Genomic DNA, 86,872 nt, shown 5'->3' on the forward strand with positions numbered 1-86,872 from the left:
ATCAGGAACGTCGCCAGCGTCACGATGAACGACGGCAGCTTCGTCTTGACCAGGATCCACCCATTGATGAAACCGATCGACAGGGAAACCAGCAGGGCGATGACCACCCCCACCCACGCATTCATTGAGAAATACCAGCTGAAAAGCGACGCGGTCAGGGCCGAGGAAATCACGGCCACACCGGTGGAAAGGTCGAACTCGCCGCCAATCATCAACAACGACACCCCCACCGCCATGATCCCGATCGTCGAGGAACCATACAGGATCGTCGCCAAAGCATTCGGCTGGGTAAACGTCCCGGACACCGAAGCAAAGAAAATGAAGAGGACAACCGCCCCCACCAGGGCACCGACCTCAGGACGGGCCATCAACTTGCTCAACGGGCTCCGCTTCGCGACCCGCTCATCCGCGGCATTTTTGGGTGCCGGGGCAGTAACTAAAGCCATGGAACACACTTCCTTCTCTGTCAGCTCGCGCGGCAAGGGAGTCATGCCGCGCGAGCTGAACCATCATCGGATTAGCGGATGCCCTGCTGAACGAACTTCAGCACATCGGAAATGTTGGACTTGTCAACGATCGTCGGACCCGTGAGGACGGGCTGGCCGCCACCGATCTTGAAACCACCAAGCTTGTTCTGCCAGATTGCGTCAATGGACATGTAGCCCTGGAGCCACGGCTGCTGGTCCACAGTGAACAGGACCTTGCCATCGTTGATCGCCTGCGCGAGCGCGGGGTTCAGGTCGAAGCTGGCCACTTTGATCGGGCTGTTGGCATCTGCCACGGCTTTGATGACGGTCAAGGTGATCGGTGCGCCGAGCCCGATGATCACGTCGGCATCCTTGCTGGCCTGGAGCTTCGCCGTCGCGGTGGACTGTACGGCCGTCATATCGGCCCCGTTGACATAAAGGATCTCAGTGCCCGGCACCTTCGTCTTCACACCCGCGCACCGCTGTTCGAGTTGCACCTGTCCCTGTGACTGGATCACGCAGATGGGGTGTTTGTAGCCCTGCGACGCGAGCTTGGCGCCGACCGCTTCGCCAGCCAGGGTCTCGTTCGATCCGAAGTGGGTGAACGCTCCCATCTGCGCGGAGACGTCCCCACCAGCGTTGAAGCTCACCACCGGGATGCCCGCGTCGGTAGCCTTCTTCAGCACATCCTTCATGGCGCCCGGGTTGGCGATCGTGACCGCGATGCCATCAACCTTCTGGTCGATGGCCTGCTGCACGAGCTGGGACTGGCGCCCCGCGTCGGCATCACTCGTGTAAAGAACCTCGACATTGTCCTTCGCTGCCGCGGCCTCCGCACCCTTGCGCACGATGTCCCAGAAGGTATCGCCGGCCTCGGCGTGGGTGATGAGCGCAACCTTGATCCGCGGAGTGCTTGCCGCTTGCCCGCCACCCGCGGCGTTGGCGGTGTCGGCCGGCTTTCCGCCCCCGCTTGAGCATGCTGCCAGGGCCAGAAGCGGTACTACGGCCAGCGCCACTGCGCCTCGCCGCCAATTGAACTTTGCCACGTGAGATCTCCTTTGATGTCGCGTACTTCGACCGTCGACCCCGTTGCTGTGCCTTCAAAGACATGGTGGGAGGACGGAACCATCTAGCTGTGAACGGATGTGATCCACATCGCTTTGTGGAACGCTCCAACGCTAAATCAAGGCTTGACCAATTGTCAATGGAGCGTTCCAATTAGATTGTGACTGGGTATCGACGCCCTCACCTGCCGCAACTAGCCGCGCACCGGCGCGAGGAGAACGATGACGTACTCAAGCACACCCGAACTGATTGCGACCTGCTGGACCAGCGCAGGGAATATCGCGCCGTTGACCAGCCCGGAGATCAGTCCCGTCCCCATCGTCCAGCGTTTGGAAGCAATCGCCTCAACCGGATGGTCAGGCTTTGGATTGGCGTACGACGATCTCGTCGCGGCAAGGGACACCATCGGTTTCTCCGGGCTCAAGACTCTCATTGACCAGGCGGGCTTCCGCCACGTCGAAGTCGAGTTACTCACCAACTGGTGGGACGATTCCCTGTCCCATGAATGGAGGCCGCAGTTCGAGCTGCTCCTCGATGCCGCGGAAACGCTGGGGGCGCGCTTCATCAAGATTGGAACGGCGTTCGGCGAGCCATTGGAAGATCTTGATTTCCTGGTGGAGCCGCTGCGGCGCCTTGCAAAGGAAGCCTCGGAAAGAGGAACTCGGATTGCCCTTGAGCCCATGCCGTTTTCGATGGTCGGATCGATTCCCGCGGCCGCCGAACTCATGCGGTCGGTCGATATGCCCGAATGTGGGCTTGTTGTTGACTACTGGCATGTCTTCCGTGCTGGAACGAGATTGGAGGAACTGTCCCGCAGCGTGACCGCCGAGCAGATTTTCGGGGTGGAACTCAATGACGCTGACGCGGAAATCAAGGGGACGCTCTTCGAGGACACTCGCGACAATCGCCGCCTTTGCGGAGAGGGCGACCAAGACGTCGCAGGGTTCATCACAGCGCTCCAGGCCATCGGTTTCAAAGGGCCGTGGGGTGTGGAAATACTCTCCGAACAACACCGCACACGTCCGGTTCGCGAAGCGCTGGAATCCGCCCGCTCGACGGCGCTTGCCTGCTTTCCGCCCTCAGTTCCATGACAAAGCAACGGCATCTCGAGCATGACTGGCGTGCCGTGGCGGGTGAAATCGTCGAAGTCCGGCACGGCGAAAAGACGGTACGCATAGGCTTTGTGGACGCGGTCACCCCCGACGGTGGAATCCTATGGATCGAGGGACACGGCGCGGAACCCCGCACAATGTTCGAACGCACCGAGGGATTCCACGTATGGATTGAGTACAAATGGGAAGCCGGAGTATGCCGCTAGCCAGGTTTCACCCGCCATCGCGCGAAACGCAAAGAAACGTTGTGACCCAGCTAATGGCGCGGATCTCGGGGTGCTGATAGCTTCCTAATGATCGGCTGAATTGATTGGTGGTGTCCCGTTGCGATCAATCATGGCCCATTTCCGTGCGCTTAATACCATTCCACCGGCAAGCAACGATCACCTGGCTGCCGTCCGCGTCGCGCTGAGCGTCGCCGTGCCGGCGCTGGTGCTTCTCGCGGTTGGCCGGACGGACCTCATCATTTACGCCGTGTTCGGCGCCCTGACCGGCATGTACGGCCGTGCCGAATCGCACCAACTGCGGCTCAAGCACCAGGCCCAGGCTGCAGCGGTGCTCCTGGCCGGGGTCTCGGTGGGCACATTCTTGTCCGTCTCCCACATCCATTCATGGGGATTGGTAGCAGTCGAAGCGCTCCTGGCGGGCGCGGGCTCGCTGTTCTCGGACAAGGTGCGGCTCAAACCCAACGGCCCGTTTTTCGGAATCCTGGCCCTGGGGGCATGCGCTTCCGTCCCCGCGCACATTCCATTTTTCGCTGCAGTCCTCATCTGCGCGGCATCGGCTGCGTTCTCGATGGTGGTTGGCTTCGCCGGATGGCTTCGGTACCGGGGGTGGGAACGCGGCGCCATCCGGGACATTCCGGCATTCAATACTCAGCTGCGGCAGGCAGCCGGGCTTCACGCGGCCAGGTATGTGCTCGCCGTCGGCGCGGCAGGTGCTTGCGGAGTGCTCACGGGCAGCGGGCACCCGCACTGGGCCATGTTCGCGGCAGCTGCCCCGCTGGCCGGTGCCGACACCCCGGGGCGGCTGCACCGCGGCATCCACCGCATCGTGGGGACGTTCCTCGGATTGGCGATTGTCGCCGTCGTACTCTTTCCGGGACCACTCTCTCCGCTGCAGTATTTCCCGGGACAAAGCGCCCTCATCCTGGCCCTGCTGGTGATCGGTTTCCAGTTCCCTACGGAGTTGTTCATGGCCCGGCATTACGGCTGGGCGATGGTGTTTTTCACCCCGGTCATTCTGCTCATGACTCAGTTGGCGGCGCCCGCGGATCCTGGAGTGCTCGTTCTCGAACGCGGAGTAGAGACGCTCGTGGGAGCCGTGATCGGGATCGCCGTGGCCCTGCTGGTCCAAGCGCCCCGGCTTACTTCGCGGGGCTGATCTATTTCAGGGGTCTCCGGGGCGGACCCGACGTAAGCTTCGCCGGCAGGAAACGCATGACGGCGGTGATCGCTTTGTACCGCTTCGTCGGGATGGATACCCCTTTGCCCTTCGCGTTGTCTTCCAGTCCTTCCCGGACAACGCGCTCGGCCTTGAGCCACAGGAAACGCGGAGCCACCGATTTGTCCATGCCCATGCGATCGTGGAATTCGGTGTGGGTGAACCCCGGGCACACCGCGGTGACTTTCACTCCGCTGCGGGCATAAGCAGTGTTCGCCCAACGGCTGAAGCTGACTTGCCAAGCCTTGGCTGCCGAATAGCTTCCCCGGTTCGCGAACGCCGCAACGCTGGCGACGTTGATGATCCTCCCGGACTTGCGTGCCAGCATCACCTCCAAGGCCGCGTGGCACAGCTCCAGGGGTGTCTGGACATGCAGTCGCAAATGCCGCTTTTCGTCTTCCACATCGTTCTTCTCGAAAGAATTCAGCAAACCGATTCCAGCATTGTTGACCAGCACGTCCACCGGCCGCGAAGCGTCCCGCAGCCTGGCTGCAACAGCCGCAACCCCGACGTCGGAGGTCAAGTCCGCGGGCAGGACCTCCACCGAGATACTGAAGTCCCGCTCAAGCACCTCAGCGCTTGCCCGCAGCCGGCTTTCGTCGCGCGCCACGAGGACGAGGTGGTGGCCGGATTCGGCCAGTTGGCGCGCGAATTGGGCGCCCAGCCCGGCAGTAGCACCGGTGACCAAGGCGGTGAGTTCGTTGGCACGAGTTGTCATGCGCCCAGACTAGCCTCGTTAACCCTCCGTGTGGTGATGTACGCCCCGGCCGTCAATCGGCATCTCGACGGCGGTACTCGTTCGTTTCCTGTGCTCGCGGTAGAGTGCCTCAAAATGCGCCCGTATAAACCGCCGAAGGCGGGGCAGCGGCCGCCAAAAAAAGAGGGAACAGACAGTGGACGAAGCTCATGCCAGGATTGAATTCCGCGAAATCGACGAGCACGGTAATTCGCTGGAGCATCACCTAGAGACACCTGAGGCCGTCCGAGGGGGCTCGGTGAATCCGTTCATCATCGGGCTGTGGGCACTGGAGGTGGCGCTCGTCATAGGCATCATGGTGATCATCAACGAGGCTATGACCCCGTTCACCCCCAGTCCGGGAAATACGATGCCCCCCGCGTACTTCTTGACAATCATGATCCCGCAGCTTCTCCTGGCCGCGGCCCTGATCTTGGCGACGCTGCTGTTCTGGCACGCTTGGCAATGGCAGAAACGGAAGGCACAAAAGTAGGCACCTTCCCGGGATGGCAGGAAAGACGCCGCGCATTCGTCTCGCTTACCGCTAGGACTGAGGTGGCGTGCGGCTGGGGTCTCAGATCCAGCCGCACGCCGTGCAGGGATCCATTGATCCCCGCACGCGCCCCGGGCCGTGAGTCGCATGGGGGCGCACGGCCCCATGGGCACGGCCTGGCATGCGGTCCATCGAGAACGAGCTCCTTCGTTGCGGCCCCCAACAGGTCCGCCAGGAGTCTCATTCCTTCCCATGCCAGGCACTAACTATGTGTCGCGGGGACGTGAATCGTGTCGCGAACGTCGCAAGATCTTTCCGAAAGAACCGTCGAAATGCCGGGTTCAGGATTTATTCGGCGGGCCGGTCTTCCGGCACCGAACCGGTGAGATCAACGATGCGTCCCTTGGCCGCGGCTTCGCGCACTGACCAGATTGCTGCGATGGCCGCATCCTCGTCCTCAAAAGCCTTGGAAGTGAGCAGGACGTCTCCATTTTCGGTGACGAGTTGGAACCGGAGGTGGGCGTCCGCGTCAACGTAGAGTTTGAATTGTGAGGCCATTGCAGTGCTTTCTTGTCGGGAGGTAGGTGCGCTTCAGGCGTTGGGTGCCTTAAGCGTTTGAATCATCGGCTTCGCCGGCGGTTCCACGCCCGGGAGGACAGGTAGAAGGCGAGCAAGCCGCCGATGAAATAGACCACCCAGAACGGGAATCCGATGTTGGATTGGCGTCCCGCGAGGGTTTTCTGTTCCGGCGCGTCTTTGGGGATGTCCGCGATCCGGGAGGCGTGAACAAGGAGCCGGTGCGAGTTGACTCCAATGGGTGTGCACGTGACCAAGGTGACGGAGTCCTGGCCAGGGATGATTTTCAGTGAGGAGATGTCATCCGGCTTGACCACTTCGATCCTGTCCACTTTGTAGAGGAACGTGTGGTCCATGACTTCGGTGGAAAAGATGTCACCCGTTTTCGCGCTGTGGAGGGGATTGAAGAGTTCCGCGTTCGGGATTCCCGAGTGCGATGTGAGCACGCTGTGAGTGCCGGGGCCGCCGACGGGAAGGGAAGAACCATAGAGATGGCCGACTCCTTTGGCCAGGACGTCGTCGCTGGTTCCGTGGAAGATCGGCAGATCGATGTTCAGGGACGGGTAGCGGAATCTTCCGATCACCTCGTCGTTGGCGACGTTGAGCTGGCTCTGATAATCCCGCAGCTGCCCTTCCAAAGCCGGGGCCGGGGCGTGGGCCGAGTACGGGTCCCGCAGCTGTCCGGCAGGGATCCGGGAGTTGTATTCGCGTGCCCGGTCCAACACTTTCGTCCGGGCCGAGGGTTCAAGCTGTTCGACTTCCTGCGCGTAGCCGGAAAGTTGGTTGTTGTGGGATATCGAGCTGAACCAGTCTGCCGCCTGGGGGTAGAGGACCAGGCCCAGACCGATGGCGGCAACGACCATCATGGTCACAAATCTCCGGTCGGCATGGCCACGCCTGATGTTTGTGCGTCCACGGGTCCCTTTTCGGGGGCGCCGACGGTGGCCGTCCGGGCCGGTTTCGGAACCCTCCATGAATTCTTTGAGGGTTTGGGGCATTGGGGCCTCTTGCTGTGATGGACGGGAGCGGTATGGGGCATCCACCATACCGATGGATGCCCCATACCCTGCATCAAGGGATGCGGGTCACCGAGGGGTGTCTACTTTGCCTCGTTGCGCTTCCGTCGGCCGGTGACCATGAAGAGACCGGCGCCTGCCAGCACGAGGATCCCTCCGGCGGTCAGGGCCCAGGTTCCCACACCACCGGTGAGGGGCAGCTGGAACCCGGCGTTATGCGGGACGTTGTTGATCGTCACTGTGACCACTGACGGGTCGTTGCTGGTGACCGTGGTCTCGACCGGCTGGGCGAGCAGCTCGTAGCCGGACGGGGCCTTGGTCTCCACAAGCCAGTAGCTCTGGTAGCCGGGCTGGCCCGGGGTCACTGTTGCCCCGTTGGCCCAGTTGGAGTAGCGCAGTCCGGAGATCACCAGGTTGCCGCTGGCATCGGTGGTCCAGGAACTGGCACCTCCGACGCTGATCGCGTTCGTGCCGGCCAGGGCGTCGGCCTGGGTCGGGTAGACCGAGAACACGGCACCGGCCAGGGCCGCGGAGCTCTGGGAATCCTTCTTGTGCAGCACGATGTCGCCCCACTTGGTAATTACTGGAGGAGTGACGACCGGACCGTTGGGCTGGCCCGGAGTGATGGTGAAGCTGGCCGCGTTCGGGTAGACAAGAGCCGTGTTCGCGATCTCACCGACCGTACTGACGGTGGAGTTCACCGTCACCAGGACCTTGGCCGTGGGGTCGGCCGCGAGCACGGCCCGGCCGGTGGCGGTGAAGTCGACCGTGAGGGTATTCGTGGCCGCATCGAACACGACCGTGTAATCGGTGTTCAACACGAGTGCCGCGTTGTTCGAAAGCGCCACTGTCGAGCTGGTGTAGCTCAGCTTCGAATCGAGCTGGTCGACAATCCGGTATCCATCGATCGGGTTCACGTTGGGAATGTCGGACGTGATGGTCCACGTCACCGCGTCACCAAGCTTGATCGCGGAGGCGTCGTTCACGGTCTTCGTCGCTGTAGTCACGGCGTTCTTGGGATAGACGTTCACGTCATACAGCCAGCTGTTCCCGCCCGCGGGGTCCGTCATCGGAAGGGTCACCAGGAACGGGGCCGAGGGAGTGACACCGGCGGGATAGCCGGTCTCCGTCACCAGATACAGGCCCAGGGGAAGGTTCCCCAGGCTCGCCGTTCCGTTCGCGTCCGTCGTGGTCGTGGAGCCCGGGGTGGCCGCCTGCGCCGCGGCCTGGGCCGGCGTCAAGGCTGACGCGGCAGTCCAGCCCGCGTTGGTCGTCAGGTCAATGTTGTTGACCTTCTGCACCGTGAACGTCACCCCGGCCATCGGGGTCAGTGCCGCGGTCTGGGCCGGGGTCAGTGCCGTTCCATCGTTAGGCAGGTTCGTCGGCGTCGCCGGCTTCTCGTACTTATGGATGGTCAACGAACCCGTCTTGGACGGATCGATGTTCGCGGTGTTCGCCGCGTGTGCACCTCCGGCTCCGAGGGCGAGCATCCCAGCTGAGGCTATTGCGGCGAAAGAGGCTATTATGCCGCGCCTCACCTTCGATGATTTCATCGTGTTCCTTTCTTGTTCCCCCATTGATTTGCGCGGAGCTGCGCTAAGGAGTTTGGGTTTGTGGGGTCTTGTTCGCTCGCCTGAAGACGATGAGGGCGAGGGAAGTCATGAGGGCGAGGATCCCGAGAACCGTTCCGCCGAAGATGCCGGCAGTGCCTGGCCCACCGGCGAATGGAAGTTTGACGGACGCCATATCCAGAACGGTGATGGTCTGGTTGTTTGCTGTTACTGACGTTCCTGCGGTGGCCGGGTCCAAGGCGATGCTGCCGTTCGGCGCAATGGTGAACTTCACGGGGGTGGCCAGAAGCGAGTAGCCGTCCGGGGCTTTGGTTTCGAGCAGCCAGTAGGTCCCAGGAAGCAAACTTCTGACCTCGACCAGTCCGGGTGACCCGGATACTGGGCTGTTCACTCCGACGACGGTGGGGTCCATTTGCCCGGCAGCATCGTTGTGGATCTCAAAGGTCGAGCCGGTCAGCGGGACGGTGGAACCCTGGGTTGTCCCGGGTCCTGCCTTTTGCAGGAACAGGTGGCCAGTAGTGGGATTCGTGGTGAAACATGCAGGGTCAAGTGGCGCCGAGCCTCCGGTGACGCATCGTGCCGGAGGGACGATGCCGCTGCCGGTTGCCCCGTTCTTCACGATGACGAGCCATGCATTCGTGTTGACCGTCACCGAGTAGGTCAACACTGCCGTGCCGTTGCCGGGCAGAGTAAATGAAGGAGTCGCCAACGTGCTGCCGGTACCCGGATCCGGGACTGCGAGGGGTGTACTGCCATTGACGGTCAGGTTCGCGGACCCCGCGGTGAACGTGGCGTTGTTCAGTACCTGGCTTAGGTCATCGGTGAGGATGACACCTGTGATGGGGTTGGCGGTGGAGTTGGTGGCCGTCACCGCATACGTGATCACCCTGTTTGCGCTTGGATCGCCTGGGTTGATGGAGGTTCCGGAAGCAGGGGATGCTGTCTTGCCCAGGGTCCACACGCCCACGGGATTGACCGTGCAGGTGGCACTTCCAGCCGGGCAGCTCGTTGGCGGAGTGATGGTGGTTGATGTTGTCAGGTAGTTCTCTAGCGAAGCATCACCCAAATTGCCGGCGCTATTGACCTTCACCTGATACGTGACGACGCTCTTCGCGCCGGCAGCCACGGTGCCCGTGACGGCCAAGGTTTTCGGCGCTGCCCCCGAGTTGTTCGTGACAACCAAGGGAGTCCCGCTCGTGGCCGTCGTGGTGATGGAGTTGGCTACGAGAGTCGAGGCATCCAGGACGTCCGCGAGCCAGTCGGTGTAACTGACAGCGGCCGGGGCGGTGCCGGCGGTGTTGTCAAAGGACAGCGAATAGCTCAGGACCTGCCCGGGCTGGACCATGGTCCCGGCCACCGGATCCACGCTCTTGGAGGCCACCAGATTGGGCGTGAGGGCGTCGCAGGCGGAGTTGTCCGTCGTCGGGCCCTGCTCCTGGCCAGCCGGCAAGGCAACCGAGTTGAACAGGCCCGTCCCCGGGCCGGCGCACGCCGGCAATGGAGTGGTGTTGGTGTAGTGGAACGTCACCGCGAGGTTGAAGGTCTGCGTGACCCCTGGACCGATGGTAGAACCCGCCGGAGCCAGAGTGTAAGGGCCGGCGGTCGACGACGATCCACCAGCAGGAGCCCCGGTCCCGGTAGTCGTCCAAGCAGCACTCGTTGCAGCCAGGTTCGGGGCGAACGCCGGAGTGTCGGCCAGGGTGCCGTAGGTCCCGGCCACCGATCCGGTGTTGGCCACGGTGACCGTGTAGTTGGCGACCAAGTCGCCGTTCGCATCCGGACCGGTGACCGTGCCGGGCTGCTTGGCTACGTTGATGATCGGCTGGGCGGTGTTTGACAAGGTGCAGGTAATGTTCGCCCCGGCCACCGGGGTGATGGCCAGCGAACCGCTGAACGCGGCACCGACGGGCAAACCGGGCTGAAGGCCGAACGAGTCCGTACAGGTAATGGAGCCGGCATAGTTTGCAAGGTTGGCCGTACCGGCGGCCGCTTCGGTCAGGGTATACACAGTTCCAGCCGTGGCCACGTAGGCCCCGGTGGTGCCGGTTCCCGCAGTTACTGACGATCCCGTACCTGCCGTGGTCGAGTTGGTGGGGTTGTTAACCACCGCGCCCGTCGCCCCGCCGGTGCGGATCTGCACGGTGAACTGGTCAGTTGCCGCCTGACGCGGCGCTCCGAGAGCCTTGGTGAGGGTGATCCGCGGAGCTCGGACGGTCAGCGTGGCGTTCGCGGGCGGGTTGAGGTTGGTCACGATGTTCGCGGGACCGTTGACATACGTCCCCTCGCCAGCTGCCGTCACATTGAACGTGATGGTGCAGGATGCCTGCCCTACGGCAAGATCACCGCCCGTGGCCGTGAAGGTGTTCGATCCGGCGACTCCCGTTTTGACGAATGCGGCACCGGCCACCTGGGCACACGTTCCGCCGATCGCGGGGTTAGGGGCGATCACGACGCCGGCGGGCAGCGTATCGGTGATGCTCCAGTCGTTCTTCGCCTTCAGGTCGCTGGTATTGGTCACCGTGAGCGTCACGGTGGAGGCCTGGCCGGGGGCAATGAGCGACGGACTGAACGACTTGTCCAACTGCGGGGTCACGTCGACGATCTGGGGCAGGTCGAACGCCACGTCGTTACCCGAGCCACTGGTCTGGGCGTTGTACAGAGACAGCCCGAGGTTCGCGGTCGTTCCGTTCGGAACCATGTACGCCGCCGACTGCAATTTGGTCACCTGGGTCGACCAGTCAGTGGAACTGGTGCATGGGTTCAGTCCGGAGCTCAGCACGATCGGAGTGCCGTTCACGAGAAGACTGAATGTCTCCTGCGGTTGACTGGCGCCGCCCTGGGCAGGACAGTTCACAGCCGCGAAATAGGCCGACACTGCGTAGTAGTGCCCGGCGATCGCGGGAATGGTCTTCACTGTGCGGAATTCCGTGCCGGCCGTGATGGAACCGCTCAAGGCATTCGTGTACTCCGTCAGAGCCTGATTCGTTTGTGCTTGCGCCGGGCTCTGCCCCTGCGCCACGCCGAGTGCTTGGGCCATGCTCCTTAGCGAGGGCCACGTGGTGCCGAGGTTGCGCTGGCAACCAGCGTCTGAGGCCGGAGGGTTGGGCGTGGTCCAACTCATGATCCAGCCGTTGCACTGGTTTCCAGCCGGCGTCCATTGCGGGTCCGCCGTGTACGTCGAGAACGCGGCTGCCGCACCGCCGGTGTAGTTCAGGATGTTGATGGCAGCCGCCGAAGCATCCTGATTGCTGAAGTCCTCGGTGTAGACCGGCGTACCAGCCTGTGGCACTCCCGGGGTTCCGGGAGTCGTCGCATATGCGGGTGAAGGCACGGTGCCGCCTAAGCCAAGGCCGACAATCGTTGCGGTGAGGAGAATTGCCAGTAGCTTGGCTGGAAGGGACTGCTTCATAGGCTTTTCTTGCATCACTTTCGGGAGCGGGCACACAGGTGGTCTCTAGCCATCAAGTACGCGCTTCCCGCGATTCGTGTCGCAGAAAACAGCTTCAAATTTTTGAACGAAGGAGGGAGAAACGGCCACCCACTGGAACAGTGGGAGCAATTCGCAGATCGTGACGCGGAAACGGGAAGAGATTTTCGGAACGTGGCATCGGCGGGTCACGTTCCGGGCGGACCGCCGCCTATTTCGCTTCGGTTGGCCTCCGGCGCCCGGTGGCCATGAACAGGGCTGCGCCAGCCAGCACAAGGATCCCGCCCGCGGTCAGTCCCCAGGTTCCCGTGCCCGTGAGCGGCAGCTGGAATCCGGCATTCTGCTTGACATTGCCGATCGTCACCGTGACAGCGGAGGGGTCGTCGCTGATCACAGTGGTCTCGACCGGTTCGGTGAGAAGCGCGTACCCGGACGGGGCCTTGGTCTCCACAAGCCAGTACGACTGGTAGCCCGGCTGACCTGGGCTGACGGCCTTTCCGTTCGCCCTGTTGGAGTAGCGCAGGCCGGAGATCACCAGGTTCCCGCTGGCATCGGTGGTCCAGGAACTGGCACCTCCGACGCTGATCGCGTTCGTACCCGCCAGGGCATCGGCCCGGCTCGGGTACACCGAGAACACCGCACCGGACAGGGCAGCCGAACTCTGGGAATCCTTCTTGTGCAGGACAATGTCGCCCCACTTCGTCACCGCCACCGGAGGCGTGACCACCGGACCTCCGGGCTGGCCCGGAGTGATGGTGAAGCTGGCCGCATTGGGATACACGAGGGCGGTGTTCGTGATCTCACCGACCGTGGTCACGGCGGTGTTCACCGTGACCAAGACCTTCGCCGCCGGATTCGCAGCCAGGACCGCCCGGCCGCTGGCGGTGAAATCAACCGTGAGGGTGTTCGAGGCAGCATCGAACACGATCGTGTAGCCCGTGTTCAACACCAACGCCGCGCTGTTCGAAAGCGCCACCGTCGAGTTCGTGTAGCTCAACTTCGTATCCAGCTTGTCCACGACCCGGTACCCATCAATCGGGCTGACATTGGGAATATCGGAGGTGATGGTCCACTGCACGTTGTCACCGAGCTTGACCACGGACGCATCGTTCACGGTCTTCGTCGCTGTCGTCACCGCGTTCTTCGGATAGACGTTCACGTCATACAACCAGCCCGTCCCGCCCGCCGGATCCGTCATGGGAAGGGTCACCAGGAACGGCGCCGAAGGAGTGACACCGGCCGGGTAGCCGGTCTCCGTCACCAGATACAAGCCCAAAGGAAGATTCCCCAGAGTCGCGGTTCCTGTGGCGCCGGTCGTGACCGACGAACCGGGCCCAGCCTGCGCCGCGGCCTGGGCCGGCGTCAAGGCAGCCGCGGCAGTCCAGCCCGCGTTGGTCGTCAGGTCAATGTTGTTCACCTTCTGCACCGTGAACGTCACCCCGGCCATCGGGGTCAGTCCCTCCAGCTGGGCGGCGGTCAGTGCCGTTCCGTCATTCGGCAGCTTGCTCGGAGTCGCCGGCTTCTCAAACTTATGGATCGTCAACGAACCCATCCGCGAAACGGGGTTCGTGATGCCGGTCCCGGAATCAACCACCCTGGCCGTCTCGTGCGGCACGGGAACTGCTTCGGGAGCCATTGGCGCGGGCACTGCGGGTTGCGGTTCCGCAACGGCCGGCGGGTCCGACGTCGGCACCGGGCTTGGCGGGGGTGCCGTCGGGGCGCGTTCCGGCGCGGACTGCTGGGCTGACGGCGGCGCGATGCTCGGGACTTCGGCTTCAGCGATGGGCGCCGGGCCGGTTTGTCCAAGCCACATGAGGATGCCTGCAATCGCGAGCCCCCCGAGGACCAGCGCGGCGACCGCAATCTTCCAGAATCCCGCCACCGAGCGCAGTCCGGCTGCGGCCGGTTCCGACTGTCCCGGAAGGAACGGTTCCGAAAGGAACGGCTCGGAAAGAAAAGGCTCAGGGAGAACCCCGCCGGGAAAAAGCGACTCCAGCAGTGCGGTTCCGGGGAGGAATCCGGCAGTCACCGCCGGTGTGAAGACCACTCCGACCACCAAGGGGAAGACAAGAGCCCTCATGCCCGCCTGGACATCGTTGAGTTCGACGAGCACAGCCGTGCACTTCGAACACTCATCCAAATGCGCCTTGACTTTTTCGTACGACGCACGTTTCAGGCCGCCGCGTGCGTACTTTCCGAGCTGGCTCGAAAATTCAACGCATGAGTCGTCGCTGACCACCGTGATGTGGTTTTGCAAGTAGGCCTGCCGGAGCCCTTCACGCGCCCGGATCACGAGCGAGGAGACGCCGTTGGGGCTCAATCCGATGAATGGTGCGGCTGCCGCAGGTTTCAGGCCCTCGATGTCCACATGCCAGAGGACGGCCTGCCAGCGTTCCGGAAGCGATCTGAACGCCTTCGCCATGGTGCTGGACTCGAAGGCGTCCAATACGGTGTCCGCATCGACGGAAACCGTATCCAAGACGTCGACGTCGCCCACGATCTGGGTACGCCTGGCCTTCCGGTTCCGGTCGTAGGCAATTCGCCGGACGGCGGTCAGAAGATAGGAACGGAAGAACTGGTCAGGTCCTTTGCCCTCGGTGAGGGCTTGGAAAATCGAAGCGAACGCCTCGGCCACTACGTCGTCGGCGTCACTGATATTGTCCGTCTGGGCGCGGGCAACAAACTGGGCCGCTGCCACATGTCGCCGGAACAGTACATCGAATGCGGAAGCGTCGCCGTCACGCACCATGGCCATGATTTGAGGGTCGCTGTGCCCGACAGCCAACGACGCATCCCCGCCATTCGAACCGTCTTCTGAAACTTGCCCCATAGCAATCCAGTGTGACAGCCGAAATTGCATGTGACTTGAATCTTACGAAGGGCCGCCACAAGCAGCGATAGTTCCAGCACTCCGCCCAAAGTCGCTAGGCGGGCCCGTTACTCGTTGTCCGGTTCCCCTGCGGGCGGTTCCGGCGGCCAATCGACGTCGAGCTCGTAACCCTCGTGCTTGCGCAGATAGGCGGCAATGAACGGGCAATGCGGGATGATCCGCTTGCCGGAGGCGACGACGTCGTCCAAGGCAAAGTGCGCGAGGACCTTGGCCAACCCGCGGCCTTTGAACTGCGGGCGCGTTTCGGTGTGGAGGAAATCAATGTGGCCGGGTTTGTCCATGAACTGTGAGATCACGGCTACTTCACCGTCAACCAGAAGCTCGTAGCGGTGGAATTTGTCATTCCTGACCGTTGTCACGCCCGGGCTGAACGACTCTTCGGTTGAATCCGTGAACTCAGTCATGAGTCGAGATTCGCACGTAAACCGGGCTCTGGCAATGGCACCGCAGGCCCGTCGGGAACCGCCGCAGCAAGGACACCGGCCGGCACCCGTCCCAGCAACAACACTCCCAGCGCGAAGCACGCCGCTCCCCCGCCGAGGAGGGTCAGCGTGAGTCCGTTGAAGGCGGCGTCCACCACCGGAATGAAGACCACGACGGCGGCAGTCACCACCGCGACGTGCGTCCTGCCGCGCGCGTGGATGGCCGCCGTCGGGCGCTCTTCGAGCCTGCCGCACAGGAGCAGGACCGGAAGCAAAAGCAGGAGGACGCCGAGCAGGACCAGCGGGCGGGCCCACCACCATTCGGCGGTACCGGCCGCCGGTTTGGGGAAGTCGGTGAGGAGAAGCAGCCCGGACATGGCCGCGAGTAGCGGCAAATGCCACAGATAGACCGTCATGGAGCGCCGGCCCGCCACCGCCACTACCCATCGGATCCAGCGCACCCCAGCTGCCCAGTCAAGTCCGGGGCGCAGCAATTGCAGGGTTGCCGCCTGGGACAAGCCGAGTAGAAGCATGCAGAAGTTCGGCGGGTTGAGGTCCACGATCATGTTTCCGGAGTAGACACCGATTCCGGTCACGAGCCCCAGCAGCAGGTTGCTGCCGACGATCAACCCGACGAACCAGCCCCGGCTGCGTCCAGCGAAGATGCCGTCGGCAATGAAGAAGCCGAATTGCTGGACCGCGCACCACACAAAGAGCATGTTGACGAAGGCGAGCATCGGAAACGCCCCACGCAGCGAGTCCAGGGTGATCACGGCCGCCACGAGCCCGCCGAGGGTCAACCACGGGGAATGTCCATGCAGCCGGGCCAGCACCGGAACGCTCAATTGCGTAGCGAGGTACGCGGCCAGGAACCACAACGGCATGCCCGCGCCGGTCGCGATGAGCTGGACTACCTCCGGGTCGACGCCGAGGAGCCTCGCGGCCCACAGCCCTACGAACATTGAGGCCAGCAGCGCGGTTGCCGGACGGATGAGGCGCAAGAGCCGCAATTGCGCGTAGTCGATGCCGGAGCCGCCGCGCGAGCGTAACCGCCGCCAAGACTCCAGTCCCGTGATGCCGCCGAGGACGAAGAACAGCGGCATCACTTGGAACACCCACAGGACGGGTTCGAACCAGTGCTGTTCCATGAGCGTGTTTTCGGTGGTGACGGTGCCGTCGGGGTGCAGGACCGGGCTGACCATCATGCAGTGCGAGAGCACCACCAGGATGAGGCAGAAGCACCGGGCGAGATCGATCACGGGATCACGTGGGCGGCCAAATGCGGCCATGCCCGCCGACGTCTTTTGTTGCCCCGAGAATCCCATCGCGCTCCCTCGTGAACTGCTGAGATCATTGTCCGCCCGCTCGACGGCGGGAACCAGAGCGTGCGGGGGTGTGAATTCGTGGGTGCGGCCCGGGGGCTGCGTGCCAGTACGCAGCTGTGGAGCCGCACCCACGATCACGGCGTTTAGCGAAGCAGCCGTTCCCGCTGCCGCGGATCGCCCGCCGCTGCGCAGGCCGCCAGTGCCAGGCCGAAAGCGCCGTCCAGAACCGCACGATCCGCGGAAGCGGAGGAGCCGTGGGCAGCAAACTCGGCGGTGTGGTGGGCGGCCCCGCCCACGTCGTAGCCGAGCAGCGGATGGATGCTTGGGACCAGTTGCGAGACGTTGCCCATATCCGTGGAAGCTACTGGATCTTCGTTGAACGCAACAGCCCTCCCCCGGGCGGACATCGCTTCCCGGTAGGCCTCGGAAAGGTATCGGTCCTGCCTGAGTTCTGCGTAGGCATTGCCCGTGGGCGTGACCTTGAGTGTGCTCCCGCTGGCAAGGGCGCCCGCTTCCAGGCAGCGCCTCACGCGGTCCTCTATGGTTCGCAGGTTCTTGAGGCTCGGCGAACGCATTTCCACGCTCGCGCGGGCCCTCTCCGGTATGACGTTGACGGCGCTCCCGCCCTCCGTCACGATCAACGAAACAACCGAACCGGGCGGAAGTTGCTGCCGCGCCAAGGCGACGGCTGTCTGGGCAATCACGAGCGCATCGAGGGCGTTGACCCCTTCGGACGGAGCGGCCGCGGCATGCGCGGGGCGCCCTTCATAGAGCACGTCCCACATGCCCATGGCCAACGATGAGCCGCCGATGACGTCCTCGGCGCCGGCATGGGCCATCATCGCCAGGGATACGTCGTCGAAGAAGCCCTCGCCAATGAGATCGACCTTGCCGCCGCTCGTCTCTTCTGCCGGGGTGCCGAGGACCTTGACGGTGATCCCCAGCTCTTCAGCGACGGGAGCGAGCGCGAGTGCAGCGCCCACAGCAGACGCGGCGTTCACGTTGTGTCCGCAGGCGTGCCCGATGGTCGGCAACGCGTCGTACTCAACGCACAACGCGACCACCAGCTCTCCCGTCCCGAACCTCGCACTGAAGGAAGCGGTGAGCATCGGCTGCGGACCGTCAAAGCTGAAGCCCGCGCTCCTGAGCAGCCGGCTAACCCGCCTGGCTGCCCGGAACTCCTGCCCGCTGAGCTCCGGATCAGCGTGGATCGCGTGGCTCAGGCCTAGGATTTCCGATTCCCAGCGCTCAAGCGCGGCAGAGACGGAGCGCCCGACGGCGGTGGAGGAGGCAGTGGCGGGGATTGCGGTTTCCAGGGCCACGGCATTCGAGGCGGCGGCTTTCATACGGCGATTCCTGCGGTTGCGTGGCGCTTCGGGTAACGGGCTGCTGACGCAGCCGCGATCAGGGCCGCGATGGCGAGCGCCATCCAGATCGACAGGAGGCCGCCCTCGCTGATGTGGCCGGACTGGACCGAAGACGAGGAAATGAGCTTCACGACGGCGGCGCCCACCGCGATGCCAACGGACAGCGCCAGCTCGTTGAGTCCGGCCGCCGTCGAGGTTTCCTCGAGCGGAACGCCCTCAACGGACAGTGCGCGGGTCCCCGCCTGGTACATGCCAAGGCTGAGGTTGAACATGGCGAATCCGGTGCAGTAGCCGGCCAGGGAGCCGTGCGCAGCTGCCATGACCACGAAGCCGCCCGCCAGCAGGACGCCCGCGAATACCAGGGTGGCACGTTCGCCGAACAGTCTGAGGGCCTTTGAGGTCAGAAGCGAGGAAAGCAGCGACAGCACCGATGCGGCGGCCAGGACGACGGCGATCATGAGAGGGCTCAGCGCGAAGCCGTAGCCGGTCTTGTCCGGGTTTGAATACAGGAAGATCCCGTTGGTGCCGAAGTAGCTGATGGAGGCGAAACCGAAGAAGAAGGTGGTCAGCGAGACCGTCCGGATCCGCGGGATGGCAAGCATCCGCAGGTCCATGAAGCGCTTACCGTTCACGTTTCGAGAGTCCAGGACCACCCAATAGGCCAACAGAGCGAGGCCGAAGATTCCGGAGCCGAGCGTCTTGGCATCCAACCAACCCCAGTCAGGGCCCATCGAAAGTGCCACTACGAAGCCGATCAGTCCGAGGGAACATGCCATGAGCGGCACCAGGGCGAGTCCCTCGCGGGTGGGGGTTCCGGCGTCGGGCAGGACGAAGGAGCAAAGCAGCCCCACGACCGCGAACGGCACCGCTACCCAGAATCCGAGGGTGGGATCGTCGACGCCGATGATCCCGCCGAACAGACCGCCTGCACCAACCATGATCATGAGCATGCCGATCATCACGCTGACTCCAGTGCGCGTCTGCGCCGGGCTGCTCACCCGCAAGATGCCCATCATGAGCGGAATGAAGCCGACAACGCACGTGAGCATGACGACGCCGATCGTCACCGTCCACAGCGACGGCCACAACGCCATCATGGTGACGCCGGCCGCGACGACCGCCGTCGACCAGCGGAGGACGAGCCGGTAGCCGTAGCTGTCGCCGAGCCGCGAAATGATCGGCGTGAGCACGGCAAAGCCCACGTTCGAGATCAGGAAAATACCGTTGATGGTGGGGTCGTCGATCGAAAACGCCGGCCCCAAGGCGGGGAGGATCGGGTTCAGGTAACCCTGGGTGACTCCGCTGAGCGATTCGATCAGGGCCATCGCCACGATCATTCCCGTGATGGTCCGGCGTGCGACTGGCGCCGTTGCTGGAGGTGCTGTCTTGCTTGCCATGTGCTTCCTTGAGTGGTGGGGGCTTTGGATGCGAGCGGGTGATGCGAGTCACAACGTTAGGTCTGCCGTCTACACTGGCTAGGAATTTGTTTGAAATCGTCTGAGAATCGTGAATTTTGAAGGAATCAGCCATGATCTCCGAAACTGATCTTGAAATCGTCAATGCCCTGCAGATCAATCCCCGCGCGGACTGGAGCCGTATCGGGGACGTCCTGGGGTTGTCCGGGCCTACGGTCGCGCGCCGCTGGAACGCCCTTGCTGAGCAGGGACTGGCGTGGATCACCCCGGCCCCGGGTCCGCGCTATCTGAGTGCGGGCTGGTCGGCGTTCATCAGTCTTTCTTCGCTGCCGAGCGAGAACGAAGCCCTCGTCCAGCGACTGTGCGGGGAGCCGGCATTCGGCACCGTGTCGCTGGTGTCCGGCTCGCACGACCTCTTCATCGACTGCTTCGCCTCAAGCCATGGAGAGCTCATGGATATCGTGACCGGCTCCTTCGCAGGCCTCCCCGGAGTGACGCACCGGGAGGTCGTTTTCGTCACCAAGCTGTACCGGCAGGCTTCCGATTGGCGCAGCGGCACCCTCGAACCGGTGCGGGCACGGCTCATGTCTGCAGAACCCCTGCCCGCGCCGGCCGCCTACGCGCCCGATCGGCTCGACGCGTCCCTCCTGGCGGAACTGGCCAAGGACGGACGCGCCAGTTGGGCGGAACTGGGGGCAGCCTGCGGCGTCTCTCCCCAAACGGCACGACGGCGGGTGGAGCGGTTCCTCGCGTCCGGCTACATGACGCTGAGGTGCGATACGTCCGTTTCCGCACAACAAGGATTAAGGGAAGTCAGTCTGATCCTGAACGTGCCCGCCCACCATGTTGACGCCGTCGGGCGCTATTTCGCGGCCCTGCCGAATTGCAGGCTCAGCGCCCAGGTTCTGGGCGCCCAGAATCTGCTCGTGACGCTGTGGGTCCGCGACTATCTGGAGGTCCAGGGCCACGAGCGCGAACTGGCGGAGCGCGCGCCGGGGAGCACCGTGATCTCCCGGCAAGCCGTTGTCCGCAACTACAAACGCCTCGGGCACGTCTTGGACGAGTCCGGACGCAGCCGCAGTGTGGTTCCGTTGCCGCTGTGGCGTGAAGGATAGCTGCCCGCCCCGCCCCCAACGCCCGCTCACGTATGGGGCCAAATCCCCCAACGCCCGCTCACGTATGGCGGGCATTTCCCAAACCCTCGCTCACCTATAACGCCAAATCCAACCCTCGCTCACCTATGAGCGGAGGGGCCGGATCCCATCTGGACACCCAGACGGCAACCCGGACAATTGCCGTGCGCCGGGACGGCTCGCGGCGTTTAGTAGAGAGTGCTATCAATCCATGACAAAGGAGTCATCGTGGCACGCGCCGATTTCGCGACAGTGCAGTCAGCCCCCATTCCGCCCGCTCCAGCCGTCCTTGCCGGCGGCGCATCGCTTGGCCTCGCCTTGGCGACGAGGCCAAACGCCGACGACGATTCCGGGCCCGGCGGCGAAGTGCCCAGCAGCGCGTGGCGGGTGCGCGCCGACGCCTGGGAATTCCTTGGGTATGCCGTCAAACAGCTCTCTGCAGGTTCGCGGACCGTCGCCGGCCGGACGCGCGAACTGCCGCGGGACGTCCGAAGGTTGTTGCCGCTGCTTGAATCCCTCGAAATGTATTGGGCATCTCCGGGGCAGCAATATGTCATGGAATTGCGGCGAATCCTGGAGGCTGGAGAATACCTCGAGGCGCTGAACCTCATCGAACCGGTCGCGCGACGAGTCGCCGGCCACAACCACCACGCCCAGGAACCCGCACAGGACCCCGAACGCGAAACGGAACGGGCGGAAGAACCCGCCGAATCGCGCAAGCGGTTCGAGGTCCTCGTAATCGACGACGTCTCAAACGCCGATCGTGAAGCCCTTCAAACGGAACTGCATAGCCAGCGCCGCCCCGCAGACGCCTTCAATTACGAGCTCGTGTTCGTGCCGAGCTTCGAGGACGCCATCGTGGCTATCCTGCTCAACCCCGACATCCAGGCGTGCGTGCTGCGTCCGGGATTCGTCCCCAACAGCAGGCAGCGCTTCAGCCGGGATGTGCGCAGCTTCCTGGACCGGTTCATGGGGAAGTCGCTCCCCCAGCGTCCCTTGGACCGCATCTTGAGCTTGGCGGAGAAGCTGGGCCAACTCCGCCCCGAACTTGATCTCTACCTCGTGGCGGGGGTCGGAATCGAAGAACTCGCCGGTTCCTTGACCCGCCAATTCCGTCGGATCTTCCGTCGCCAGGATGGGCTGGAGCTCCACTTGTCCTTGCTCGCCGGCATCGCTGAGCGATATGAGGCGCCGTTCTTCCACGCGGTCCAGCAGTACAGCCGTAAACCCGCGGGCGTTTTCCATGCCCTGCCGGTGTCCAGGGGCGGATCGGTCATCCATTCCAAGTGGATCAACGATCTTGGCGAGTTCTATGGCCTGAACCTGCTCCTCGCCGAAACCTCGACCACGTCCGGCGGGCTCGACTCGTTGTTGGATCCGCATGGTTCCCTCAAGCAGGCCCAGAAGCTGGCGGCCCGGGCATTCGGTGCTCAGAAGTCGCTCTTTGTCACCAACGGAACATCCACTGCCAACAAGATCGTGCACCAATCGATCCTGGCACCCGGCGATGTTGTGCTGGTGGACCGGAACTGCCACAAATCGCACCACTACGCCCTCATGCTGGCCGGCGCGCAGGTCTCCTATTTGGACGCCTACCCCTTGAATGATTTCTCCTTCTATGGCGCGGTTCCCTTGGAAAGCATCAAGCGGATGCTCCTGGATTACCGCCGGGCAGGGCGGCTCCACGAGGTCAAGATGATTGCCCTCACCAACTGCACGTTCGACGGCATTGTGTACGACGTCGAACGCGTGATGGAAGAGTGCCTCGCCATCAAGCCGGACCTGGTGTTCCTGTGGGACGAGGCCTGGTTCGCGTTCGCGGGCTTCCACCACATCTACCGCCGCCGTGCAGCCATGGCTTCGGCCCGGGCACTGGAGGCGAAGTTCGCGGATCCGGCCTACGCCCGGCGCCGCGCCGAGCAGTTGCGCTCGCTTGCGGCGGCGGGCGGGGCGGCCAACTCCGGTTACGACGGCGGCGGCGAGCCCGACGACGGCGGGCCGCGTTCCGGCGTCGGGCCCGTCAACGATGAGCTGCTCCTGAAGACAAGGCTGCTGGCCGATCCGGCAAGGGCCCGCGTGAGGGTCTACTCAACGCAGTCCACCCACAAGACCCTGACCTCGCTCCGGCAGGGATCCATGATCCACATCCATGACCAGGACTTCGGCCAGTTGAACGAGGAGAGCTTCCGGGAGGCGTACATGACGCACACCTCCACTTCGCCCAACTACCAGATCCTGGCTTCCTTGGACATGGGACGGAGGCAGGTCGAGTTCGAAGGCTACGAGCTCGTGCAGCGGCAGGCGGATCTCGCCGTTAGCATCGCCCAGGCCGTGGCGAGGCATCCCTTGCTGAAGAAGTACTTCCGCGTCCTCGGCACCAAGGACCTCATACCAGCGGCGTACCGCGAAACCAACCGGCAAATGCCGCTCCGCGACGGCCTGGCGGCCATGTCCGAAGCTTGGGATCGCGACGAATTCGTTGTTGATCCGAGCCGTTTGACCCTGCACATCGGCCTCACCGGCGTGGACGGCGATACCTTCAAGCACGACTACCTGATGGACAAGTACGGGATCCAGGTCAACAAAACCTCAAGGAACAGCGTGCTTTTCATGACCAACATCGGCACCTCGCGGAGTGCCGTTGCTTACCTCGTCGAGGTCCTGGTCAAGCTGGCCGAAACCTTCGAAGACGAGCAATCCGGCCTGAGCGGCTTGGGGCAGCGGGCACGCCATGCGCGTGTCGCGGCGCTGACCAGCACACCGCCGCCCTTGCCGGACTTCAGCCGCTTCGCCGAACGGTTCCGGGCAGATGCGCAAACGCCGGACGGCAACATGCGTGCGGCCTACTTCGAGAGCTACAAGGCCGGATCCTGCGAATACTTCAGCGCGGCCGAACTTGCGCGGAGGGTCGCCGCGGGAGAGGAAATAGTGTCTGCGTCCTTCGTCACCCCCTATCCGCCCGGATTCCCTGTCTTGGTTCCCGGGCAGGTGATCACTGAGGAGATCCTGGCCTTCATGTCGGCGTTGGACACCCGGGAAATCCACGGCTTCAATCCGGAACTGGGGTTCAGGGTTTTGACGGGTGAGCTGGCGTCACGCCAAAAGCCTGCATAAGTGAGCGAGCGTCGGGGGTAAAGCCCACATACGTGAGCGAGGGTTCCGCCTTAGCCGAGCGCCACGGCCAGGATGCCGAGCACGACGGCGAGTAGCGGCGTCGTGCCCTGAAGAACCGCGGGGCGGAGGTACTTTTTGCCGCTCAAGGCAAGCACAATTGCCGCCAGCAGCATGGAGCCGCACGAACTGAAGACGAGGGTCCAGCCCACCTGCGGATGACCAAGCACGACAAAGACGATCCCGGCGAGCGCCCCGATGGCGAGGAAGAGGTTGTAGAAACCCTGGTTGTACGCGAGGGGCTTGGTGGTTTCGGCATCGGACTGGGAGGCGACGCTGAACCGCTTCCACGTGGCCGGACGGGTCCACGTGATGGACTCCATGCTGAAGATGTAGACGTGCAACAAGCCGGCAATGAGGGCGAAAATCAGGGAGGCCACGATCATGTGCTGATCGTAGCCTCCCTGCGTTACGTGGGTTCGCCAGCCGCGCCTAGCGGCTGAGCATGTCCAGCGTTGCTCCCGCGAACGTCGACGCCGAGGAACTCCAGCGCCCCAGCAGGCCCTGGAGGTTCTCGCCGTCGGCCCGGTGAGCGGTGGTCTCGGACTCGAGGGTGGCGAGGATGCCGGTCCGGAGCTCGGTGTTGAAGTTCACCTTGCCCACCCGCATGAACGTGGCCTTGACGAGGTCCGCAGCGGGGATGCCCGACGCGCCGTGGAGCACAAGCGGAAGCTCCGTGCGCGAGGCAATGGCCTCCAGCACGTCCCAGTGCAGCTTGGGCTCGCCGGTGTAACGGCCATGAGCATTTCCGACAGCCACGGCCAGCAACTGTGCGCCGGTGCGCGAGACGAATTCCTGCACCTGGCCGGGATCCGTCAGGCCTGCGGGTGGACGCCTGCCGAGGCACCGAAAGCCTTGTCTTCGTCACCGGCAAGCCCGCCAAGTTCGGCCTCAATCACGACGTCGGAGGCACCTTGAGCGTCCAGTGCGGCGCGGACTCTGCGGACCAGGGCGATGTTCTCCTCAAAGGGGAGGGACGAGCCGTCGGCGAGGACGGCATCGGCACCGGCGGCCACGGAATTACGGATGACGTCCAGGTCCGAGGCGTGGTCCAACTGGACCGAGACCGGCACGCTGGCGTCGTCGGCCAAGGCTCGCAGGGCGGTGATGAGCCGCAAGCCGAACGGGGCGGCCGCTGTCTTCGGCGCGACCAGCAAGATGATGCCGCGGCCTGACTCCTCGGCTGCAGCCACCACAGCCAGTGCAGTGGTGAAGTCGTAGCAGGTGAAGGCCGGGACCGCTGTCCCTCGCTCCAGTGCGGAGCCTACAAGATCGTCAAGGCGTACACGCATCAGTGGGCCAGGCCTCCCACCAGGATCCAGGCGACATAGCTGAGCAGGAAGCCGGCGATGCCGAGGATGGTCGTGAGCACGGTCCAGGTCTTGAGCCCGTCGGACACCGTGAGGCCGTAGTAGCGCACTACCACCCAGAAACCGGCGTCGGTCACGTGCGACAGGCCCAGTCCGCCGAAGCCGATCGCGATCACGATCACGGCGATCTGCGCCGGCGTGTAACCGCCGTGCGCCACGGCAGCCGAGAGCAGGCCGGTGGTGGTGACGATGGCAACCGTGGCCGAACCCTGGGCGGCGCGCAAGGCCAGGGAGATGATGAAACCGAGCAGGATGATCGGTACGCCCAGGGAGTCCAGCGTCTGGGACAGCGCGGCCCCGATGCCGGAGACCTGCAGGACGCCGCCGAACACGCCGCCGGCAGCCACCACCATCAGGATGGAGGCGATGGGAGGCAACGCGCCTTCGAAGATCTCGCCGGTTTCCTTGAGCGACCACTGGCGGCGGACTGCCAGCAGGAAGAAAGCGAGCGCAACGGCCACCAACAAGGCGAAGAACGGGTTGCCCACGAAAGATGCGACCCCGTACCAGTAGTCCTTCTTGTTGATCAGGAGGGTACCGGCTGTGCCGAGCAGGATCTGGACGATCGGGGCGGCGATGAGGAACATGATCAGGCCCGGACGCGGCGGGGCGACTGCGCTGGCACCGGGACCGTCGTGGCCCACCCGCACGAGGGAATCGGAGCCGAATTCTTCAATCTGGTCACGGACGCCCGGAAGCAATTCGTAGTCCTTGCGGTTCATGATGCTGGCGACCCAGTAGGACAGGAAACCCAGCGGTACGCAGATGATCAGTGAAATCATCGCGATGAGTCCGATGTCGGCACCCATGACGCCTGCCCCGGCAACAATGCCCGGGTGGGGAGGAACCGCGACGTGGATGGAGAGCATGATGCCGGCCATGGGAAGGCCGAACTTGATGGGGTGCAGCTTGGCGATCTTCGCGAAGGCGTAGACGATCGGCACCAGGACGATGATGCCTACTTCGAAGAACACCGGAATGGCAACGAGGAAGCCGACGGCGGTCAGGGCTACGGCGACCCGCTTGGCGCCGAGCTTCGCGGTGAAGTGGTTGGCCAGCGATTGGACGCCTCCCGACACCTCGATCATGCGGCCCAATACGGCGCCGAGGGCAATCAGCAATGCGACCTTGCCCATGGTTCCGCCCACACCGTTGGCCACCACGGTGAAGACGTCCGCCAAGGGGATCTGCGCGGCGACGGCAACCAGGACGCTCACGGCCAGCAATGCCACGAAGGCCTGGATCTTGAAGCGGATGATCATCAACAGCAAGAGTGCGACGCCGGCAACGGCGATGGTCAGCAGCAGCGGGGTCCCAAGGTCCACGGCCGGCTTGATGGCAGGGGCATCAGCTGCCCGGACCGCCAAGGTATTGATGAAGGGATTCATCGGGGGTGTCTCCTTTGACAATGCCGGCCTCGACTCGAGTCCGGCAAGAGAGGCGACGAGGGCGGCGGGGGACCGCCGTCGTCGCACGTTGTTCGAGGGGTTAGTTGGTACGCCTGGTGGGCGCGACGACCTTGATGACGGCGGAGTCGTCGGCGGCGGCGAGGCCCTGGGCCTGGCCGAGGAGGTAGAGCTGTTCGGCAGCGGCGGCAACCGGTGCGGCCAGCCCGGCGGCGCGCGTGGCCTTGCCGACGATGCCCATGTCCTTGACGAAGATGTCCAAACGGCTGAGGACCTCGGCGCCTTCCTCGTTGTATGCCTCGAGGATGCGGGGGCCGCGGTTGGACAGCATGAACGAGCCGGCCGCACCTGCCTCCAGGGCCGCGAGGGTCTTCGCCTGGTCCAGTCCGAGGGCGTCCGCGAGTGCCATGGCCTCGGCGGCAGCGGCGATGTGCACGCCGCACAGCAGCTGGTTGACAGTCTTGAGTGCCTGGCCGTCGCCGGGCTTGTCCCCCACGATGCTTAGCGTGGAGGCCAACAGTTCCAGCGCGGGTCGGGCCATTTCCTGGGCAGCCGGCGTTGCGCCTACCACGATCAGGAGGTCGCCTTCCCCCGCACGCTTGGGGCCGCCGGAGAGCGGTGCGTCGACGAGTTCGACGCCGTATTCGGCCAGGCGCGCAACCGTGGCCGGAATGGCTTCGGTGCCGACCGTACTGCCGAGGATCACGACAGCGCCCGGCTTCAGTACCGAGGCAACGCCGTTCTCGCCGAAGAGAACCTCGTTGAGTTGTTCGCCGTTGCGCACGGCAAGGAGCAGGGCGTCGGCGCCTTCCGAAGCTTCACGGGCCGAAGCGAAGGTGCGGATCCCGGCGTCGGCGGCGAGCTTCAGACGCGGTTCGGCGATGTCGAAGCCGTGGACGGTGAGCCGGGTTGCCAGGCGGGTAGCCATCGGCAGGCCCATGGCGCCCAAGCCGAGGACGGCGACGGTGTAGTTGCTGGTCATGATGTTCTCCATTGAATGCGGGGGTCAGAAGGTGCTGCTGAGTTTGCGGGTTACTTGCGCCAGGGATTCGTCGTCGCCCACATTGCCGGCGAAGACGACGTACGGGATGCCCTTCGCGGGTCCGTCCACCGGTTCCCACAGCGAGACGATGCCGGGCAGCATCGGGCCGCGGACAATCGCGTGGCGGATTTCCAGGCCGTGCGCGGCCACGTCCGAGGACGTGATGCCGCCCTTGGCGATGACGAAGCGCGGCGGGAAGGTCTTGAGCGTCCGGTTCACGATCGCGACGACGGCGGCAGAGACGGTGCGGGCAATCTTCAGGCTCGCGGCGGCGTCCTCGGTCTTGATGAGCAGGCGGCTTGTGTGGAGGATGACGTCGCCCGCGTGGAGGGCGTGGACGACGGCGGCGACCATTTCGTCGAGGTAGGCTTCCGCGCCGCTAGCGAGAAGCGTCTCGACGTCGATCTCGATGATCCGGGCAGCGCTGTGCCGGGCGGTCAGGACGTTGAGCTGGCGCGTGGTGAGGCCGACGTGAGAGCCAACGACGATCAAGCCACCGGTTGTCGATGGAGTGTTGCCTTCGTAGGCTTCCTCGCCGCTGAGTGCCTCGCGGATTTCCTGACCGATCCGGCCTCGGACGAAGGGCGGCCCTACGCGGTAGAGCAGCTTCTTGCCGCGGCGCCCGGCCTCTTCCAGCCCGAGGGCCAGCGCGCGGAGGTCATTCTCGGTGACGATGTCAGCGACAATTGGCGCGGAGTTCGCGGCGGGCTCGATTGCGTCGGCGATTGCCTTGGCGGAGAGCTCGGGATCTCCGCCGGATCCATTAGCGGCAGCTGCACCGGCCCGGATGATGTTCAGGTCGAGGACGATCACGTCCCCGGCCGGGAAGCGGCCCTGCGACTTTTCCTCCACATATTTGGCCATCTCCGAGTTGGCGAATCCGAAGCTCGCATCCTTGGCGAACTCGGTCTCGGCAACCGGGGTGAGCTTGCCGGCGTCGTGCCCGGTACCGCGCATGTAGTGCACACCGCCAATGGTGACGCGACCGGCGTCGGGAAACGCCGGGACCATTACGACGCCGTCGGTCGCTTCGCCGGTCACGTCGGCAATCGTGGCTGCAATGACGTCCGGTTCCAGCGGGTAGTGGCCGCGGAGGGTGGAGTCGGAGCGGCTGACGAACCCCAGGCGCACATCGTCGCCAGCTGCGGCAAGGGCGTTGCGCACGATTTCCTCGTTGCGGGCAGCGGCCTCAACCGGGTCCAGGCTGCGCGTGTTGGTCAGCACGTAGACCGCGGGCTGGGACCGGCTCTCCACAATGTGAGCGAACGCCCATTCGAAATCGACAACCTCCCAGCGGGTGAGTACCGGCAAGTTGGCCACTGACTGGGTGCCGGTGGGGTCGTCGTCGAGTACTACCAGGACGCGGGGCGAGGCTGCGGAAGACGCTGCTACGGCGTCGGCAACCAGCTGCGCGGGGATCTGGACTTCGGCCGGGAAGGCGGCCAGAACATCGGCTTCAAGGGTCACTATGCACTCCATCGTGGTTTTGAAGGTAAATGTAAGATGTCAGACATCTAATATTTGAATGCTAGTGTGACACACCCCCTTTCGGCTGTGCAAGTGTCAGTCGTCACTATGCTTGGCGCATGCTTCAAGAGCCTCCCGCCGCCGCGGCACTGCACGTGGACATGCGCATTCCAACGGCCGCCGCCAGCACGGATTTTCGGCCCGAGCCTCCCGTTCTCTTGCTGCACGGCTGGGCCTCGACATCCGGCTATTGGGAGGCACTAGCCACCGAATTGCTCGACGCCGGACGAAGCGTCTGGATCGTCGATCTACCCGGGTATCACCCAGGAGACGTATTACCTCCGGGCTTCCGGTGGACCCTGGAATCAGCGGCCGATTCTGTCGCTGCCGTTGCTGCCCGGAACGCCTCGCCGGTCCACATTGCGGGCCACTCGATGGGCGGAAGCGTGGCGCTGACTCTAGCGGCCGCGTATCCGGAGCTCGTGGCCAGCGTGGCCTTGATCGGTATGGTCCCGGCCCCGCCAAACGAAGACTTCAAATCGATGCTCGAATCCCAACTACGGCAAGGTTTCGTTGACGGCGCGACGCGCGCCAAGTGCATGAAGGCCTGGTTCAGGGCGCTGTCCCCGGAGGACCATCGTTTGTTGAGCCAAGGATTTGACCTACCTTTCGAGGTCCTTGGCCCGAGCGGCCTCGCGGCGATGGCCGGCGTGGCCGCAGATGTCCCCGAAAGGGTGACTGCGCCGACGCTGGTGATTGCCGGCGTCGGGGACCGATTACGTTCGCTGGACCAAGCGGAAGCTTTCGTGGCGGCCAGTCCGCTACGGAGGCTCGCGGCAGTCCCCGACGCCGGACATAGCGTGCATTGGGAGCAACCGCGCGCTTGCGCCCTGGCGCTCGGCGCGTTTTGGAACGAAAGCCGGCAACCGCCAGCGTAAGATGTCAGACATCTAGGAACGGAGCACCATGGCACGCAAGTCGCTGGTCGGCGTCGTCGCTGACGAGCTGCTGGACCGCATCGTCGCGGGCGAATTTCCGCCGGGCACGGTGGTTCCCGGCGAACTCGAACTGAGCGCCAAGCATGAAGTCAGCCGCATGACTGTCCGCGAGGCCATGAAGACGCTCGAGGCCCAGCGAATCCTCAGCGTGGAGCGCGGCCGGGGAACATTCGTCAACCCGCTCAACCGCTGGGCGTCCCTCGAAGCCGTGTTGCGTGCGGCGTCGGAAGGCAAGAACGACGCAGCAGCGTCCGTCCAGCTCATCGAGCTGCGCCGCATGCTCGAGACCGGCGCCTGCGAACTCGCCGCGTCACGGATCTCCCCCGAGGAAATCGACCAACTGCAGGTTCACGTGTCCGCCATGCAGAAGGCCCATGATTCGAATGATGTGGGCGCGTTCGTCGAGGCGGACCTGGGCTTCCACGATGTCATCCTCCATGCTTCCGGCAACGTCTTCGTGGCCGTGCTTTTCGAACCTTTGCACCGCGTCCTGGAAGCCCGGCGAACCCAGACGTCGCAAATCCCGGATATCCAGCGGCACGCGATCGGACATCACCGGGCCATCCTGAAGGCCCTCGAAGCCGGAGACTCGCCCCGAGCCCGGGAAGCCATGGACGCACATATGCAGCAGACCCTCGACGACCTCAGGACGTACGTCCTGGAGGCTTAGGCCGGCGACCCCCTGGGACGCTCGCTCACATATCCGGGCCATTTCCCGGACGCCCGCTCACCTATCAACGGTTGTGGGTGGACCCCCGCTCACCTATACGGGTCAATTCCCGAACGCCCGCTCCCATGTACCGGCCATTTCCACGGACGCTCGCTCAGATCAGGTGAGCGAGCGTTACGCCGAAAGGCCTCATAGGTGAGCGAGCGTTTGGCCATCCGGCACCATAGGTGAGCGAGCGTCCGCGGAAAGGGCCCCATAGGTGAGCGAGCGTCGGGAGGGGACGGCGCCACCCCTAGTCCCCCGGCCCCGCGTCCGCTAGTCTGCTTTCACGGCCTGCCAGGCCCGCAGTTCAGGCATCAAGGACGATCATGAGGAGCAAGAATGGCTGACCACACATATAGCGTTTCCGAAATTGTTGGAACCTCGTCCGAGGGCGTCGACGCCGCCATCAGGAACGGAATCGCGGCTGCGAGCCAGACCCTCCGGAACCTCGACTGGTTCGAGGTCAAGGAAATCCGCGGCCACCTCAGCGAGGGCGCCGTTGCCGACTGGCAGGTAACCATCAAGCTCGGCTTCCGCCTCGAACGCTAGAAACCTCGAGCGTTAAGCCGCACGCAACCCTCAACAAACGACGATGGCCGTCAGCCTTTCTGTGGAAAGGCTGACGGCCATCGGTTGCGAGGCTGGACTCACCCGCGGGTCCAGACTTGGACGGGGTCACCGCCACAGAGGAGTCGCCGGCCACGGCCGGCAAAATCGATCCATAGGAATTCGTGGTCGGAAGAAACTTCGTCCACAAGGCCGGCGTCGAAACCCCATTTGTCCTCGTGGATCCAGACGGTTTCGCCGCGGCTGAGTTCCGACCATTTCGACGGCGGCAGGCGCAGTGCCGCTCCCACGGGCCGTTGCGCCGACGTCGTGAAGTGGCTTGGGCCCCAAGCGCCCAAGGTTTCGGGGCTCATCGGGACTCGGCGACCAAGTACTGGCGGTGCCACACCGTTGCCGCACCGTTGTGGGCCGGGAAGACGTGGCCTTCGAAGAACGTGTGCACCACATGGGGTTCACCTTCGGGGCTCCACTGGCCGGATGCCGGGCAATGCGAGCCCGTGGATCCCGCGGACCCGGTGGTTGCCCGCTCCCTCAGCAGCGCGATGCGTTTCATCGTTGAATTCCATCCTTGATATGCGAAAAGGTCTGGATTCAGCGTAAACGCGATTCAAAAGCCGCCCAATGGGCACATAGACAAAATCACACCAATTCACTATGCAGCAGCACAGTGACGTGGAGCACTTTTGACTGAACCCGTTCAGCTCTCGTCCATAGCGTGGCGTTCGGACAGCTCCGCGCTCGTCGTCGTTCCCGCACCAAACGCCGTTCCAGCACCGAAACTGCCCAGCAACTTCAGGGCATCGTCCGACGGCGAACCCGCCTTCGCGGAGTAGACCCGCAAGACCTGGTCCGGGTCCTCCGGCAGGGCCAGGTTCTCGAAGTTCAGTTCCAGGTCCCCCACCGTGGGGTGGTGCAGGCGGACCGTGCCAGCCGAACGTGCCGCGACTCGATGCCCTGCCCACCATTGACGGAAATGTTCGCTGTTCACGGCCAGTTCGCCTACGAGCTGGTTGGCTTGGGGGTCGTCGGGGTGCCGCCCGGTATCCGCCCGCAGGGAACCGGCGGCTTCTGCGGCGACCGTCTTCCAGTCCCGGAACAGTTCGCGTGCGTGGGGGTCCAGGATCAGCCACCGCGTGAGGTTCCGCTCAGCGGGCGGCATGGACGGGAAGTCGGCAAACAACAGGACTGCCATGCGATTGGCTCCGAGCACGTCGCTGCGCCGACCAAGCAAAAGCGCCGGAACGTCGCCCACGGCGTCCAGAAGTTGGCGCAAGGCCGGCCGCACCCGTGGTGCGGGAGTCGGCACCTTGGCAGTCGACGCGCAGTGCTCCAGCAGGTCCATCATGTGGGTGTGCTCGCTTGAATCCAGGCGAAGTGCCCTCGACACCGATTCAAGGACTGCCCGGGACGGATGAATGTGGCGTCCCTGTTCGAGCCGCGTGTAGTAGTCCGTGCTGACGTCGGCCAAGCGCGCAATCTCTTCCCTGCGCAGCCCGGGAACCCGGCGCGCGCCGGACGCTTCCGGCAACCCTGCATCCTCCGGCGACATCCGGGCACGCATGGCTTTGAGGAACTTTCCAAACTCGGCGCTTTGACCCATGTCCCTATTCTTCCTTCCGGAGGGCCCTGTTTCTACGGCCAAGGTAGGACTGCGAGTCCTAGGAAAAACAGGGGGCGTCAAAACTACTGCTTGTTGTGCCGAAACTGCATAGGCTCGAAAAAGCCAGCCAGGCAATCCACCCACCAGCGACGAAAGGGCCGGACATGTCCAACGCTCAGAATTCCACCGTTCCCGGGCTCGTCCTGAATAACTCGGTCACCATCCCCCAGCTCGGCTTCGGCGTCTTCCAGGTCCCGCCTGCCGAGACCCAGAAGGCCGTCGAGGACGCCCTTGAAGCCGGGTACCGGCACATCGACACCGCCGCGGCCTACCGGAACGAAGCCGGCGTCGGCGCGGCAATCAAGGCTTCGGGCATCGCCCGGGAAGAACTCTTCATCACCACCAAACTCCGCAATGGCGAGCAAGGCCGTGCCGCGGCGGCATTCAACCACAGCCGCCGCGAACTCGGCCTCGACGTCATCGACCTCTACCTGATCCACTGGCCCGTGCCGTCCCAGGGCCTGTTCGTGGACGCGTGGAAGGCCCTGGAAAAGATCCATGCCGACGGCGGCGCCCGGGCAATCGGCGTGTCCAACTTCCTGCCCGAACACCTCGATACTCTCCTGGCATCGGCAGACGTCGTTCCCGCCGTCAACCAGATCGAACTGCACCCGACCTTCCAACAGCGGGAACTGGCCGCGAAGAGCCGCTCCTACGGAATCGCCGTCGAGGCCTACAGCCCGCTGGGGCAGGGAGCAGACCTTGGGTCGGCAACAGTCACCGAGCTTGCCGAAGCGCACGATGCCACCCCGGCCCAGATCGTGCTGGCCTGGCACCTCGGAACGGGCAACATCGTCATTCCCAAGTCCGTCCACCCGGAACGGATCCGCCAGAACCTCGCGGCGGCGGCGCTGCAGCTTTCCCCCGAGGAATTGGCGGCCATCAGCGCGCTCGACGGCGGTGCCCGCCTCGGCGCCGACCCCGCCGTCGCGTCCTTCAGCCAGATGTAAACCCACCACAGCGTAAGGAAACCTAAACCATGCAGTACACCCACTTGGGCCGCTCAGGCCTCAGCGTCTCCCGCCTGTGCCTCGGAACCATGAACTTCGGCCCTCAGACCGAGGAATCGGCAGCGCACTCCATCATGGATTCCGCGCTGGACTCCGGCATCAACTTTTTCGACACCGCCAACGTCTACGGCGGCACGCAGCACCGGGGATGGACCGAGGAAATCCTGGGCCGCTGGTTCGCCAAGGGCGGCGAGCGCCGCGAGCGCGTCGTCCTGGCCACCAAGCTCTACGGAACCATGACGGACCGCCCCAACGAGTCCAAGCTCTCCGCCCTCAACATCCGGCGCGCCTTGGACGCAAGCCTCAAGCGCCTTCAGACGGACTACATCGACGTCTACCAGTTCCATCACGTGGACCGGAACACGCCGTGGGACGAGATCTGGCAGGCCATCGAGGTTGCTGTGCAGCAGGGCAAGATCCTGTACTCCGGAAGCAGCAACTTCGCTGGCTGGCATATCGCCCAGGCCCAGGAGGCTGCCGCACGGCGCAGCTACAACGGACTCGTGAGCGAGCAGTCGATCTACAACCTGCTCACGCGGAACGTCGAACTGGAAGTCATCCCGGCCGCCCAGCAATACGGCCTCGGGTTGATCCCGTGGTCGCCTCTACACGGCGGCCTTCTGGGCGGCGTGCTGAAGAAGGAGCGCGACGGCGTCCGTCGCCTTGAGGGCCGCGCGGCCGAAACGCTGAAGAAGCACGAAGACCAGATCCGCCAGTACGAGGACTTCGCCGACGATCTCGGCCAGGAACCCGGCGACGTCGGCTTGGCCTGGTTGCTGCACCAACCGGCCGTGACCGCACCGATCGTGGGTCCACGTACGCAAGAGCAACTGGATGCCGCCATCAGGGCTTTGGATGTCACCCTCGACGCCGATGCCCTCAAGCGGCTCGACGACATCTTCCCGGGCCACCGGACGGCGCCCGAGGACTACGCGTGGTGACGTCGGCACCGTTGCGCCTGCTGTTCATCGGCGGGACCGGGACCATCAGCGCGGCGGCGGCGGAGCGCGCCGTCGCGCTGGGCCACCGGCTCACCATTCTCAATCGCGGACTGAGCTCGGAACGGCCGGCTCCCCCGGGCACGGAACTGCTCCAGGCAGATATCCGCAACCCCGCCGAGGTGGCGGAGGTGCTGAGCGGCCGCGAGTTCGACGTCGTCGCGGACTTCATCTCCTTCACGCCGGACCATGTGGCCACCGCCGTGGAGTTGTTCCGCGGCCGGACCGGCCAGTACGTGTTCATCAGTTCAGCGTCGGCCTACCAGAAGCCGCCCGCACACTTGCCGATCCTCGAGTCGACCCCGCTCAGGAACCCGTTCTGGAAGTACTCGCAGGACAAGATCGCCTGCGAAGACCTGCTCGTCCGGGCCTACCGCGACGAGGGATTCCCCGTCACCATCGTTCGGCCCTCGCACACTTATGACCGCACGCGGATCGCCCTTCTGGGCGGCTGGACGGACATCCATCGGATGCGGGAAGGCCTACCTGTGGTAGTCCACGGCGACGGTACCTCGCTGTGGACCCTCACCCATGCGGATGACTTCGCTGTCGCTTTCGTTGGTCTCCTTGGCCGGCCGCAGGCTGTGGGTGAAAGCTATACCATTACCTCGGACGAGGCACTCCCATGGGACCAGGTCTACCGGCTCTTCGCCACCGCGGCAGGGGCGCCGGAACCCGAACTGGTGCACATCGCCTCGGATACCATTGCCGCGCACTCCCCGGAGCTTGGCCCCGGGCTTCTCGGGGACAGGTCGCATTCCGTGGTCTTCGACAACACCAAGATCAAGACCTTGGTGCCCTGGTATCGGGCAGAAATTCCCTTCGCCGCGGGCGCACGGGAGATCGTCCGGTGGCATGATGAACATCCAGGCATCAAGCACGTGGACCAGGACTTCATGAAACTCAGCGATCAACTGGTCCAATGGGCGCGGAGGCAGATCTAGCAACCGAAAGGACAGGACCATGGCACTTGCTCCGACCGTCAGGCTCAATGACGGTAATGCCATCCCGCAGATCGGCCTCGGAACCTGGCCGCTCGACGACGCCCAGGTCGCCACGGCGGTGGTGTCCGCCGTCGAGCTTGGCTACCGGCACGTCGACACGGCGTACCGCTACGGTAACGAGGCCGGCGTCGGGCAGGGCGTGCGGGACTGCGGCCTCCCGCGCGAGGAACTGTTCATCACCACCAAACTGGACGGCACGCATCAAGGCCGCGATCGCGCCGTCGAGGGGCTCGAGGGATCCCTCAAACGGCTCGGACTGGACTACGTGGACCTCTTGTTGATCCATTGGCCGCTCCCCCAACGGAATGAATTCGTGTCCACTTGGGAGACTTTCGAGCGGCTCCAGGCTGAGGGGAAGGTGCGATCGATCGGCGTGTCCAACTTCAAGCCCTCGCACCTCGAGCGGCTTCTCGAGGAAACATCGGTGGTGCCCGCCGTCAACCAAATCCAGATCTCGCCGTCCATTACCCGGATCAACGAGCGGGCATTCAATGGCAGCCATGGCATCGCCACGGAATCGTATAGTCCGTTGGGCGCCGGCCGCGATCTCCTGAACGCCCCGGTCTTGTCCGCAATCGGGAAAAAACACGGAAAGACGCCGGGTCAGGTGGTGCTGCGCTGGCACGTCCAGGAAGGGCTCGTGGCCATCCCGAAGTCCTCCAATCCGCTGCGCATGAAGGAAAACCTGGACGTTTTCGACTTCGCTTTGGATCACGACGATCTGTCCGCGATCGCTACTTTGGACGCGGGTGCCGATGCCGGAGTCGACTCGGACGTACAGGGACACTGAGGACGGCATGGCAGAGGACATCGACGGAACGCTCATCTGGGCAGGCGCTTACACCGCGGACAGCAGCGGGAACGGAACGGGCATTGGGGCGGTTTCGGCCCGGGAAGGTGGCAACCTGAGTTGGCTGGGCACCGCCGTCGACGCACCGTCGCCGTCGTTCCTTGCCGTTCACCCCACGCTGCCGGTGGTCTACGCGGTAGCCGAAGCAGCCGAGACGGTCCGGGCGTACCGGCGGACCGGGCCGTTCGGCCTTGAGCCTTTGGGCGACGCTTGGCCGGCCGGAGCTGCGGCCTGCCACGTCGCCGTCGACCCTTCCGCCCGTTTCATCGTGGTCAACTGTTGGGGCGACGGCAACGTGCTGCTGTACGGGCTCGACGACGACGGCGGCATCACCTCGCGCTTTGCCTCACCGCCGGCGAAGGACCCGCACGCAGGCGTCGACGGCGGGATCGACATCGCCACGGGCGGTCCCCGGGTGAGCCGCGCCCACGCAAGCCTCATGCTCGAGGACGGCCGGATCATGACCACCGATCTCGGATTCGACCTTGTGCGCGTGTGGAACTACTTCCCGGACAGCGGCCTGCTCCCAGACCACCAGGTGGCCCTCCCCATGGGCAGCGGTCCGCGGCACTTGGTCCAGCACCCCTCTGCCGACGCCGTGTTCGTCCTGACCGAATATTCCATCGAGGTCGCAGTGCTCTTGCCCGGCGGGGATGGTCGCTTTGCGCTCCACCATCGCGGTCCTGCGACGGCGGGTGGAGCCGCGGACGGCGACGCAGCCGCGGAAATCGCACTGTCCCCGGACAATCGCTTCGTCTACACGGGCATCCGCGGCTCGAACCGGATCTCGGTACTCGCCGTCGAAGGCAGCGGAACCCGGCTCCGGCCCGTGGCGGACGTGCCCAGTGGTGGTGACTGGCCCCGACACCACCTGGTCCGCGACGGCTGGCTCCACGTGGCACACGAGCGATCCAACCAAGTCACAACCTTGGCTTTGGACCGTGCCACGGGCATCCCGGGCGAAGTCCTCGAGCAGCTGAGCGTAGGTTCACCCACTGCTTTGGTCCCGGCTCTGTAGCTGGCTCGTCCAGACGTGAGATCTCGGCGTTTTCGCGACCCGAAAGAGGCGAGATCTCACGCCTCGACGCGTTGCCTAACCCCGTACAGCCTCGTCCACGGCGGCCAGCAGGGAGTTGAACCGCGGGTTGGCATCAAGGTCATCAATCAGTACCGCGCGGCCGTGGTCGTCGGCCAGCGGCACTTGCCAGTTGGGGTAGACCTCCGACGTCGTTCCCGGCTGGTTCTGCACGCGCCTCTCGCCCACGGCATCCACCAACGCAACGCCCAACAGGACTGAGGGCGCGAGGGCCAGCAGGCGGTGGAGCGCCTCAATGACTTGCTCTTCGCCAAGCGCTTTTCCGTCGGCCGGCAAGAGGCCCCTTTCCTGCAGCAACCCCATCATCTTGTCCAGGCCGGCCTCGTGCTCGGCCCGTTCCTCGGCCACGCTTCGTTCGAGCAAGCCCAGTTTGCTCCGGAGTTCCACGTGATCGCCGGCGAGGTACCCGGCAGTCGGCGGAAGGTCGTGGGTGTTGACGCTTGCGAGGGCCCTCGTCCGGTAACGTTCGGGCGGGAGGGGCGAGTCGCCGTCGTACTCGAACCAGAGGATCGACGTGCCCAGGATGCCGCGGGCCGCAAGGTAGTCCCGCACCCATGGCTCGAAAACGCCCAAGTCTTCGCCGATGACCACCGCGCCCGCGCGGTGCGCCTCCAAAGCGAGGATGCCGATGAGGGCCTCGTGGTCATAGCGGACGTAGGCGCCGTCGCGGGCGGAGTTGCCGGCGGGCACCCACCACAAACGGAACAGCCCCAGGATGTGGTCCACACGGATTCCGCCGGCATGGCGGAGCACGGTGGAGAGCATCGCGCGCAGCGGCGCGTAGCCCGCCTCAGCCAAGCGGACCGGGTGCCATGGCGGCTGGCTCCAGTTCTGGCCGAGCTGGTTGTACATGTCCGGCGGTGCGCCCACGCTGACACCCGGCGCGAAGCTGCTGCGCAGGGTCCAGGCGTCGGCGCTGCTCAGGTCCGCCCCGACGGCGAGATCGTGCACGACTCCCAACCGCATGCCGGATCGCTTCGCGGCGGCCTGGGCCGACTCGAGTTGCTCATCGCAGATCCACTGGAGCCAACGGTGGAAATCGATCCGATCTGCCAAGGCCTGCCGCATCGCCTCAACCTCGGGCGAGCCAAGGGTGGCCTCGGGTTCCTGCCAGAAGGGGTCGTCCGGCGAGCGGTCCTCGCGGATGGCGCACCAAAGGGCGAAATCGTCCAGGCCCGCACCGGACTCCCGGCAGAACTCCTCGAAGGCGCGCTGCCGGGCAGGAGAAAGCTTGACGGTGTGGAGGAGTTCCAGTGCAGCGAGCTTCGCGGCGAAGATCTGGTCCCGGTCCAGCCGTTCCGCGTCCTTGTTGAGCGCGTGGACGTCATCCAACAACCGGTCCACCGTGGCGCGCTTGCGGGGCTTTACATATGCCAATTCGGGAATTTCTTCAATGCGAATATAAATGGGGTTGAAGAACCGCCTGGTGGACGGAGAATACGGCGACGCTTGTACCGGAGGCACAGGATCCGCGGCGTGCAGCGGATTCACCAGGATGTAGTCGGCACCGCGCGCCCCGGCCAAGGACGCCAGATCAGCCAAGTCCGCGAAGTCCCCGATACCCCATGAGCGCTTCGAGCGCACCGAGTACAGCTGCGTGGCGAGTCCCCATCCGCGCCGTTCCTCCAGCTGTGCTGCCGTCTGCAACCTGGCTGGAACCACGGCCAGCGCGGCGGTGGCCGTCACGCCGTCGGACTCGGCCGTGAGCGAGTGCCAGCCGAGCGGCAACCCGGCGGGCACCTCAAACGTGGCGCGGCCTGTGGGCACTCCATCCACGTCGCGCGAGGGCGCCCAGTCCTCCTGTTGGATGGCGGCGCGTTCCGTTCCGTCCTCGAGCGAGATCGACAGCCGGGCCGGCGAACCGTCGCGGACATGGACGTGCACAGCCGCGGTCGTTCCCTCTTGGACGACGACGGCGGGCGGCAGCATCCGCCGCCACGGCGCCACTTCTGCGTCCACGAGGGCCGCCTCGATCTGCTCGTTGGAATGGGCCGTAACCCCGAGGGCGCCCAGCACTTGAATCAACGTGGTGGGCGAAACGTCGTGTTGCAGCCCATCCCAGCCATGGAACGACGTCCCGACGCCGTGAGCATCCGCGAGCCGGTGAAGCAGGTCCTCGTCAATGGCGGGGTTCATAGCGGTTGGCATCGCCGTGGTGTCGGTGTCCTGCTGGATGGGGGTGTTGGTCATGTCCGCCTCGTCTGCGATGTGATTCGTCCGAACGTGCATACCGCCCCGCGTGCAACTCAAGCGAGGCAACTGGTTCCGATTATTGCAGGGCGGTGCGGGCCGTCCCACTAATTCCGGCAGCATGACGCCCCACCCGCAACCCTCGCTCACCTATACGCCCCCAAACCCAAACCCTCGCTCACATACGTCTGGGCGCATCGTGGTACATGATTGAGCCATGGACGCCATCGACGCGCTCAACGAAACCGCCTTCTGGCTGGAACGGGAACTCGCGGACAGCTTCAAGGTCCAGGCGTTCCGGCGCGCTGCGGGCATCATCGCCGGACTGAGCCGGGAGGAACTTACTGCCCGACTCATGGATGGCCGCCTCAAGCGAACCAAGGGAATCGGCAGCCGCACCTTCGAAGTCATCAGCCAGGCCTTGAGCGGCGCCGTTCCGGACTACCTTGAGAACCTCCGCCGCCGAGGGGCCGAACCTTTGGTCGACGGCGGACATGAACTGCACGCCAAGCTGAGGGGCGATTTGCATAGCCACAGCAACTGGTCGGATGGCGGTTCAGCGATCGAGGCCATGGCCGATGCTGCTCATATTCTCGGACGGGAATATCTCGCCCTGACCGATCACTCACCCAACCTCACGATCGCCAACGGACTCAGCCCCGAGCGTTTGATGGAGCAGCTCACGGTCGTGGATGGAATCAACGAGCGGTACGGCCAGGAGCCTGGGTTTCGGCTATTAACCGGCATCGAAGTGGACATTCTTGAAGACGGCCAGCTGGATCAGTCCGCGGAACTGCTGAGCCAACTCGACGTTGTGGTGGCCAGTGTCCACTCGAAGCTCCGATCAGACAAACGGTCGATGACTCGACGCATGCTCGCCGCCATCGAAAACCCCTATGCGAACGTCCTTGGTCACTGCACCGGCCGCTTGGTCAAAGGATCACGAGGAACACGGCCCCCATCGGGGTTCGACGCAGAAAAAATATTCGCGTCGTGCGCGGAACACTCAGTCGCCGTCGAGATCAACTCGAGGCCCGAACGCCAGGACCCGCCGGACGAATTGATTCGTATTGCCCTCGACGCCGGCTGCCTTTTCAGCATCGACAGTGACGCGCATGCCCCGGGCCAGCTCGATTTCCTGCAATACGGTGCCGAGCGCGCGGAAGCCAACGGCGTACCCAGCGATCGCATCGTTACGACGTGGCCGTTGGATCGGCTTCTGGAGTGGCTCCAGCCCAAGCCATAGCCCGCCGTCGCCGCCAACTATTTAATGCCCGACGGCGACTTCCGCACCCAGTGCCGACCCCCGCCGTCGACCTCCGGCGATACAACTGCAGGAGGGTTGAAAAAATAGCCCCACAAGAGAGCGAGCGTCGTCGATTTTCCCGCCATAAGTGAGCGAGCGTCATCAGAATTCGGGTTACAAGTGAGCGGGCGTCGTCAGGACTTCCCACGGAGCGCCGCGCGGACCCGGAACCGCACGGCTGCGACCGCCCATACGACGACGAACAGCCCAATCAGCATCAGCCCGGCGTCCCCCAGGTCTATTTCGCCCAACCACGTGGTGACCGGATCGCGCAGCCCGAAGGCCGCGTTGAGGAAACCACCCAGCGTGATGGCCGAGATGAAGAGCGCCGAGAAGGCCGAGATGCCAGTGATGATCGCGTTGAATCCAAGCTTGCGCCGGGGATCGTTGATAGCCGACTTGTACATACGCATCATGGCCACTCCGTTGACGGAATCGCAGAGGGTCATTGCAGCGGTGAAAGCCAGCGGTAGTGCCAGGAGGGCGAGCACGGACACTCCCGCAAGCGAGGCCGCAGTCGTAAGCACCAGCAGCCCGATGGTGGTGGCGGTGTCGAATCCGAGGCCGAACAAGAACCCGATCACGTAGATGTTCCGCGGACGCTGGACCTTGGACAGCGGCTTGGCCAGGAGGCGCGCGATGAACCCTTTGGTTTCGAGGTCGTCGACGGCGATCGCGCCACCGGCCTGGGCGGCGCGGTACAACTGCATCGTACGAAGGAACGCAGACCCGTTGAAGATACCCATGGCCAGCAGGAAGATGCCAGAGACGCCGCTGCCGATCAGCCCCAGCACGAGGTGTCCGGTGGTGCCGTCCTCCATGAGCTGGCCCACGAGGCTGGCGCCGCCGACCACCATTACACCGGCCAGGATCACCACGGAGCTGTGGCCCAGGCTGAAGGCAAAGCCGACGCTTACTGGGTCCTTGCGTTGCGCCACGAATTTTCGCGTGGAATTGTCGATCGCGGCGATGTGGTCCCAGTCGTAGCTGTGCTTGATGCCGGCCACATAGGCCGTCAGCACGAGGCCCAGCGCCAGCGGCTGCCCGCCACCGGCGCCACCCACCAACAGGAGCACGACGGCGGCAAGGTGCAGGAGGACGACGGAGCCGAACATGAACGCGAGGCGCGATTTCATCGGGAGATGCTCACGCCGGCGGTACATCGAGGCAAGTTCCGCGAGTGACGTCATCAGTACTTCCTGAGGTTCAGCGGGGCCCTGCCGTACCAGCGTTCGCGCAAGAGGCCGGTACAGGCGCCCAGCAATCGATTCAGTTCCTCGGTGCTGTTCGAGAGGGACCGCAGGACCAGGCCCGTTGTGCCCGCGAGGCTTCGACTCAGGGACAAGCCGGAGTACGCGTCGTACCCTGCCGTCAGCCGGTGCAGTTCATCGGCGAGCGCCTGATCAACCCGCGGATCCACCACAACGAGCGAACCCAGGTGGCTGTACCCCTCCATGAAGCCCAACCCGGTCACATCGCCCAGGGGCGGCCGGATCAGGAGGTTGTCGAGCGCGAGCAGCTCCGCGCCGTCGTCGCCCTCCACCTGGATCTCGTTCCGGAGGCGCAGTTCCCGGTACTTGAAAGAAGCACCGTCCGGCGACCAGCCCGGAGTGATGACTTCCGCCATGATCAGGCTCGACGTCGGATGCACAGTGATGCGCGTATTCTGCCGATAACTGGCCTCCCGGTAGGCGATGAGCTGGTCCGGAGCCAACTCCAGCTCCGCCCCCTCCCCCAGCCGGATTGTCATCCGCTGCTCGGCAAACGATTCCGGCGTCCGATAGATCTTCGTGGCCGACTGCGTCGTCAAGAGCAGAGAAGCCCCATCCTCGACCTCGACATCCACAACATAGAGATCCGCCCCCAAATACGCCCCGCCCGGATTGACCATGACATAACAAACCTGTCCCGACCCATCCAAGTAATGCGGCCTCAACACCCGCAAGGCACCCCGATGAAACTGCTGCACGGCCACGGAACGACCAGCACGTTTCCCTATGACGAGCGCAAGGCGACCCATCTCGGGCCGATCAGCGGACGCGGCCGCAGGCGCAGGCCCGGGCGCAGGCCCAGGGGAGATGAGAGCGTTCGCGAGTGTGCTCATTGGGCCAGGTCGAGCATCAGGACATCGTGCCGCATCCATGCGATGACCTTGTCGAGCCCTTCGTCGGTCTTCAGGTTGGTGAAGCAGAACGGCTTGTCGCCGCGGAATTCCTTGGAGTCCCGCTCCATCACTGACAGGTCTGCGCCCACGAACGGGGCGAGGTCGGTCTTGTTGATGATGAAGAGGTCCGACTTGATCATGCCTTGGCCGGCTTTGCGGGGGATTTTTTCGCCCTGTGCGACGTCGATGATGTAGATCGAGAAGTCCACGAGTTCGGGGCTGAACGTTGCGGAAAGGTTGTCGCCGCCGGATTCGACGAAGATGACCTGCAGGTCCGGGTGGCGTTTCTTGAGTTCCTCGATGGCGGCCGTGTTCATGGAGGTGTCTTCGCGGATGGCGGTGTGCGGGCAGCCGCCGGTTTCGACGCCAATGATGCGGTCCTCGGGCAGGATGCCGTTGGCCGCGAGGATTTTGGCGTCTTCGATCGTGTAGATGTCGTTGGTGATGGCGGCCATGGAGATTTCCCGGCTCATGTGGCGGGTCAGGCGCTCCACGAGCTGCGTTTTGCCGGCACCTACCGGGCCGCCGATGCCGATCTTGATGGGTTCAGACATGTGTCCTCCTTTGGTTCTAGCTCATGAACATGCGTGCACGTTGCCATTCGTGCCGCATCTGCGAAATTTCCAGGCCGGGGCTGACGGCTCCGAAGTCGTCCCAGCCGAGCTGCCGGACATGTTCGACGGCGGCAGCGACGACGTCGTGCGCTTCGCGCAGCAGCCGCTGCCCGGAGTTCTGGCCGAGCGGGATGGCGCGCACGGCGTTCTGGGTCATGGAGGTGACCGCCGCGAAAAGGTACCCGGCCAGCGCTTCTTCGAACGGCACGCCCAGCGAGCGCGCGACGACGGCGAACGCCAGCGGCTGATGGCCGGCGGCCCGGCCCGTGGTCACCAGAGTCCGGTACGCCTCCAGCTCGGCCGACGGAAAGACTTCGGTCCCGATCTCGATCAGCCGCCCGCCCATTTTGGTACTGGCCTCCCGCAACTGCCGAGGCAAGAGCTGGGCGCTCAAATGAGCATCCAACTCCCCCACACTCACCCCTTCATAAAGGAACCGAAAGCCCAAACCATCGGAATAAGTCAACTGCTGCCCCACAAACGCAGCCAGCCAGGTGCCGAACGAGGCTTCGTCGTGAACCAACCCGCGGTCAATATACGTCTCGAATCCAAGAGAATGCGCAAACGCCCCAGTAGGCAACGCGGAGTCAGTGAGCTGCTGCAACGCAAGCTGATAAGAAGTCATGCCACCCCCTCAAGGCGAGACGACAAAGCAGCCGACCGAACGCGTCGGCGAACGGACTCAGTGCGTGTGTTCAGCATGGCGGAAAGGCACCGGCATGACGCGTTCCTGGCGGTCGTAAGGCACACCGACGTGCTTGAGGTAGTCCTCGACCGTGTGGTCGTACTGGCACACCATGACTTCGGCCCCGTACTCGGAAGACCCGTCGAAGAACTGGGCCTGGAGGTGCCGGTTGCCGAGGGAGTGCGCCACTACGCCCATTTCGTGGATGCTGCGGGCGGCGATGACCAGGACGTCGCTCGGCAGCACGGACACCACGATCAGGTTCGCGTCCTCGACAACGAGGATGTCGCCGTCGCGCAGGTCGCCGGATCCGGCCGGGAGGCGGATGCCGAGCTCTTTCCCGTGGTCCGTGGTGACGCGCTGGATGCGTTTGACCAGTTGGGCGCTGGGTAGGACGACCTTCTCCTTGTGGTGGCCGGCGTACTGTTCGGGGTCGGGCAGTTCGTGCAGGTTGCCGAGGATCTTTTCGATGATCATGTGTTTCTCCTCGGGCGATCTAGAAAAGGAAGTAGCGCTGGGCCATGGGCAGCACGTCGGAAGGCTCACAGGTGACGTCTTCGCCGTCGACCGTCACTTTGTAGGTTTCGGGGTCGACGGCGATATCGGGCGTCTCGCCGTTGAACTTCAGGTCCGCTTTGCGCAAGTTCCGGATGCCGGACACCGGGCGGATGACGCGTTCAAGGCCAAGCTCTTCCGGTACACCGGCATCGATGGCGGCCTTCGACAGGAAGGTGATGGAGGACTGCTGCAACGCCTTGCCGTGGGTGGCGAACATCGGGCGCATGGTGCGTGGCTGCGGGGTGGGGATGGAGCCGTTGGAATCGCCCATGAGGGCGTAGGCAATCTGGCCGCCTTTGAGGACCAGTTCCGGCTTCACTCCGAAGAACGCGGGATTCCAGAGGACGAGGTCGGCGAACTTGCCCACTTCCACGGAGCCGATGGAGTCCGCCATGCCCTGCGCGATGGCGGGGTTGATGGTGTATTTGGAGATGTAGCGCTTGATCCTGAAGTTGTCGCTTTCCCCGCCAAGGCCGTTTGCAGCGCCGTGGTTTGCACCTGACGGATCCTTGAGCACACCCCGCTGCCGCTTCATGGCGTCGGCCACTTGCCACGTGCGGATGACGACTTCGCCCACGCGGCCCATAGCCTGGGAATCCGAGGACGTCATGGCGAAGATGCCCAAGTCCTGGAGCACGTCTTCGGCGGCGATGGTTTCGGCCCGGATGCGGGAATCGGCGAACGCCACGTCTTCCGGGATGTCCGGGTTGAGGTGGTGGCACACCATGAGCATGTCCAAGTGCTCTTCGATGGTGTTGCGCGTGTACGGGAGCGTGGGGTTGGTGGACGCCGGGAGCACGTTGGGCAATCCGGCGATCTTGATGATGTCCGGGGCGTGCCCACCGCCCGCGCCTTCCGTGTGGAAAGTGTGGATCACGCGGCCGTCGATGGCCTTGATGGTGTCCTCCACGAATCCGCACTCGTTAAGGGTGTCCGTGTGGATGGCTACCTGGACGTCGTATTCGTCGGCTACGCGCAGGGACATGTCGATCGACGACGTCGTGGCGCCCCAGTCCTCATGGACTTTGAGGCCCACTGCTCCTGCGCGGATCTGTTCGGCGAGCGGCTCGATGGCGGACGCGTGGCCCTTGCCGAAGAGGCCGATATTGATCGGCAGCCCTTCCGCGGCTTGCAGCATCCGTGAAATGTGCCATTTGCCAGGCGTGATGGTGGTCGCCTTGGTGCCTTCTGCGGGCCCCGTGCCGCCGCCCACCATGGTGGTGATGCCGCTGCACAGGGCCGTGGGGACCTGGTCCGGGGAAATGTAGTGGATGTGGGTGTCGACGCCGCCTGCGGTGAGGATCTTGCCCTCTCCGGCGATCATCTCGGTGCTGGCCCCGATCACGATGTCCACACCGTCGGCGATCTGGGGGTTGCCGGCCTTGCCGATCTTGAAGATGTGGCCGTCTTTGAGCGCCACGTCGGCCTTGTAGATTCCCGTGTAGTCGAGGACCACGACGTTCGAAATGACGGTGTCCGGGACGTCCTCATCCCGGGTCGCTTGGCCGTTCTGCCCCATGCCGTCGCGGACCACCTTGCCTCCGCCGAACATGACCTCTTCGCCGTAGACCGTGTAGTCCTTCTCGATCTCAAGGAAAAGCTCGGTGTCCGCCAAGCGGATGGAATCGCCCGTCGTCGGGCCGTAGAGGTCTGCGTACTGCTTGCGCGAAATTTCGAAGCTCATTGGGCTGTCCCTTCGTTGCTGGCCCCGGGCCCTTCGGTGGCGGCAGACCCCCCGGTGGAAGCGGCAGCGCCGCCGTCGTTCTTTCCGGCGTCCGCATCAAGGGGACCATTGACGGCGTTCCGCAGTCCGTAGACTTCGCGGCTGCCCGCAAGGGCCACGAGTCTGACGGTCTTGGTATCGCCTGGTTCGAAGCGCGCGGCCGTTCCCGCGGGGATGTCCAGGCGGCGGCCATAGGCGGCTTCGCGGTCGAAATCGAGCGCGGGGTTCGACTCGGCAAAGTGGTAATGCGAACCCACCTGGACGGGGCGGTCGCCACGGTTGACTACTTCGACGGCGATTGCCTCGCGTCCGCTGTTGCAAGCGATGGGCTCCGATTGGAGACGGTATTCACCGGGAATCATGTTGTCCTCCTAGCGGATCGGATCGTGGACGGTGACGAGCTTGGTGCCGTCAGGGAAGGTCGCCTCGATCTGGACATCATGGATCATCTCGGGCACTCCCTCCATGACATCCTCACGGCGAAGCAGGGTGGTCCCGTAACTCATCAGTTCGGCAACGGTCTTGCCGTCCCGGGCGCCCTCGATCAGTTCGTAGCTGATGATCGCCACGGCTTCGGGGAAGTTGAGCTTCAGGCCGCGGGATTGCCGACGGCGGGCGAGGTCGGCCGCGACCACGATCATGAGCTTTTCCTGCTCACGGGGCAAAAGATGCATCGGTTCTCCTTAAAAGTTCTGTGCTGCAGAAGCGGACATCAGATCACTCGAGGCTCAGATAAAGCCGAGGACGTCGGGGCAGCTACTACGGTTATAACGCCAAACGTCAGACATATCCAGTTCGACCTTTCACCATCCCTCCCGAACGAATTGTGACCAGCCTAAAGCCCTGAGGTTTCGGCGGGATTTCCACGCTCCTGCGGCATCAGGCCTTCTTGGCGCGGTGCTTCCTGAGCTGCCACACAAGCAGGATCGCCACTACGATTACTGCCACCACAGCCGCGGCGCCCCGGCCCACCACGCGCGCCACTTCTTCGTACGAATTTCCGGCCACATAGCCGAGCGTCACGAACAAGGACCCCCAGATAATGCCGCCGCTGAAGTTCCAGAACGCGAAGCGCCGGTAGGGCATGCGGCTGAGTCCTGCGAGCGCGGGCATGACGGCACGAAAGAAGGCGGTAAACCTGCCCAGGAGCACCGCCAGGCCGCCTTTGTCTTTGAGGAAGTCTTCGGCCCTCTGCAATTGGGCGCGCCTCTTGTCGAGAATTTTCAGCGCCATCACGCGCGGGCCGAGGTGCTTGCCAATCTCGTAGCCCACGGTGTCTCCCGTGATCGCGGCAGTCACCACAATGAGGATCATGGCCCACAATTCGAAGAGCCCCCGGCTTGCAATCACGCCGCCGACCACCGCTGCCGTTTCACCGGGGATCACAAAGCCCACAAAGATTGCATCCTCAGCGAACACGAGGGCAAAAACGATGCAGGCGATCACGAGCGGGCTGGTATTCAGGAGTCCGTCCAAAAGCGCTTGCATGAAGAACAGTCTGGCAGTTGAAGGCCCACTTGGGCAGGAAGCGTTGGATCCGGCTGCCATTGCTCGTTTCGTGTTGGCCCGTCAAGAATGGTGAGTGTGAACGACAGTTTCGCTGATGTGGCCTCCCGGATGTGGCACGCAATCGGTGCCGATGATGCTGATTGGCCAGCCGCTCGGCTAACGACTACCGGACCGAGGTCGGTTCTCCCGGCGGCGTTCGACGTGACAGGACTCGCGACGGGAGCGGTCGCCGTCGCAACAGTGGCCGCTGATCAGTTCCTCGCAGCCCGCCGCCAGTCAGGCCCGCGAGCGGTGACGATAGACAGTCGGGAGTCGTGCGCGGCGTTCGCCTCCGAGAGGCTGTTCGCCCCGATCGGCTGGACCCGCCCACCGTTGTGGGACCCCATCGCCGGCAACTATCGCGCGGCCGACGCCTGGATCCGGCTGCACACCAACTACGCGAGCCACCGCGCCGCCGTCGAGCGCGTTCTGGGCGCCCATGACCGCGAAACGGTTCAGGCCGCGGTGGCAGGGTTGCGCGCCGAAGAGTTGGAGACGGCGATCGTCGACGCGGGCGGATGTGCCGCCGTCATGCACAACCGCGGGCAATGGCTCGCTTCGGCTCCAGGGATGGCGACGGCGGACGCGCCGCCGATGACCGTCGTCGAGCGCCCCTCGCCGGGCACCGGGATGCCGAACGCCGTCGGGCATCTGCCCTTCGACGGGGTGCGCGTGCTGGATCTGACGCGGGTGATCGCTGGACCGGTATGCACCAAGTTCCTCGCTGGTTACGGTGCCGACGTGCTGCGGATCGACCCGCCAGGCTTTGACGAGGTGCCCTCGTTGCTGCCTGAGACGACGCTCGGCAAACGTACCGCCGCTTTGGATCTCACTGCCCCAAGTGACCGCTCGACGTTTGAGGAACTGCTCGCGGGTGCCGATGTGCTCGTGTCGGGACTGCGGGCCGACGCCCTGAAACGCCTGGGTTACGACGACAAGGCGCTGGCCGCCGTGAACCCCGGCCTGATCATCGCCAGCCTGGACGCGTACGGCTGGGATGGCCCTTGGCGCAACCGCCGCGGCTTCGACAGCTTGGTCCAGATGAGCTGCGGGATCGCTAACGACGGAGCGACGGCCACGGGCGAAGCGGAGCCGAACCCCCTTCCCGTTCAAGCGCTCGACCACGCGACCGGCTGGCTATTGGGTGCGGCCGTTGCCCATGCCCTGACCCGGCGGCTCACCCACTCGATGACCGCCCGCATCCGGGGCTCACTCATAGGCACGGCAAACCTGCTGTACTCGCTGACCCCGCCGGACGACCACCTGGCCGTAGCTACGCCGACAGACTTCACCCTGGCCGAAACCACCACTCACTGGGGGCCGGCGCAACGCGTACCTCTCCCCGGTCGCATCGACGGCATCCCCGCGCGGTGGTCGCAGCAAGCCGGACCGCTCGGCCGCCACCCTGCGGTGTGGGCCACGCCGTAGTTTCGCCTGGCACAAGCAAACCCCCGGAACCGAGCGGTTCCGGGGGTTTTTGGGTGGGCCCTGTGGGGATCGAACCCACGACCCACGGATTAAAAGTCCGATGCTCTACCAACTGAGCTAAAGGCCCCTGCCGACTGTAGAAACAGCCATAAATACTGTACCTCAAGCTCAAGGCCGTTTTGACACGGGCAGCACCTGCGCCGTCCTGACGTCTTTTGACCCAAACCCCGACGACGACACAGCCCACAACGGCGTGTCGCGGTGCCCACGGATTCAAAGAAGGTCAGGAAGGAACGCCCCAGTCAAGAGTGCACGAGCGAAAACACAGGAGTAGCGTTGGGGCATGAGCGAACAATCGGGACCTCCTGTGTACGGCGGAGCAAATAGGCACCACAAGCCGAAACCCTTCGCGCCGGTTGACTTCGAGCCTTTTGCCGGTGGAGCGGACCCCGCGCGTGTGTCCGAAGCCGCGCACCTTGCCGCCCAGGCCCTTGTGCGCCGAGGCAGGGACAGTGACGATCCAAAGATCACCAGGCGCCTCGTGAAGCTCGCCGATGAGCAAGGCCTTGAAGCCATCGCCGAAATGTGGGCCGAAAGTCCCGCCCGGTCCTTGCCAGGCGCCTTGTGGCGGCTCTATGCGTTGCGCGCGGCCACCATGCAGAACTCCGAGCGCATTTCCGTGTACTTCAAAGCAGGCCGGGACACCGCCCAGGTGTCGCACGTTGTGGCGGGGGCTGCCGAGCCGCCGGGAGCCGACGAGATGAAGCAGATGGCGGATGCCATCCTTTCGGGAGCGTTCGACGGCGATTTCGACGTCGCGCTGGAACGCTCAGCCGCGTTTTGCCGCGTCGTCGCGCTCGGCCAAGCCACCTTGGCGGACAGCGCCGAGCATTCCAACGAAGGCCACGCAAGCAAGCTGACCCGGAACTCCCACCAGCTTGTGAAGACCGCCGAAGATCTGGAGCACGCGGCCAATGCATGGCGCCTCGGAGAGCTGGACTGACGTGAAATATAGGGGCGACGGGCCGTCACAACCACCCCGACCGTCAGCTGTCAATGTTGACTTAGCTCGGACGACGTAGAAAACTGAAACTGGTGTCGAACCGCGAAACCCCCGGGCTTCAACTTATAGCCGCTTCGAGCGGCCTACCGCCGAGAGGCGTATCCGGTTCGGCACCATTTTTATGCCCTTCGGCGAAGACGCCGCCCCATCCCGATCCCTCCCGCCTACCGGAAGCCAAATGAAGCTGCGTCTCTTCCCTCAAGAACCCGCCGGGTTGCAATTGTTGTCGCAAATGGCCCGCCAGATTCTTGAGGCAACAGGGACGCTTTCTGAGATCTTCGGAGCTCCTGTCGCGGAGCACGAACGGCTTGTGGAGGAGATGCACGAGCACGAGGCGAAATCCACGGATCTGCATTTCGCCCTCCTGACCCATATGCGCACGAGTTTCGTGAACCCGCTCCCCCGCGAAGACATGTATGCCCTTTCCCGTTTCCTCAACGAGGCCATGGAAAAGCTGGATGCCGCGGGTGAGCTCGTGGCCCTCTACAAACTGGACCGGGTGCCCAAGCGTGCGGCGGACCAGTTGGAGATCATCAGCCGCCAGGCGGAACTCACGGTCGATGCCATGCGCCAGCTGGACGATCTTGACGAACTCGAGGACTACTGGATCGAGGTCCTGCGGTTGGCGAAGCGTGCTGAGCGCAGCCACCGGACGTGGGTGGCGGAGATGCTCCGTGACATGAAGTCCACCCAGTTTTCCAGGAATCGCGACGTAGCCAACCAACTGGTCGACGTCACCAAGGACATGCGCCGGGTCGCTACCCAGGTAGGCAGCATCATCGTCAAGGAAGCATGAGGTGGCGGTCGCGTTCTTCGCCCTTGTGGTGGTGCTGGCGGCTGGCTTCGCATTCCTGAACGGCTTCCGCGACGTCTCCACCGCCGTCGCACTCTCCGTGCGGACGCGTGCCCTCACTCCGTCTGTAGCCGTCGTGTTGGCGGCTGTCTTCAACTTTGCCGGTGTACTGCTCAGCGGCGGATTCGCACTGATTTTCAGCCAGTCGTGGGTGGTCCTCCCCTCGGGAATGACCGGCCTGACTGTGCTCACCGCAGGGCTGTGCAGCGCCATCCTTTGGGGAATCTACGCTTGGTGGCGCGGTGTGCCGCTCTCGTCAACCCACGCTTTAGTGGGAGGCCTGGTGGGCGCCGGAGCCGCAAGCGCTGTGATGGGTGGCAGCTCCGTCAACGGGGTAGACAATATCCTGCTGGCACAAGTGGTCCTGCCGCTGCTGCTGTCCCCCGTGATTGCCTTCCTCGGCGCCTACCTGCTCGTGTGGCCTGTCACGTGGGCCGCGCGCTACACCCAGCCCGACGTTGTGCATAGCCGCTTCCGTCATGCACAGTCCGTCTCGGCCGCTGCCGTCGCGTTCGGCCACGGGCTGCAGGACGGGCAGCGATCCGTGGCGGTGATCCTGTTGGGCGCCGTTGCGGCCGGGGTGTCCGGCCCCAACGACCTCCCAGTCTGGGTCATCCTGCTGACGGCTGTCATGCTCACGGCGGGAACGCTTTGCGGCGGCTGGCGCATCTCTTACACCCTCGGCTACAAGCTCACGAGGGTAGACCCAATGCGGGGATTCATCGCCCAGAGCCTGACCTCGCTGATGCTGTTCGTCGGCGCCATCGGATTCCACTTGCCGCTTTCCACCACGCACACGGTCACGTCGGCAGTGCTTGGCGCAGGAACCAACCAGAACTTTTCGGTCACCAACCGCCGGATGGTGCTGCGCATACTGGGGTTCTGGGTCGCGACGCCGATCGTCACCGCCGCGGTGGCGTTCGTCGTCGGGCTGGCGCTCTCGCCGCTGTCGCACTGACTTGAGGAGTCGTCCAGGCACGCAAAAGCCCGACGCCGCCAGTCACCCCGGAAGGTGACGGTCGCCGTCGGGCTTTTCGCAGTGGGCCCACGCCGGCGAGGGCCCCGGCCTGAGCTTGCGAAGGCTGGGAGCCGGTGGGGACCTATCCGAACCGCCCGGAGACGTAGTCCTCGGTGGCCTTCTGGGACGGGTTGTTGAAGATCGTGGTGGTGTCAGCGAACTCGATGAGCTTGCCCGGCTTGCCGGTGCCGGCGATGTTGAAGAACGCCGTCTTGTCGGAAACACGTGCGGCCTGCTGCATGTTGTGCGTCACGATCACCACGGTGTATTCGTCCTTGAGCTCGTTGATGAGGTCTTCGACGGCCAAAGTGGAGATGGGGTCCAGTGCGGAGCAGGGCTCGTCCATGAGGATGACCTGCGGTTCCACTGCGATCGCACGGGCGATGCAGAGCCGCTGCTGCTGGCCGCCTGAGAGGCCGGAGCCCGGCTTCTCGAGGCGGTCCTTGACCTCGTTCCACAGGTTGGCGCCGCGCAGGGACTTCTCCACGAGCGCGTCGGCCGCGCCCTTGCTGATCTTCCTGTTGTTCAGCTTCACGCCGGCCAGCACGTTGTCGCGGATGGACATGGTGGGGAACGGGTTGGGCCGCTGGAAGACCATGCCAACCTGGGTGCGGACCGTCACGGGGTCCACGCCGGGGCCGTAGAGGTTGTCGCCGTCGAGCAGGACTTCACCTTCGACGCGCGCCCCGGGCAGTACTTCGTGCATGCGGTTGAGGGTGCGCAGGAAGGTGGACTTTCCACAGCCGGACGGGCCGATGAACGCCGTCACCGATTTGGCTTCAATGTTGATGTTGACGCCTTCAACAGCCAGGAAGCTGCCGTAGTAGACGTTCAGATCCTTGACGTCGATCCGCTTAGACATGGTGTTCCTTCGGTGCTGTGGTTGGAAGTGTGCGGGTGGCCTGGCGGGTCAACGGCCGGCCTTGGGAGCGAAGATCCGGGCGATCAGCCTGGCGCCGAGGTTCAGGAGCATCACCAGGATGATCAGGACCAGCGCGGCACCCCATGCGCGCTGGCTCGACGGGTCCGGGTTGGACGGCGACGTCGGGTTCAGGATCTGCGTGTAGATGAACGTAGGCAGCGAGGCCATCCAGCCGCCGAACACGTTGTTGTTGATGGTGGTGGCGAAACCGGCGGTGACGAGGATCGGGGCCGTTTCGCCAATCACGCGGGCGATCGCCAGGGTGACGCCCGACGCAATGCCGGAGATCGCCGTCGGGATGACCACTTTGAGGATGGTGCGCCACTTGCGGACGCCCAGCGCGTAGGCCGCCTCGCGGAGCTCGTTCGGGACGATCTTCAGCATTTCCTCGCTGGAGCGGACCACCACCGGGATCATCAGTACTGAAAGCGCGACGGCGGCGACCGCACCGGTCTTGGTGCCGGGGCCGACCACGGCGAAGAAGAATGCTGCTGAAAAGAGGCCTGCCACGATGGAGGGGATTCCAGTCATGACGTCGACGAAGAACGTGATGGCGCGGGCGAGGGCCCGGTCATTGCCGTATTCCACCAAGTAGATCGCGGTCAGCAAGCCCACCGGAACCGAGATGACCGTGGCGAGCAGCGTGATCTGCACGGTGCCCAGGACCGCGTGGTAGATGCCACCGAGGACCTTCGTGCCGGCGTCCACGCTCTTGTTGTCGAGGGAACCTGTGACGCCGTTCATGGATGTGGTCAGGAAGCCGGGGGTGATGATGCCCGGGATGCCGTTCACAAGGACGGTCCAGATCACCGAAATCAGGGGCAGCAGGGCCACCAGGAACGAACCGACGATCAGGCACGTGGCGAGCTTGTCCCGCGCCTTGCGGCCGCCTTCGACCACTGCGCTCCAGCCGACCAGGCCGATCGCGAAGAAGATGGCGGACACGAGGCCCCAGCCGAAGGCGTTGAAGCCGATCAATGCAAGGATCGCTGCGCCGAGAACCAGGGCGACGGCCAGGACGACGTACGGTGCGAAGGCGGGCAACTGGCCCTTGGTAAGTGCGGAGCGTTTGCGCGCTACGGGGGCTGTGACAGTCATTAGTTGGCTCCCGAAAATTCTTTGTGCCTGGAGATGATCCAGCGTGCAATCATGTTGACACCGAGGGTGATGACGAACAATACCAAACCGGCTGCGATCAACGTGCTGACCTTGAGTCCGCTGGCTTCAGGGAAGTTCAAGGCGATTTCCGCGGCAATGGTCTGGTTGCCGGTCTGGATCAGGCTTGCGGTCAGGGCTCCGGAGGACAGGACCAGCGCGACGGCCATGGTCTCGCCAAGTGCACGGCCGAGGCCCAGCATGATGGCGCTTACGATACCCGGGCGGCCGAACGGCAAAACGGCCATCTTGATCATTTCCCAGCGGGTCGCGCCGAGGGCCAGTGCGGCTTCCTCGTGGAGCTTCGGGGTCTGCAGGAAGATCTCACGCGACAGGGAAGTGATGATCGGCAGGACCATGACGGAGAGGACGATGCTCGCGGTCAGGATGGTCTTGCCGGTAGCCGAGGCGGGGCCTTGGAAAATCGGCAGCCAGCCCATGTAGGTGGCCAGCCAGCCGTAAGCCGGCGAAATTTGGGGGGCAAGGAATGCCGCACCCCAGGCGCCGTAGACCACGGAAGGAATGGCCGCGAGAAGGTCCACCACGTAGCCAAGACTCGAAGCAAGCCTGCGGGGCGCGTAGTGCGAGATGAACAGGGCAACGCCGATGGCGACGGGGGTTGCAATCACAAGCGCGATGACGGCGGCAATCAGGGTGCCAACCACGATCGGCCCGATGTAGGCGAAGAAGCCCTGGCCGCCCTGGATGTCTGAGGGCGGAGCCACGAGCGCCGGAATGGCCTGGATGACAAGGAAAAGTGCGACGCCGAAGAGAACCACGAGGATCAGGCATCCCGCGGCCAGGGTGGCTCCGGAGAAGACCTTGTCCCCGGCGCGTCCGGCACCTTGGGAAGTGGTCAAGGAGTTGGTGGTCACTTCACGATCCTTCAGATTCACTCAAAAATGGCCAAGTTCCCCGCCCCGCCCGGTGATGTTTCACCAGCGCGGGACAGGGAACCTCGATATTCAGGGTAGTGGTGCCGCGGTCCGCAGCACCACTACTCCATTGTGGTCCTTAGGCCTTGGCCTTGATGGAGTCAACAGCAGCCTTTGCCTTGTCCTGCAGCGCCTTGGAGAGCGGAGCGGACTTGGCGGAGCCGGCAGCGGCCTGCTGGCCGGCGTCGGAGACTACGTAGCTCTCGAACGCCTTGACCAGGTCAGCGGTTGCCTGCTTGTCGTAGGTGGTGCAGACGACGTGGTAGGAAACCAGGACGACCGGGTAGGCCGAGGAATCCGTGGTGGTGCGGTCGAGCTTGATGGAAAGGTCGCCGGCCGGGCGGCCTGCAACGGGCTTGCCCAGTTCAACGGCCTTGGCGGCAGCGTCGGCGGAGATCTTGACGAAGTCCGAGCCAACCTTGATCTGCGCGGTGCCGAGCTTGCCGGAAACTGCGGAATCGTCAGCGTAGGTCACGGCACCAGGGGTGTCGGTGACGGTCTTGACGACGCCGGAGGTGCCCTTGGCGTTCTCGCCCTTCAAGGATGCAGGCCACAGGCCAGCAGCCTTGTCGGTCCAGACGGAGGGAGCGGCGGATGCCAGGTAGTCCGTGAAGTTCTGGGTGGTTCCGGAGTCGTCAGAGCGGTTGACCGGGGTGACCTTGAGGTCCGGAAGCGTGACGCCGGCGTTCAGGGCGGCGATTGCCGGGTCGTTCCAGTTGGTGATCTGGCCGCGGAAGATCTTGGCAACCGTGGTGGCGTCGAGCTTCAAGTCCTTGACGTTCGGGATGTTGAAGGCTACGGCGATCGGCGAGATGTAGACCGGGATGTTGATGGCGCCGTCGGTGCCGCACTTGGTCTTGGAGCTGGCCAGCTCAGCGTCGGTCATGTAGGCGTCAGAGCCTGCGAACTGTGCGGAGCCGTCGAGGATGGCCTTGCGGCCTGCGCCCGAGCCGTCCGGGGAGTACTGGACCGTGGCACCCGGGTTCGCGGAAGCGAAGTTGGTCTTCCAGGCGTCCATTGCGGCGCCCTGCGCCGAGGAGCCGATGCCGGTCAGGGTGCCGGTGACCTTGACGCCTGCGGCGCTCTGGGTAGCTGCCGGGGCGCCGGTTGCGTTGTCTGAACCGCAAGCGGTCAGCGCAAGGGCGCCGACTGCGAGGACCGCGATTGCCGCGTTGCGGCCGAAGCGAGTTGCCTTCACTGGGATGTACCCCTTCCAGGGATTCTCTGATGCGTACCGAGGGAGAAAGTCGGCATACGAAAGATTTGCGTACGAGTTTGTACCTTTATTGACGGTATGAGCCGCAGGTAACGGGATCGGCGGTCCAAAGTGAACGGAAGATGAACGGCTGTGGACCATTGGCTTACAAATGCAGCGTCGCCCTTGCGCTTGGCACGCCGTGAGGGATTAAGTGACGCCCCTCACTTTCCGGCTCCGTCGACGTGCCGCACCCCGCACGCCGCTCCTGAATAGACTTGAGCCATGACCGCCCCACAAGGACTTTCAACAAGCAAGAAATTCCTGCGGGCGCGGCTGCGCACCGGCTTCGTCCGCAGCAGGAACTCCTTGGTTCCGGCCGTCCAGATGACCGTCTGCGCGGTGGGCGCCTACGCGTTCGCCGAATACATCCTGGGGCATACAGGACCCCTTTTCGCCGCAACTTCGTCGCTGATCGCGCTCGGCTTCTCGCGGGATCCGCGGCTTCGCCGGGTCGTGGAGGTCGGGCTTGGCTGCACCCTCGGGATCGTCATCGGCGATCTGCTGCTCCACTGGCTGGGTTCGGGAATCTGGCAAGCCGCCGTCGTGCTCCTCTTCTCCATCCTGCTGGCCCGGTTCCTGGACAGCGGCACCATCTTCACCACCCAACTTGGCCTGCAATCGCTCCTCGTGGTCTTGCTGCCCGCGCCGGCCGGGGGGCCTTTCACCCGCAGCATCGACGCCGTGGTGGGCGGGGTTTTCGCGCTGCTCGTCACCATGCTGGTACCGAAGGACCCGCGACGGGAGCCGCGCCAGGACGTCCGCAAACTCCTCCACGAACTCTCGGAGGTCCTCCGTGAGTGTGCCGACGCATTGATCAACAGCGACTCGACCCAGGCCTGGCATGCGCTCATCCGTGGCCGGAATTGCCAGCCCCTCGTGGACCGGATGCGCCAATCCCTCAAAGCCTCGGGTGAGGTGGCGACGCTCGCCCCGGCGTACCGGCGGCACCGCGACGAATTGACCATGCTGGAGGAATCGCTGGATTCCATCGACCTCGCCCTCCGCAACGGCCGGGTGTTCGCACGGAGGCTCACGAGCGCCATCAACCATGCAGCATTGACGGACGAGGCGACGGACAGCATTTCCGAGGTCCTGCAGGACACTTCTGCCGCCGTCGAGGAATTGTCGCTCGGCCTCGCGGAAGTGCACGACGGCGCCCGCCGCGCCCACCTACGCGGCGCGCGGCAGGACTTGGCCGACATTGCCACCCGGCTGCACCCCAAGATCCTGCATGTGCAGAAGCTCGAGGGCGAAACAGTGGTGATGCTCTTCCGTCCGCTGATGGTGGACCTGCTCGAAGCCGCGGGCATGGATCCCCGGGAAGCAAGGGACGTGCTTCCTCCCTTGCAGTGAGGCGCGCCTGACTGTCCTACCCCTCCACTAGCCTTGTACGCATGGCTTCCAAGACCTCACGCACCTCCAAGACCCCCGCGTACAAATGTGCCGAATGCGGGTGGACCACGGTCAAGTGGGTGGGCCGCTGCGGTGAATGCCAGGCGTGGGGCACCGTGGAAGAATCCGGCGCCACAGTTGCGCGTACGACGGCGGCAACAACAGTTTTGGAGCCGGCCCGCCGGATTGCCGAGGTAGACGGGACCACGGCCGCGTTCCTGCCCACCGGCGTCGACGAACTGGACCGCGTCCTGGGTGGAGGGCTGGTTCCGGGCGCGGTGATCCTGCTTGCGGGGGAACCCGGCGTCGGGAAATCCACCCTCCTGCTGGACGTCGCGGCGAAGTTCGCCCGCACGGGCCAGGACGTCCTGTACGTCACGGGCGAGGAATCGGCGGCCCAGGTCAAGCTCCGTGCGGAACGGATCGACGCGGTGGCGCATACCCTCTATCTCTCCGCGGAAACGGACCTCGGACAGGCGCTGGGGCAAGTGGAGAAGCTCGAGCCGAAGCTGCTGATCGTGGACTCGGTGCAGACACTCAGCAGCGCCGACGTTGAAGGCAGCGCTGGCGGCGTTTCACAGGTCCGGGAGGTCGCGGCGTCCATCATCGCAGCCGCAAAGCGACGCAACATGACTACCCTGCTGGTTGGCCACGTGACCAAGGACGGCTCCATTGCCGGTCCTCGCCTCCTGGAGCACTTGGTGGACGTCGTGTGCCAGTTCGAAGGCGAGCGCCATTCCCGCTTGCGTTTGTTGCGCGCGGTCAAGAACCGCTACGGCGCCACGGACGACGTCGGGTGTTTTGACCTGAACGAAACCGGCATTGAAGGCCTCGCCGATCCGAGCGGCCTTTTTGTGTCGCGGACGCGCGAGCCGGTGTCCGGCACCTGCATCACCGTGACTATGGAAGGGCGGCGCCCGCTGCTGGCCGAGGTGCAGTCGCTCTTGGCCGAAAGTGCCAGCTCGCAGCCGCGCAGGGCGACGAGCGGCTTGGACAGCTCGCGTGTCGCCATGCTCCTGGCAGTGCTCCAACAGCGGGGTGGCTGCATCCTGCACAAGGACGACTCCTACGTGGCCACTGTCGGAGGGGTGAAACTGAGCGAGCCGGCAACCGACCTGGCGGTGGCGCTTGCCGTGGCCTCGGCAAAGGCGCGCAAAGCACTGCCGCAGCGGCTGATTGCCTTCGGCGAGGTTGGCCTGGCCGGCGAGGTCCGGCCGGTTCCGGGGATCAACCAGCGCATCCACGAGGCGCAGCGGCTTGGTTTCACCCACGCGGTGGTGCCCGCCAGCCCCAACGGACCGGGGCCCGTCCCCGAGGGTTTCTCGGTCCGGGAAGTGGCACACCTGGCGGAGGCCCTGGAGCTCCTCATCACCTAGCGGGTGGCTTGGCTTCGGAGTGTCGGGCGCACGGGTTGGCCGCGTTCACCGGAAGACTGTCCCCATGACCAAAAGAAATGTGCTCATTGGGGGACGCCTCTTCTTTGCCCTCCTGACCCTTGTAGCGGTCGGGACGCAGCTCACGGTCCACATCGGACTGGGCTTCGATCCGTGGAACTTCTTCAGCTACTTCACCAACCTGTCCAACATTTTCGCGTCGGTGGTGCTCTTGATCAGCGGCTACCGCGTGATGGTTGGCAAGCGTCCCAGCGAGCTCGACGACGCCACCCGGGGCACTGCGACGATCGCCATGGCCGTCGTGGGGCTGGTCTTCGGCGCGCTCCTCGCAGGACAGGACCTCGGCTCCTTGCTCCCCTGGGTCAACGTCGTCGTCCACTACCTCATGCCGGTTGTCATGGTGGCCGATTGGCTCTTCCAGCCTCCGCGCTCCAGACTGACCGCCAAGCACCTCTGGTACTGGCTGCTCTACCCGGTTGCCTACCTCGTCTATAGCCTGATCCGCGGCTCTTTCGTGAACTGGTACGCCTACTGGTTCATCGACCCCCTGCGCGCAGGCGGTTGGGGTGGAGTGGCCGTTTTCGCCATAGCGATCGCCGCGGGATTCCTCGTGGTTAGCCTGGCCATGCTGAGGCTGGGAAACAAGCTCGAACGCCAAGTGAGCTACTGAACACCCTCACCAAACCCAAGTCCCACGGGACATGCCCCCTGCTCGAACCAAGCACTGGACATAACAGCATTATGTCCAGTCCTCGGCCGATTCGACGGGCATGTCCGGTGGATTACTATTTCGCGGGGTTGTGCGTGCCGATCGGGACCAGCGTGAGCTTCGGGTGGTTCTTCTCGATGCGGCGGAGAGCCCAGACATCGTTGAACAACGCGAGGTATTCGCCGTCGGACCTCAACAGCACCTCAGCGCCCGGGACGTTGGCGAGCGTCGGCATGGCGTCCGCCGTCGAGATCCTCGCCATCGAGTACGGGAGCCGCTCCAAGCGCATAGGGGCGTTGAAGTCGTGTGCCATGCGGTCTTCCACCACTTCGAACTGCATGGGACCGACGGCGGCGAGCACGGGTGCCTGATCGCCCCGGACGTCGGAACGGAGCACCTGGATGACGCCTTCGTGCTCAAGCTGTTCGATGCCGCGGCGGAACTGCTTGAAACGGCTGGGGTCCTTGGACCTGGCCACCTGGAAATGCTCGGGCGCAAAGAGCGGAATAGCGGGGAATTCCACGGGTTCGTCCAGGAACAGGCTGTCTCCCACACGGAGCGAGGACGCGTTCACCAAACCCACGACGTCCCCGGGGTAGGCCTCGTCGATGACTTCCCGTTCACGCCCGAAAACCTGCTGGGCGTACTTGGTGGCAAACGACTTGCCGGTGCGTGTCTGCGTGACCACCATGCCGCGCTCGAAAACGCCGGAGCACACACGGATGAATGCGACGTGGTCGCGGTGGGCCTTGTTCATGCCGGCCTGGACCTTGAAGACGAACCCGGCGAAAGGAGCATCAACGGAACGGGGTTCGCCGTCGACATCCGGACGGGGTGCTGCCGGAGGCGCGAAATCCACCAAGGCATCCAAGATCTCCTTGACCCCGAAGTTCAGGGCCGCCGAGCTAAAGAGGATGGGGGTTGCCGTCCCGGCGTGGAAGCTCTCCACGTTGAATTCGAGGTTGGATTCGATCACCAATCCGGCTTCGTCGACGGCGTCGCTCCAGTTGTTGCCCTGGGTTTCGGCCGCTTCTTCCGGGGTGAAGTACTCGGTGATGGCGATGTTGGCACCGGCGTTGTTGCGTGCGAACCGCGCGAAGCGGTCGTTCCGCAGGTCCCAGACTCCGCGGAAGTCGCCCGAAATGCCCACGGCCCACGTCAAGGGCATGGGCTGGAGGCCGGTGCGCTCGGTGATTTCGTCCATCAGGGCGAGGGCATCCAGGCCCGGACGGTCCCATTTGTTGATCACCGTAATGATCGGCAGGTTCCGCTGCTTGCAGACCTCGAACAGCTTCATGGTCTGTGTTTCCAGGCCCTTGGCGGCGTCCACCAGCATCACTGCGCAGTCGACGGCCGCCAGGACGCGGTAGGTGTCCTCTGAGAAGTCGGCGTGGCCCGGGGTGTCCAGCAGGTTGATGACAGTGTCCCGGTAGGAGAACTGCAATGCCGCGGAGCTGATGGAAATACCGCGGTCCTTTTCCATCTGCATCCAGTCGGAAACGGTTTCCTTGCGGTTAGCCTTGCCGCTCGACGCACCCGCGGTGCCGATGACTTTGGCGTGCAGCGCGAGGGCTTCCGTGAGCGTGGACTTGCCGGCGTCAGGGTGCGAAATGACCGCGAAAGTCCGACGCCGGGAGGCCTCATGGTGAATTTCCTGGACTCGGGCGGGGCTCAGGACTTCTTGGGACACGGTGCTACTTTCGCTGCGATCGGGGCGTAGCCCGCACTGGAATCACGGGCCGAACGTGGATTGGAGGCTGGATACGGGCCCCGTGCCGGCCGGGAGCCAGCTCAGGAAGCGGCACGATTTGTGCGCAGCCAAGATACCAAGTTTATCGCAGGCCGAGCCCACGCCGGCGGCAGGGTCCAAGGCCGGCGCTTAACAGGATCGAAACGAGGTGCACAAACCGCCGAAACGACCCGCCGATAGTTTGAGTCAATGGTGGACATGTCGGGCCCGCGTTGGAGCCGATCGCCAGGAAAACACCCGAGCTGCCGGCTTGGCATGAAAGGAACAGGGCATCAATGAAACCAGGGAATGACTTGTTCTACGATCCCCTCGGACCCTCCCCCGCGGCGGACTCCACCGGGTTCGCCGAAGCGAACTCCACGGCCGCCAGGAGACGGCCCCGGCAGGCACACCACCCGGACGCCGGCACAGGCGGAACCCACGCTCCCGCGAGGCAGTCGCATCCGGACGCGGGAAGGGCTGCAGCCCGGGAAGCCGCGCTGCAAAGCGTACGACGCGACCTTGAGCGGCTCGCACGCCTCCGGACGGCTCCGTAAGGGCTCCGGGAAGCGAGCCCAAAGTGGCCGTGCGCCGTCCACCGTCGAACGCGTTTCGCAGCACTCGCCACATAACCCTCTTTGGGGCACTTTAAGGCTTGCCCGTGCGGTTGTTGCCGGTCTATACCTCTATCATTGAGCTTGCGGGAAACCTGGCATTTTGATCCCGTCGACTGATTGCTGAAAACCGGCACACTTGCGGACGCGCCTGCGTGCACCTTTGAAGGGAACACCTATGGCTCGGAGCCCCGAAGATTCGCTCAAGGCGACTCTGGGCAGGGTGGCCCCCGGAACACCGTTGCGCGACGGCCTGGAACGCATCCTCCGTGGGCGCACCGGCGCATTGATTGTGCTGGGAACGGACCGGACCATCGAGTCCATCTGCTCCGGCGGTTTCGAAATCGGCATCGACTTCTCCCCGACGCGGCTGCGTGAGCTCGCGAAGATGGACGGTGCCATCATCTGCGACAAGGACGCCGGAAACATCCTTCGTGCCGCAGTCCAGCTTGTGCCGGACTCCAGCATCGAGACGCAGGAATCCGGAACCCGTCACCGGACCGCCGAGCGTGTGGCCATCCAGACCGGAGTGCCGGTGATTTCGGTCAGCCAGTCCATGCAGATTATCGCCCTCTACGTCAACGGCCTCCGGCACGTCCTCGAGGGTTCCGAGAAGGTGCTGGCCCGCGCCAACCAGGCTCTCGCGACCCTTGAACGTTACAGCGCCCGCTTGGACCAGGTCACCAGTGCCCTGTCGGCCCTCGAAATCGAGGCCATGGTCACCGTCCGGGACGTTGCTGTAACCCTCCAGCGCCAGGAAATGGTCCGGCGCATCGCCGAGGAAATCGCACAGTATGTCCTGGAGCTCGGTGAGGACGGCAGGTTGCTCTCATTGCAGTTGGAAGAGCTCACCACCGGCCGCGGCCCGGGCAGCGACGTGATCATCCGCGATTACGCCGGCACCAATGCCTCGCCGGAAGACATCGACGGCGCCGTGCAGGCTCTCTTGGATCTTGGCCCCACGGAGCTGATTGACCTCAGCAAGATTGCCGGGATCATCGGTTTCGCCGGGGGCATGGATGTGCTCGACGCCGGTGTGCAGCCGCGCGGCTACCGCCTCTTGTCCGGGTTGAAGTCGGTTCCGAAAGCCGTGGCCGACCGCTTGGTGGAGCATTTCGGCGGACTCCAGTACCTCATGGCCGCCACTATCGACGACCTCATGACGGTGGACGGCATCGGCGACCAGCGCGCCCGGACAGTCCGCGAAGGGCTCAGCCGCATGGCCGAAGCCAGCCTGCTGGACAGGTTCCTCTAGCCGAGCTGGAAGACGGTTTTCGTGCTCGCCTTGTTTCCCAGAATGGCCTTGAACGTGTAGGTTCCGGTGGCCGGTTTGGCCGAGATGACGCCGCAGCCCTCGGTCGTCCGGTTGCGTTGCCACGGGAAGTTGGCGGTCTCGCTCTTGCCCGGATCGATCTGTTTCACGAGGTCATCGCCCTTCGCCTGGCAGTCCTTCGAGGAGAAGATCCGGTCCTCGCCGCTCATCACAAGGAACTCCATCTGGGAGGTGCCGACGTTGACCTGGCACGGTGCTGCTCCGCTGTTGGTGATCTTCATGCTCAGTACGGGGTTCTGCCCGGCCGCATAGGCAGGCTGGTCCGTGGACGCCGTCACCGTCACAAGGTTGAGATCGCACACCGGGGTGGGCGTTGGCGTTGTGGTGGCCGCAATCGGATCCGCCGAGGGCGTCTGGCTCGCAGGGGTGGCTCCGACCGCCTGGGGGTTGGATGCGCCGGAATCGGCCTTGCTTGCAAGGGTTGAGCTCATGGCCGCGACCCCCGCCACGAGCATCGCCAGGACCGTCAGGAGGGCACCGAAAACAACCAGCCTCCGACGCCGGTAAACGGCAGGGCTCGTCCGTCGCCTTTGGGGCCGGGCCCGATTTGCAGAACCGCTGGCGCCTGCGGTCCGGGCAGCGTTTTTCGCCGGAGGCGACGTACGCGCCCTCGGCGGTTGCTTGCCCTTGTTGACCATGCTTCTAGGCTAGGCAACGCACTGCCCGGATGGCGCCGCACCACGCCGCCGGGGCCCGATCGGAGCCAGTGTGACCTACATCATCCCCGCGACTCCACTACAGTGGATGGCAGGAATCGGCCGCCATCAGGGCACGCCACGAACCGCAGCGAGGATCTCCATGTCACTGCCAGGCGCCTCTGAACTTGCCGGCATCCACCATCTCACGGACCTGCACCAGTCCATGGACCGCTGGTTCTCCGAGGTGGCCCGGGTGTTGCCGTGGAGATCGGCGGACTGCAGCCCGTGGGGGATCCTGGTCAGCGAAGTGATGCTGCAGCAGACTCCGGTGGTTCGCGTCCTGCCGGTGTGGGAAGACTGGATGGAACGCTGGCCGGAACCTGCGGATCTCGCCAAGCAGCCCTCGGGTGAGGCCGTGCGCCGTTGGGGCAGGCTCGGTTATCCCCGCCGCGCGCTTAGGCTGCACGCGGCCGCCGTCGCAATCGTCGAGCAGCACGGCGGCAGGGTGCCGGACACGCACACGTCGTTGTTGAGCCTCCCCGGCGTCGGCGACTATACGGCCGCAGCCGTGGCCGCTTTCGCCTTCGGGCGCCGCGAAACCGTAGTGGACACGAATATCCGGCGTGTGCATGCCCGGCTCGTTTCGGGACTTGCGTTGCCGGCTCCATCGCTGACCGCCTCGGAGATGCGTCTCGCCGAATCGCTCATGCCCGACGACGTCGGGCTCTCCGTCCGCTGGAACGCCTCCGTCATGGAGCTCGGAGCGCTCGTGTGCACCGCCCGCTCCCCCAAGTGCATGGATTGCCCCGTCCGCGACTCCTGCGCGTGGCTCGCGGCCGGTGAACCGCCCCCGACGTACACACCCAAGGGGCAGGCGTGGCACGGCACCGACCGGCAGCTGCGGGGTGCCGTCATGGCCGTATTGCGCGTGGCCGATTCGCCGGTAGCCCCTGAGCTGTTCGAACGCCCCGCGGCCGACCTCGGTTTCGACGGCGAAGGCGCGGCCGTGCCTCTGGCTGCCCTGCACCGCCTGAACTCGGCCCCGGAACAGCTGGAACGCGCCCTCGAGGGGCTCCTGCGCGACGGTCTGGCCGAGATGCACGACGGCGGGCTGCGGCTCCCGGCCTAGGCTCCGTCTGCGCTGGTTCCGCTACGATCTGGCCGGTTTGCGGGCTGGCTTGCGGGCTAAAAGATACGCCTGCCGGGTTTTCTCGTATCTGTCGTCCGGTTCGCGGAGCAGCTGCGCTTCCACAGCAAAGCCCGCCTGAAGGAGCAGTTCCGTGATGCGCTCAGGCGGCAAGCGGTAGGCCTCAAGGTCGATTTCGTGTCCATAGGCGAAGCCCAGGTGCCTCGGCTCGTCACCGGCCTGGAACGCGAGCAGCAGCAAGCCGCCATCCCGCAGGCTCCGGTGGAATTCCGCGAACACCCCCGGCAAACGGGCCGGTGGCGTGTGGATGATCGAGTACCAGGCGACGATCCCACCCAAGGCGCCGTCCGCGAGCTCCAGCGATTCGATCGACCCTTCATCGAACCGCAGGCCGGGGTGGTCCCGGCGAGCGACCGCCACCATCTCGGGCGACAGGTCGATGCCGAAAGCCGCCAGGCCAAGTGAATGCAGGTGGGCCGTAATCCGTCCAGGTCCGCAACCGAGGTCGGCAACCAGCCCGTCTCCCGCGGACTCCACGAGCTCGGCAAAGGTACCCAGCATGGCCCGGTCGAAGGGTTTGCCGTCGAGCTCGTTGCGCAGGAGTTCTGCGTAATCGGCGGCTACCGTGTTGTAGGCGGCACGGGTGGCCTCCACGTCCGGGTGTTCAGTCATGCAAAGAACCCTAATGTTTGCGGTCGGCCTGGTCCTTGCGCCGGGCCGAAACCGGCGGAAAGCCGGCCGTGACCTTCCCGTGAGGTCGCGGAGCAGCAACGATCCGTGGGTGTCGGTAACGATGTGCCTGCCAGTTGCAAGCGTGCCGTTCCGAGCCTTGGCTACGGGATTATCCTCAAAATATGCGCAGGTTGTGGGCCGCCATCGCTTTGGCTACGACGGCGGCGCTCTGGTCGGGATGCGAACCTCAAGTCACCGTTTGCCCGGCAATTGCGATGGCACCCGTGGTGTCCCTGACAATCACGGCCGAATACGCGCCAACGGTCCGGACCGTCCATTTGAAGGCATGCCAGGACGGGAAATGCCGCGAAGGCGATGTGGACCTGCGCCCGGGAAGCGTGTCGGTACCGCAATCCTGCAGTCCTGAACCCGAAGGCTCATGCTCTGCCGTCACGTCACCGGATGGCACCCGCTACGGCTTCCTGAACATGGGAACACTGACGTCCTCGCCCATCGATGCCGAAGTGACTGGCACGGACACAACCGGCGGGACCTTGCCAGTCAGGACAATCAACTTCACGCCAAGAACCGCCAAACCCTGGGGCGAGCAGTGCCAGGCCACCATCACGGCGAGCCTCCTGCTCGATGCCCACGGTCTGCGGCAGTCCTGAACCCCCATGCGGCGCCGATCCGGTGCGGCGTCAGACCCCGGAGCTGCGTTAGATCTCGCCGAACCCCTGTTCCACCAGCCGCCTGACGTAATCCACGGCTTTCGATGAATCCTTACCCCAAGCTTCGATCCTGAGCTTGCCGCCCTTGCCCACGGCAAGGCTCATGAGTTCCATGATGGATGTTCCGTCGGCTCCATTGACCGTTGCCTCGACATCCATGCCGGCCAGTCCGCCCGCAATCTTCGCCGCGGGCCTGGCGTGCATTCCCATCGGGTTGATGAGTTCGAACTCGCCGCTCTCCTCCGGTTCGCCCCTTCCTTGGGGTTCAGCGGATCCCCCCATATCAATAGCGGGCTCCGGACCGAATCGAACCGCCTCCGCGGCGGCCTTCACCGCAGCCGCCGATGCGCCACCTTGGGTGGCCACCGCCGCGGCAACCAAGCCTTCCACCAGCGGAGCATCGGCAAGAAGGACTTTGTCCGCCTCGCTGCAGAAATCGGCCGCTGATTCCGCCGTCATGACCGCGGAACCGAGGTCCGTCAGAACCACCACGCCATCCCCGGCAGCCTCCGCAAGTCCTGCCTCGAATGCGGCAATGGCTTTCTCCAGGTCCGTTCCAATCCGGCCGTCGTCCGTGCCGCCAACGGCGTAGAACTTCACATCGGGGGCCATCTGCGCGGCCAATTCCACCGCACCTTCCGCGATCTTCCGGCTGTGCGAGACCACCACCAAGCCCACCGTCATTCAGCGGGCCCCTCGGGGAATCCCGCGGCGGTAGCGGCGGCGCGCAACAACAGCGCAGAAGACGCTGCCCCGGGATCGCGGTGCCCGGCACTGCGTTCACCGAGGTAGCTTGCGCGCCCCTTGCGCGCTACCAACGGATCAGTCGTGACGGCCCCGACCTCGGCAGCCTCGGCCGCTGCGGCCAGAACGGCCACGGCATCTCCACCGGCCACCAGGACCTCGTCCGCCGCTTCCACAGCGGGAGACCAGGCATCCACCATGGTTTTGTCACCCAGCTCGGCCTTGCCGCGGGCAACAATTCCGTCCCGAGCCGCGGTCAGGGCTCCGGCGAGCGCCGCCGCATCAAGATCCGCGTTCTCTCCCAGCGCCGCGCCTGCCCGAAGATACGCGGTCCCATACAGCGGTCCCGCGGCCCCGCCCACTTTGGACATCAGGGCCATCGCAGCCAGCTTCAGGGCCGCGCCGGGGGTTTCGGGTGGAGTCTGGGCGAGCTTCTCCATGACGGCCCGGAATCCCCGGTCCATGTTCTCGCCGTGGTCCGAGTCGCCTATCGCGCGGTCCAAGGCAATCAGTTCTTCCCGATGCTCGGCCATGAGCCGTGCAGAGAGCGTCAACCATTGGACCGCCCACTCGACCCCCAGGCCCACCGTCACATCCCCCAACGCAGTGCCGGAGTGTGGACGGGTGCGTCCCACAGGGCAGTGAGCTCGTCATCGAGCCGCAACACCGAGATGGAGCATCCCTGCATCTCAAGCGATGTGACATAGTTGCCCACCAATGAGCGTTCCACCTTGGCTCCTCTTTCGGCGAGGATCTGGGCCGCCCGGCGGTAGACAATGTAGAGCTCACTGAGCGGCGTACCACCCATGCCGTTGACGAAGAGCAGCACTTCCTCGCCGGACTTGATCCCGAGGTCCTCCAGGACAGGGTCCAAGAGGCGGCTGGTGATGGCGTCGGCGCCTTCCATGGCGATCCGGTGCCTGCCCGGTTCACCGTGGATGCCAATGCCGATTTCGATTTCGTCCTCAGCGAGCTCGAAGCTGGGTACCCCGGCATGCGGCACGGTGCAGCCCGACAATGCGACGCCCATAGTGCGCACGTTGCGGACCACGCCCTCCGCTACACCCGCGACAGCTTCCAGGGAATCCCCGCGCTCCGCGGCGGCCCCGGCAATCTTTTCGACCAGCACGGTGCCACCCACGCCGCGCCGACCTGCGGTGTACAGGGAGTCCTCGACAGCAACGTCGTCGTTGACGAGCACCGAACGGACGCTGATTCCTTCCGCTTGGGCCATCTCTGCCGCGGTCTCGAAATTCAGCACGTCACCGGTGTAGTTCTTCACGATGTGTATGACGCCGGCGCCGGAATCGACGGCCGCAGTGGCCGGAATAATCTGATCCGGGGTGGGCGAGGTGAAGACGGCGCCCGGCACGGCGGCGTCGAGCATTCCGTGCCCCACAAAGCCGGCATGGAGCGGCTCGTGGCCGCTCCCTCCTCCCGATACAAGCGCCACCTTGCCGGCCACAGGCGCTCCTTTTCGAACGACGAAGATGGGGTCCATATGGACGTCCACGAGGTCGGCATGGGCCATGCCGAATCCCTCGACAGACTCGTCCACCACCGAGCGGGGATCGTTGATGAGCTTTTTCATGGCGCGCTCCTGGGGCGTTGCTGGTAGGTGATTTGACCCTACTACCAGCGCCCCGGGCACGGTAGGGGAATGGGCCTCACGTGGAAAGTCCGGAACCCGGAAACACAGAAGGGACAGCCCCCAATGGCTGTCCCTTCAGAAAAACGTTCCGCATGCGCCTGTTCAGTGCGGCGGGCCGCCCGCCGTCAAACGTCCGACGCTGGAGTCTTGGACTGTTGCACCCTTGGCCATCGAATCCGGCCACAGATCCGTGCACGCGGACCGCATGCACCCTCCGGTTCCCTGCTTGCGCGACTCCGGCGCAGAGCCGGGACGCGGCATGTCGATCTGGAAACCTGAAAAGTCCGGAAACATAACGTGGTACTTCATTTCTCGCCTCCACAGTATGGTTGGCTCGCCGCAACCGAGCCTCGATTAGTTTATCCATCAAGTTGATATACGTAAAGACCGAGGCGTGGAATATTCAGGAACAGGGAGAAGAAACCGGGGCTAAAGGACCTTGATCATGCGGGTATTGCCCAGCGTATTGGGCTTCACCCGGGCCAGGTCGAGGAACTCGGCCACGCCTTCGTCATGTGATCGCAGCAATTCCGAGTAGACCTGGGGATCGACGGCGGTTTGGTCCGCCATGACCTCGAATCCGTGGCGCTTGAAGAAGTCCACTTCGAACGTCAGGCAGAAAACCCTGGCGACGCCCAACGCGCGGGCGTCCTCCAGGAGCTGCTGGACAAGGACGTGGCCCACGCCCTTGCCCCGCCAATTGTCATCCGCCGCCAGCGTGCGCACCTCGGCCAGGTCCTCCCACATGACGTGCAAGGCACCGCAGCCGATCACCTCGCCGTCGGACGATTCGGCAATCCGGAACTCCTGAAGGCTCTCGTAGTAGGCCACGGTCTCCTTGGCCATCAGGATTCGCTGCTCTGCCAACGGGGCTACAAGCCTCTTGATCGCGGCAACATCGCCGGTGCGGGCAGGGCGGATACTGAAGGTGGAAGTCACAGCCCCAATCTTACGAGGCGAAGCGCGCCTAAATACCCAGGTCCTCGGGAACCGGAACCTCCTGTCCCATGACCTGCCTGGCCAGGAAGTGCTCCACGACGCCGTACCAGACCTTGGCGTGCTGCGGCTGCAGGATCCAATGGTTCTCGTCGGGGAAGTACAGGAAGCGGTGCTGGGTCTCGCCGTTCTCGTCGGCGGGCAGCCCGGAACTGGAAAGAAGTTCGTACCAAAGCCTCAGGCCCTCGCCGATCGGCACCCGGTAGTCCTTGTCACCGTGGATAACCAGCATGGGTGTGGTGATTTTTGCGACGTGGAGATGGGGCGAATTGTCCATTGCCATCTCGGGGGTCATTTCCTTGAGCCAATACTGCGAGGCGTCCGTGGTGGGCCCGAACTGGTCCATGGCCCACAAACTGGCGTGCGTCACGATCGCCTTGAAACGGTCCGTGTGCCCGGCCACCCAGTTGGCCATGTAGCCACCGAATGACCCGCCCATGGCTGCCGTCCGGGACGCGTCAATGTCCGGCCGCTGGACCACTGCGTCGGTGATGGACATGAGGTCCGTGAACGGCGCCTTGCCCCATTGGCCCCAACCGCGCTGGATGAATTGCTGGCCGTAGCCGGTGGATAGTGCAGGGTCCGGCAGCAGCACGGCATACCCCTTCGACACGAGCAGCCACGGATTCCATCGCCAGGTCCAGGCATTCCACGAGCCCAACGGCCCGCCGTGGATCCACAACAACAAGGGCGCCGGATTTGCCTCGGACGCGCCTTCCGGGAGCGCAAGGTACGCCGGCACCCTCGAACCATCGGCCGCACTCGCCTCCACCCGCTCGAGCGAGCCTTTGATCCTGGGGCGCTCAGCCGGGGCGGGGAGCCGCTCGACGTCGCCCGAGGCGAGGTCGATCCGGACGGCTTCAGCCGGGAATTCATACGAGCTGCGCAGTGCATATGCGCTCAGTCCATCCGGGGAAACCACGACGTCGGTGTACGCGGCCGCGTCTTGTGTCACCCGGGTGACCGTACCGTCGGCGACGGCAACCCGGAAGACCGGCGTGGCGCCGTCGTCGTCGGCTGTGGCGAGGAGCGAACTCCCGTCCGGAAGCCAGGACCCCGGGTTGCCCCAGCGGTCCCAAGTCGGCGCGAGGGGCTCGAAGTCAAAGGTCCCGCCGGACCCGACGTTCAAGAGGTGGAGTTTGACCTGGGGTGCCCGCTCCGGAGTGCTGTCGCTTTCGCTGACTACGGAGAGCAATTTGTTGTCGGGGCTGACCGGGCCGGGGAAGTAGCTCATTCCCTCGTGGTCGAGGAGTACCTTGAGCGAGCCGGAAGCGACGTCGACGGCAGCGAGCACAAAGCGCGTGTCGGCCTTGGCGAGCGGCTTGGCCATGCTCGTATAGATGGTCTTGCCGTCCGGACTGACCACCGCGCGGGTGTTCCGGAGACTGGCGCCGACGTCGGGGGTAAGGTTGCGCAGCTTCAGGGGCTCGGTAGCGTCCACGGTGGCGGGCTTGCCGGATTCAGCCGCCTCTCCGCTTTCCACGGCAAACAGCCGGGGCTGCGCCGGGCCCAGGTCTGCGTCCCAATAGCGGACCGGGTAGCCCGTGTGCAGGATGGCCGCTACTTTGTTGTCCTTGCGGCTCTTGCGCCGTTCCTCGTCATTTTCCTCATCCGTGGAACCGGCGAGGACCGAGGCCGTCACGAAGGTGGCATCCGCGGCCGACGCGGCCATGACACCTCCGACGCCTCCGGCGCGGGAGTGCACCACGCGGGCCTCGCCGCCGTCCGCAGGAAGGAGCCACAATGCGCTCACGGGATCTGCTTCGGGGCTGTCCGGATCGGGCCGGGCCGAGGTGAAGTAGAGGTCCCCGTTGGAGGCAAACACCGCGCCGGTCTCTCCCTTGGCGCTGCGTGTGATGCGACGGGCGCGCTTCTTTCCGGAAGGATCAAGCTCCCAGAGGGCAGTGACGTATTCAGTGCCCTTGGCATTGAGGGTGGAAACCGTAGTGACCAGGCGGCTTCCGTCGGCGCTGAGAGCCAGGCCACCGACCCGGGGGATGGCCAGGTAGTGGTCGAGATCGTGGAAAGGAGTTTCGGGTTGCGTGCTCGGGGTCTCTGAGGCATTCGAATCCATGCTCTGATTCAACACGAGATGTGCCGCAGATCACAGAAGGTTCACTGAGAGTGAAACACTTATTTCAGATATTGCGCACCCGGAACGCAAAACCCCGCCCACTCCTTGTGGGAGCGGGCGGGGCCTTTAGCGGGGACTCGGCCGAACCGGAGCCTAGGCGCTCGGAGCGATTTCCGGAATGCGAGGCTTGGCGTTGCCGGCAAAGGTGAACTTGGCTTCGTCGCCTTCGCCGTCCACGTCGACCACGACGATGTCGCCCGGGTGCAGTTCGCCGAAGAGGATCTTCTCGGAGAGCTGGTCCTCGATCTCGCGCTGGATGGTCCGGCGCAGCGGCCGCGCACCCATAGCGGGATCGTAACCCCGGGTCGCAAGGAGAACCTTGGCGGCCGTGGTGAGCTCGATGCCCATGTCCTTGTCCTTGAGGCGGCCCTCGAGACGCGTGACGAACAGGTCCACGATCTCGATGATCTCGTCCTGCGTGAGCTGAGGGAACACTACGACGTCGTCAACGCGGTTGAGGAACTCGGGGCGGAAGTGCTGCTTGAGCTCCTCCGTGACCCTGGCCCGCATCCGGTTGTAGCCGGTGGTGGTGTCCGTGCCGGACTGGAAGCCCGTCGCCACGCTCTTGGAGATGTCGCGGGTGCCCAGGTTGGTGGTCATGATGATCACCGTGTTCTTGAAGTCCACCACGCGGCCCTGGGAATCGGTCAGGCGGCCGTCTTCCAGAATCTGCAGCAGCGAGTTGAAGAGATCGGCGTGGGCCTTCTCCACCTCGTCGAACAGGACCACGGAGAACGGACGACGGCGGACCTTCTCGGTCAGCTGCCCGCCCTCTTCGTAGCCGACGTAGCCCGGAGGGGCACCGAAGAGACGCGAAACCGTGTGCTTCTCGGAGTACTCGGACATGTCCAGCGTGATGAGGGCATCCTCTTCACCGAACAAGAATTCCGCCAGCGCCTTGGCGAGCTCGGTCTTGCCGACGCCGGTGGGTCCGGCGAAGATGAACGAGCCGCCCGGACGCTTGGGGTCCTTGAGGCCCGCACGCGTGCGGCGGATGGCCTGGGAGAGGGCACGGATGGCCTCGTCCTGGCCGACGACGCGCTTGTGCAGCTCGTCTTCCATCTTGAGGAGGCGGCTGGATTCTTCCTCGGTGAGCTTGAAGACCGGGATGCCGGTGGAGTTCGCGAGAACTTCGGCGATCAGCTCCTCGTCTACCTCGGAGATGTCGTCCATGCCGCCGGACTTCCAGTTGCGTTCCTTCTCGGCCCGCTCGGCAATGAGCTTCTGCTCCTTGTCGCGCAGCGACGCCGCGCCTTCGAAGTCCTGGGCGTCGATGGCCGATTCCTTCTCCATCTTCACCTCGGCGATGCGCTCATCCATGGCCTTGAGCTCCGGCGGAGCGGTCATCCGGCGGATGCGCAACCGGGCACCGGCTTCGTCGATCAGGTCGATCGCCTTGTCCGGCAGGAAGCGGTCCGAGATGTAGCGTTCAGCCAATGTTGCGGCAGAGGCAAGGGCGCCGTCGGTGATGGTCACCCGGTGGTGCGCCTCGTAACGGTCGCGCAGGCCCTTGAGGATCTCGATCGCATGCGCGACGGAAGGCTCCTTGACCTGGATCGGCTGGAAGCGGCGCTCCAACGCGGCGTCCTTCTCGATGTGCTTGCGGTACTCGTCCAAAGTGGTGGCACCAATGGTCTGGAGTTCACCACGGGCCAGCATCGGCTTGAGGATGGACGCGGCATCGATGGCACCCTCGGCAGCGCCGGCACCCACGAGCGTGTGGATTTCGTCGATGAAGAGGATGATGTCGCCGCGGGTGCGGATTTCCTTGAGGACCTTCTTCAGGCGCTCTTCGAAATCACCACGGTAGCGGGAACCGGCCACCAGGGAACCGAGGTCAAGCGTGTAGAGCTGCTTGTCCTTGATGGTCTCCGGGACGTCTCCGCGGACGATCGCCTGGGCAAGGCCCTCGACGACGGCTGTCTTGCCGACGCCGGGCTCACCGATCAGCACGGGGTTGTTCTTGGTCCGGCGGGAGAGGACCTGCATGACGCGTTCCATCTCCAGCTCGCGGCCGATCACCGGATCGAGCTTGTTCTCCCGAGCGGCCTGGGTCAGGTTGCGGCCGAACTGGTCCAGCACCACCGAACCGGCCGGGGTGCCTTCCTGTTGGCCCGGGCCTGAGCCGGGACCGGCAGTTTCCTTGCCCTGGTAGCCGGAGAGCAGCTGGATGACCTGCTGGCGGACGCGGTTGAGGTCGGCGCCAAGCTTGACGAGGACCTGCGCGGCAACGCCTTCGCCCTCACGGATGAGGCCGAGCAGGATGTGCTCGGTGCCGATGTAGTTGTGGCCGAGCTGCAGGGCTTCCCGGAGCGAGAGCTCAAGTACCTTCTTGGCGCGCGGGGTGAAGGGGATGTGGCCGGACGGGGCTTGCTGGCCCTGGCCGATGATCTCCTGTACCTGCTCGCGGACGCCATCGAGCGAAATGCTCAGGGACTCAAGCGCCTTGGCGGCAACGCCTTCACCCTCGTGGATCAGACCCAAGAGGATGTGCTCGGTACCGATGTAGTTGTGGTTGAGCATGCGTGCCTCTTCTTGGGCAAGCACAACAACGCGACGGGCACGGTCCGTAAATCTCTCAAACATTTCGCCACACTCCTAGCTACGACGTACTTTGATGCTACGTGGCAACGCTGGAATTTTGGGGCGTGTTCGCCACAGGGGAAACATGGCCGCACCGGGAATAAGTTCACTCGACTCGCCCGTGGACCCCAGGGTCACGGCGGAGACCAGATCCGGGGCTTCCGTCAGGGGCGGCCCTTCTGCCGCCACCCGCGTCGGCTGCCACCCGCGCGGGCCGTCCGGCCGCCGTCGTCCTTCTCAGCAAACGTCGCGATTGCCCACCGGGCATTCCCAGTCTGCTCCAAGCCTTCCGGGGAATAGTGGCGCACCACACCGTTAACCGCCTAAACAGGCGGTTAAATGACAATACCCCGGCCCTGGGGCCGGGGTATTGATACTTGGTGTCAGGAATTGGCCTTCTGGTACGCTTCCTGAATTTCGGCCTGAATACGGCCACGGCTGTTTACGGTATAACCGTTCTCGCGCGCCCATTGACGGATCTGTGCGGAGTCCTGGTTTCTCCCTGAGGCAACGCGGCTACGCGTTGCACGGCCGGTCGATGTCTTGCGCGCCTTCGCTACAAATGGCGCAAGAGCGTCGCGGAGCTTCCCAGCGTTGGCACTGGACAGGTCCATTTCGTAACTGACGCCATCAAGGCCAAAGCGGACAGTTTCATCCGCGGAGCCCTCATCCAGGTCGTCAACGAGGATAATTTTGACTTTCTGTGCCATGAAAAGACTCTCTTTTGGAGGGGCCGGATATGCAGAATAGCTAGACTACTAATTAACGATTATCGTCCAGCGGATGGCACCCCGTCAAAGGGACAGTCAAAGACATAGTCAAAGACGCCGGCAAGGAACTATTAAATCCCAGGGGGCGGCCTGAGAAAGAGCTATTTGGCAGGCGTCGAGCCGTCGTCCGCCGGCTTGGCAATTCCGAATCCAGCTTCTTCCTGGGCGCGGGCTTCTGCTTGGCGCTCTGATTTGTCCGCATTGAAGATAGCCTTCATGGCAAACCAAAAGAGAAGTCCGACGACGACGGACGGCGCAAGAACGGCAATGTATTCCATGGTCAGTGCCCTTCGGGCTTGAGGAGTGGGAACAAGATGGTTTCCCGGATGCCTGCTCCGGTGAACAGCATGACCAAACGGTCGATGCCCAAGCCGATGCCGCCCATGGGCGGAGCACCGTACTCAAGGGCGCGCAGGAAGTCTTCATCCAACTGCATGGCTTCGACATCGCCGGCGGCCGAACGACGCGACTGCTCCGTAAGGCGTTCGCGCTGGATGACCGGGTCGATCAGTTCGGAGAAGGCCGTGCCGCGTTCCATGCCCCCGATGATGAGGTCCCAGGCCTCGATCAGGCGGCCGTCCTCCCGATGCGGGCGGGCAAGCGGCTGCGCGGAGGGCGGGTAGTTATAGACAAAAGTCGGGTTGAGCAGCGTGGGCTCGACGATCTCGCCGAACAATTCGACCACAAGCTTTTCGGCGTCCCACTTGGGATCGACCTTGACCTCGTGCTTCGCGGCAATCGCCTGCAGTTCCGCCACCGTGGTGTCTGGAGTGATCTCCTCGCCGATCGCCTCGGAGAGTCCCGGATAGACGGCGACCCAAGCCCATTCGCCGTCGAGGTCGATCTCTCCGGCATCAGTCTGGATGGTGCGGGTGCCAACGACGTCGGCGACGTTCAGGATGATTTCCTTCATGCGCTCAGCCATGACGAACTGGTCCGCCCACGCCTCGTAGCATTCCAAGGTGGTGAATTCGGGGCTGTGCGTGGAGTCAACGCCTTCGTTGCGGAAGACGCGGCCCATGTCGTACACGCGGTCGATTCCGCCTACCACGGCGCGCTTGAGGAAGAGCTCAGTGGCGATACGCAGCGTCATCTTCTGGTCGAAGGCATTCATATGCGTCTCGAACGGGCGGGCCGTGGCACCACCGTGGACGAGCTGCAGGATGGGGGTCTCCACCTCAACATAGCCGCGGCGGTCCAGGGTGTCGCGAACCGAGCGGGTGATCGCGGCGCGGGTGTAGACCATTTCGCGGGCTTCGTCGCGGACCATCAGGTCCACGTAGCGTTGCCTGACGCGGGTTTCCTCGTTCAGTTCGGCGTGCAGGACCGGCAGCGGGCGCAGGGCCTTGGATGCCATGGACCAGGAATCGGCCATGACAGAGAGCTCGCCACGCCTGGAGGAAATGACTTCGCCCTTGATGAAGACGTGGTCTCCGAGGTCTACCAGCGCCTTCCAGTCCGCGAGGGTTTCCTCGCCGACGTTCGCCAGGCTGAGCATCGCCTGCAGGCGCACGCCCTTTCCGTCCACACCGCCCTCCTGGAGGGTGGCGAAGCACAGCTTGCCGGTGTTGCGCACGAACACCACGCGGCCGGTGATGCCCACGATGTCGCCGGTGGTCTCGTCAGCCTGCAGATGGGCGTACTTCTCGCGGATCTCGGCGAGGGAATGCGTCCGCTCAACACCCACCGGATAGGCCTCGGTGCCGCGCTCGATCAGTTTGCTGCGCTTTTCCATGCGGATGCGCATCTGTTCGCTGGCGTCTGCGGGCTCGGCGGCGTTGTGCGGGGATGGGGTGTTTGCGGAAGTCACAATCCACAAGTTTACCGGGGATTCCTTAGAGTTCCCTATCTTCCCCTCCCGCCCCCGCGGCAACATAGACTCGGGCTGTGGAGACATGGACAGTTGAAACCGACGACGACGGCGGCCACCTTGAGGTGCACTCCTTCCGGCCGGCGGCCGAGGGGTCGATTCCCGGAGCCTCGAGCGCTACGGAGGAGCCCGGCGTCGTGCTTGTTCACGGCACCTTGGTGACCGATTCCCTCTACTGGCCATTCGCCCGGAACCTGAGCGTCCTGCTTGGCCGGCCGGTGCATTCCTACAACCGGCGCGGCCGTGGCCGTTCGGCACCGCAGCCCCCTGGCTACTCCGCTGCGACGGAGACCAGCGACCTGATTTCCGTGATGGAAGCCAGCGGATCCACGGATGTTGTCGGGCATAGCTATGGCGGATTCGTCGCGCTCCAGGCAGCCCTGCGCGCGCCCATTTCCCGTCTCGTCACTTACGACGCCGCGGTTTCCCTCTCCGGGAACTTGAACGAGCGCTGGCGGCCGCAACTGGAAGCAGCCGTCACTGCCGGCCAACTCGACCATGGGTGGGCGCATTTGGTCCAGGGGCTGGGTACGGCCGGCCCGATTTCGTATTTGCCGCTCGGGGCGCTGCGGATGATCAGCATCCTCTCTGCCAAGACGAGGCTGGGATCCGAGATGAGGGACCTGCTGCCGACGGCGGTGCTGGAGATGCGGGCGATCATCGACACCGACTCCCATATCCAAGATTATGCGGAACTGAAAACGCCAACCCTGATGCTCAGTGGTGGGTGGAGCCCGGCATACTTTGCCGAAATCGCCCGGCAGCTCGCAGCTGCCGTTCCGCAAGTGGACTTCGCGGTGGTCCCCTTGCAGTTCCACGAGGGGCCCCTCCGGCCGGGGAAGCAGCTCGCGGTGAGAATTGCCCGCTACCTGGCACAAGGAACGGCGAAGGCTCCTTCACCCTAGGATGAAGCGGTGAGAGAACGTGAGGTCCCTACGCCCGACGGCGGCAAGCTCGCCTTGTACAGCTACGGCGCGGTGGATGCGCCCGGGGAGCGGCGCGTGGTGCTCGTTGGCGGCGCTTTCCTGACCGCGCTCATCTACCGGCCCTTTTCCATGGCGCTGGCCAAGGGACTCGGCGAAGGCTGGGCAGTCGACGTCTACGATCGCAGGGGTCGCGGCAGTTCGACAGAGCTACCGGCGAATTACTCCATGGCCACGGAGATTGCCGACGTCCGCAGCATCATGGACGCCACGGGCGCCAGGAACCTCCTTGGCCACAGCCTCGGCGGCTCGGTGGCACTGAACGCTGTCCAGGAGTTTGCTGGAACAAGCTACGAGCCGGACAAGCTGGCCGTGTACGACGCCGCCGTGAACATCGACGGAAGCATGGACACAGGCTGGCTGGATGGTTTTGCCCGATCCGTCGATAGCGGGAAGGTGGGCCATGCCCTGGCCCGGATGAAACGGGGCATGCAGCCAGGCACCGCCATGGCGCGGATTCCCGAGCCCATTCTGGCGGGACTCATGGCGCTCGTTTCCCACACGAAGGTCAACAAGGTCCTCAAGGAACTCATGCCAACCGGCGTCGCCGAACTCAAAGCGGCCTACGACGAAGCCGCGCTCCCCCGGGATTTCTCGGTGCTCCCTCGAAACACCCGGTTCATGGTGGGCAGCAAAAGCCCCGAATATTACAAGGTCACCGCCGAACGGCTGTACGCCGCCGTCGCCGGAAGCACGCTGGTGGTGTCGCCAAAAGGCTTCCACGGGTCCATCCCCGCCGCGGTCAAGGAACTCGTGACGGATATTTCCAGCTACTTCAAGGACTGACGGAATCCAGCGGCTCCGTTAGGCTCGAAGTATGACGCGCGAGAAGATCACAACGGCCGACGGCGGAACCCTCGAGCTCTTCACGACGGGCGGTGAGCTTGCCGCTGCCGGCTCAGGCGTCGTCGTCGTGCCCGCCTCCATGGTGACCGCCGCAGACTACTCCAAGTTTGCCCAGAAACTCAGTGCAGCCCTTGGCCGCCCGGTCCACACCTTCAACCGCCGCGGACGCGGTGAGTCATCGCCGCAGCCCGAGGACTACACCCTCGACGTCGACATCCGCGATCTGTCCGAGGTCATGAAGCACACGGCCAGCACCGACGTCTTCGGCCACAGCTTCGGAGGCGCAGTGGCCCTGCACGCGGCACGCACGCTTCCGGTGGAACGCCTGGCGGTCTACGACCCCGCCGTGTCCGTCAACCACAGCGTGAAGGCCGAGTGGACGGGCGAATACGAACGCGCGACGGCGGCCGGAGACTTCGACCGCGGGCTCGCCGTGCTCGTGAAGGGGGTCGAAACGGAGGGCGCCTTCGCGCGGATGCCGCTGTCCATGCTGACCCTCGTCACCAAGCTGGCCTCGGGCACTCCCATGGGCAAGCAGATGCGCGAGCTCATGCAGGCCGGCGTGCGCGAGATCAAGGCAGTCATCGCCGCGGACATGCCCGCTGAGCCGTTCCTCGAGCTACCGCTTGAGACGCTCATTGTGGTCGGTGAAAAGAGTCCTGCCTACTTCGGGGTGGCGTGTGGCCAAATCCACGACGTACTCTCCGGATCGAGCTACACCATCTTGCCGGGCCACGGCCACGACGGAGTGATCCGCGCGCCCGACAAGCTCATCTCCGAGCTCTCCGAATTCTTCGCCGGCTAAGACCCTCGCTCACGTATGGCGGTTTCTGACCGGACGCCCGCTCACGTATGGCGGGTCCGGGCCGGACGCGCGCTCACTTTGGGTGGGGCGGGGGTCCGGGGCGGGTGTTGGTGGTGTTTGTTTTTTTAAGTGGGTCAGGCCCCGACAGTGTGTGTCGGGGCCTGGCCTGTGAATGGTTGTCCGGCGGTGTCCTACTCTCCCACACCCTCCCGGGTGCAGTACCATCGGCGCTGTGGGTCTTAGCTTCCGGGTTCGGAATGGGACCGGGCGTTTCCCCCACGCTATGACCGCCGTAACCCTGTTACCCGGTCCCCGCACGGGGTGCGGGGTGGGAAGACTTTGGTTACAACAGGTGTTCCCTCTTTTTGCGGGGAACGGTGGTGTTGTTATTCAGTTGTGGTTTGTTCCTGAACGGGTTGTTGTTCGGGAACCACATAGTGGACGCAAGCAGTGATCGTGTTTGTGTGGTGTAAGTTGTCGGCCTATTAGTACCGGTCAGCTTCAACAGTCTTTAGTCCTGTCTTCCACATCCGGCCTATCAACCCAGTGGTCTGGCTGGGGGCCTCTCACACACGAGGTGTATGGAAATCTCATCTTGAAGCGAGCTTCCCGCTTAGATGCTTTCAGCGGTTATCCCATCCGAACGTAGCTAATCAGCGGTGCACTTGGCAGTACAACTGACACACCAGAGGTTCGTCCGTCCCGGTCCTCTCGTACTAAGGACAGCCCTTCTCAAATTTCCTGCGCGCGCAGCGGATAGGGACCGAACTGTCTCACGACGTTCTAAACCCAGCTCGCGTACCGCTTTAATGGGCGAACAGCCCAACCCTTGGGACCTACTCCAGCCCCAGGATGCGACGAGCCGACATCGAGGTGCCAAACCATGCCGTCGATATGGACTCTTGGGCAAGATCAGCCTGTTATCCCCGAGGTACCTTTTATCCGTTGAGCGACGGCCATTCCACAATGTACCGCCGGATCACTAGTCCCGACTTTCGTCCCTGCTTGAGATGTCTCTCTCACAGTCAAGCTCCCTTGTGCACTTACACTCGACACCTGATTGCCAACCAGGCTGAGGGAACCTTTGGGCGCCTCCGTTACTTTTTAGGAGGCAACCGCCCCAGTTAAACTACCCATCAGGCACTGTCCCTGACCCGGATCACGGGCCGAAGTTAGATGTCCAAAGTGACCAGAGTGGTATTTCAACGATGACTCCACCCGAACTGGCGTCCGGGCTTCAACGTCTCCCACCTATCCTACACAAGCCACTCCGAACACCAATACCAAACTATAGTAAAGGTCTCGGGGTCTTTCCGTCCTGCTGCGCGTAACGAGCATCTTTACTCGTACTGCAATTTCGCCGAGTTTATGGTTGAGACAGCGGGGAAGTCGTTACTCCATTCGTGCAGGTCGGAACTTACCCGACAAGGAATTTCGCTACCTTAGGATGGTTATAGTTACCACCGCCGTTTACTGGGGCTTAAATTCTCAGCTTCGCCTTGCGGCTAACCGGTCCTCTTAACCTTCCAGCACCGGGCAGGAGTCAGTCCGTATACATCGTCTTGCGACTTCGCACGGACCTGTGTTTTTAGTAAACAGTCGCTTCCCCCTGGTCTCTGCGGCCCCGATCCCCTCCCACCAGCAAGTGGTGTTCAAGGTTGGGGCCCCCCTTCTCCCGAAGTTACGGGGGCATTTTGCCGAGTTCCTTAACCATAATTCTCTCGATCGCCTTGGTATTCTCTACCTGATCACCTGTGTCGGTTTGGGGTACGGGCGGCTAAGACCTCGCGCCGATGCTTTTCTAGGCAGCATAGGATCACCGGATCCCCCCATGACGGGGGTCCCATCAGATCTCAGGAACGTCATCAAAGACACAGCGACGGATTTGCCTATCGCTGACCCTACATCCTTAGACCGGGGCAACCATCGCCCGGCCCGGCTACCTTCCTGCGTCACACCTGTTAATACGCTTACCTCCCGGGATCAGGTCCCGCGCTCGGCCAAAACCCGCACACCACAAGGGTGATTGGGCAGGCTCCGGGCGGTTAGTATCCCCCGCTTGGCATGGGCGGTCCTTCGCCGGTACGGGAATATCAACCCGTTGTCCATCGACTACGCCTGTCGGCCTCGCCTTAGGTCCCGACTTACCCAGGGCAGATTAGCTTGACCCTGGAACCCTTGATCATTCGGCGGACGGGTTTCTCACCCGTCTTTCGCTACTCATGCCTGCATTCTCACTCGTGTAGGCTCCACCGCTGGTTTACACCGCGACTTCACCGCCCACACGACGCTCCCCTACCACTCCAGACGACTGAACCACGAAGGCTTGTCTACTATCTGAAATCCACAACTTCGGCGGTGTACTTGAGCCCCGCTACATTGTCGGCGCGGAATCACTTGACCAGTGAGCTATTACGCACTCTTTCAAGGATGGCTGCTTCTAAGCCAACCTCCTGGTTGTCTTCGCAACTCCACATCCTTTCCCACTTAGCACACGCTTAGGGGCCTTAGTTGGTGGTCTGGGCTGTTTCCCTCTCGACTATGAAGCTTATCCCCCACAGTCTCACTGCTGCGCTCTCACTTACCGGCATTCGGAGTTTGGCTGACGTCAGTAACCTTGTAGGGCCCATCGGCCATCCAGTAGCTCTACCTCCGGCAAGAAACACGCAACGCTGCACCTAAATGCATTTCGGGGAGAACCAGCTATCACGGAGTTTGATTGGCCTTTCACCCCTACCCACAGCTCATCCCCTCCATTTTCAACTGAAGTGGGTTCGGTCCTCCACGACGTCTTACCGTCGCTTCAACCTGGCCATGGGTAGATCACTCCGCTTCGGGTCTAGATCACGCCACTACACTCGCCCTGTTCAGACTCGCTTTCGCTACGGCTACCCCACACGGGTTAACCTCGCGACGTAACACTAACTCGCAGGCTCATTCTTCAAAAGGCACGCCGTCACCAGAATCAGACTGGCTCCGACGGATTGTAAGCACACGGTTTCAGGTACTGTTTCACTCCCCTCCCGGGGTACTTTTCACCTTTCCCTCACGGTACTGGTCCGCTATCGGTCATTAGGAAGTATTTAGGCTTATCAGGTGGTCCTGACAGATTCACACGGGATTTCTCGGGCCCCGTGCTACTTGGGATCCTCTCCAGGCGGCACACAACATTACGGTTACGGGGCTAACACCCTCTCCGGCCGGCCTTTCAAGACCGTTCACCTATGTCCATGCTCTCACCCCACCGGTCCGGCAGAACCAGTACGGAAAGTCCCACAACCCCGCCCATGCAACGCCCGCCGGCTATCACACATGGAACGGTTTAGCCTCATCCGCGTTCGCTCGCCACTACTAACGGAATCACTCTTGTTTTCTCTTCCTGCGGGTACTGAGATGTTTCACTTCCCCGCGTTCCCCCCACGCACCCTATGTGTTCAGATGCGGGTCACCAGATAACCTCACAGCCTCTGGCGGGGTTTCCCCATTCGGACATCCTGGGATCACCGTTCGGTTATCAACTCCCCCAGGCTTATCGCAGATTCCTACGTCCTTCTTCGGCTCCTAATGCCAAGGCATCCACCGTGTGCCCTTAAAAACTTGACCACACAAGATCAAAAAACTTCTCGAGAGAACCACGGAAACCGCCACATGCAAAAGCACGAACGGATCCAGGTTCATAAAAAGAAATTGCTGTAAGACACACACACACCACCACCCCCCAAAAGAGGCAATGACCATGCGCGTGCCTAGATGCTCGCGTCCACTATGTAGTTCTCAAACAACAACCCCGTACCACACCCCCGCACACCAACCACCCCCCGCCACCAAAGACGAAGAACAACCGGACACGCACAGGACATGCAACCAGGAAACCAGAAACACACAAACCCGGCACAAGGAAACCACGCAACCCGAACAGGCCACGCACCCCCCCACAACCGGCCCTGTTGCCTCAGGACCCAACAGTGTGCCAAACACGAAAACCAGCCCACCCCCTCCCGCACCGTTCCAGAACACCCAAAGAGCATCCGTACTAAACACAGGAAAAAACAAACCGGCCGCTATCTGCTGATATTCCACCCATGAGCACCCACCGCAGAACAGACGCCTGCGCAATGGGCTTTGCTTCCACACACCCCCCACCCAACCATGCGGAAGGAAAAAAGGGGGCGATAATGGTGCTCCTTAGAAAGGAGGTGATCCAGCCGCACCTTCCGGTACGGCTACCTTGTTACGACTTAGTCCCAATCGCCGGTCCCACCTTCGACGGCTCCCCCCACAAGGGTTAGGCCACCGGCTTCGGGTGTTACCAACTTTCGTGACTTGACGGGCGGTGTGTACAAGGCCCGGGAACGTATTCACCGCAGCGTTGCTGATCTGCGATTACTAGCGACTCCGACTTCATGGGGTCGAGTTGCAGACCCCAATCCGAACTGAGACCGGCTTTTTGGGATTAGCTCCACCTCACAGTATCGCAACCCTTTGTACCGGCCATTGTAGCATGCGTGAAGCCCAAGACATAAGGGGCATGATGATTTGACGTCGTCCCCACCTTCCTCCGAGTTGACCCCGGCAGTCTCCTATGAGTCCCCGGCCGAACCGCTGGCAACATAGAACGAGGGTTGCGCTCGTTGCGGGACTTAACCCAACATCTCACGACACGAGCTGACGACAACCATGCACCACCTGTAAACCGACCGCAAGCGGGGCACCTGTTTCCAGGCGTTACCGGTTCATGTCAAGCCTTGGTAAGGTTCTTCGCGTTGCATCGAATTAATCCGCATGCTCCGCCGCTTGTGCGGGCCCCCGTCAATTCCTTTGAGTTTTAGCCTTGCGGCCGTACTCCCCAGGCGGGGCACTTAATGCGTTAGCTACGGCGCGGAAAACGTGGAATGTCCCCCACACCTAGTGCCCAACGTTTACGGCATGGACTACCAGGGTATCTAATCCTGTTCGCTCCCCATGCTTTCGCTCCTCAGCGTCAGTTAATGCCCAGAGACCTGCCTTCGCCATCGGTGTTCCTCCTGATATCTGCGCATTTCACCGCTACACCAGGAATTCCAGTCTCCCCTACATCACTCTAGTCTGCCCGTACCCACTGCAGAACCGGAGTTGAGCCCCGGTCTTTCACAGCAGACGCGACAAACCGCCTACGAGCTCTTTACGCCCAATAATTCCGGATAACGCTTGCGCCCTACGTATTACCGCGGCTGCTGGCACGTAGTTAGCCGGCGCTTCTTCTGCAGGTACCGTCACTTTCGCTTCTTCCCTACTGAAAGAGGTTTACAACCCGAAGGCCGTCATCCCTCACGCGGCGTCGCTGCATCAGGCTTTCGCCCATTGTGCAATATTCCCCACTGCTGCCTCCCGTAGGAGTCTGGGCCGTGTCTCAGTCCCAGTGTGGCCGGTCACCCTCTCAGGCCGGCTACCCGTCGTCGCCTTGGTAGGCCATTACCCCACCAACAAGCTGATAGGCCGCGAGTCCATCCAAAACCGCAAAAGCTTTCCACCACCACCGCATGCGCGGAATGGTCATATCCGGTATTAGACCCAGTTTCCCAGGCTTATCCCAGAGTCAAGGGCAGGTTACTCACGTGTTACTCACCCGTTCGCCACTAATCCCCCCAGCAAGCTGGAGATCATCGTTCGACTTGCATGTGTTAAGCACGCCGCCAGCGTTCATCCTGAGCCAGGATCAAACTCTCCGTTGAAGTAAAACAAAAACAGACACAACCACAACCACCGGAAATAACGGCAGAACGGCTGCACAAAATTTGAAACCAGCTGAAAACCAGACCCCACCCACAGGGGCGGACAAGGCCCGGCAAAATCAACCAATCCATAAAAACAAATCGGTATCAACAAACTTGGCACACTATTGAGTTCTCAAACAACAGACACA

73 protein-coding genes, 1 tRNA gene, 3 rRNA genes and 2 pseudogenes are annotated in these 86,872 nt (G+C 63.8%); 29 read left to right on the forward strand and 50 right to left on the reverse strand.

Annotated features, from left to right (window positions below; all coding sequences use genetic code 11):
* Nucleotides 1-446, reverse strand: a pseudogene (locus tag BMF89_RS09795) (ABC transporter permease); the annotation flags it as partial.
* Nucleotides 447-517: 71 nt separating this feature from the next.
* Nucleotides 518-1,513 carry a substrate-binding domain-containing protein gene (locus BMF89_RS09800; RefSeq protein WP_078106906.1) on the reverse strand — a complete coding sequence of 332 codons (996 nt, stop codon included), beginning with the start codon at nt 1,511-1,513 and terminating at the stop codon, nt 518-520.
* A 240-nt stretch (nt 1,514-1,753) separates the two neighbouring features.
* Between BMF89_RS09800 and BMF89_RS09805 the strand changes: the two genes are divergently transcribed.
* The 3 genes from BMF89_RS09805 (at nt 1,754) to BMF89_RS09815 (ending at nt 4,027) form a co-directional block, all read left to right on the forward strand.
* A complete protein-coding gene (locus tag BMF89_RS09805; RefSeq protein ID WP_078106907.1) occupies nt 1,754-2,623 on the forward strand; it encodes a sugar phosphate isomerase/epimerase family protein in 870 nt (289 codons plus the stop codon).
* Nucleotides 2,620-2,850 carry a hypothetical protein gene (locus BMF89_RS09810; protein WP_078106908.1) on the forward strand — a complete coding sequence of 77 codons (231 nt, stop codon included), beginning with the start codon at nt 2,620-2,622 and terminating at the stop codon, nt 2,848-2,850. The genes BMF89_RS09805 and BMF89_RS09810 overlap by 4 nt, the downstream gene beginning before the upstream one ends.
* Before the next feature lie 130 nt (nt 2,851-2,980).
* Complete coding sequence (locus tag BMF89_RS09815) at nt 2,981-4,027, forward strand: FUSC family protein (protein WP_078106909.1); 1,047 nt, start codon at nt 2,981-2,983, stop codon at nt 4,025-4,027.
* A 1-nt stretch (nt 4,028) separates the two neighbouring features.
* Here BMF89_RS09815 and BMF89_RS09820 read toward each other — a convergent pair whose 3' ends face one another.
* Complete coding sequence (locus BMF89_RS09820; protein ID WP_078106910.1) at nt 4,029-4,805, reverse strand: SDR family NAD(P)-dependent oxidoreductase; 777 nt, start codon at nt 4,803-4,805, stop codon at nt 4,029-4,031.
* A gap of 175 nt (nt 4,806-4,980) precedes the next feature.
* Here BMF89_RS09820 and BMF89_RS09825 point away from each other — a divergent pair, with 175 nt between their 5' ends.
* A complete protein-coding gene (locus BMF89_RS09825; RefSeq protein ID WP_078106911.1) occupies nt 4,981-5,316 on the forward strand; it encodes a hypothetical protein in 336 nt (111 codons plus the stop codon).
* 348 nt (nt 5,317-5,664) lie between these two features.
* Here BMF89_RS09825 and BMF89_RS09830 read toward each other — a convergent pair whose 3' ends face one another.
* The 9 genes from BMF89_RS09830 to BMF89_RS09870 all read right to left on the reverse strand — a co-directional run bounded on the left by BMF89_RS09830 (nt 5,665) and on the right by BMF89_RS09870 (nt 19,307).
* A complete protein-coding gene (locus tag BMF89_RS09830; protein ID WP_078106912.1) occupies nt 5,665-5,874 on the reverse strand; it encodes a DUF1508 domain-containing protein in 210 nt (69 codons plus the stop codon).
* A gap of 62 nt (nt 5,875-5,936) precedes the next feature.
* On the reverse strand, nt 5,937-6,758 hold the full coding sequence (locus tag BMF89_RS09835; protein WP_171983448.1) for a class C sortase: 822 nt from the start codon (nt 6,756-6,758) through the stop codon (nt 5,937-5,939).
* Nucleotides 6,759-6,991: 233 nt separating this feature from the next.
* Entirely contained in the window at nt 6,992-8,485 is a 1,494-nt protein-coding gene (locus BMF89_RS09840) for a SpaH/EbpB family LPXTG-anchored major pilin (protein ID WP_366214778.1), read from the reverse strand.
* 19 nt (nt 8,486-8,504) lie between these two features.
* Complete coding sequence (locus BMF89_RS09845; RefSeq protein WP_139359619.1) at nt 8,505-11,888, reverse strand: SpaA isopeptide-forming pilin-related protein; 3,384 nt, start codon at nt 11,886-11,888, stop codon at nt 8,505-8,507.
* Nucleotides 11,889-12,117: 229 nt separating this feature from the next.
* On the reverse strand, nt 12,118-14,736 hold the full coding sequence (locus tag BMF89_RS09850; protein ID WP_139359620.1) for a SpaH/EbpB family LPXTG-anchored major pilin: 2,619 nt from the start codon (nt 14,734-14,736) through the stop codon (nt 12,118-12,120).
* A gap of 107 nt (nt 14,737-14,843) precedes the next feature.
* Nucleotides 14,844-15,200 (reverse strand): GNAT family N-acetyltransferase, encoded by a 357-nt coding sequence (locus BMF89_RS09855; RefSeq protein ID WP_078106916.1) that lies wholly within the window; start codon nt 15,198-15,200, stop codon nt 14,844-14,846.
* The gene (locus tag BMF89_RS09860; RefSeq protein ID WP_078106917.1) at nt 15,197-16,543 is read right to left on the reverse strand and encodes an acyltransferase; all 1,347 of its coding nucleotides are present in this window, start codon (nt 16,541-16,543) and stop codon (nt 15,197-15,199) included. The genes BMF89_RS09855 and BMF89_RS09860 overlap by 4 nt, the downstream gene beginning before the upstream one ends.
* 143 nt (nt 16,544-16,686) lie before the next feature.
* Complete coding sequence (locus BMF89_RS09865) at nt 16,687-17,889, reverse strand: M20 family metallopeptidase (protein ID WP_078106918.1); 1,203 nt, start codon at nt 17,887-17,889, stop codon at nt 16,687-16,689.
* Nucleotides 17,886-19,307 (reverse strand): MFS transporter, encoded by a 1,422-nt coding sequence (locus BMF89_RS09870; RefSeq protein WP_078106919.1) that lies wholly within the window; start codon nt 19,305-19,307, stop codon nt 17,886-17,888. Before BMF89_RS09870 ends, BMF89_RS09865 begins: the two co-directional genes overlap by 4 nt.
* Nucleotides 19,308-19,438: 131 nt before the next feature.
* On the opposite strand from BMF89_RS09870, the gene BMF89_RS09875 reads away from it, so the two are divergent.
* Both BMF89_RS09875 and BMF89_RS09880 read left to right on the forward strand, forming a co-directional pair.
* Nucleotides 19,439-20,440, forward strand: a complete 1,002-nt coding sequence (locus BMF89_RS09875; RefSeq protein WP_078106920.1) for an Lrp/AsnC family transcriptional regulator — start codon at nt 19,439-19,441, stop codon at nt 20,438-20,440.
* A 336-nt stretch (nt 20,441-20,776) separates the two neighbouring features.
* Entirely contained in the window at nt 20,777-23,572 is a 2,796-nt protein-coding gene (locus tag BMF89_RS09880) for an aminotransferase class I/II-fold pyridoxal phosphate-dependent enzyme (protein ID WP_078106973.1), read from the forward strand.
* Nucleotides 23,573-23,622: 50 nt separating this feature from the next.
* On the opposite strand, the gene BMF89_RS09885 is transcribed toward BMF89_RS09880, so the two are convergent.
* The 5 genes and pseudogenes from BMF89_RS09885 to BMF89_RS09905 all read right to left on the reverse strand — a co-directional run bounded on the left by BMF89_RS09885 (nt 23,623) and on the right by BMF89_RS09905 (nt 28,914).
* Nucleotides 23,623-24,015, reverse strand: coding sequence for a DUF1304 domain-containing protein (locus tag BMF89_RS09885; RefSeq protein WP_078106921.1), 393 nt, complete (start codon nt 24,013-24,015; stop codon nt 23,623-23,625).
* 46 nt (nt 24,016-24,061) lie between these two features.
* Nucleotides 24,062-24,921: pseudogene (locus BMF89_RS09890) on the reverse strand (class II fructose-bisphosphate aldolase).
* Entirely contained in the window at nt 24,921-26,387 is a 1,467-nt protein-coding gene (locus tag BMF89_RS09895; protein WP_078106922.1) for a GntP family transporter, read from the reverse strand. The pseudogene BMF89_RS09890 and the gene BMF89_RS09895 overlap by 1 nt, the downstream one beginning before the upstream one ends.
* Nucleotides 26,388-26,487: 100 nt before the next feature.
* Nucleotides 26,488-27,387 carry an NAD(P)-dependent oxidoreductase gene (locus BMF89_RS09900; protein WP_078106923.1) on the reverse strand — a complete coding sequence of 300 codons (900 nt, stop codon included), beginning with the start codon at nt 27,385-27,387 and terminating at the stop codon, nt 26,488-26,490.
* A gap of 24 nt (nt 27,388-27,411) precedes the next feature.
* Entirely contained in the window at nt 27,412-28,914 is a 1,503-nt protein-coding gene (locus BMF89_RS09905; RefSeq protein WP_078106924.1) for a four-carbon acid sugar kinase family protein, read from the reverse strand.
* A 119-nt stretch (nt 28,915-29,033) separates the two neighbouring features.
* Between BMF89_RS09905 and BMF89_RS09910 the strand changes: the two genes are divergently transcribed.
* The 3 genes from BMF89_RS09910 (at nt 29,034) to BMF89_RS09920 (ending at nt 31,173) form a co-directional block, all read left to right on the forward strand.
* The gene (locus BMF89_RS09910) at nt 29,034-29,852 is read left to right on the forward strand and encodes an alpha/beta hydrolase (RefSeq protein ID WP_078106925.1); all 819 of its coding nucleotides are present in this window, start codon (nt 29,034-29,036) and stop codon (nt 29,850-29,852) included.
* A 28-nt stretch (nt 29,853-29,880) separates the two neighbouring features.
* Nucleotides 29,881-30,582, forward strand: a complete 702-nt coding sequence (locus BMF89_RS09915; RefSeq protein ID WP_078106926.1) for a FadR/GntR family transcriptional regulator — start codon at nt 29,881-29,883, stop codon at nt 30,580-30,582.
* A 381-nt stretch (nt 30,583-30,963) separates the two neighbouring features.
* Nucleotides 30,964-31,173 carry a dodecin gene (locus tag BMF89_RS09920; RefSeq protein WP_059388369.1) on the forward strand — a complete coding sequence of 70 codons (210 nt, stop codon included), beginning with the start codon at nt 30,964-30,966 and terminating at the stop codon, nt 31,171-31,173.
* A gap of 98 nt (nt 31,174-31,271) precedes the next feature.
* Here BMF89_RS09920 and BMF89_RS09925 read toward each other — a convergent pair whose 3' ends face one another.
* The 3 genes from BMF89_RS09925 to BMF89_RS09935 form a co-directional block, all read right to left on the reverse strand.
* The gene (locus BMF89_RS09925) at nt 31,272-31,544 is read right to left on the reverse strand and encodes a hypothetical protein (RefSeq protein WP_078106927.1); all 273 of its coding nucleotides are present in this window, start codon (nt 31,542-31,544) and stop codon (nt 31,272-31,274) included.
* Complete coding sequence (locus BMF89_RS09930) at nt 31,541-31,744, reverse strand: hypothetical protein (protein WP_078106928.1); 204 nt, start codon at nt 31,742-31,744, stop codon at nt 31,541-31,543. The genes BMF89_RS09925 and BMF89_RS09930 overlap by 4 nt, the downstream gene beginning before the upstream one ends.
* Nucleotides 31,745-31,888: 144 nt before the next feature.
* Nucleotides 31,889-32,791, reverse strand: a complete 903-nt coding sequence (locus BMF89_RS09935) for a helix-turn-helix transcriptional regulator (protein WP_078106929.1) — start codon at nt 32,789-32,791, stop codon at nt 31,889-31,891.
* Nucleotides 32,792-32,955: 164 nt separating this feature from the next.
* Between BMF89_RS09935 and BMF89_RS09940 the strand changes: the two genes are divergently transcribed.
* The 5 genes from BMF89_RS09940 to BMF89_RS09960 are packed head-to-tail and all read left to right on the forward strand — an operon-like array spanning nt 32,956 to nt 37,731.
* Nucleotides 32,956-33,801, forward strand: a complete 846-nt coding sequence (locus tag BMF89_RS09940; protein WP_078106930.1) for an aldo/keto reductase — start codon at nt 32,956-32,958, stop codon at nt 33,799-33,801.
* Between the two features lie 29 nt (nt 33,802-33,830).
* Nucleotides 33,831-34,802 carry an aldo/keto reductase gene (locus tag BMF89_RS09945; RefSeq protein ID WP_078106931.1) on the forward strand — a complete coding sequence of 324 codons (972 nt, stop codon included), beginning with the start codon at nt 33,831-33,833 and terminating at the stop codon, nt 34,800-34,802.
* Nucleotides 34,796-35,803 (forward strand): SDR family oxidoreductase, encoded by a 1,008-nt coding sequence (locus BMF89_RS09950; RefSeq protein ID WP_078106932.1) that lies wholly within the window; start codon nt 34,796-34,798, stop codon nt 35,801-35,803. Before BMF89_RS09945 ends, BMF89_RS09950 begins: the two co-directional genes overlap by 7 nt.
* A gap of 19 nt (nt 35,804-35,822) precedes the next feature.
* A complete protein-coding gene (locus BMF89_RS09955; protein WP_078106933.1) occupies nt 35,823-36,653 on the forward strand; it encodes an aldo/keto reductase in 831 nt (276 codons plus the stop codon).
* A 7-nt stretch (nt 36,654-36,660) separates the two neighbouring features.
* Complete coding sequence (locus BMF89_RS09960) at nt 36,661-37,731, forward strand: beta-propeller fold lactonase family protein (protein ID WP_171983452.1); 1,071 nt, start codon at nt 36,661-36,663, stop codon at nt 37,729-37,731.
* A 75-nt stretch (nt 37,732-37,806) separates the two neighbouring features.
* Here the strand turns inward: BMF89_RS09960 and malQ are convergent, their stop codons facing one another.
* Nucleotides 37,807-39,945 carry a 4-alpha-glucanotransferase gene (gene malQ, locus BMF89_RS09965; protein ID WP_253190780.1) on the reverse strand — a complete coding sequence of 713 codons (2,139 nt, stop codon included), beginning with the start codon at nt 39,943-39,945 and terminating at the stop codon, nt 37,807-37,809.
* Nucleotides 39,946-40,216: 271 nt separating this feature from the next.
* Here malQ and BMF89_RS09970 point away from each other — a divergent pair, with 271 nt between their 5' ends.
* Nucleotides 40,217-41,245 (forward strand): PHP domain-containing protein, encoded by a 1,029-nt coding sequence (locus tag BMF89_RS09970; protein ID WP_078106934.1) that lies wholly within the window; start codon nt 40,217-40,219, stop codon nt 41,243-41,245.
* A 194-nt stretch (nt 41,246-41,439) separates the two neighbouring features.
* Here BMF89_RS09970 and BMF89_RS09975 read toward each other — a convergent pair whose 3' ends face one another.
* The 9 genes from BMF89_RS09975 to BMF89_RS10015 all read right to left on the reverse strand — a co-directional run bounded on the left by BMF89_RS09975 (nt 41,440) and on the right by BMF89_RS10015 (nt 48,537).
* Entirely contained in the window at nt 41,440-42,495 is a 1,056-nt protein-coding gene (locus BMF89_RS09975) for a nickel transporter (RefSeq protein WP_078106935.1), read from the reverse strand.
* Nucleotides 42,495-43,325 carry an urease accessory protein UreD gene (locus tag BMF89_RS09980; protein WP_253190781.1) on the reverse strand — a complete coding sequence of 277 codons (831 nt, stop codon included), beginning with the start codon at nt 43,323-43,325 and terminating at the stop codon, nt 42,495-42,497. The genes BMF89_RS09975 and BMF89_RS09980 overlap by 1 nt, the downstream gene beginning before the upstream one ends.
* Before the next feature lie 80 nt (nt 43,326-43,405).
* The gene (gene ureG / locus BMF89_RS09985) at nt 43,406-44,023 is read right to left on the reverse strand and encodes an urease accessory protein UreG (protein ID WP_078106937.1); all 618 of its coding nucleotides are present in this window, start codon (nt 44,021-44,023) and stop codon (nt 43,406-43,408) included.
* Nucleotides 44,024-44,039: 16 nt separating this feature from the next.
* A complete protein-coding gene (locus BMF89_RS09990; protein WP_078106938.1) occupies nt 44,040-44,708 on the reverse strand; it encodes an urease accessory protein UreF in 669 nt (222 codons plus the stop codon).
* 57 nt (nt 44,709-44,765) lie between these two features.
* Nucleotides 44,766-45,245, reverse strand: coding sequence for an urease accessory protein UreE (gene ureE / locus BMF89_RS09995; RefSeq protein WP_078106939.1), 480 nt, complete (start codon nt 45,243-45,245; stop codon nt 44,766-44,768).
* Between the two features lie 19 nt (nt 45,246-45,264).
* Entirely contained in the window at nt 45,265-47,010 is a 1,746-nt protein-coding gene (gene ureC, locus BMF89_RS10000; RefSeq protein WP_078106940.1) for an urease subunit alpha, read from the reverse strand.
* Nucleotides 47,007-47,411 (reverse strand): urease subunit beta, encoded by a 405-nt coding sequence (locus BMF89_RS10005; protein WP_078106941.1) that lies wholly within the window; start codon nt 47,409-47,411, stop codon nt 47,007-47,009. Before BMF89_RS10005 ends, ureC begins: the two co-directional genes overlap by 4 nt.
* 9 nt (nt 47,412-47,420) lie before the next feature.
* A complete protein-coding gene (locus BMF89_RS10010) occupies nt 47,421-47,723 on the reverse strand; it encodes an urease subunit gamma (protein ID WP_078106942.1) in 303 nt (100 codons plus the stop codon).
* Between the two features lie 205 nt (nt 47,724-47,928).
* On the reverse strand, nt 47,929-48,537 hold the full coding sequence (locus BMF89_RS10015) for a DedA family protein (protein ID WP_078106943.1): 609 nt from the start codon (nt 48,535-48,537) through the stop codon (nt 47,929-47,931).
* 96 nt (nt 48,538-48,633) lie between these two features.
* Between BMF89_RS10015 and BMF89_RS10020 the strand changes: the two genes are divergently transcribed.
* Complete coding sequence (locus BMF89_RS10020; RefSeq protein WP_216353809.1) at nt 48,634-50,025, forward strand: CoA transferase; 1,392 nt, start codon at nt 48,634-48,636, stop codon at nt 50,023-50,025.
* Nucleotides 50,026-50,079: 54 nt separating this feature from the next.
* Here the strand turns inward: BMF89_RS10020 and BMF89_RS10025 are convergent.
* A tRNA-Lys gene (locus BMF89_RS10025) sits at nt 50,080-50,152 on the reverse strand.
* A 216-nt stretch (nt 50,153-50,368) separates the two neighbouring features.
* Here BMF89_RS10025 and BMF89_RS10030 point away from each other — a divergent pair.
* The 3 genes from BMF89_RS10030 to BMF89_RS10040 all read left to right on the forward strand — a co-directional run bounded on the left by BMF89_RS10030 (nt 50,369) and on the right by BMF89_RS10040 (nt 52,899).
* Nucleotides 50,369-51,028, forward strand: coding sequence for a hypothetical protein (locus tag BMF89_RS10030; protein WP_078106945.1), 660 nt, complete (start codon nt 50,369-50,371; stop codon nt 51,026-51,028).
* A 238-nt stretch (nt 51,029-51,266) separates the two neighbouring features.
* Nucleotides 51,267-51,884, forward strand: coding sequence for a nuclease PIN (locus BMF89_RS10035; protein ID WP_078106946.1), 618 nt, complete (start codon nt 51,267-51,269; stop codon nt 51,882-51,884).
* A 1-nt stretch (nt 51,885) separates the two neighbouring features.
* Nucleotides 51,886-52,899, forward strand: coding sequence for an inorganic phosphate transporter (locus tag BMF89_RS10040; RefSeq protein WP_078106947.1), 1,014 nt, complete (start codon nt 51,886-51,888; stop codon nt 52,897-52,899).
* 142 nt (nt 52,900-53,041) lie between these two features.
* Here the strand turns inward: BMF89_RS10040 and pstB are convergent, their stop codons facing one another.
* The 4 genes from pstB to pstS form a co-directional block, all read right to left on the reverse strand.
* On the reverse strand, nt 53,042-53,821 hold the full coding sequence (pstB, locus tag BMF89_RS10045) for a phosphate ABC transporter ATP-binding protein PstB (protein WP_078106948.1): 780 nt from the start codon (nt 53,819-53,821) through the stop codon (nt 53,042-53,044).
* 48 nt (nt 53,822-53,869) lie between these two features.
* A complete protein-coding gene (gene pstA / locus BMF89_RS10050) occupies nt 53,870-54,979 on the reverse strand; it encodes a phosphate ABC transporter permease PstA (RefSeq protein ID WP_078106949.1) in 1,110 nt (369 codons plus the stop codon).
* Nucleotides 54,979-55,911 carry a phosphate ABC transporter permease subunit PstC gene (pstC, locus tag BMF89_RS10055; RefSeq protein WP_078106950.1) on the reverse strand — a complete coding sequence of 311 codons (933 nt, stop codon included), beginning with the start codon at nt 55,909-55,911 and terminating at the stop codon, nt 54,979-54,981. Before pstC ends, pstA begins: the two co-directional genes overlap by 1 nt.
* Before the next feature lie 139 nt (nt 55,912-56,050).
* The gene (gene pstS / locus BMF89_RS10060) at nt 56,051-57,169 is read right to left on the reverse strand and encodes a phosphate ABC transporter substrate-binding protein PstS (RefSeq protein ID WP_078106951.1); all 1,119 of its coding nucleotides are present in this window, start codon (nt 57,167-57,169) and stop codon (nt 56,051-56,053) included.
* Between the two features lie 282 nt (nt 57,170-57,451).
* On the opposite strand from pstS, the gene BMF89_RS10065 reads away from it, so the two are divergent.
* The 3 genes from BMF89_RS10065 (at nt 57,452) to BMF89_RS10075 (ending at nt 60,685) form a co-directional block, all read left to right on the forward strand.
* Entirely contained in the window at nt 57,452-58,582 is a 1,131-nt protein-coding gene (locus BMF89_RS10065) for an FUSC family protein (protein ID WP_078106952.1), read from the forward strand.
* A gap of 41 nt (nt 58,583-58,623) precedes the next feature.
* On the forward strand, nt 58,624-59,997 hold the full coding sequence (radA, locus tag BMF89_RS10070; RefSeq protein ID WP_078106953.1) for a DNA repair protein RadA: 1,374 nt from the start codon (nt 58,624-58,626) through the stop codon (nt 59,995-59,997).
* Nucleotides 59,998-60,061: 64 nt separating this feature from the next.
* Nucleotides 60,062-60,685, forward strand: coding sequence for a Pr6Pr family membrane protein (locus tag BMF89_RS10075; RefSeq protein ID WP_078106954.1), 624 nt, complete (start codon nt 60,062-60,064; stop codon nt 60,683-60,685).
* 115 nt (nt 60,686-60,800) lie between these two features.
* Here the strand turns inward: BMF89_RS10075 and BMF89_RS10080 are convergent, their stop codons facing one another.
* On the reverse strand, nt 60,801-62,414 hold the full coding sequence (locus BMF89_RS10080; RefSeq protein WP_078106955.1) for a peptide chain release factor 3: 1,614 nt from the start codon (nt 62,412-62,414) through the stop codon (nt 60,801-60,803).
* A 335-nt stretch (nt 62,415-62,749) separates the two neighbouring features.
* Between BMF89_RS10080 and BMF89_RS10085 the strand changes: the two genes are divergently transcribed.
* Together BMF89_RS10085 and disA are read left to right on the forward strand one after the other, a co-directional pair.
* Complete coding sequence (locus BMF89_RS10085; protein WP_078106956.1) at nt 62,750-63,010, forward strand: hypothetical protein; 261 nt, start codon at nt 62,750-62,752, stop codon at nt 63,008-63,010.
* A 235-nt stretch (nt 63,011-63,245) separates the two neighbouring features.
* The gene (gene disA, locus BMF89_RS10090; protein WP_078106957.1) at nt 63,246-64,322 is read left to right on the forward strand and encodes a DNA integrity scanning diadenylate cyclase DisA; all 1,077 of its coding nucleotides are present in this window, start codon (nt 63,246-63,248) and stop codon (nt 64,320-64,322) included.
* On the opposite strand, the gene BMF89_RS10095 is transcribed toward disA, so the two are convergent.
* Complete coding sequence (locus tag BMF89_RS10095) at nt 64,319-65,038, reverse strand: hypothetical protein (RefSeq protein ID WP_078106958.1); 720 nt, start codon at nt 65,036-65,038, stop codon at nt 64,319-64,321. The two genes, disA and BMF89_RS10095, sit on opposite strands and share 4 nt — an antisense overlap.
* 160 nt (nt 65,039-65,198) lie before the next feature.
* Between BMF89_RS10095 and BMF89_RS10100 the strand changes: the two genes are divergently transcribed.
* On the forward strand, nt 65,199-66,167 hold the full coding sequence (locus BMF89_RS10100) for an A/G-specific adenine glycosylase (RefSeq protein ID WP_078106959.1): 969 nt from the start codon (nt 65,199-65,201) through the stop codon (nt 66,165-66,167).
* Nucleotides 66,168-66,188: 21 nt separating this feature from the next.
* On the opposite strand, the gene BMF89_RS10105 is transcribed toward BMF89_RS10100, so the two are convergent.
* Entirely contained in the window at nt 66,189-66,857 is a 669-nt protein-coding gene (locus BMF89_RS10105) for a class I SAM-dependent methyltransferase (protein ID WP_078106960.1), read from the reverse strand.
* Nucleotides 66,858-67,039: 182 nt separating this feature from the next.
* Here BMF89_RS10105 and BMF89_RS10110 point away from each other — a divergent pair, with 182 nt between their 5' ends.
* On the forward strand, nt 67,040-67,528 hold the full coding sequence (locus tag BMF89_RS10110) for a hypothetical protein (RefSeq protein WP_078106961.1): 489 nt from the start codon (nt 67,040-67,042) through the stop codon (nt 67,526-67,528).
* Nucleotides 67,529-67,576: 48 nt separating this feature from the next.
* Here BMF89_RS10110 and dhaM read toward each other — a convergent pair whose 3' ends face one another.
* The 9 genes from dhaM to lysS all read right to left on the reverse strand — a co-directional run bounded on the left by dhaM (nt 67,577) and on the right by lysS (nt 78,276).
* On the reverse strand, nt 67,577-68,272 hold the full coding sequence (gene dhaM, locus BMF89_RS10115) for a dihydroxyacetone kinase phosphoryl donor subunit DhaM (protein WP_078106962.1): 696 nt from the start codon (nt 68,270-68,272) through the stop codon (nt 67,577-67,579).
* Entirely contained in the window at nt 68,269-68,919 is a 651-nt protein-coding gene (gene dhaL, locus BMF89_RS10120; protein WP_078106963.1) for a dihydroxyacetone kinase subunit DhaL, read from the reverse strand. The genes dhaM and dhaL overlap by 4 nt, the downstream gene beginning before the upstream one ends.
* A gap of 2 nt (nt 68,920-68,921) precedes the next feature.
* A complete protein-coding gene (dhaK, locus tag BMF89_RS10125; RefSeq protein WP_078106964.1) occupies nt 68,922-69,923 on the reverse strand; it encodes a dihydroxyacetone kinase subunit DhaK in 1,002 nt (333 codons plus the stop codon).
* Nucleotides 69,924-70,412: 489 nt separating this feature from the next.
* Nucleotides 70,413-70,922, reverse strand: a complete 510-nt coding sequence (locus BMF89_RS10135; RefSeq protein WP_059388339.1) for an amino-acid N-acetyltransferase — start codon at nt 70,920-70,922, stop codon at nt 70,413-70,415.
* A 28-nt stretch (nt 70,923-70,950) separates the two neighbouring features.
* Nucleotides 70,951-73,053, reverse strand: coding sequence for a prolyl oligopeptidase family serine peptidase (locus BMF89_RS10140; RefSeq protein WP_171983450.1), 2,103 nt, complete (start codon nt 73,051-73,053; stop codon nt 70,951-70,953).
* A gap of 153 nt (nt 73,054-73,206) precedes the next feature.
* Nucleotides 73,207-75,699 (reverse strand): ATP-dependent Clp protease ATP-binding subunit, encoded by a 2,493-nt coding sequence (locus BMF89_RS10145; RefSeq protein ID WP_078106967.1) that lies wholly within the window; start codon nt 75,697-75,699, stop codon nt 73,207-73,209.
* Nucleotides 75,700-76,079: 380 nt separating this feature from the next.
* Nucleotides 76,080-76,406 (reverse strand): Lsr2 family protein, encoded by a 327-nt coding sequence (locus tag BMF89_RS10150; protein ID WP_078106968.1) that lies wholly within the window; start codon nt 76,404-76,406, stop codon nt 76,080-76,082.
* Nucleotides 76,407-76,567: 161 nt separating this feature from the next.
* On the reverse strand, nt 76,568-76,744 hold the full coding sequence (locus BMF89_RS21930) for a hypothetical protein (RefSeq protein ID WP_171983451.1): 177 nt from the start codon (nt 76,742-76,744) through the stop codon (nt 76,568-76,570).
* Nucleotides 76,745-76,746: 2 nt separating this feature from the next.
* Entirely contained in the window at nt 76,747-78,276 is a 1,530-nt protein-coding gene (lysS, locus tag BMF89_RS10155; RefSeq protein ID WP_078106976.1) for a lysine--tRNA ligase, read from the reverse strand.
* Nucleotides 78,277-78,353: 77 nt separating this feature from the next.
* Between lysS and BMF89_RS10160 the strand changes: the two genes are divergently transcribed.
* The 3 genes from BMF89_RS10160 to BMF89_RS10170 are packed head-to-tail and all read left to right on the forward strand — an operon-like array spanning nt 78,354 to nt 80,970.
* Nucleotides 78,354-79,241, forward strand: coding sequence for an alpha/beta hydrolase (locus BMF89_RS10160; RefSeq protein WP_078106969.1), 888 nt, complete (start codon nt 78,354-78,356; stop codon nt 79,239-79,241).
* Between the two features lie 9 nt (nt 79,242-79,250).
* Entirely contained in the window at nt 79,251-80,105 is an 855-nt protein-coding gene (locus BMF89_RS10165) for an alpha/beta hydrolase (RefSeq protein ID WP_078106970.1), read from the forward strand.
* 31 nt (nt 80,106-80,136) lie between these two features.
* Nucleotides 80,137-80,970, forward strand: a complete 834-nt coding sequence (locus BMF89_RS10170) for an alpha/beta hydrolase (protein WP_078106971.1) — start codon at nt 80,137-80,139, stop codon at nt 80,968-80,970.
* Nucleotides 80,971-81,148: 178 nt separating this feature from the next.
* On the opposite strand, the gene rrf is transcribed toward BMF89_RS10170, so the two are convergent.
* The 3 genes from rrf to BMF89_RS10185 all read right to left on the reverse strand — a co-directional run bounded on the left by rrf (nt 81,149) and on the right by BMF89_RS10185 (nt 86,681).
* A 5S ribosomal RNA gene (gene rrf / locus BMF89_RS10175) occupies nt 81,149-81,265 on the reverse strand.
* A 169-nt stretch (nt 81,266-81,434) separates the two neighbouring features.
* Nucleotides 81,435-84,573, reverse strand: a 23S ribosomal RNA gene (locus BMF89_RS10180).
* Nucleotides 84,574-85,159: 586 nt separating this feature from the next.
* Nucleotides 85,160-86,681, reverse strand: a 16S ribosomal RNA gene (locus BMF89_RS10185).
* The 16S, 23S and 5S rRNA genes sit together here, the layout of an rRNA operon.
* Nucleotides 86,682-86,872 lie beyond the last annotated feature (191 nt).

Origin of the sequence: Arthrobacter sp. SRS-W-1-2016, assembly GCF_002009585.1 — a bacterium.
Lineage (GTDB): Bacteria > Actinomycetota > Actinomycetes > Actinomycetales > Micrococcaceae > Arthrobacter > Arthrobacter bambusae_A.

Bases quoted from the DNA above. Each gene is read 5' to 3' on its own strand.
- BMF89_RS09805 (WP_078106907.1), top strand. From the start codon at position 1,754: ATGACGTACTCAAGCACACCCGAACTGATTGCGACCTGCTGGACCAGC.
- BMF89_RS09810 (WP_078106908.1), top strand. From the start codon at position 2,620: ATGACAAAGCAACGGCATCTCGAGCATGACTGGCGTGCCGTGGCGGGT.
- BMF89_RS09815 (WP_078106909.1), top strand. From the start codon at position 2,981: ATGGCCCATTTCCGTGCGCTTAATACCATTCCACCGGCAAGCAACGAT.
- BMF89_RS09820 (WP_078106910.1), bottom strand. From the start codon at position 4,805: ATGACAACTCGTGCCAACGAACTCACCGCCTTGGTCACCGGTGCTACT.
- BMF89_RS09830 (WP_078106912.1), bottom strand. From the start codon at position 5,874: ATGGCCTCACAATTCAAACTCTACGTTGACGCGGACGCCCACCTCCGG.
- BMF89_RS09835 (WP_171983448.1), bottom strand. From the start codon at position 6,758: ATGATGGTCGTTGCCGCCATCGGTCTGGGCCTGGTCCTCTACCCCCAG.
- BMF89_RS09840 (WP_366214778.1), bottom strand. From the start codon at position 8,485: ATGGGGGAACAAGAAAGGAACACGATGAAATCATCGAAGGTGAGGCGC.
- BMF89_RS09845 (WP_139359619.1), bottom strand. From the start codon at position 11,888: ATGAAGCAGTCCCTTCCAGCCAAGCTACTGGCAATTCTCCTCACCGCA.
- BMF89_RS09850 (WP_139359620.1), bottom strand. From the start codon at position 14,736: ATGGGGCAAGTTTCAGAAGACGGTTCGAATGGCGGGGATGCGTCGTTG.
- BMF89_RS09855 (WP_078106916.1), bottom strand. From the start codon at position 15,200: ATGACTGAGTTCACGGATTCAACCGAAGAGTCGTTCAGCCCGGGCGTG.
- BMF89_RS09860 (WP_078106917.1), bottom strand. From the start codon at position 16,543: ATGGGATTCTCGGGGCAACAAAAGACGTCGGCGGGCATGGCCGCATTT.
- BMF89_RS09865 (WP_078106918.1), bottom strand. From the start codon at position 17,889: ATGAAAGCCGCCGCCTCGAATGCCGTGGCCCTGGAAACCGCAATCCCC.
- BMF89_RS09870 (WP_078106919.1), bottom strand. From the start codon at position 19,307: ATGGCAAGCAAGACAGCACCTCCAGCAACGGCGCCAGTCGCACGCCGG.
- BMF89_RS09875 (WP_078106920.1), top strand. From the start codon at position 19,439: ATGATCTCCGAAACTGATCTTGAAATCGTCAATGCCCTGCAGATCAAT.
- BMF89_RS09885 (WP_078106921.1), bottom strand. From the start codon at position 24,015: ATGATCGTGGCCTCCCTGATTTTCGCCCTCATTGCCGGCTTGTTGCAC.
- BMF89_RS09895 (WP_078106922.1), bottom strand. From the start codon at position 26,387: ATGAATCCCTTCATCAATACCTTGGCGGTCCGGGCAGCTGATGCCCCT.
- BMF89_RS09900 (WP_078106923.1), bottom strand. From the start codon at position 27,387: ATGACCAGCAACTACACCGTCGCCGTCCTCGGCTTGGGCGCCATGGGC.
- BMF89_RS09910 (WP_078106925.1), top strand. From the start codon at position 29,034: ATGCTTCAAGAGCCTCCCGCCGCCGCGGCACTGCACGTGGACATGCGC.
- BMF89_RS09915 (WP_078106926.1), top strand. From the start codon at position 29,881: ATGGCACGCAAGTCGCTGGTCGGCGTCGTCGCTGACGAGCTGCTGGAC.
- BMF89_RS09920 (WP_059388369.1), top strand. From the start codon at position 30,964: ATGGCTGACCACACATATAGCGTTTCCGAAATTGTTGGAACCTCGTCC.
- BMF89_RS09925 (WP_078106927.1), bottom strand. From the start codon at position 31,544: ATGAGCCCCGAAACCTTGGGCGCTTGGGGCCCAAGCCACTTCACGACG.
- BMF89_RS09930 (WP_078106928.1), bottom strand. From the start codon at position 31,744: ATGAAACGCATCGCGCTGCTGAGGGAGCGGGCAACCACCGGGTCCGCG.
- BMF89_RS09935 (WP_078106929.1), bottom strand. From the start codon at position 32,791: ATGGGTCAAAGCGCCGAGTTTGGAAAGTTCCTCAAAGCCATGCGTGCC.
- BMF89_RS09940 (WP_078106930.1), top strand. From the start codon at position 32,956: ATGTCCAACGCTCAGAATTCCACCGTTCCCGGGCTCGTCCTGAATAAC.
- BMF89_RS09945 (WP_078106931.1), top strand. From the start codon at position 33,831: ATGCAGTACACCCACTTGGGCCGCTCAGGCCTCAGCGTCTCCCGCCTG.
- BMF89_RS09955 (WP_078106933.1), top strand. From the start codon at position 35,823: ATGGCACTTGCTCCGACCGTCAGGCTCAATGACGGTAATGCCATCCCG.
- BMF89_RS09960 (WP_171983452.1), top strand. From the start codon at position 36,661: ATGGCAGAGGACATCGACGGAACGCTCATCTGGGCAGGCGCTTACACC.
- malQ (WP_253190780.1), bottom strand. From the start codon at position 39,945: ATGAACCCCGCCATTGACGAGGACCTGCTTCACCGGCTCGCGGATGCT.
- BMF89_RS09970 (WP_078106934.1), top strand. From the start codon at position 40,217: ATGGACGCCATCGACGCGCTCAACGAAACCGCCTTCTGGCTGGAACGG.
- BMF89_RS09975 (WP_078106935.1), bottom strand. From the start codon at position 42,495: ATGACGTCACTCGCGGAACTTGCCTCGATGTACCGCCGGCGTGAGCAT.
- BMF89_RS09980 (WP_253190781.1), bottom strand. From the start codon at position 43,325: ATGGGTCGCCTTGCGCTCGTCATAGGGAAACGTGCTGGTCGTTCCGTG.
- ureG (WP_078106937.1), bottom strand. From the start codon at position 44,023: ATGTCTGAACCCATCAAGATCGGCATCGGCGGCCCGGTAGGTGCCGGC.
- BMF89_RS09990 (WP_078106938.1), bottom strand. From the start codon at position 44,708: ATGACTTCTTATCAGCTTGCGTTGCAGCAGCTCACTGACTCCGCGTTG.
- ureE (WP_078106939.1), bottom strand. From the start codon at position 45,245: ATGATCATCGAAAAGATCCTCGGCAACCTGCACGAACTGCCCGACCCC.
- ureC (WP_078106940.1), bottom strand. From the start codon at position 47,010: ATGAGCTTCGAAATTTCGCGCAAGCAGTACGCAGACCTCTACGGCCCG.
- BMF89_RS10005 (WP_078106941.1), bottom strand. From the start codon at position 47,411: ATGATTCCCGGTGAATACCGTCTCCAATCGGAGCCCATCGCTTGCAAC.
- BMF89_RS10010 (WP_078106942.1), bottom strand. From the start codon at position 47,723: ATGCATCTTTTGCCCCGTGAGCAGGAAAAGCTCATGATCGTGGTCGCG.
- BMF89_RS10015 (WP_078106943.1), bottom strand. From the start codon at position 48,537: ATGCAAGCGCTTTTGGACGGACTCCTGAATACCAGCCCGCTCGTGATC.
- BMF89_RS10030 (WP_078106945.1), top strand. From the start codon at position 50,369: ATGAGCGAACAATCGGGACCTCCTGTGTACGGCGGAGCAAATAGGCAC.
- BMF89_RS10035 (WP_078106946.1), top strand. From the start codon at position 51,267: ATGAAGCTGCGTCTCTTCCCTCAAGAACCCGCCGGGTTGCAATTGTTG.
- pstB (WP_078106948.1), bottom strand. From the start codon at position 53,821: ATGTCTAAGCGGATCGACGTCAAGGATCTGAACGTCTACTACGGCAGC.
- pstA (WP_078106949.1), bottom strand. From the start codon at position 54,979: ATGACTGTCACAGCCCCCGTAGCGCGCAAACGCTCCGCACTTACCAAG.
- BMF89_RS10065 (WP_078106952.1), top strand. From the start codon at position 57,452: ATGACCGCCCCACAAGGACTTTCAACAAGCAAGAAATTCCTGCGGGCG.
- radA (WP_078106953.1), top strand. From the start codon at position 58,624: ATGGCTTCCAAGACCTCACGCACCTCCAAGACCCCCGCGTACAAATGT.
- BMF89_RS10075 (WP_078106954.1), top strand. From the start codon at position 60,062: ATGACCAAAAGAAATGTGCTCATTGGGGGACGCCTCTTCTTTGCCCTC.
- BMF89_RS10085 (WP_078106956.1), top strand. From the start codon at position 62,750: ATGAAACCAGGGAATGACTTGTTCTACGATCCCCTCGGACCCTCCCCC.
- disA (WP_078106957.1), top strand. From the start codon at position 63,246: ATGGCTCGGAGCCCCGAAGATTCGCTCAAGGCGACTCTGGGCAGGGTG.
- BMF89_RS10095 (WP_078106958.1), bottom strand. From the start codon at position 65,038: ATGGTCAACAAGGGCAAGCAACCGCCGAGGGCGCGTACGTCGCCTCCG.
- BMF89_RS10100 (WP_078106959.1), top strand. From the start codon at position 65,199: ATGTCACTGCCAGGCGCCTCTGAACTTGCCGGCATCCACCATCTCACG.
- BMF89_RS10105 (WP_078106960.1), bottom strand. From the start codon at position 66,857: ATGACTGAACACCCGGACGTGGAGGCCACCCGTGCCGCCTACAACACG.
- BMF89_RS10110 (WP_078106961.1), top strand. From the start codon at position 67,040: ATGCGCAGGTTGTGGGCCGCCATCGCTTTGGCTACGACGGCGGCGCTC.
- dhaM (WP_078106962.1), bottom strand. From the start codon at position 68,272: ATGACGGTGGGCTTGGTGGTGGTCTCGCACAGCCGGAAGATCGCGGAA.
- dhaK (WP_078106964.1), bottom strand. From the start codon at position 69,923: ATGAAAAAGCTCATCAACGATCCCCGCTCGGTGGTGGACGAGTCTGTC.
- BMF89_RS10140 (WP_171983450.1), bottom strand. From the start codon at position 73,053: ATGGATTCGAATGCCTCAGAGACCCCGAGCACGCAACCCGAAACTCCT.
- BMF89_RS10145 (WP_078106967.1), bottom strand. From the start codon at position 75,699: ATGTTTGAGAGATTTACGGACCGTGCCCGTCGCGTTGTTGTGCTTGCC.
- BMF89_RS10150 (WP_078106968.1), bottom strand. From the start codon at position 76,406: ATGGCACAGAAAGTCAAAATTATCCTCGTTGACGACCTGGATGAGGGC.
- BMF89_RS21930 (WP_171983451.1), bottom strand. From the start codon at position 76,744: ATGGAATACATTGCCGTTCTTGCGCCGTCCGTCGTCGTCGGACTTCTC.
- BMF89_RS10170 (WP_078106971.1), top strand. From the start codon at position 80,137: ATGACGCGCGAGAAGATCACAACGGCCGACGGCGGAACCCTCGAGCTC.